This is a genomic window from Shewanella sp. S1-58-MNA-CIBAN-0166 (assembly GCF_040310085.1).
Taxonomy (GTDB): domain Bacteria; phylum Pseudomonadota; class Gammaproteobacteria; order Enterobacterales; family Shewanellaceae; genus Shewanella.
The window spans coordinates 1-115,343 of record NZ_JBEOPN010000008.1 but is presented as its reverse complement, the minus strand read 5'-3'; the positions used below and the strand labels follow the sequence as shown (position 1 = coordinate 115,343).

Sequence of the window (115,343 nt, the reverse complement as noted above, 5' to 3'; positions counted from 1 at the left end):
CCATACTAAACCCGTTAGCATAAGTCTATGACATTATTACGGTTTAGCTTTTTAGATGTCGAAATGTTCATCGAGCCAAATGAGGGCGTCACTACAGTGAGTCAACAACGCAACATTCAGCTTGGGTTTACCTTGGTTGAGTTAGTTACCACCATGATTGTGATTGCTATTATTGCCGTCGCGGTGTTGCCGCGTTTGATGTCTGATTCATCTTTTAGTGCCTACAGTTTACGCAGTGAATTTATCAGTGAGTTACGCCAGGTCCAACTTAAAGCCATTCAAAATACCGATCAGTGTTATCAAATTGATGTGACATCAAGCGGTTATACGTTACGCCATTTTAGCGGAAGAGCCGCTAGCTTATGTACAAACCAAGTACGTATAGAGCAACAACAAACCTTCAGCGGCAATGCTCATGTCGCCTTAACCAGTAATGCTAGCCAAGTGTTTTCGATTACCTTCGACAGCTTAGGTCGCATGTTATCTCCGGTTTGTTCTGGCCATTGCTTTAATGTGGTGGCAGATGAAACCTTAGCCATTGCGGTAGAGTCAGAGGGGTATATTTATGCTCCGTAACATTCAATTTCATCGTTTATCACAATCTACTCGTGGTTTTACTTTAATCGAACTTGTTATTGGCATGATGGTGATCGGCATTGCGATAGTGATGCTCACCAGTATGCTTTTTCCCCAGGCGGATAGAGCAGCATCAACATTACAAAGAGTGCGTTCGGCAGAATTAGCTCATTCGGTAATGAATGAAATTTGGGGTAAGCGATATGATCAAAATACTAATCCCAATGGCGGAGTACCAGCGTGTAATGCACCGACTGGTGAAGTTTGTTCTTATACTTTATCAGCCGATGGTACTCCATTTCTGGGGCCTGACGGTGAAAGCCGAGACACGTTCAACGACGTTGATGATTATAATGGTTTGGATGAAGACGATAACATGCTCGACTCAAGCCAAACTTATGTCCAAGCCTATCCTCGCTATCAGTTGCACGTCACTGTGGCATATCTCGACTCAGCAACGAAAGCGCAAAAATTAATTACAGTAGCGGTGACAACGCCTGCCAATGAAGTGATCACTTACCAAGCGGTAAGGAGTAACTACTAATGCCTTTACGACGAGGATTGAAAGCTGCAGGCTTTACCTTAATTGAAATGGTGACGGTCATTTTAATCTTAGGGATTATTATTGTTGGGATTAGTAGTTTTGTGATTTTTGGTACTCGTATTTTTGTTGAATCAAGTGCGGTAGATCAAGTGCTCAGTCAAAGCCGTTTTGGTATCGAGCGGATGACCCGAGATATTCGCCGTGCAGTGCCCAATAGTATGCGGGTACTTACCGCAACCGATGGCAGTTATCAGTGTTTGGAGTTACTGCCTATTAGCTCCAGCACATCGTATCTTGAAGCACCGTTTGTGCCTCAAATTGCGCAAAATACCATAACCGCGATTAAAAGTATTCGTCCCATTAATGCTGCTCAGTCAGTGTTAATTTATCCTTTAACCAATAGCGAAATTTATAATCCTCAAGCGACTACCGCCAAACGATTTATTGTGCAGAGTGTGGCTGAAATAAGCGATCAACTCACCATTACATTAACTCAAAGTGTGCGTTTTACTGAGGCCTCACCGTTAAAACGCTTGTTTGTTGCCGATAGCCCATTAAGCTACTGTTTTGTTAATACAGCTAGCAATGTTGATCTGCGCCTGTACCAAAACTATGGTTATAAGGTCAATCAGCCTGCACCAGCTGCAATGGGCAATGGCGTATTGATGGCACAAAATATCACTAATACCTTAGCGGTTAATCCCGCGGTGATCTTGACTCCATCGACACTGGTGACTAATGCTATAGTGCATTTGCAGCCACTATTTAGCGTCAATGGTGAAACATTTCAATATCAACATCAAGTACAGGTGATGAATGTTCCCTAAGCTGAAATTAACCCAACATTCTCAACAAGGTAGCGCACTAATTATTGGTGTATTTGTGCTAACGGTGATGTTTTTACTTGCCGCGAGTTTAATTCGTATTGTCGGTGATGCAGATGAATCTGTAAATATGGAAGTGTGGGGCACTCGAGCTTTATTTAGCGCTAATAGTGGCGCCGATGCAGCGCTGGCTGAGTTATTTCCGGTTGGTGGCACTGTGGCAACTTGTACTAGTGTTAGCTCTACATGGACACCGCCAAATAACGCCGTTGGATTCCATAATTGTAGTGTCACCATTAGTTGTAATACCGCTAGCGTTGGCAGTGTTGTTCAATATCGAATTAATAGTTTAGCGGTATGCGAAACAGCTAACTGTGTAGGAAACTCAAACAGTTCAACATGTTTGCGAGTCAGTCGCCAAGTGGAGGTAGAAGCCCGTGCGCAATAATCTTGGTTTTATTTTATTGGCTTGTTGGCTGTTATTACCTTGGCAGGTTTTTGCAGCGCCACAATGCGACAGCATATTTACCGACCCCGCTTCAGGTAACCATTCTCCTTTTGGGTTAGTGTTACCGTCAGGTATTTTAGCCTCTCCATTATCAGATTTAAACTGCAGCTCAACGACCTGTGACAGAGATGGTGGTAATCAATTCCTGCCTGGAGACTATGATTACGATAATGGTAACTTTGGCAATAAAGCAGTTATTTCAACCACGGGCACCACAGCGCGTTTATATTTTAATAACTTAAATTTGAACAACGCCAATATCAATTTAGACGAGGCCCCAGAAAACCTGATTATTTATGTGGCAGGTTCGTTAAGCATTTCTGGCAACACTAATATTAATGCAATCGTGTATGTGGCGGGTTCTGTTTCTATGTCGGGCAATAGTAGCATTTCTGGCGCACTTGGGGCTGGTGGCGCCTTGACTCTTTCTGGTAACAGTAGCGTTGATTTTAAACCCATTAGTAATACAAATTTTAATGGTATGTGCGATATGACTGCTGCGACATTTCATATCCAATATGGTAAATCTACTGTGTCTGGTAACGACTCAACATATGTAAAATTTGACGCGGCATTTCCCGCCGACGTCATCCCCTTAATTTTTTTAATGCCAACCACCGAAGAAAGTGACAGTGATGGCCCGGCATCGGTATTTATTGATAGTGTTTCTGAGCAAGGTTTTACTTGGTCACAACAAGAACCTGAATCACCCGATAACCCTTATGTGAAATCGACTGAAATGCCTGAAGTGCATTGGATAGCGGTAACAGCTGGTGCCTATGATTTACCTAACAATACAAAGTTAATCGCAGGTTCAGTTGACTACGATAAGGCTTTAATTGGTTCGAACTCCCCTTATACGTCAGTTACTTTACCCCTAGACAACAAAGTTGTATTAAACCAAATTCAAACTCAAAATAATAATTGTTGGTTTACTAGCACATCAACATCCAGCGGTTCAGAGCTACAACTCGCGTTAGATACCTCTGAGGTTTATAGCAGTGGGCAATGCCAACCTGGTAATTTGAACAACAATCCAATACAAAATGAAACCATTGGCTATTTAGTATTGGAATCAGGCAACGGCACTATGACCTTAAATGGTGTCGACACTAATTATCACTTTGGTCAAGCACAAACGTTTACTGATAGTGGTACTAAAGATGTAAGTGAGCAATGTCGTTATACCACGCCTTTAATTGGTTTTAAGGGAGCCCCTATATTAGTCGCGGGTAAAAATAGCCGTTTAGGTGGCGATGGCGGCTGGCTTCGACGTTGTCAGTTGACTAACGATAAAGTGAGTATGGTTGTTGATGAAGATACTTTTAGCGATAGCGACCGCAAACATCGTTGGGAGCATTACAGTTTTGTGGCTTTTGAGAAAAAAGTAGACACCTTAATTTGTTTTCGTGACGAATTTACGCGTTCTGATATTGGTGATGATTGGGCGCTCAAGGTCTTAGGTTCTTCATTGCCGCCTACAATAGTGGAAGGGCGTCTGCGTTTTACCTCTGCTAGCGGTAATCAAGCGACATCCAGTACTTATCAGCGATTATTCCCTGCTGCGAATAATTTAGTTGAGCTGGAGTTTGATTATTATGCTTGGTCGGACAAAAGTGGGACGGGTGCTGATGGCATTGCCGTTATTTTGTCTGATGCAAGCATTACCCCTCAACCTGGCAGCTTTGGTGGTGCTTTGGGATATGCCCAGCGTAATAATGGCACTCCAGGTTTTGCTGGTGGTTGGTTGGGTATAGCATTGGATGAATACGGTAACTTTTCTAGCCCCAACGAAGGTAAAAATGGCGGTCCCGGGTTTAGGCGGCAAGCCGTGGCAATTCGTGGTTCTGCAGCAACAAGTTATCGGTATTTAATCGGTACTAGTGCTGATATTAGTCCTAAAATTGACGTTCGAAGTACATCCAGTGCTCAGCCTAATCATAAATATAAAATCATTATTGACTCAAGAGTGTCGGGGAAGGCCATGGTGTCAGTGCTGCGAGATACCACGAATAATGGCATCACGGATAATTACGAAACGTTAATAGCTCCTTTTGATGCATTAAGTTTCTCAGGGCAAGCTCCTGTCCCTAAAGATTTTTACCTATCAATTACAGGATCCACGGGTGGTTCCAATAATAATCATGAGATGGATAACTTTAAGGTTTGTGCCCTTAAATCCAATCCGGTCGGTCAACAAATTCATCATTTTGAGTTTGACTATACGAGCTCGCCATTTACCTGTAAGGCCGAAACTATGACGGTCAGAGCCTGTAAAAATGCGGTATGTAATTTATTTACTGAGCCTGTAGAGGCTAATCTATCGCTTGCTCCTAATTCAAATGGCGCTTGGTATGTTGACGGTAATAAAACCAATGTAGTGAAATTTGAAAATGGCAGTACAACGGTCGCTTTACGCAACAATGTGACTACGCCAACCACTATTGGGGTGACATCTTCCGTTCCTTTAACCATAGCAGGCAGTAATACCCTGTGCCGCAGTGGTTCGGGCGAGTTAAATACAGCAAGCTGTACTTTAAGTTTTGCAAGCAGCGGGTTTATTTTTGCTGTGCCGGATAAGTTGGCTAATAAACCAACCGAGAAAATTACTATTAGTGCAGTGAAAACCTCAGATATCACTCAACAGTGTGTACCTCTGTTTTCTAAAATGACTAAAAATGTCGACTTTTGGAGCTCTTATATCACCCCAAATACACCAATTAATGGCCAGTCATCGACTGTAAATAATACCGTGGTAGGTAAACAGAGTAGCACTGCAACTACGCTTGCGTTGGCATTCGATGCAGAAGGAAAAGCAGATATTATTGTTAACTATCCAGATGCCGGAAAAATACAGTTAGATGCAAAGTATACTGGCACAGGCGATGAGCAGGGGTTGATCATGTTAGGTTCAGATCAGTTTGTTAGTTTCCCTGTGGGCTTATGCGTTATGCCTGAAGATAATAATGCTAAGTGCTCTGCAGGAGATAGTAGCTGTAATCGATACAAAAAAGCCGGCGAGTCATTTAACGTAGTTATTCAAGGTAAAGCCTGGGAGTCTGACGTTGATATTGATTACTGCGATAACATCAATACGCCAAATTATGCCCATAACGAGGTAACATTAGGCCATCAATTAGTTGCCCCATCTGGCGGCGTACTAGGAGAGGTGGGAGCAGAAAAATATAATCATGTCGCCCAAACCACTAATAGTAATACCGTATCTCAGTCGGTAACCGAAGTGGGCGTCTTTAGCTTTACCGCTAATCCACCGAGTAGCTATTTAGGGTCGAGTTTTTATGACATTCCATTAGCCGCATCTCCTAATATAGGTCGTTTTATACCAGACCGATTTTTAGTCAGCAGTTCAAGTGTATTGCCATCTTGCGGTAGCTTTACCTACATGGATCAACCGTTTGGTTTGACATTAACATTAAGTGCCTTGAATACCGGTACTTACGTAACCCAAAATTATCAAGGAGCCTTTGCTAAAGGTAGTGCAAACCTTGTGGGTGAAAACATCAATAATGGTGTAGATTTGAGTGGTAGATTAAGTGCTTTACCAATAAATGCTGGTTCTTGGGCTTTAGGTGAAGCAAACGTCGGATTATCTTATCAAGCAAATTTTCGTCGTACCGTGGCACCGGCTGTGGATGGACCATTTAGTCAGTTAGCTCTTGGCGTACAAGCATTTGATAATGATGGAGCTGTGTCGTTTATTGCCTCACCTGATATGCGTGCAGACAGCAGTGCTATTTGCGCTGACAGTAACACCTGCAATGCGAAACAATTGTCGACTCAAGATTTTCGTCATGGCAGAGTGGTGATGGATAATACCTATGGCCCTGAAAATGAAATTTTACGCATGCCAACGTATGCTCAATATTGGAATGGTAGCGGCTGGATAACTAACGTCAATGATAGCTGTACTCGAGTAGTCGATCTACTTGATGGTAGCGAAATATACGACCCATTATTAACCTCTGGTGAAACCGTTACCCGTAGTGATGGCAACAGTGCCGTGAACGTTACGATGAACAATGGCCAACTCCCCTTATTATGGCAAAACACGGGTTCTGTCGCATATCGAGGTCAAGTGACCGCACCGTTACAAGTCGAGGATTGGCTTAAGTGGTATTGGAATTGGGACCAAGTAAGTCCGACTCAGCTCTATGAGCCAAGAGCAAGTGCGTACTTTGGTCGCTACCGAGGCCATGATAAGATCATTTATTGGCGTGAGGTTAGTCAATGATCCGAATAAAAAAGCATCTCTTTTACGCTTTTTAGGATTAAATTTGACCGATTAGCATTTTTTTAGATACTTTTACAAAAAAAAACGTCAGATTAGCAATTGTTAACCTGTTCGGTCTTGTAGAATGGGGGTGTCATTGATAAAGTTAGCTGATTTTTCTTCTTCTGATTTCACAGAATACAGGCCTGATACATGTTCAAAAAGCTGCGCGGCATTTTTTCTAACGACCTATCCATCGATTTAGGTACGGCAAATACTCTTATTTATGTTCGCGATGAAGGCATCGTGTTGAACGAACCCTCAGTGGTTGCCATTCGCGGCGAACGCAATAGCAATGGACCAAAGTCAGTTGCTGCAGTCGGTAGAGAGGCAAAACAAATGCTAGGCAGAACGCCTGGTAATATTCAAGCTATTCGTCCAATGAAAGACGGCGTAATTGCCGATTTTTATGTTACCGAAAAAATGCTTCAGCACTTTATCAAACAAGTGCACAACAACAGTTTCTTCCGTCCTAGTCCTCGCGTACTCGTGTGTGTTCCGGTAGGCGCGACTCAAGTTGAACGCCGTGCTATTCGCGAATCAGCGATGGGCGCTGGTGCTCGTGAAGTTTATCTAATCGAAGAGCCAATGGCTGCTGCGATTGGTGCGGGTTTACCAGTATCTGAAGCGACCGGTTCTATGGTTGTCGATATTGGTGGTGGTACGACCGAAGTGGCGATTATTTCATTGAATGGCGTGGTGTATTCTTCATCAGTGCGTATCGGTGGAGATAAGTTTGACGATGCCATTATCAATTATGTTCGCCGTAACTACGGTAGTTTAATTGGTGAAGCAACAGCTGAGCGTATTAAACATACTATTGGTACCGCATACCCTGGTGACGAAGTACTTGAAATTGAAGTGCGCGGTCGTAACCTTGCTGAAGGTGTACCAAGAAGTTTCACCTTAAACAGCAATGAAATCTTAGAAGCATTACAAGAGCCATTATCTGGCATTGTGAGCGCGGTAATGGTTGCCCTTGAGCAATCACCACCGGAGCTAGCGTCAGATATTTCTGAGCGCGGCATGGTATTAACTGGCGGTGGTGCATTACTTCGTGACCTAGACCGTTTATTAATGCAAGAAACCGGTATTCCAGTTATGGTCGCAGACGATCCACTGACCTGTGTTGCTCGTGGTGGTGGTAAAGCTCTTGAAATGATTGATATGCACGGTGGTGATTTGTTCTCTGAAGAGAACTAATTATCAACTGCTGAGCGGCTTTGTTAATGGCATTTTATGGGTTAACAAAGTTGCGAACAATTTATGAAACCAATTTTCGTTCGTGGCGTCTCGAGTCAATTTAGATTGACACTGGCAATTATTTTGTCGGTGGCATTACTTATGACCAATAATCGCCTTGATCCAATACGCCAATCTTTATCCTCAGTATTAAGTCCTCTACAGTATTTAGCCAATGTACCAGGGGTGATGCTCGACTGGTCAGCCGAGGCTTTTGCCACCCGCAATATGCTTGAACTGCAAAACAAAGAACTGTTACGCCAACAACTGGTTATGTCAGAACGTTTACAACGTTTTGAGCATGTTCGCCAAGAAAATGAGCGTTTACGTGCATTACTCGGTTCGCCTGTGCACATGGATTCTCGTAAAATGGTGGCTGAAGTGATGGAAGTTGCCAGTGACCCATTTCGTCAATTTGTGGTATTAAATCATGGTTCACAAACCGGCATTTATGTTGGTCAACCTGTGGTTGACGCCCAGGGCGTTGTGGGACAGGTGGTGGAGGTTAGTGAGTTTACCAGTCGAGTATTGATGGTGTCAGATACCACTCATGGTATTCCGGTACGTGTTACCCGTAACGATGTGCGGGCCATTGCGAATGGCATGGGTGATATTGATCAAATTGAACTACGTCATGTGGCGAAAAGCACTGACATTATAGTGGGTGATTTATTAGTCACTTCAGGGCTGGGTAATCGTTTTCCTGAAGGGTATCCTGTCGCGCGCGTTATTAGCGTGTCGCGTGATGATGGCCAGAGTTATGCCGTAATTTATGCTCAGCCTTTGGCAGCGCTAGATCGTATTCGATACGTGTTACTGATTTGGCCTGATGAAACCAAACCGTTTACGCTGCCTAATGACGTACAAGAGTTAATAAAAGAAGCGGCAGATAAAGCCGCTGCCACTGCAAATTCTTCAGCGCCCCAACCTCAACCCGTAGAAACAACCACTACACCAGTAACAAGCGAGGTAAACCAATGAGCGCACATATTGCAAATGGTCGCTTAGTGGTATGGCTGACCTTATTCATCGGGATGATGTTTCAGATTATGCCGTTGCCAAAAATGGTAGAAGCCTGGCGACCGGATTGGCTATTGATGGTGATGATGTATTGGGCCATGGCGCTACCGCATCGTTACAGTATTCTCACTGCGTGGTTGTTAGGGGTGATGCTTGATGTGTTGTTGGGCGCTCATCTAGGGATCCGTTCATTAGCATTATCATTAGTGATTTATATTGTGGTGTTGTTGTGCCAACAGTTACGTAACTATCCTCGCTGGCAACAGTCGTTACTAGTTGCTTGTTTTATTTGTATTTATCATGCAGTGATATTTTGGGTGCAGTTTGTTGTTGTAGGCGCAGCCCCATTTAATGTGGACATGTTTTTACCCGCTATTTCGAGTTTATTTATTTGGTGGTGGGTGTTTTGGGTGTTACGCAATATGCGCCGCCATTATAAAGTACGTTAATCCTTACGCACTAAAGTGAGTATGATTTTAATGTACACTAATTAGGGTAAATAACCGATGGCATGGGTACTGGCTTCAACATCACCAAGAAGAAAAGAATTATTGGCGCAAGCGGGATTTAGTCATCTCGATTTTTCGTTTCAGCTTGTCGCACCCAACATTGATGAAACACCTTTGTTGACTGAAACGGCAGAGCAATATGTCTGTCGTCTCGCACTTGAAAAAGCCCAAGCGGGTCTAGCGCTTAGCGGTCATGTGGTTAAGCCTCAAGTTCTGGGTTCAGATACGATAGTGGTGTTAAATGGCCTGATATTAGGTAAACCAACAGATTTAAATGATGCCAAACGTATGCTGGCATTATTATCCGGTCAAACTCACGAAGTGATGACCGCGGTAGCGTTAACAGACGGTGAACACACCTTTAACCGACTATGCCGTACCCAAGTGAGTTTTTGTGAATTGTCTGCAGCAGACATAGATGCTTATGTTGCCTCAGGTGAACCGATGGACAAAGCCGGTGCTTACGGTATACAAGCTCTGGGTGGTTGTTTTGTTAAATCGATTACTGGCAGTTACTCTGCAGTGGTTGGTTTGCCGTTAGTCGAAACACGTGAATTATTAGCCTGCATGATGCAGCAAACTTAACCTTTGCTTTAATCGGTCATCTACGGTGGTACAACTGCTGTCAATATTACGATTGGAGCATGACCCGAATACTGGTGGCTTATGAACATAAAAGCACAACGTAAAAAAGGCACAGAATTACTTATCAATGTCACGCCAACAGAAGCGCGTGTTGCATTAGTCGAGCATGGTGTTTTACAAGAGGTGCATATTGAACGTCGCATGAAGCGAGGTTTGGTCGGCAATATTTACAAAGGTAAAATCAGCCGTGTCCTCCCAGGTATGCAAGCCGCGTTTGTTGATATTGGCTTAGATAAAGCTGCTTTCTTACATGCCTCAGATATTGTTCCTCATACCGAATGTGTTGCCGATGTCGAAAAAGGCAACTTTGTGGTGCGTGATATTGCTGAGCTCGTGCGTCAAGGGCAAGACATTATGGTGCAAGTGGTCAAAGACCCACTCGGTACCAAAGGCGCCCGCCTTACGACTGACATTACCTTACCCTCACGTTATTTAGTCTTTATGCCTGGTTCTAGTCATGTTGGCGTATCGCAACGTATTGAGCTTGAAGACGAACGTCAACGCCTTAAAAATATTACTCTTCCTTATGTTGATGATGACGGCGGCTTTATTATTCGTACCGCGGCTGAAAATGTGGGTGAAGATGAACTTGCTCAAGATGCGGCCTTTTTACGCCGGGTGTGGGCTAAAGTCAGCGAGCGTCGTAAGCGTAAAGGCGTCACCTTACTGTATCAAGACTTAGCCTTACCAGTGCGGATCATTCGTGATTTTGTCGGAACCGAACTTGACCATATTCAAGTCGATTCGCGTCGAACTTATGCAGAGCTGCAACAGTTTGTGCAAGAGTTTATGCCTGAAATTGCGGATAAAATTGAACATTATGCCGGCCCCGCACCTATCTTTGAATTGTATGATGTTGAAAACGAAGTTCAACGGGCTTTGGGCCGTAAAGTTGAGCTTAAGTCTGGTGGTTATTTAATTATTGACCAAACTGAAGCCATGACTACCGTCGACATCAATACCGGCGCATTTGTTGGCCATCGCAACTTAGAAGAAACCATTTTCAATACTAATCTTGAAGCCACTCAAGCAATTGCAAGGCAACTACGGTTACGCAATTTGGGTGGGATTATCATTATCGACTTTATCGATATGCTAAGTAAGGAACACCAAGCGCGGGTGCTAGAAAGCTTAAATGCAGCATTGGCGTTAGATCGCGTTAAAACCAGTGTCAGTGGTTTTTCGGGCTTAGGTTTAGTGGAAATGACCCGTAAACGTACTCGCGAAAGTTTAGAGCATGTGGTGTGTGGTGAATGCCCTTCCTGTAAAGGCACCGGCACCATGAAAACGATTGAAACCGTGTCTTATGAAATTTTTCGAGAGATTATCCGTTTAGACCGAGCATACAAAGCCGATGAGTTTTTACTGTATTGCTCGCCGGCGGTGTATATGAGCTTTAGTGGTGATGAATCGCATTTGCTGGCAGAATTAGAAGTCTACATTGGTAAGCGTATTCGTTTGCAAAATGAACCGTTATACATTCAAAGTAAATATGATGTGGTGATGATGTAGTGTCGACAACTCAGGCAGTAACTATCAACAGATTATGTTGGCAAATTTTGGCTATCGCGCTGGTGCTTTTTGCACTGGTTGTGAGCCTTATTCGTGGTTTATTGCCCCATATTCCTGAAGTACGTACTGAGTTAATCCATTATCTTGAAAGTGAATACCAATTGCATGTGCAGATGGATAAACTGAGTGCAGAATGGCAAGCTTTTGGGCCAGCACTTACCGTTAATAATTTAGTCTTACCGCCACAAGATAACTTACCGATTACCGTTATCAGCGAAAATGTGCATATCAAACTCGATTTTTGGCAATCGCTTTTCACCTTGAGCCCACAGATTGAAACGGTAGTATTTGATGGCGTTAAAGTGGCGTTAAATCTTGATGAGTTAGCGGCTAGTGATGACCAGGCTACAGTGGGCGATAAAGCTAATCTTGATTGGTTATATGGTCTGTTACTAGAACAGCTGGGACATTTTTCAATTACCGACGCGTCTTTACAACTGGTGAGTAAACAACATGCTTATCAGCCGATTTTTATCGATAATCTGCTATGGCAAAACACGGCTAATCGTCACCAAGCGCAAGGTATTATCCACGTCGATCAGCTTAAGTCGGAGCAAGAGCAATTAACATTACGCATTGACCTTACAGGGGATGGTTATCAACCCGATACTGTAGCAGGCCAGCTTTATGTTACCGCAGACTCATTAGACCTAGGTGAATGGGCGTCAAGGCAGCATACCGCTCAAACAAACACTGATAATATTGAATTTCAAGGCGTGATAAACCTCGATGCGTGGATGACATTTGCTCATCGTCAAATTCGTGATGGCATATTGGTTTTTAAACCCAGCTGGTTACAATGGCACGATGCAGACACCCAGCAAAAATTTGCAATTAACTCAGGTTCATTGCTATGGACTCTACAACCCGATGGTTGGAAAATAGACAGCCACGATTTAGATTTATCGACCAATGATCAAACTTGGCCATCATTGACATTGGCAATTGGCACTCGCGAGGGTGACTTTTTTGGTTACGCTAACCAGATTATTCCAGCGAACTTAACCCCAATGTTGCCGCTAGTGCCCGATTTGGGTAAGCAGCAAGTGAATATTTGGCAACAACTCAACCCTCAAGGGCTAATTGGGCCGATTAGGCTGTATAAACCGGACGACAAACCCTTTATCGCCAAGGTCGAGTTACAGCAATTACAGTGGCAACCTTATCTGTCAGTGCCTGGTATTAGCCCTATTGATGCTCAATTAACCTGGGCCAATAATCAACTCGAGTTTGCCTTGCCAGAGCAGGAGTATACGCTCGATTTTAGCGGTGATTTTGGTCAACCAATTGTGCTGCGCGGCAGCCCAATTATGGGGCGTTATAATGTCGAACAACAACGCTTAACAGTACCTAATATTGAATTTATTAATGATGATATTGCCCTGCAAGCAGGTTTGAATCTTGAGTTTTCCCAGCAGACACATATGGGTTTAGCTGCTCATGTCACTATTAATGATGTCTCTCATCTTGGGCGGTATTTTCCATTAATGGCGATGAGCCCCAATTTAATCAACTACCTAAATGACGGTTTAGTGGCTGGGAATATAAACGATGCACAAGTCGTTTGGCATGGTGCATTAGGCGATTATCCTTATCAAGATAGCAGTGGAGTATTTCAAGCTGGCTTTACCCTTGATAGCGGCATCTTTAAATTCCAACCAAATTGGCCTGCCGTTAGCTCGCTCACGCTTTCCGCATTATTTGAAAATGACATGATGGATTTGCATATTGATCAGGGCAAACTCGATAACGTGGTGGTGGACGGTGCGCGAGTTTCTATTCCACATCTTAGTAAAGAATCTTTATTAAGAGTAGAAGCAGATATCACCACCGATGCACAAGCCGCCACCAAAGTGATTAATGCCTCTTCATTGCGGGGTTCTGTTGGGGCAACGTTAGATGTGGTGCAAATTCAGCGAAATATTAATACCACATTAGATCTTTCCATTCCCTTATATAAAGGGGGTGAGCAATTGATTAAAGGCCAAGTCACACTTGATAATAACCCAGTGTTTATTAACTCGCCTGGTTTAGATTTACAGGCTGTGTCAGGGCAAGTGAGCTTTGTAAATCAATTGATTGAAGGTAAGAATATTAAGGCCAGATTATTTCAACAGCCGTTAACGTTTAGCGTAAAGACCGGTAAACACAACAGCAATTTAGCATTGAATGTCGATATGCGTGGCAAATGGGATCTTGATGCTCTGCCTGCCAGTTTACATAACCCAATGACGGAAACGTACCATGGGCAGCTAGACTGGAACGGCGGGCTAACCATGATTTTTGACCCCAGTGGTTACAGCTTACAAGTCTCTGCTAATTCCGATCTTATCGGTACGTCATTGGATTTACCGATGCCTTATCAAAAATCTGCAGACGAGCCCAGAAAGCTAAGTGCGGATCTTATTGGCGATAACAAACAATCATCATTGAGCATTAAACTGGGCAATGATCTGGAGTTTTGGGGTGGATTTAATGCTGATAGTGGCAGTCAGCTTGCCTATTATGATGTCATGATTGGTCGCCACTTTAGACTAGGTGATAACTTAAATAAGCAACAAGGACATCTACATTTAGACTTGCCAAAAGTCGACTTAGCGCAGTGGCTCCCGCTCATCAATCGCTTTAGTGCCACCGCAGAACCTGAAGTGATCACCTCATCGGTACGCGACCGTATCTTAACGGCTGCAGAGCTACCTGGCGCTACAGCACAACATAATGCCACCTCTTCGATTGAAGCTACAGCCCCCGCATTCCCTAAATTAGTCGGTATTCATGCCAACATCGCTCAATTAAATGTATTGGGGCAATCATTTGATAAATTGCATTTTGATGCTCAACCCACTGAACATGTGTGGCGAGTTGACGCTGATTCGCAGCAGTTTGAGGGACGTATCGATTTTTATCCTAACTGGCGCGATCAAGGCATCAAAGTGGTCGCGAAAAAGCTGCATTTATTCCCGGTAGTGAGTGGCCCTGAAACCGTTGAGTTAGCGCCAACGTCGATGCTAGAGAATCTGCCCACTTTAGCTGTAGATGTTGATGACTTTAGCGTTAATGATTTATCACTAGGTCACTTAGTGCTGCAAGGCTTACCACATAAACAAGGCTACCAATTTCAAACTGTTTCCATCACAAAACCGACGGTAGCATTACAGGCCAACGGTTTATGGTCTGTTGAAAATGGTATCGATAAAACCCTGTTTGAGGTTAATTTACAGGCTGACAAGTTTGATGACTTATCGACGATGTTAAAAATAAACCCGGGATTGCAAGATGCACCACTGGACCTATCTGGTCAGTTATCTTGGCAAGGCGCACCTTATCACTTCGCCCTCGACACCTTAAATGGCCAACTTAAGTTTGATTTGGGCAAAGGTCATTTATCGGAAATTAGTGATAAAGGCGCCCGAGTGTTTTCGTTATTTAGTTTAGATTCGTTGTTGCGCAAATTATCGTTAGATTTTTCGGACGTGTTTGGCGAAGGTTTATATTTCAATACATTTAACGGTAACTTGACGATTGATAATGGAGTGGTTAAAACCACTGATTCTGAAATGGATGCTATTGCTGGTAATATGCGAGTAAGAGGCTACACCGACTTAACCACCCAAAGCTTAAATTATGACATTCGTTTTGTGCCGCAACTTGCGTCAAGTGTGCCAACCGTGGTGTTATTGAGTACGAGTGCATGGACCCTCGGTTTAGGCGCGTTTGCCCTAACGAAAGTGTTAGAACCGGTTATTGAAGTTATCTCTGAAATTCGTTTCCGAGTCACCGGTACCATGGACAACCCGCAGCTAGAAGAGCTTGAGCGTAAGAGTAAAGAAATCGAAATACCTAAAGCAATTTTACCGCAAGCGGACGAGACCAGTGTAGAGACGACTATTGGAACTAAAGCCAAAGCTAACTTAGATACTACAGCTAACGTAGAAACTAAAGCTAACATAGACAGTAAAGCAGAAAATAACGTTGAGGCAGATGTTCAGCGTGGCGATAACGCTCGTGAAGCGGAAGATAAATCGCTACCAAGAAGTTCGCCATCCACGCAACTTATGCCTGGTATCGATAGTTTATCTGATGTAAATCAACCGTCAGCGACTGACACTGAAGTTGATCGAATGCGCAAAACTTTAGCCGAGCCAGCAACTAATGTCGTTATGCTACCAGGAGTGAGAAATGCAAATCAGCTTATTACAATGTCAAAGCAGTCGCGATGTCAAAGCCAATCTCGCGTTTGTCGACTCGCAGCTTAAAGACTTACCCCGCGAGGCCGATGAAGCGCAATTAGTGGTGTTGCCCGAGTGTTGTTTATTGTTTGGTGGCCATGAAAGCCAGCAACTTGAACATGCTGGCAACGAGCATCAAAGTGAGCTTAAAGATGCATTAGCTGCAATGGCAAAACAATACCAAGTGTATTTTATTGCCGGCACCATTCCCATGCGTGCTGATGATGGTAGAGTCTTTAGCCGCTGTTATTTTTTTGATGATCATGGCGTCACCCTAGGTCATTACGATAAACTGCATTTATTCGATGTTGAGGTGGCAGATGGCACCAAGACTTATCGTGAAAGTGATACCTTTCATCCCGGTGATAGCATTTGTGTTATAGACACCCCTTTTGGCAAAGTCGGCTTAGCCGTTTGTTACGATATCCGTTTTGGCGATATGTTTCGAGCGTTGCGTTTAGCGGGAGCAGACTATATTGCGTTACCTTCTGCTTTTACCAAAGTCACTGGTGAAGCGCATTGGCAGGTGTTATTACAAGCCCGAGCCATTGAAACTCAATGTTATTTGTTGGGGGCGGGCCAATGGGGACAACATAACCAGGGCAGTCGAGAAACATGGGGTCACAGTATGATCGTCGACCCATGGGGCCGAGTGATTGCAGAGCAAGCCACTGAATGCGGCTGGGTACAAGCTAAAGTCGATTTAACGGAACTACGGCGTATTCGTCAACAAATGCCAGTGATAGGCCATAATCGATTTATAGAACCGCAGTTGAAATAACACTGGTTTAAATAACACTGGTTTAAATAATACTGGCTTAAATAATACTGGTTGAAATAACACTGAACGAGCCTGACAGAAACCAAATTCGCAGTACGCGTTACCAATTAAAAAAGAGAGTTTTAATGCCATTTTTAACCCAAGTAGAGCAGAGTTTATTGCAAGATGGATTAACCTTAGATGGACTGCAAGGTTACTTAAATACCATTCATCAACACAATATCGATTTTTCAGACCTGTATTTCCAAGCTTGTCGTCATGAGTCTTGGGTATTAGAAGATGGCATTGTAAAAGAAGGCAGCTTTCACATTGAACGTGGAGTAGGTGTGCGCGCTATTACCGGCGAAAAAACCGGTTTTGCTTATGCTGACGAAATCACCCCAGCAGCTTTAGATGCAGCAGCAAAAGCTGCTCGCGGAATTGCCAGTGCTGGTGAGCAACATAAAGTACAAGCTTTTAAGCGCCAAACAGCCCATAAATTGTATGACAGTGCTGACCCAATAGCGGCTATGGACGAAGTGAAGAAAATCGATTTATTAAAGCAAGCCGATGCTTATATTCGTAGCCTCGACAGCCGTATTATTCAAGTCGTCGTAAGTTTATCGGGCGTACATGAAGAAATATTGATAGCCGCCAGTGACGGCACATTAGCAGCAGATATTCGTCCATTAGTGCGCTTTAACTGTAGTGTTATCTTAGAAGACAAAGGTAAGCGCGAACGTGGCAGTGCTGGTGGCGGTGGTCGTCACGATTACAGCGCCTTTTTAGCCACCGATGAAGCTGGCTTACCACAGAGTTTTGAGTTTGCCCGCGAAGCGGTACGCCAAGCTCAAGTTAATGTACACGCTATTGATGCACCTGCCGGTGAAATGACCGTGGTGTTAGGTAATGGTTGGCCTGGTGTTTTATTGCATGAGGCAGTTGGCCATGGCTTAGAAGGCGACTTTAACCGTAAAGGCAGCAGTGCATTTAGCGGTAAAATGGGCCAGCAGGTGGCGTCTACCTTAGTGACCATCGTGGATGACGGCACCTTAGAAAATCGTCGCGGGTCATTGAGCATCGATGATGAAGGCGTGCCAAGCCAAAAAACCACCTTAATTGAGAACGGTATTTTAAAAGGTTACATGCAAGACAAGTTAAATGCCCGCTTAATGGGGCAAGAGCCTACAGGTAACGGTCGCCGTGAATCTTATGCGCATTTACCTATGCCGCGCATGACCAATACCTATATGAATGCAGGTGAGTCAAATCCAGCCGACATTATTAAGTCGGTTAAAAAAGGCATTTACGCGCCTAACTTTGGTGGCGGACAGGTCGACATTACTTCAGGTAAGTTTGTGTTCTCGGCTTCTGAAGCCTATTTGATTGAAGACGGTGAAGTGACTCAGGCGATTAAAGGCGCGACCTTAATTGGTAATGGCCCTGAAGCTATGGGACTCATTTCAATGGTAGGTAATGACTTAGCCTTAGATAAAGGTGTTGGCGTGTGCGGTAAAGACGGACAAAGCGTGCCCGTTGGTGTGGGTCAGCCTACTCTAAAAATTGATCGCCTAACGGTTGGTGGTACCGCTTAACACTAACTTTTACTGTGTTGGTCACTCACTGAGTGTTTATGCTCAGTGAGTTATGGTGATCTACACTGTGATCACTATCTTATGTGAGTGAATATGCACGTTATGATCTAGTGGCTGTGATAATAACGGAATTACGTTATAATTCATCAAGGAATTAGAGTATTAACTCTAGAGGTGTTTATGGTTGCACAACGTCATATCAGTACATATTGTCGCAGACGAGTGAACTTTACTCTGTGTTTCAGTGTTTTATTTGTCCATCTTAGTGTTTTTGCTGAACCCGTTACCTTTAGTCATGCTTGGCAGCAATTGGCGCAAGTGAGTGATCAGCTTCAAGCTAAAGCTCAGCTAGTCAACCGCGCCAAAGCGGAAGAGGATGCTGGTGATGCGTTAAATTACCCATCGCTTAATATTGCTGGCAGCTATACTCGCCTCGAAAAACCTATCGAACTTGATTTACGTGACTTAAATCCATTAGCGACTCTCGACACAAGTACATTACCAGCAGCTCTTAGTAGTGCATTAGCTGAAATCCCAGGCTCTCTCTTTGTCACTCCTTTTACCGAACAAGATGTGTTTCGTGCCAGTTTACAAGCCATGTGGCCCATTTATACCGGTGGTAAAATTACTGCAGCCCAAGGAATACATGCTGCCCAAGTTTCAGAGAGAGAACAAGAGTTTGCCCTAGCTCAGCGTGAGTTATTTCTTCAGTTAGTTGATCGCTACTACGCAGTATCGGTGACAAAAACCTTAGTAGATACCCAAAAGCAGCTGGTGGACTCGTTGACTTTGCATGTGAGTCATGCCCAAAAATTAGAACAACAAGGCCAAATAGCCAAAGTTGAACGCTTAAATGCCCAGGTCGCATTAGAAAATGCCAAAGTCAACTGGGGCAAAACCAAGCGTCAATACGAAATGACCGAAATTGCGCTAGCGAGAATGTTACATATACCGTCGGTCGATCCTATTTCGGCACTGTTTTTACTCGAACAACAACCTTCATTGCCCCGCCTTAGCCAGCTGACATTAACTCAGCATCCGGCGTTAAAACTACTCGAAGCTAAAGAAGCTCAAGCTAATGGTTTAGTCGACTTAGAAAAGGGCAGTTACTACCCCACTGTGTATTTATACGGCAACTACACCTTGTATGAAGATGACAGCTTATTTTCTCAAGTAGAGCCGGACTGGATGGTGGGTGTTGGTATGAGCATACCGCTTATTAGCCGTGATGGTCGCAGTGGAAAAGTGCTCGCGGCGAAAAGTGCTTTACTGCAAGCGCGTTACACCAAAGCACAAACCAAACAAGATTTAAGTTTGTTGATTGATCAGAGTTATCGGCAAATGCTGCAAGCTAAAGAAGAAGCGGATGCGCTGGATGTGTCATTAGCATTGGCGACCGAGAATTTACGATTGCGAGAGTTGTCCTTTAACCAAGGCTTATCCACTTCAATTGACCGAATTGATGCCGAGTTGAGCTTAACTGCAGTGAAAACTCAGCAATTAGGTGCAAAATATCGTTATATGCAAGCCTATGCCAAAGTGATGGCCATTAGTGGTCAAGTAGATGAATTTATTAACCGAACTCAACTTCAAGGGGCTGCTTATGCGGGCTAACAAGATTATTGCAGTGGTCGCATTCGTGCTAGTTATATTATTGTTAGGGTACGGTGTAATGCTAGCTTTTACGCCTCAACCGACAGTGTTGCAAGGGCAAATAGAAGCTCGCGAATATAATATCTCGTCTAAAGTTCCTGGCCGAGTTGAGCAAGTTTTGGTTCGCAAAGGCGACCAAGTCAATGTGAATGATATTTTGTTTGCCATCAGCAGCCCAGAATTAGATGCTAAGTTACTGCAGGCTCAAGGCGGCCTTGAAGCGGCAACGGCTATGCAGCAACAAGCTAAAAATGGCGCAAGGCAGCAACAAGTTACCGCAGCTAAAGAACAGTGGTTAAAAGCCAAGGCTGCAACCGAACTTAGCCTAAAAACTTACCAACGAATTGAAAACTTATTTGATGAAGGTGTTGTCGCACGGCAAAAGCGCGATGAAGCTTATACCCAATGGCAAGCGGCTAAATATACCGAGCAAGCAGCTTACGCTATGTATCAAATGGCAAATGAAGGCGCGCGGGTTGAAACTAAAGCCGCAGCCGCAGGAAAAACTCGTATGGCAGAAGGTGCGGTTAACGAGGTCAATGCCATTTTAGCCGACAGCCAAATGCGCTCACCTAAAAAAGCGGAGGTGAGTGAAGTATTATTACAAGCAGGTGAGCTTGCGCCGAGTGGTTTTCCGGTGGTAAGCATTATTGATATGAGTGATGCGTGGGCCGTATTACAAGTTCGAGAAGATTTGTTGAAGCTATTTAAACAAGATCAAACCGTCATGTTAGATATTCCAGCACTACAGCAGCAAGTTGAATTTACCGTTTCGCACGTTAGTGTTATGGGTAATTTTGCCACTTGGCGCTCGACAGAGAGCGGCCATGACTTTGATATGCGTACCTTTGAAGTTGAACTGACACCTAAGCAAAAGATTGTCGATTTACGAGTTGGTATGTCGGTATTGTTTCGTGCCGACAAGCTTGCCGAACATTAATAAGGCTTGCTGATGAGGCATTTATTCAGGCGAGAATGTAAAGCGTTGTGGAATTCACCATGGCAACTTGCCTTGGTGAGCTATATTCCGCTAATTAGCGTGATCGCACTTTGGTGGTTATTTAGTGCGGGGTTGCCAAGGCAGCTCCCTGTTGCCGTGGTTGACTTAGATAACAGCCAAATTAGCCGCATGCTAACAAGGCAATTATCGGCCAATGCCGTAATTGCACCACGTTCATTTGCCAATGAAGCTGCGGCGATTGAAGCTATGCGTCAAGCGCAAGTATACGGGCTAGTTATTTTACCTTACCAGCTCAGAAAAGATTTGCTCACATCAAAACAACCCACTATTGATATTCGCTATAACAGCCAATTTTTGTTAGTAGGTAAGTTATTATCCAGCCAGTTACAACTCAGCTTTGCAGAGGGGTTAACGCAAATTGGCAAGGAGAGCCTATTACTTAAAGGCGCAAATAAAGCCACCGTTGATGTGAGCTTAACGCCTATTAGTAACCAAACGACGGCGTTATTTAACCGAAATAATAACTATGTTGGTTTTTTAGTCCCGCCTATATTGATTGCATTATGGCAATTACTGTCGATGTTGGTATTTGTTAATAGTGTTAATGCGGAGCTTATTCCTCAAGGTGAACGCTATTATTTAGCCCGAAACATTTGGCCAAAAGTGTGGGTTAAAGTGTTATTTTATAGTCCGATCATGCTCGTTCATAGTGGCTTTATTTTAGTGTGGTTATACCACTATTTAGCTTTGCCCGTGTCGGGTTCGCTATGGTTATTGCTATTGGCACAGGCATTCATGCTCATGGCATTGTGGTTGTTAGTGTTGGTTATTTTTATGATTATGCGTGACAGTGCTCGCACGGTCAGTTTCTGTACCGCATTATTTGCTCCAGCATTTGCGTTTATGGGAATAACCTTTCCCGTAAACGATATGCCCTTATTGGCTAAATGGTGGCGGTTGGTGATGCCATCGAGTCACTATATAGACTCTCATATCAGCGTCGTCAGTTATGGTGTTGGCTTGCCGCAAGTATTGACTCAAATCAGTTCTTATTGGGGCTTTTTACTGTTATTGCCTTTGCTTTATGTGCTGGGCCGCCACGCGCAGAAAATACCGCCACAGGGTCATGTTAGTCACCCGGTTACTCTGGAGGTCAACCGATGAACTTCTGGCAATTAATCGTAGCAGAATGCAAAGCTATATTGGCTGACAAAGCGATTGTGATGACGCTATTTGGTGGAGTGTTATTTTACTCGGTTCTGTATCCGTTACCGTATTTGAATCAGGTGCCGACAGAGCAAAAGGTCGTGGTGGTAGATCACGATAATTCGTCACTCAGTAGGTTGGTGACTCGCCACGCAGATGCCAGTGCTAAGATAAAAATACTCGCTAAGGTAAGCAGTATTGAGCAAGCACAAATGTGGATCGATCAAGGTAAAGCTCACGGCTTACTGGTTATTCCGGCTAACTTTAGACGCGATTTGTTGTTAGGCAAGGGTGCAACATTAAGTTACGGCGGCGATGCGAGTTACTTTCTGATTTATTCAGCCGTAGTAGAAGGCTTAGTGTCAGCCGGTATAGATGCCAGTAAACAAGTGCAGTTAATTGGTTTATTGGCTCGGGGCCAAAACCCCCAACTTGCCCAGCAAGCTGTTAATTCTATTAATATTAATTCAGTTCCAGCGTTTAACCCCAGTTTAGGTTACACACCGTATGTGGTGCCGGGATTATTTTTATTAATTCTGCATCAAACCTTATTAATTGGCACCGGTATTTTGGGCGCAGGCCAATGGCGCAAACCCGGTTATTGGCAGCAAGTACGTCCAGTAACCTTGGTGCTTGCACGGTTAAGTGTGTTTATGATGATTTACGCGCTATTTAGTAGTTTCTATTTAGGTTTTTGTTTTTATTGGTACAAAGTAAGCGTGGTGGCTACGGTGATTGAAGTTGGGCTATTTATGTTGCCCTTTCTATTAGCCACGGGATCGTTAGGTATTTATCTTAGCAGTTTATTTAATCGTCGAGAATTACCTACCCAATTGTATTTACTGGTGTCGATGCCGATTTTATTTGTGTCAGGGTTTGTGTGGCCGATTGCATTAATTCCAGAACCATTGGTATTAGCATCTCAAGTTATTCCAGCTGTTCCAGCGATTATGGGGATGCTCGAGTTAAATCAATTAGGAGCTGGTTGGTCGGCGGTAATGCCTAAATGGTTACAATTGTGGGGCTTGTTTGCAGTATTCGTCACGATGGCCATAGTCGCCATTGGGCGGAAACAGAAAAATGTTGATGTTGCATCATAAATCACCCATAGAAGTTAGCCAGGTTCTATCATATCGAAATAAGGTTATAGCTAGGTTTGTCACTGAGTAAAAAAAATAGACAGTTATCTTCTCGATAGACCTGTCTATTTCATTTGTTTTATGGGGTTTATTGTTGACTGATAAAGGGCAACCGTGACGGTTTCTTGGTCAGAGTCCAATTACATCATTCCGTTTTGGGCATTGTTTAAAGCTGCCTCTAAACGTTTAACGTTATGTTGGTATATCTCGCTGTGATCGACTTTTGCAGCATATTTAAAATCAGCTAATGCGCCTAAATTGTCATTATTCAGTAATTTCATTACACCACGATTATTATAGGCATAAGCCCGAACCGTCATTGATGGAATCGCCACTTGGGTACGAGCACTTTTCACGGCTGCACTACAGGCTTTTTGGGCTTTTTCCATATCAGCTAATTGCACATATCCAGCGCATAAGTTCACGTTGCGAGAATAGTCATCCACGGCGAACTTACTTGCAGACAAAGTAGCGGTTAAGCCTGCTTCAACATCACCAGACTGCAATGCGTTAACACCAGGCACATCTTCCACTAATACCATTTTGTAGGCATTACTTTTGATCTGTTGACCTTGCTCATCAGCCATTACGCTTGTCGATGCTGTCAGTACTAATGTGGCACAAATTAGGCCATTAACGATGCTCTTTTTCATGATGTAGCTCCTTTAAACGTTTGTGTAGCGCCGCGCTACAGGTGAACTTTAGTCAAAACGACTAGCGTCGACAAACGATAAAAAACGCATTAATGGGTTAAAAAAATTCACTTATGGGGAGGTGTGATAGTTTTGTTTAATTAATGGCCGCGGCAATTAACGTCGATGTGTTTCATGACATGGTCATCCAACGATTTTCTTTAACCTCCACAATTTTCATTGAACCTGAAACCTTAACGACTTACACATTCTTTTATAAACAGTCTTCAACGGTATCAAGGGATTTAATACTGATAGTGTGTAAGCCATATTGATATGATTCAAAGTCTATTTATACTGTCTGCGTCTGCACTGCTTAAGATTTTTAATGTCTTTACATCAATAAGATAGGGCATGTAGGATTATAATTGATACTTAATTAAAGACGGCCAGAAACTATTGGCAATGATCACTGATTTTTAGCCCAAAATGTGGCTGATAATGCTAATAGTATATTTAGGATTAATGATTATGTTTATTGAAGCCTCTAAATTTTCTTTTGTGAAAGAGCTTGAAGCTAATTGGGAAATAATTCGAGATGAATTTCTTGCACTACCAAATGACTCGTTTGACCCATGGGTTCAACAACAAATGCATGGTCAAGGCTGGAGTGTCTTCGGCTTGTATGCGCTTGGGAATCGTGTTGAAGGTGCATGCGTTAAATGCCCTCAAACAGCGAAACTCGTTGAAAACATCGGCGGCATTTCTCTCGCTGGTTTTTCGCTACTAGCCCCCCATACGCATATAACACCACATGTCGGTTGGGCCAATAATGTATATCGTTTACATCTTGGATTAGTGGTGCCACCTGACTGCAGGCTTCGTGTTGCCAGCGAAACCCGTTATTGGGAAGAAGGTAAATGTTTAATATTTGATGATACTGCTGAACATGAAGCTTGGAATGATTCTGCTCAATATCGTGCCACATTAATGTTGGATTTTCTTCGGTCGGATATTTATTCCTTCACAGAAGATATGGTGCCAGACGACGTTCGGCAATACGCTGAACAGCTATTGAAACGATAATAAACAGTGTAATAAAGTCATTATCACTCTAATTATTAATGACTTTCATCATGGAAACTTTTGAGGATCCAATCGATCAGTAATTGCACTTCTGGTCGCTGTTGTTCATTGGTGTGGCGGATGAGGTAATAGCGATCATGGCTATAAAGTGGATGAGGAAACAATGGTAGAAGGGTGCCATTATCGAACCATGCTTGGCTGATGGGTAATGGGATCAGTGCAATACCTAATCCTTGTTCTGCAGCGCGGGCGACACTGAACATACTGTCTAGTTGAATTATCTGCTTAGGCTGAAATGCATCAAAGCCAACATTTTCGGCCCATTGATGCCAAGCGTAAGGTCGAGCTTTATGCAATATTAATGGCACCTTAGTTAATGCTTTAAAACCTTGTGAAGACAATTCAGTATGCAGTTGTGCATTACACGCAGGGATATAAGTGATTGGAAATAAATCATACACATCGGCATTCGTTTGTTGTTTACCAGAGAGCATAATGGATACATCAGTGTGCTTAATTGTATCGCTGCGCGACTTAATGGTTTCGAGCTTAAGATTGATGGTGGGATATTTAGATGACCAACCAATGAGTTTAGGCATAAACAGTTCACTGGCAAAGAATTCTGGCATTGAAATACTGACTTCGAGCATTCTGTCTGACTGGTTAAATTCACTGACTGTGTTGACTAATTGCTGCATGACCGGCTCGATGGCCTGGTAAAAGCGTGCGCCCACTTCGGTCAATGTCACCGCGCGGGTTTGACGAATAAACAAGCTCTGGTTTAGAGATTCTTCTAACTGTTTAATCTGATGACTTACCGCCGAAGGGGTTAGATACAGTCTTTTAGCGGTTTCTTTAAAACTTAAGCATTCAGCAGCGACGCAAAAACAACGTAGGCCGCGCATGGAGGTGTGTAAAGGGATCATTCAATTCTCAACAAGGACAGTTTATCAACTCACTTCCCCTTGATGATAATCAATTATGATGACATCTGTAATGCATGCGGGTCGACTACTGAGTAATAGTTTAGTGAGACTAGGGGCTATTCTTGAAGAGAAAGCAAGGATTAGACCAGTAGTTAAAATCTAATTTAAACATAGTGTTAACTAATTTTATAAAAATTGATTGAGTTGCTCTGGTGCTGAATAAACCTTGTTCGCACCAATTTGGTGCTAACTGATGTTACGTTATCTCAACTGAGATAACTAAATGGATTAATAGATAGGTAGGTAAGCAGGGCTAGCGCTTAATTAATATGTCTAATTAGAAGTACAGTGTTTCTTGCTTGGTGCCATCGATAAAAATGTCGCATTTATCTGCAGTGCTCGATTTTGCTGATTGAACAATGCTAGCAACAATACCAAAGCTTCCACCTTGATCTCCGAGTACCGAACCAAAGTAACAATCACCTTTAAATTTCATATCTTTAAAGTTTGCATTAAGATTTTGGGTAGGCGTCATTGGCGGGAATCGACCCTGCATGATCGGGTCACCATTAGCGGTCAATAGCAGTTTATTATTTGCTTTATCATACGATCCGCCAAGCACGAAGGTTTGGTCATTGACGACAACCGTTTTGTTTTGAGCCACGATTGGTGGTTTAGCGGCACAAGCGGTGAGTAGTACACCTGCAGTTATAGTAAGAAGTAGAGAAATTTTGCGCATTATTATTCCTTAGTATGCGTCGAGAGTCGTAAATCGGTCCCTCGTAATAGTAAACTAGCCCTGTTTACAGATGCTATTGATGGTATCGAAACGCATAATGTTGAGCACTATTTAAGGCGTGAACATAACGTCAGCTAGCAAAAATAGTTTTTATTTCAACAATATATCAATTAAATACCGTATTGCACGTCTTATTGTATCAACATATTTGTGAATGCCAAGTATAAAAAAGCCTGCTGAAGTAGCAGGCTTGAAGGATCGATAAATATTATAGGAGTGAGAATATTGAGCTTATGGCAAGGTCACATCAAATATCAATTCAGTTACCACACCTTTAGGCGTAGTTGTTGTCAGTGTGACTTGGCTTGTGCCTGGTGTACCATTATTTTTCAAGGTAAATGAGGTTGATGTTCCTCCTGCTGAACTCTTGTTAGGTACGGTATAGCCAGAGAACTGCAATTCACCTTCGGTGCTAGTAACGGTTAAGGTTGTACCAGAAGGTAATATTTGATTGGCGCTATCAGTGATTACCACATCAAACTTTGCCGTTTCATCTAGTGCAATAGGTTGAACATCAGTGTCGTAATCATTAATCAAGCTGCCATCTTGGCTAACGACAAAATTAGCTTCAGAGCCTGACATTGTTAATACTAATGCTTTACGGATATAAGTACTCATAGCCGTGCTATTACATAATGCACCTTGGCATTGTGGGCCGTTAAATTGACCGTCAGCTAATTGGTATGTGTTGCTCGCTTGAATATTAAAGTACGGTTCAGCTGAATCATGGGTGCGAGATTCATTGTCATCTCTAAAGGCGTCTGGCAAGTCAACAAAACCACCGCCATGGTAAGTTTCTACATCCATGCCATTGCCACTGCATGCTACTGACGTTGTGCCGCTTAAGCAGCCGTTAACCACGCCACCATCAGCATCGTCAAATACATTGTTGCCATTGGTATCGAAGAAGGTTTCGTGTCCTAGCGCATAAGCCATAATCGTTACACGATGGTCACTTACCCGTGGTGATGCCGATGTCCAAATGACGGAACATTTTCCGTTTTCCATGGAACACGATGGTTCAATTTGACCACCTTCAGCGGTAAAGTTGATGGTAGTGTCGTCTGGTGCAGGGTTTGCAAAACTGTCAGAGGCATAAGCTGTAATGGTAACTTGTTCGCCGTTGAAGTCGCCCGCTTCAGGGTTGCCATTTGATCTTGAAATACTAAAACCAAGCTGTTGTGGCAAGCCGGTATTGACGGTCAGCTGTTCTGATTGGCTGGTAATGGTTTGGTTAGTGTCGGCGTCTGTGGTTGATGCCACCACTCTTACAGGGGTTGGAATGGTGCCAGCTTGCACTCGCACACTGACTAATCCCTGGGAATTGGTAATACTGCTGTCCATCACTTCACCATTAGCAAATCGCAGACCGCCAACACTGGTGTCTAAGCTGAAATTAACCGTTTGTTGTGCTGCCGGCTGGCCATTAGCACTGGTAACTAAAAAGGTCACTAACGATGATTCTGTTGAACCGGTGCCGCCTGAACCTTTGATACGGATTTGGCTTGGGTCAGCTGACACAAAGCTCACATTAGATAATGTTTGACGGGCTAAGGTAAAAGGCAAACTTGCATTTAAACTAGCGCCATTAACCGTTGCTGTCGCGATGATGATGTCATTACGTTCGCTGTTGCCACTGCAGCTGACATCTGAAAAGGTTGAGCTGGCAGAACCTGATAAGCTAGTAACAGGTGAATTAAGTGTGGCGTTGTCATTGGTAGAACAGTCAGAACTAAAGCTGATGCTGGTTGGGCTTTGTAAGCGTGTAAATGTGCCATCGGTGTTTTCGGTAACTAACGTAGCGCTAATCCCAAAGGTGCCACCGGCACTAATGCTATAACTACCATCAGTTGTTGCGACTAGCGTTGTCGCTAATTCACTTTCAACAAACTCACCATTAGCATTATACGAGCCCATCTTAACATTACCATTCGTGGCAATATCGTCAGACGCTAACACTTCAAAAGCACTGCTGCTGGTGAGAGTGCTACCTTGATACTCTGTGGTGACGGTTAACAGGCTCGCACCTAACTCTGCCTCGGACGGCGTGTAGTTTAGCGTAGCAATACCTGAGGATTTTGTCAGTGCAGTTGCTGGCGCTAACGTAGCGCTACCGGCATTGAATGTCACAATTTGGTTAGCAATAGCTTGATTATTACTGTCAGTAAGCAAGGCATTGAGCTGAACTGTTTTATCAATATTAAAGCGGGTAATAGGGCCGGTAGCATCACTTATCGAAGCGGTTAATTTAATCGCTTCGACAGGGATACTGGTGTCATATTCTTTAAATTGATAATTGCGAGTCGCACTAACAGCATCTGCATCACTTGGAGAGTAAGTTGCGCTAAGCGTGCCAGCGTCGGTACTACTTGATGTGACCAGAGTTGTCGCAAGACCAGAAGATAAGGTTAACACCGTGGTAGGTGATATTGTTGTATTGGTGGTGCTAAAAGTAATGAGCGCTCCACTAACGTTAGTACTACCAATTTTGAGATGTGCAATGGCACAAAAGCTACCATCAAGATCAAAAATCAGTGAGTCCGTATTCGCATCACATTGGCCATTGACGACATTTTGATAGCTGACGGTAATACTATAATTACCACTCAGTGTGTCAGTATCGGTGCCGTCCGCGGCACCGTTACAACCGGTAAATAACAGCACTGAAGTTAATAATAACAATAGTGTGCGAGTCATCATTTTTAGCCGCATTAGCAACATCCTTATTCTATTAAACAGACTATTTTTGAGATGGACCCTAGTCTTTTATTTCAGATCTTAAATACTTATATAGCTCTTTAGACGATTTTGATTCTGGGTTTTTAGCCAGTTCTTTATTCGCTTGGCGGATCAGTTGACGCATTTTTTGACGATCAAGTTGTGGGTGTAAATCCAGTAATACTTGGACTTCATCGTCGCCATTCGCTAATAAACGTTCACGCATTTTTTCAAAAATCTGTATTTGAGCGGCTTCATTATTGTTTTTGTTCAACACTTTATCCAGTGCTGCTTCAATAGGTTCATGCTCAAAGCCACGCATTAATTTACCAATGTATTGTAAATGGCGGCGATAGGCTTCAGTTTTTTGTTTAATCAGTTTTGTTTTTAGAATCGCATCATATAGAAATTCATCTAAACCCATTTTGTCTAATTGAGTTTTGCTCAGGGCCACTAAACGCATGCCAAGTGCTTGAGCATCCTCACTTTCTTTTTTAACGCCTGTTCTGCTGACATAGTTGTCATCATTATCATAGGGCTGCTGAAATAGCTCAGAATCGCCAACAATTTTCATAGTCATAAACCTCAAGTCAATATGCATTAATGATAGCATTTATTTGGCCTAGAATATGCAGAATTTATTGATGATCAACTGCGATATAAATGCGCGGTTATCAATCGCCAATTGAATTTGATATGCTAGCGTCAATTAGACTAATCAAAGAGTAAATTTGTGGCTTCTCATCCTTCTTCAGCGCCTAGCGCAACTGAACCAACACCTAGAATTGATTCTGAATTATCGGCGTTAAAAGACGCGGTATCTGTCGCATTAGAATATGCGAAAGAGTTAGGCACTTCGGCCGCTGAAGTGGCTATCAGCAAGCAGCAAGGTTTGTCGGTTTCAACCCGTGAAAAAGAAGTTGAAACCGTTGAGTTTAATAAAGACGGTGCGTTGGGCATTACCATTTACCGTGATGGTCGCAAAGGCAGTTCATCGACCTCAGACTTAAGTCCTGAAGCAATTCGCCAAGCGGTAAAAGCGGCCGATGGCATTGCAAAATATACCTCAGAAGATCCTTTTAGTGGCTTGGCTGATCCCGCTTTGATGGCGCAAGATATTCGCGATTTGGAGTTATATCATCCACAAGATATCGATGCTGAAGAGCTCGCACAGTTGGCCATTCGCGCAGAAGAAGCCAGTTTATCGGTTGATAGCCGTATCCGTAACTCAGACGGCGCGAGTGCCAATGCGCATACTGCGGCTAGGGTTTATGGTAACAGCCATGGGTTTCTTAACGGCTATTGCAGCTCTCGCTACAGTTTAAGTTGTGTTGTAATAGGCCAAGAGTCTGATGGCAATATGCAGCGCGACTACGACTATACGGTTGCCCGTAAATATCATGATTTACTGTCACCTGAAGCGGTTGGTTTGCAAGCGGCAAACAAAACCTTAAGCCGTTTGGATGCCCGTAAAATAGCCACGGCGAAAATGCCAGTGTTATTTGCTCCTGAACTTGCCACAGGCTTAATGGGACATTTAATTGGCGCGATTAGTGGCAGTAGTATTTACCGTAAGTCGAGCTTCTTAATGGAAGCTCTGAATACTCAAATATTCCCAGACTGGTTTAGTATTGAAGAACAACCGCATTTAATTGGCGCACTGGCCAGTGCTAACTACGACAGTGAAGGCGTGGCAACCCAAGACCGTCGTATTATTGATCGTGGCCAACTAGAAACTTACTTATTAACCAGTTATTCGGCGCGTAAATTATCGATGACCAATACAGGCCATGCTGGTGGTATTTATAACTGGACCCTAAGCCATTCAAATCAAACCTTTGATGACTTGGTTAAAACCATGAATACCGGCTTAATTGTTACGGAAGTGATGGGCCAAGGCGTTAATGGCGTTACTGGTGATTATTCACGTGGCGCGGCAGGTTTTTATGTTGAAAATGGCGAAGTGTTGTATCCAGTAGAAGAAATTACTATCGCGGGTAATTTAAAAGACATGTTTATGGGAATACAAGGCGTAGGTAAAGATCGCGATTTACGTTCATCAATCCGCACCGGCGGTATTTTACTGAGCGAGATGAAAATCGCGGGTAATTAACACCTTTTGCTGAAAAATGCATTTATGGTTTAAATGCAAAAAGAATTAAAGCCTCTTATCTAATTGATTAAGAGGCTTTTTTTTAACTTTAACTTGGCTCTTTACGCTTTATATCTTTACTTTACCTTTCTTGACAGTCGTTTACAGGCAAGGGTTGTCATAACTCTTGCAAATGTAACTAGATGGTTAATGGAGTAAATATGTTTAACAAAAAAATAAGTCGATTGATGATGGTGTCTGCAATGGGAGCCTTGTTACTAGGGTGTGGCTCAGACAGTGAAGAAAGCAGTGATGATGTCGCTTATGTGCAGTTTTATAATGCATCACCTAATAGCACATCGACTTCGTTAGTACTGGATGACTATTCATATACGGCGGTTGATTTTGCTGATGCAATGCCGCGCTATGCTTATAGTGCAGGGAGCACAGAACTGGAAATTTATGGTCAAGACGAAGATAGTGAAACGGTAACCGTTTACAGCGACACCGTTGATTTAGCGAGCGACTCGAACCATTTGTTTGTACTTTATGGTGATTATCACGATCCAGAACTATTGGATATTAACTATTCACGCGATGAAATGGACGAGTTAAATGCCGACGATGATAATGACTACAGCAAAATGGAAGTGCTAGTGGCTAACGTAGCGACTGATGAAGGTACTTTTGATACCTATATTTCACTTGATACCCAAACCATTGACCAAGCGGTGATGCTGGGTAATGTGCCGTATAGCAGTTACACCAGCGAACAGATATTCGATACTGATGATTATATTGTCTATCTGACCGAAACCGGCACTAAAAATGTGCTCTACACCACAGGTAGCATGAGTTTAACCTCCGAAACCGCCTATAAACTAATTATTCGTAACAGTTTTGGTGCAGGTGATATTAACGTCACTATCGACAGCATTGACTCAACTACAACGCCAGTCACTTACGCCGCGTTAGAGGCAACTGCCGATTACCGGGTGTTTAATGGTTTAGAAACGCAAAGCATTGATGTTGATATTGCCAGTAAGCAAGAAACACAATACTTGTATGGTATTTCACCCTTCACAGTAACGGATTACCAATCAACATCGTTTAATGATTATGGTATCACCACTAAAGATGCGACCAGTAAAGCCAAGTTGTTCGATAACTTGTTGGTAACGTTTAACCAAGATGAAGTGAAGTCTTTACTGATTTATCAGCAAGAAGACAGTTCTGTTAAAGGTATGGTGATCGAGCAAGACTTACGACCTCGAGCTTTTGAATATAAAGTCGATGTGGTGAATTTAGCTTACGATTATGATGACTTAACCGTGTATTTTGTCCGCGCTTCAGAAACCATTGAAACCGCCGAATATACCTTAACGGATTTAGATTTTGTCGAAAAACTCAGCCTGACATTGCCTGAAGATGATTATGAAATTAACATTGTTTACGAAGCCGATAATGGCACGCAAACCTTAGTTTATCAGTCTGATTCAATCAGCTTTGATGGCGACAGTAATTATACTTTTGTGCTGACTCCAGACAGTACAAGCGCTTTAGGTCATAGACTTACGTCATTACAGTAATATTAAGTTGAATTAATCGTGAGTTAAGCCACTGCTTATTAAACATAAAAAAGCCGATATCATCGATATCGGCTTTTCATTTAGCGCTTATATTCAAATAAACATACAAACTAATAAGTTATAATCTGAGCTGAGATTAATTAGTACGGTATCGACTAAGAATTTTACCCAAATCAGCTGATGCTTTTGCTAGATCTTTAACACCACTTGAAGACTGTTGCGATAAGCCTCTAATAATATTTGATTTCTGTCTTATGTCCGTCAGCTCTTTTGCAATGTCATTGGCCACTGCACTTTGTTCTTCTGACGATGTAGAAATTTGGAAACTCATGTCCATAATTGAATTCGCAGATTCAGAAATGGCATTAATATCGGTTCCAATATTAGTAATTAGATCGCTACTGGTTTGTGCTTGCTTGACAGTATCTTGAGTAATGCTGTCAATATTGAGCGTTTCACTTTGCAGTAATTCAATCATTTTATGAATTTCAACCGTCGCAGCCTGTGTACGACCCGCAAGGGTTCTTACTTCGTCGGCAACCACCGCAAAACCACGGCCCATTTCACCTGCACGTGCCGCTTCAATTGCTGCGTTTAATGCCAGTAAGTTGGTTTGATCTGAAATAGCATTAATGGTGGTGATCACTTCATTAATATTGGTCGCATTAATTTTTAGGGTATTGACCGAGTTTGATGTTTGTTCAATGTAGGTCGATAACTGCTTAATTTCATTAATCGCACGCTTGGCTCGGTCATAACTCTGACGCGTATACTCTGAATCTTGTTCAACACGTTGAGTTGAATTTCGAGCGATATTAGAGACTTCAGCAGCTGATGCCGTCATTTCTTCCATCGCTGTAGCAACCGAGTCAAGTGAAGCATATTGTAAATCAATTTGTTCAGCGCTTTGTACTGCTTCATTGGCGAATGAGCTCGAGGTTGTTTGCAATGTATCGGCACTTTTCTTAACTGCGACAACGAGATCGGTTAATGTGTCCATGGCTTTATCAAGTGCGCAACCAATGGTGCCAAATTCATCACGACCAGGATGGAAGCCTAAACGAGAGGTTAAATCACCTTTAGCAATTTTTTCCGTGGTATCCCATAACACCCAAAGTGCACCGCCAAGGAACGTGGCCGTCCAATAAATCACTACTACAAAAGGCAATACCCATAAAAATGACATTAACAGTGATATCAAAGCAGCTTGTTTTGCGCTGGCTTCTTGTCCAGAAACAGATTCGCTCAGGGTATAATATTGGCCATCTAATGCATAAACGGCAGTAATAGTATCTCGTTGGCGTGAACTTGTTTGTGAACGTCCTGAGACTTGTAAACCTAATGTTGAAGCTTGTTCTAGTTGGCTCGTGGCATCAAGTGCTTGAACCATAGCTGCTGTTTTTTGCTCTAAAACCAGTAATGATTGCTGTTCTATATTTTCAATTTTATTAACGTAACTACTAATCGATACACTAGATAAAATAATCAGGAACAGTCCGAAAATAGCCCAGAACTTATCGTTAATGGACATTTTGATGAAAAGTTTATCGATATTTCTGAAATCAACTTGTTTCATGGTTTGAGCACCTAAACCGGTAAAGATAATAAATTCAAATACTAGATGAGCTTTTAGTATATTGATACTAAATAGTCAGCTTAATAATATTTTGTTGTGACCAACATGACATCGAGTCATGATCAATATCGACAATAACTCACATACCTTAAGTGATTTATTGGTTTTTATTCATGGTGTATTCAACATACCACGAGTGTTGGTGGTCAATGTTAGCGTAATAATCGGGTAAAAACCTTACATTTTCAAGATGATTTCATGACATGAATTAAAATATCAAACAGTATGTTGTCATTTTTTTATTTTTTTGAACAATAAGTGTTACAAAATCTATATTTTTTAACAACCACCCCGTCAATGCTTGTTTTTGCGCTAAATGTTGTTTTAGTTGAGGTATTTTTGATTTTATTTATCATCGTTTTCTAATTAAAACAAAATTACTTGATAATCAATCAGATAGTAAATTTTTTTACCCCATTAATGTGATCAATGTTCTTTTTTCTGTAAACAAACTTTGGGACAATCGCCCCGCATATTACAAAAAAATAGCATTTATATCACAAAATATGGGGTTAAAAAATGAAAGGACTGACTAAACTAACGGCGGTTTCACTCGCAGTAGCCGCTGCAATGCCGATAATGGCAAATGCAGAGGTGTTAATTAGTGAATACGTTGAAGGTAGTTCAAACAACAAAGCGATTGAACTGTATAACAACAGTGACGTTGCAATTGATTTAACAGGCTACAAATTAGTACGTTACAAAGACGGTGACTCTGCAGCGCTTGATATGGTGGAATTAACTGACACTATTGCCGCTAAAAGTGTCAAAGTCATTTTGCATTCAAGTGCAGCGATTACCTTGCCAGCCTCAACCGACTCGATGACCGGTAACTTATACTTTAATGGTGGCGATGCTGTCGGCTTATTAAAAGACGGTGTGTTGGTTGATGTTGTTGGTGACATTCCAACACCAGCAGGTTGGGGGTTTGACACCACATTCCAGCGTAAATTAGACGCCTTAACTGCCAGCACTACTTATGATGCTAGCCAATGGGTCACATTAGATAAAGACACCTTTAGTGGTTTAGGCTCGCTTGATACCGCAGTAACACCAGAGCCAACAGTATTTACCTGTAATGGGGCCACACTGACCAACATTTATGATGTGCAAGGTGCAGGTGACTCTAGTCCATTAATTGCCGATGGTAGTTATGAATCGGCTAATGAAGTGACCATAAAAGGGATTGTTACTTCTAGAAGCGACAGTTTATACAAAGGCTTCTTTATTCAAGACATGCAAGGTGACAACTCACCTTATACTTCAGACGGCATTTTCGTCTACTTGAACGAAGCTGCACCAGACACTATTCAGCCAGGCACTGAAGTGTGTGTGCAAGGTAAGGTAAACGAGTATTACGGCTCGACTCAGATTAACCTTAAGGACGATCAAAAAATTGAAGTTGGCGCATTAGGTGAAGTGCCTCTAGCCAGTGCATTTTATGTTGCCGATGGCGAAACCCTAACGCAAGCATTAGAGCGTGTTGAAGGCATGAAAGTAGTATTAGATGCGGGTAGTGAGATGAAAATCACCCGTACCTTTAGCTACGATTATGACGGACGTCGTAACAATATGGTGTTGTCACATAAAGCGCCATTAATGAAACCAACTCAAATATTTGAGCCAAACTCAGCAGATTCTATTGCACTGGCTAAAGCTAACGCAGTAAACCAGTTATTTGTTGAATCTGATTTCAAAGCGAAAGATGGTGAAGTACCTTATTTCCCAGAGTTTAACGCAGAAACGGGTTACATTCGTGTGGGCGATCAATTGACTAACCTTGAAGGTGTGATTGGTTATAGCTACAACGCATTCCGTATTTTACCGACCAACATGATTACTGCTGGCGATTTTATCCGTGTAAACGATCGTACCGATGCGCCTACAGTGGCAGATATGGGCGACATTCGCGTAGCGAGCTTTAACGTGTTGAACTTCTTTAATGACGTTGTTGGCGGTGATACTAATCCATCAAACAGCAATCGTGGTGCATTAATCGAAGAAGAAATGGTGTTGCAGCGTACTAAAATAGTGAATGCGCTTGTCGCCATGAATGCTGATGTTGTTGGCTTAATGGAAATCGCTAACAATGGCTTTGGCGAGTTAAGTGCCATTCAAAACCTTGTAGATGCATTGAACGCAGAATTAACTGATGATCAAGCGTATCGCTTTGTTGAAATTGAAGATGCTGATAAGTATGAAGACAAATTCATCGGCAGTGATGCGATTACAGTTGGCATGTTATATCGCCCAGCCCGTATTACATTAGACGGCGCGGCAAAAGTGATTGCGACGCCAGAACAACATGCTGCAGAAGGTGCGCAAACCCGTGAGAAAGATGGCGTTGTTGAGCAAAGCCCGAGTTATGAAAAGTTCCAACGTCATAGCTTAGTGCAAACCTTTAGCATTAACGATGAAAAGTTAACTGTTGTGGTTAACCACTTAAAATCGAAAGGTTCAGGCTGTATTGAAGACTGGGCTGAATTTAACGAAAACGCTGAGCCAGCAGACTTGCAAGGAAAGTGTAATGCATTCCGTGTATCAGCAGCCAAAGTACTCGGTGAGTCACTAAAAGATGTTGCTGGTGATGTACTGGTTATTGGTGATTTAAATGCCTACGGCAAAGAAGATCCGGTAGCAGTATTAACTGATTACGATGCCTCAACTACAGATCATGTTATCCGCACTGCATCGTGGACTACCTTAAACGGTAAAGTGTACGAGCGTGAAGGCAGTGTGATAGATAAAGGTTATGGTTTAATTAACTTAAACACTCAAGCACATGGCGCAGCCACTTATTCATATAGTTACAGTGGTGAATTAGGTAATTTAGACCATGCTTTAGCCAATGAGAGTTTAGCGGCTAAGTTAGTCGGTATTGACGACTGGCACATTAACTCAGTTGAATCTAACCTGTTTGAATATGGTAGCAAGTACACCGGAGATCTGGTTAAAACTGAAAGTCCATTCTCAGCTTCAGACCATGATCCAGTGATTATTGCATTAAGCTATCCTGCGCCAGTAACGCCAACTCCTACGCCAACACCAGAGCCTGTTCAAGATAGTGATGGTGGTAGTTTAGGTTACTTTGCATTGATGTTATTAGGTGCTCTAGGCTTACGCCGTCGCAGTTAATTATTGCATTAATAATGATACATATAAAAAAGGCGCCCTAGGCGTAATGCCGTTCACTTAAGGTGAGCGGCATTTTTATTTTTGCTACAGGATACTGTTTTTAATGACTTTTTAAGTGCCGTGGATAACGCCTTTCTCGCTTGCCTTTGGTAAGGCCTAGGAATACTAGACACTTTGTAACGTTCTAAAATGATGATTTTCATATTCAGCGGGTGAAACCCTGCCATTAGCAACACAGTATCAAGCTTATTAATCAATTGACGGACGTATTCTGAGCGGAATAGAGACATGCCTATAACAACCCAAACTATCGCGTCCATGGGCAATTTACATCGCCTTAACGTCGCTACGCCATTTGAATTAAGGCAGGATTGAATAATCCCGGGTTCTAGTACATCAGCGAGAGATAAAAAACTCAGTTAGATGATTAATTGAAGTGTGAGCAAGGGGTGGTGAAAGTTCCATAAAAAAATCCGACAATAAAGATTATCGGATTTTCGCAGGCTAGAAAGATCGGTCAACCGATCAGTTAAATTTTGTCGTTTTACCGCTTAACTGATTCGGTATACGCCCTAGGCGCGTTTTAAAAGTGGTATATTTTTCGTTAAATTTCCATTATTCCGTCCATTTCTACCAATGATCCCTTTGGTAACTCTTTGACGCCAATAGCGGCACGAGCTGGATAAGGTTGTTGGAAGTAACGACTCATAATTTCGTTTACAGTGGCAAAATGAGATAAATCGGTTAAGAAGATATTGAGCTTAACGATGTCACTCATTCTTCCACCTGCTGCTTCACATACAGCGGTCAAATTTTCGAACACTTGTACGACTTGTTCTGCAAAATCATCGCTTACCATGGTCATGGTTTTTGGATCTAACGGAATTTGACCTGAAAGATAAACGGTACTGCCGACTTTAACTGCTTGTGAGTAAGTGCCAATAGCTTGTGGAGCTTTGTCGGTTGCGATGATAATTTTTTCGGCCATAGTGTGCGTGCTCTCTTTAATAGTTATCAGTGACTAGCGGTTACGCGAGGTGCGTAATACTTCAGGTAAAACACGTATTCTGCGCATAACGTTTGCAAGGTGAACACGATCTTTAACTGAAATACGTAAATTAATCAAATACACTCGGCCATCACGTTCTTCGGTACTGAGATTGTGAATATTAGATCCAGCAGATGCGATGATAGAAGTAATTTTTGCTAATGCACCTTGATGGTTAACAATTTCAACGCGTAGATTTGCTTGGTATTCTGCGCCTTCTACGTTATCCCAATGCACTGAAATATACTTATCAGGTTCGCCTTGATAGCCGCGAATATTGGCACAACTTTCCATGTGCACTACCAGACCTTTGCCTGGGCTTACATGGGCGATGACGGCATCACCAGGGATTGGGCGACAACAATTGGCGTAAGTGACCAACATACCTTCAGCACCGCGAATTGGCATTTGTGGTTTTTCTTTATTGCTATCTTGCGAATCAAACTGCTCACCAACCAAGCGCTGGGCAATCACAATGCTCATGGCATTGCCTAAGCCAATATCTGCTAGCAGCGAGTCTAAAGATGTGTGTTTGGTTTCTTTGATCACTTTCTCAAGTAATTCAGCCGGAATGGTCTCAAGCTTAGTATCACCTAAGGCATGGTTTAGTAAACGCTTACCTAATGCGATAGCGTTATCGCCTTTAAGACTCTTTAATACTTGACGAATTTTACCACGAGCTTTACCCGTTACGACAAAGTTTAACCATGCAGCATTAGGGCGAGCACCTTTTGCGGTAATAATTTCGACTGTTTGCCCTGAAATTAATGGTTGGCTCAACGGATATGCTTGACGATTAACGCGTGCGCCAACACAGGTATTGCCCACATCAGTATGCACTTCGTAGGCAAAATCGACAGCAGTGGCATTGACCGGCAATTCTAATATACGACCTTCAGGGGTAAAAACGTAGATTTCTTCAGGGAATAATTCAGTTTTAACGTTTTCAACAAATTCAAATGAGCTGCTTGCACTTTGCTGTAACTCAAGCAAACTTTGCATCCATTTATGAGCACGAACTTGAGAAGTGCTTTGTTGAGTCGTATCGGTATTGTTTTTATACATCCAATGCGCAGCAACACCTTTGTCGGCCATTTGATCCATTTCTTCAGTGCGAATTTGCACTTCAACAGGAACCGCATGAGGGCCAAATAATGATGTGTGTAATGATTGATAACCGTTGGCTTTGGGAATAGCGATATAATCTTTAAAACGTCCTGGTCGCGGCTTGTATAATCCGTGCATAGCGCCGAGCACGCGATAGCAGGTATCAATAGAGTCAACGATAACTCGGAACGCATAGATATCCATGACCTCTTGAAATTGCAGTTCTTTACTGCGCATTTTTCGATAAATCGAATAGAGGTTTTTTTCACGACCTTTGACTTTAGTGGGGATTCCAGCTTCTTCAAGGCGTGTTTCAATGGCGACTTCAATACTGTTAATTAATTCTTTACGATTCCCACGAGCGGCTTTGACAACATCACGTATCACTCTATGTCGCATAGGGTAATAGGCTTGAAAACCTAAGTCTTCAAGTTCGATTTTGATATTGTGAATACCTAATCGGTTAGCTATTGGGGCGTAGATTTCTAGGGTTTCGCGAGCAATACGACGACGTTTATCAGGGCGAAGTGAGCCCAGTGTGCGCATGTTGTGAGTTCGGTCAGCCAACTTGATGAGGATAACTCGAATATCTTGAGTCATTGCCATCATCATTTTACGGAAATTTTCCGCTTGGGCTTCTTTTCTATCACGAAACTTGATTTTATCAAGTTTTGAAACACCTTCCACCAGTTCTGCAACCGCCACACCAAATAACTCTGTGAGTTCTTCTTTGGTGACAGGAGTATCTTCGATGGTGTCATGAAGCAAGGCAGCCATAAGCGACTCGTGATCGAGACGCATGTCTGCCAAGATGCGGCTAACCGCAACAGGATGGGTAATGTAAGGCTCGCCACTTGTGCGCATTTGCCCTTCGTGGGCATCACGCGCAACCAAATAGGCCTGCTTGAGTAATTCTACTTGATCCGGCTCTAAATAGCTGGATGCTGACTCTTTTAGACCTTCAAACAGATACAAGTGGCGCTACTCCTTATAAAACGCGGCCTTCTGCAATGGCTGCGACAGCGGCAATTTCAGCTGCTTCACGTTCACGAACAGTTTGGCGCTCATCAGCATCTAAAGTGTTTGAGGTGACTAAACCTAATTCGATTTCACGTAAAGCGACAACCGTTGGTTTATCATTCATCTCATCAACCATAGGTTCTTTACCTTGGACGGCGATTTGGCGTGCACGACGCGCTGCAACCAGGATCATATCAAAACGGTTGCCGATTTTATTTACGGCGTCTTCTACAGTTACGCGAGCCATGTGTTGAAACTCCAGTGTTATCTATGGGAAAAAATGACGCAAAATTGTACACTATGACAATTAATCTGCCAAGAGATCAACAATCATATCATTTTGCGCATGCTGCTGACTAGCACAGGTTAGCCTTTGACTGCGAATAATGGCGCTTAAATCGGCTAGCGCGTTATCAAAATCGTCATTTACAATTATAAATTCGTATTGCGCATAATGTGACATTTCCGAAACGGCTTGTGCCATGCGCGAATCAATCACTTGCTGACTATCCTGACCTCGTCCAGTTAAACGACGTTCAAGCTCAGCTTTAGACGGCGGTAAAATAAACACTCCAATCGCCGTTTCCATTAATTTTTTTACTTGTTCTGCGCCCTGCCAATCAATATCAAGAAATACATCGATGCCTTTATCTAAGGTTTGTTCGATGACGAGCTTGGAAGTGCCATAAAAATTGCCAAAAACTTCGGCCCATTCAATAAAGGCATTTTGGGCAATTAGTGCTTTAAATTGTTCCACAGTAATAAAATGATAATGTTGGCCATCGACTTCGCCTGGACGAGGTTTGCGGGTCGTATGTGACACTGAAACCTGTTTATCGCTGGGTTTATCTTTTAATAGTGCTGATATAAGTGATGATTTACCTGCGCCACTAGGGGCTGACACAATAAAAAGATTTCCACGAGTGCTCATAAAAAGGGTTTCTCATCCGATTATTCATTAAGAAAGCTTAATATTATACTCGTTAACTGTAGGGTTATGCTAGCGCAATGATAGATATTGGTATTGTGTCTAAAATGCTCAAATAGCTATTAGATTAATGAAATCAACTCTTGGATTGCTTAAAAGTGACTTACGCGATAGTGAATAAAAAAGTAACGCAAAATCTAGGTTGGGTATGGCTTTATAAGATAAATTCTGTAGGCTTTGCGCTATTAATAGCGGGTGTCGATTTTGATGATGAGAACAATCCATTTGTGTTGTAATAACGCACGATAATCACCGACTCATTCTGTTATGTAGCTAGCTGTTTTTTGATTTTTTTGTAAATGAATAGGAATGATTGATGTCTGTAAAAACCCTACTGTGCCGAGATGGTCGTGACACAGGCTTAAGGTTAATGGGAGTTATTTTAGCTGCATTTTTGTTGCTAATAATCTCTGCTGTTGTATTTCCGGCAAGTGTAATTAATTGGATTGTGACGCTAGCAGTAATGCCTGTTGTTGGTTTATCGGCTGTTCGTCGCTTAAATGATGCCAATAAGTCGATTAAATTGGCAATGGTATGTGTTGTTCCGGTATTGGTTTTTGGCATATTAACCTACTTAATGGCGCCTTTAGGCACACTAGCAGGAGTGTTTTTGTTTGGCCTGGCTTGTGGTGGCTACTTAGCATTCTTACCGGCTAAAAATTCAATTAACTATGTGCAAGGATATTATGGACCAAGCATGGTATCAGTATCCATTTCGGGCTCGGTTTTTCATCGACAAGAACCGGTAATGAAAGGGCAGGTTATGCCTGTTCATGAGCAGCCTGATAACACTTTTTCATCAAGAGAGCCAGCTGATGAAGTAGCGTTTACGGGGGTAACTCATCCAGATTCTGCCGATAGAGACAAACATCCATTTAATGATGATGCTGTGCCGCAAACAAGTTTCGAGCAAGCTGGCACACACATGGATCAACATTTCGATACAGCAACAGAAGATGATCCGGTCAATTCGTTTTCGACGTCGCAAGAACGTAGTCATCAGCCGCTTTATGTTGATCAAGATGCGTTGCAGTCAGGGTCGATTACTGAACTTGCAAAATCTTGGCTGAATGTGGCTAAGTTACACCAGACAAATTTGATTTTAATCGGTAAAATTGCTGCGGCTATTATTGCTGTTAGTGTGGTTGTGTATTTGGTTTTCACTTTAATCAGTGTATTTTCTGGCGACGGCACAGAGCAAACTGAGCATGTTGATGATATGAGTAATCAACAACAAGCAAGCATTCGACAAATGATCAAACTGCCTGATGGGTTTTGGCTCGCTTTAGAGGGCGAAATCCTTATCGTACGTTGGTTAGGTGAAAGTGGTGATAAACAAAATTTATGGCGTTTAGCGACTGCAATAGGTGATAAAACCTGTACCAACCTTGAATTTAATGACGGTAGCCGTTACCGACCAATAACGGTTGATCTACTAGATGATGGTGCCAGTGAAGCTCGATTTACGCCACTGGATAAAGATGCCATTGTTAATCATGTTGCGCTTAGAGGTAGCTTTAAGTTGTGTGGTTATGAATTTAGTTTAAAGGGCAGCCAAGCAACATTAATGCAAAACCCTCAATTTGAAATGATACTAAGCCAGTAACCATTATTAAGGTAACCAAACAGAAGAAATGTGTTGGTTATCTTTGGCTTTGATGAACATGATTTGGAGTTTTTGATTGGTCAATTTTATCCGTAAAAATGTATTGCCTCAGTTTGGTTTTAGTCGTGAGCATAGTACGCTTTATCCATTGGGTAATGGCCATATTAATCAAACCTTCTTGGTGAGTGATAAATCAAAATCGTTGGTGTTGCAGCGCATTAATACCCAAGTATTTATTGAACCTAAGGTGGTCATTCAAAATGCTGCCAATATCAGCCAGCACTTACTGATTAAACGCCAACAGCAGCATTATCCATTACAAGTGGTTAGTCCAATAGCCACTATAGCAGGTGCACTATATTTGGATTTAGGCGAACAAGGTTTTTGGCGAGCAATAGATTACTTACCTCATAGCAACACGATTGAAGTGGTTGATACACCAGCTCAAGCTAAGTTGGCAGCTGAGGCTTTTGGTCATTTTGCCGCAGCATTAAGTGATTTGAACCCTAGTTACATTGTCGATGTTATCCCTGATTTTTTGAATTTACCTCAACGTATCGCTCAATTGCGTGATGCAAAGGCAGCTGACACTCACAATCGATTAAGTCATTGTAAAGATTGGGTCAATTTGTGTTTGTCACAGACAGATTTACTGGCAGCATTGGTACAATACGAAGCCGAATTACCGGTTCGAATATGTCATAATGATACTAAAATCAATAATATGCTGTTTGATGGGCGAGATATGTCCAGCATGGCCATTATTGATTTAGATACCTGCATGAAAGGATATTTGATGTATGACTTTGGTGATATGGTGCGCGCTTTTTGCTCTCCAGAGCCAGAAGACTCAACTAATTTAACCAATGTATATGCCCGACCTGAGATTATTATTGCCGCAGCAAAATCGTACATGGAATCTCTAGCTGACATTATTACTCCGCTCGAAAAACGTAGTTTATGGCTCGGCACTAAAGTGATGCCATTAATGCTTGGGGTACGGTTTTTAACGGATTATTTAAATGGCGATACTTATTTTGGGATCAAATATCAAACTCACAATCTTGATCGCGCTATAAATCAGTTAACTATTTATCAAAGTCTACTGCAGCAAGAAGCGCAGTTAATGTCATTATTTAACTCGTAGTCACCATCGTTAACTCACTTCAGCTTGAGATCATACCTATTACCATAAGTAGCAGCACAAAAAGTTTTATAATAATGGGCATTATTTTGATCTGAGGTTAGTTATTCATTTAAACAAAAGAAGGACTTTGTAGATGTCGAATTTGCTCAATAAATATAAATGGATTTTATTTGATGCCGATGAAACGCTATTTCATTTCGATGCTTTTGCTGGATTGAAATTAATGTTTTCGCGCTTTGAAGTTGATTTTAATATTGATGACTTTGCTGTTTATCAGCAAGTAAATAAACCATTGTGGGTCGAGTATCAAAACGGTTTAATTAGTGCTACGCATTTACAACATACCCGATTCCATCACTGGGCGAACAAACTATCTGTTACTCCACAGCATCTAAACAGTCAGTTTCTTGCGGCTATGGCCGATATTTGTCAGCCATTGCCTGGTGCCCGGGAACTGATTGATTCTCTAAGCGGTAAAGTTAACCTTGGTATAATTACTAATGGTTTTACCGAGCTACAAAATATCCGCTTGAGCCGTACTGGTTTTGAAGATGCTTTTAATCCGGTGGTTATTTCTGAACAACTAGGTATAGCAAAGCCAGATGTTGCTATTTTTCATCATGCTTTTAGCTTAATGGGAAAGCCGGAGAAGCATCAAGTACTTATGGTTGGCGATAACTTACATTCTGACATCTTAGGCGGTATCAATGCTGGTATCGACACTTGTTGGTTAAATCATCATGACGAACCTATAAGTGATGATATCTCTCCAAGTTATCAGGTTCGTAATTTAACTGAACTGCATCAATTACTGATACCCAACACCATTGTCTAAGATTAAATACGCTATAAAATCAGTAATAAAAAAGCCATTCGACTGAATGGCTTTTTTAATCAATTTATTTTAAACCCTATTATTGAAATAAATCTTCAGCAACATTGTCGATAAAAATATCGCCACTTTGCTGTGTTTCAGTAACATATTCTTTGGGTTCTGTACCTTCAACAAAATACTCAAACTCGGTAGTGTGGTCTGTCTTGCGAGTCAATTTGCCAGTCGCTAAATCAATACGTGCAGATACAATTCCTTTTGGCGGGATAACAGAAGGTTCAGGCGTACCAGACAGGGCCTTATTCATATAGTCATTCCAACCAGGACCAGCGGTTTTAGCACCCGCTTCCGCACCTGATATCTGATCTGGTTCGCCGGTAGCCATCCAGCTTGAGCGCCCTAGCTGACGTCCATGGTCATCAAAACCAACCCAGAATGTTGCTGTAAGTGTAGGGTTAAAACCACTGAACCAAGTGTCTCGAGATTCGTTAGTTGTACCTGTTTTACCCGCAATGTCATGACGCTTAATTAATTTAGATGCACGCCAAGCTGTACCATTCCAACCAGTACCTTTGCTCCAATCGCCGCCGCCCCAAATTACGCTCTTTAGCGCTTCAGTGATCAAAAATGCAGTTTGTTCTGAAACGACTCGCTTAGCAAAGCGAGCTTGTGGATTACTGCAAATGTTTTGTTCAGCGGTAATGGACGTTGCTTCAACTTCTCCATCTAATGTATCTACTGATGCTTCTGGAGTTTGCTGAGAGAATTCTTCAGCCATCGCAGCAAATGGATCTTCAATAACCACATCATCTTCAACAGAGGGGACTGGTTTGCTACATGCAATAGCGGGAATGGTTTGTTCAATCGTGTTGTCGTATGAGTCGGTCACGCGATCGATAAAGTAAGGTTCAACTAAATAACCACCATTTGCAAAGCTATTAAATGCAGTGGCGACCTGTAACGGTGTCACTGAAGGTGAACCCAATGCTAACGATTCATTTCGGGGTAAATCACTCGGATCAAAACCAAACTGTACTAGTTTTTTGATAGTGTCATCTAAGCCTGTGTGGCGCATTGCTCTGACTGACATAACGTTAATAGACTGAGCTAAACCGACACGTAAACGTGTTGGACCACCGTAAATGTCTGGTGAGTTTTTAGGACGCCACGCAGTGCCCTGACGGGTATCTGGTTTGTTAATCGGAGCGTTATTGATGAGCGTAGCCAGTGTGTAACCTTTTTCTAACGCAGCAGCATAAATAAAAGGTTTAATATTGGAACCTAATTGGCGTTTAGCTTGAGTCACTCGGTTGAATTGACTTTGACTAAAGCTAAATCCACCGACGAGGGTTTTAATCGCACCGTCATGAGGTTCAAGTGACACTGTCGCACTAGAGACTTGCGGTATTTGAGATAATTGCCAATACTTACCATTATGACGGATCCACACTTGTTGACCAGCGGTCAAAATATCACTGGCTTGTTTTGGTGGTAAGCTTTGGCGTTTATCGCTTATAAACTTACGCGCCCATTTTAGGCCTTTCCATTCAAGTGTAATCAGTTCGCCCTTGTCATCCATTACCTGTGCTTGCTGATCTTGAACGCTTATAACTGCAGCGGGCATAATGCCCTGCATTGAGTCGGTGCGTTTTAACGTAGCGACAATCTCATCATGGTCGAGCGGAGTATCAGTCCATAATTCAGTCACAGGACCACGGAATCCATGGCGTTGATCATAAGCAAAAACGTTATCTCTTAATGATTCCTGCGCCATCAATTGGAGTTCGGATGATATCGTGGTGTAGACATTGTAGCCGTTAGTATAGGCTGCTTCTTCACCGTATTTCTGGATCATGTAATCACGCGCCATTTCTGAAACATACGGAGCGTATAAATCAATTTCAGCACCATGGTATTTCGCGGTCGACGGGCTACTGATAGCCTCTTGATATTCTGCTTGAGTAATATTGCGTTTCTCCAGCATACGACTCAATACCCAATTACGACGAGATATCGCACGTGATTGGTTTCTAATTGGATTAGCTGCAGATGGAGCTTGTGGTAGGCCTGCTATCATTGCCATTTCTGGTAGTGTCAATTGGCTCAGTTCTTTACCATAATAGACTTGAGCAGCAGCACCAACACCATAAGCGCGGTTACCTAGGAATGAACGATTTAAATAAAGAGCTAAAATTTCTTTTTTCGATAACGCCTTTTCAATTTTCAATGCAAGGAAGATTTCTTTTACTTTACGAATGTATGTTTTTTCGTTAGATAAGAAAAATCCTCGGGCAACCTGTTGTGTAATCGTACTTGCACCTTGGCTTTTCTTACCTGTTGTTATTAATATGATTGCCGCGCGGATAATACCAATCGGATCAATACCATTATGTTCAAAAAAGCGCGCATCTTCAGTGTCGAGTACGGCATTAATTAACTGAAAGGGCACTTCTTCATACTCGACAGGTATGCGACGTTTCTCACCAAATTGAGAAATCAGTTTGCCATCGCGGCTGTAAATACGCAGCGGAGTTTGTAATTGGACCGTCTTTAGCGAATTAACATCGGGTAAGTCAGGTAGCACATAAAAGTAAGCGGCAGCTATAGCAGCAATGCCAAGTAGTGATAGGCTAAAAAATGCAATTAATAAACGTTTAAACCACTTCACTCAATAATTCCAGATAAATCAAAAATAGTAGCGGTAGTATATAAGCGGGAGAGTTTTTGGTGAAGTAAAACATGAAATAACTAAATATAATTTGTAAAATGCTGAAACATTTTATACAAATACTTATAACGAGTTGATTATGTGCTAATCTCTTAGAAAATAATAATAGAATTGTGATGACGGACTATGCTTTCTAAATTGTGGAAGCGTCAAGCACCTCAGATGGTTGGGATTGATATTGGGTCCCATGAAATAAAAGCCATTTTGTTGAGCAAGACTGCGGATGGATATAAAATTCAAAATCATGCGTCAGTTCCTGTTAGAAAGGGAGCTGTGGTCGATCATGATATTCGTGATACTGAAGCGGTAATTGAGTCGCTAAGACAGATTCGACGGGGTTTACCTAAATCCCTAAAGTTTGCAGCTGTCGCGGTTTCTGGCTCTGCCGTTATGACTAAAGTCATTTATATGGATGCAGCGTTAAATGAAGAGGAGATGGAAGCTCAAATTGAAATTGAAGCTGATAATCTTATTCCATATTCACTTGATGAAGTCAGCATCGACTTTGAAAGGCTTAACCCGAATATTACCGACCCAACCAAAGTTAACGTATTACTGAGCGCATGCCGCACAGAAAATATTGATTCACGTGTAGACTCTTTGGATGCCATTGAACTAGACGTTAAAGTTGTTGATGTGGAAGCTTATGCACTTGGACGCTCTGCAGAATTAATTTATGGTCAGTTACCTGATGGCGCTAAAGATAAATCAATCGCCATGGTTGATATCGGCGCCAATATGACCACATTCTCTGTGGTTGAAAATGGTGACACGACGTTTATACGTGAGCAAGCTTTTGGCGGTGAGTTATTCACTCAGTCAATTGTGTCATTTTATGGGATGCCCCATGATGAGGCTGAACGCGCTAAGATTACTGGACAATTACCGCGTAATTATATGTTCGAAGTTTTATCTCCGTTTCAAATGCAATTGTTACAACAAATTAAACGAACTTTACAAATATATTGTACTGCCAGTGGACGTGAAAAAGTTGACTATATCGTTTTGTGTGGTGGTACAGCTAAGCTAGAAGGAATGGTTGAATTACTAACTAACGAGTTAGGCACTCATACCATAGTTGCAGATCCTTTTCAGGGGTGTTTGCATGCAGATGATGTTATGAAAAGTCAACTTCAACCTAATATGAGTAAATATATGGTGGCATGTGGTCTTGCGCTAAGGAGTTATGCTCAATGGCGAACATAAACTTATTACCTTGGCGTGAAGAAGCTAGAGAGAAGCAAAAACGCGATTTTATCGGTATTTTAGCGTTAGTTTTTTTAGTGACATCACTTGTAGTATATTTATTTTTGGGTTTTCTAGAGGTTGTCACTGAAGATCAGCGTCAGCGTAATGCATATTTAGTATCAGAAATTACCTTACTTGATACCCAAATAGCAGAAATTAGAAAAATTACCGAACGTAAAAAAGATATTGAACGTCGAACTGAAATTATTCTCAACTTACAGCAGTCGCGTAATTTACCTACTCATGTTTTAGATGAATTAGTCCGAATAGTGCCACCGGGTATTTATCTTTCAAGTATAGAGAAAAAAGGTAGCGTGTTATTAATCGAAGGACGAAGCGAATCAAATAATAACGTCGCGAATATGATGAGAAAAGTTAAAACATCTTCTTATCTTAACGATCCGAGTATGCAATCGATTGTGACGCAAAATGAAGAATTAAGACAGTTACAGCGGTTTAAATTACGTGTCACTATCCGTGATGATTCACAAGTCACTAATGTTGATCCGAACCAAGGAGCGAGAAAATGAATCTCGACCTAGATCAATTTAACGATATCGATTTTGAAAATATTGGTGGTTGGCCCAAGCTGGTAAAAATTGTCTTTGCTGCATTTTTATCTGTGTGTGTTATCGGTGCTAGTTATTATTTGTTTATTTCAGATTCGATCGATCAAATGGAAGCTGAACAGCAAAAAGAAATTCAACTTCGTGAAGATTTTGAAACTAAATATCGTTTAGCAGCTAATCTTAAGCTATACCGTGAACAATTAGACGTGATGGAGGTGCAGTTTGCCGAATTGCTTAAAATGCTACCATCCGAAAATGAAATGCCAGGTTTATTAGATGATTTAACATTTGTTGCAACTGATGCTGGCCTCAGAATTAATAGCCTAGATTGGGATGATGAAATTGAACGTGATTTCTATATTGAATTTCCGATAAAGATGTCAGTAGTAGGTGATTATCATCAAATGGGTAATATGGTCAGTGGTGTTGCCAAATTACCTCGAATTGTCAGTTTGCATGATTTTACTATCAAGCAGAACGATGCCGGTGGATTATCAATGGATATTCTCGCCAAAACGTATCGTTTTAAAGAAGGGGCTGAATTAACGAAACAGGCCGATAAGGGGCAGAAATAATGAAATTTTTGCCTTTATTGTTATCAATGGTGTTTTTATTGAGTGGTTGTATTGGCGAACGCAGCGATTTAGAGCTATTTGTTACTACTACAAAGGCGCAACACGTTGCCCGTATACCACCATTAAAGCAAACACCGAAGTTTGAACATTTTGCTTATCAAGCTGAATTAATGCGCAGTCCTTTTGTTCCACCATCAAGGGAATTGACAGAAGAGGTGATTGATACATCTAGAGATTGTTTACAACCAGACTTGAAACGTCGCAAAGGTCGCTTAGAAACTTATGCATTAGACAATTTAAGAATGCGCGGAACATTGAGTGAAGAGAGTACTATTTGGGCTTTAGTCGAATCTAGTGATGCCAATGTTTATCGCATGGGTGTAGGTGAGTATTTAGGGCTTTATCATGGCCGAATTGCTAAAGTAACGCCGCAATTTATCGAAATTATAGAATTAATCCCTGATGGTTCAGGTTGTTGGGCAGAAAGATCCAGCAATTTAGAATTATCAGGAAAATAACGTGCGAAGGATGAGAGAATAATGGAATCTTCTGCCGCGATAAAAAAAGCAATAACAAAGTTATTATTTTTTAGAGCGTTTTTAGGCGCAGTATTATTAATGGGTTTAATACCTAGTGCGATAGCTGCTAATCGTCTTATGGACGTCAAATATCATTCAATGGTTGATCACCAATTAGAATTAGAGTTAATTTTTGAATCATCAATAGTGTCACCGTCTGTGGATTTATCTGCAGACCCAGCAGAAATTATGTTGAATTTCTCAGACACTATTTCTAATTTAAATAAAAGTAAAATTCCGATAAACGCTGTTGGTGTAATAGAGTTAACTACACAACAACAAGGTGGCGATTTACAAATCATTGTTGCAATGTCTAACGTAAAACCATATCAAGGTAAAATTGTTGGTAATAGTTATAGATTAACTATTAATGATGATGTGTCTGGTCCGGTAGAAGCAAACAATCCATTTGTTAATGGTATTAGTAGTATTGATTTTCGCCGCAATAAAACCGGCGGTGGAGAAATATTATTCAATCTTAGCAATCGTTCTGTAGCGGCGAATGTAGAACAAGTTGGTTCAAAGCTTGAAATAAAACTTTATAACACCGATATTGGCAATGACTTACTTTACGTTATGGATGTACAAGACTTTGCTACACCGGTAAATAGTTTTGAAACATTTAAAGATGATTTAACTGCCCGTATTTTGGTGGATGTTGATGGCAACTATGATTATAACTACCGCCAAGATGGCAATGTGTTTAAAGTTAGCGTCGATAAAGTTGAGCGTGTCTCTGTCGCTAAAGAGGCAAAGAAATATAATGGTCGTTCATTATCACTAAACTTCCAAAATATTTCAGTGCGTACTGTGTTGCAAATTATTGCTGATTATAACAACTTTAACCTAGTGACCAGCGATACCGTTGAAGGTGAGATTACCTTACGTTTAGATGATGTGCCTTGGGATCAAGCTTTAGATCTTATATTGCAAACTAAAGGTCTCGACAAGCGTATTGAAGGCAATATTTTAATGGTGGCACCGAGTGAAGAGCTTGCCATTCGCGAAAGTAACGATCTGAAGAATCGCCAAGAAGTAAAAGAGTTAGCACCACTATATTCTGAATACTTACAAATAAACTATGCTAAAGCGATCGATATTGCCGAGTTACTTAAAACTACGGATTCAACGTTATTATCATCTCGTGGTAGTGTTGCTGTTGATGAACGTACAAATACGTTACTGGTAAAAGATACGGCTGAGATTTTAGAAAACGTACACCGCTTAATAGAAGTATTAGACATTCCTATTAAACAAGTGCTAATCGAAGCGCGTATGGTGACAGTGAAAGACGACGTATCTGAAGATCTCGGGATTCGCTGGGGCATAACCGATCAACAAGGTTCTAAGGGCACATCTGGCACCATTGGAGGAGCAACGAGTATTGCTAACGGTACTATTCCAAGCATTGACGATCGCCTCAATGTTAATTTACCGGCAGCAGCAAGCTCGGCGACCAGTATCGCTTTCCATGTGGCTAAATTGGCAGACGGTACAGTACTCGATTTAGAATTAAGTGCATTAGAGCAAGAAAACAAAGGTGAGATCATTGCCAGCCCACGTATTACCACATCTAACCAGAAGTCGGCATACATTGAGCAAGGTGTTGAAATCCCATACGTTGAGTCAGCATCAAGCGGCGCAACAACAGTGACCTTTAAGAAGGCGGTGTTATCGCTACGTGTGACTCCACAAATAACTCCAGATGACCGGGTTATCCTAGATCTTGAAATTACCCAAGATTCTCAAGGAAAAACGGTTGCTACAGCAACGGGTGAAGCGGTTGCGATTGATACTCAGCGTATTGGTACTCAGGTACTCGTAGATAATGGCGAAACGATTGTGTTAGGTGGTATTTACCAGCAAAACCTCATTAGCCGAGTAAGCAAAGTTCCGGTTCTGGGTGATATTCCGTTAGTTGGCTTCTTATTTAGAAATTCAACCGACACAAATGAGCGCCAAGAGCTATTAATTTTTGTAACCCCTAAGATTGTTGCTGACAAACGTTAATTTTTTTACACGCTATAGCAATAATAAAAAGCCAGCTACTTAATTGCTGGCTTTTTTATGACAGTGATTTATGGGGGAGTAATGGCTAAATGCGTTAAATAGCGCATCACTAAACGTTACTCCAATCGAAAAAATTATCGTTTTAGTGGTAATCATGGCAACTTCCTTAAAGTTTTAAGGTATTAACTTTAATTAGATAGTGCAGTGCTAATCGGCCTATAGTCTTTGTATTAACAAAGACTTAATCGAAAACATTACCTTTTATTTGAGGTTTTAAACATCAGTGACATAATAAAATCATGATAAATAGCTGTGATGACTTGCAAGCGGTAGCCCTTAACTGAGATAATCCTCCGTCAAGTCTCATTAGAGCAAGGTTAAATTATAGGTCGGCTTGAGTTTAAGTCGATAAGGCATTCTTTCATATAAGATTCAGACGTATACGAAATGGCTGAAAAACGCAATATTTTTCTGGTAGGCCCTATGGGCGCAGGTAAAAGCACAATTGGTCGCCATCTGGCGCAAATGCTGCATTTAGATTTCCACGATTCAGATCATGAGATTGAACAACGTACCGGTGCAGATATTGCCTGGGTGTTTGACGTCGAAGGTGAGGAAGGCTTCCGTAGACGTGAAGCTCAAGTCATCGGTGATCTTTCAGAAAGGCAAGGTATCGTTCTCGCGACAGGTGGTGGTTCTGTTCAGAGTAAAGATATCCGCAACTATCTTTCTGCTCGAGGTATAGTGGTTTACTTAGAAACAACTATCGACAAACAAGTCGCGCGCACGCAGCGTGATAAGCGTCGCCCGTTGTTACAAGTAGATGATCCACGTGAAGTGCTTGAAAGCTTAGCGGAAATTCGCAACCCTCTATATGAGGAAATTGCGGATGTTATCGTTAAGACTGATGAGCAAAGCGCGAAAATCGTCGCAAACCAAATTATCGAGCAACTTGGCTTTTAGGTAACAACATGCAACAGATTCAGGTTCAATTAGGTGATAGAAGTTACCCCATTTATATTGGCCAGGATTTGATGAATGATAGCGGGCTATTTGCTCGCTACCTAACAAACAAAAAAGCCTTAATTGTTTCAAATGACACCATTGCTCCGTTGTATCTTCAACAGATACAACAAGCGATGAGCGCTTGCGCGCGCATTGAAACGGTTATTTTGCCGGATGGCGAAAAATTTAAAGATTTACAACATCTAGATTATATTTTTACCGAATTACTTGAGCATAACTTTGCCCGAGACTCGGTATTAGTCGCACTAGGTGGTGGTGTTGTTGGTGATATGACTGGTTTCGCGGCTGCGTGTTATCAGCGTGGAATTGAGTTTATTCAAGTGCCAACTACATTACTGTCCCAAGTTGATTCTTCAGTTGGTGGTAAAACGGCTGTTAATCATCCTCTTGGGAAAAATATGATTGGTGCATTTTATCAGCCTAAATCAGTGATTATCGATACGCTTTGCTTACAGACATTACCCGCAAATGAGTTTGCTGCAGGTATGGCTGAAGTGATTAAGTACGGTATTATTTGGGATGCTGACTTTTTCCAGTGGCTTGAAGCAAATGTAGATGCGTTAAAATCGCTTCAAACTGACGCGTTAAATTATGCCATTGCTAAATGTTGTCAGATTAAAGCAGATGTTGTCGCACAAGATGAAACTGAACAAGGTGTAAGAGCGTTATTAAACCTTGGGCATACCTTCGGGCACGCTATCGAAGCTGAAATGGGCTACGGTGTTTGGTTACATGGCGAAGCTGTCTCTGCTGGTACCGTTTTAGCGGCTCAAACAGCATGTAAGCTCAATCTATTAGATGAGCAAAGTGTCGAGCGTATTTGCCGATTGATGCAAGCGTTTGATTTACCTATAACGGCTCCAGAGTCGATGGGTTTTGAACAGTTTATCAAGCATATGCGTCGAGATAAAAAAGTGTTAGGTGGTAAAATCCGCTTAGTATTACCTACAGAAATAGGCAAAGCTGATGTCTTTAGTGATGTGAGTGAAGACTTATTGAAACAGGTTATTAGCTGCGTATAAATTATTCCGCATATAACTATGCTAGCTATAAATTATAGTGTGGTGAATCATTGACGACTCCAGGACTATTGCTACTCCCTACCCAAGAAGCGCTCATTCAGCGTTTACAGCATATTGCTAGTTATAGCGAACAGTTGTTGGTTATTTGTGGTGATAACGGTTCAGGTAAGTCGACACTGACGGCTGCATTAGCCAGTGAGCTAGATGACTACAATTCAGCATTGATCATTTGTCCTCAACACGCTGATAGCGCTGAAATTCGTCGAAAAATTCTGGTTCAATTAATCTCCGCGCCAATTTTTGATGATGAACGTCCTTTGATGGACACCGTACTGAGAATCCAATCTAGTTTAAAAAAACCATTACATATCATCATCGATGATGCCGATTTATTGCCTAAAGATATTTGGGCTGAGTGTATTCTGCTGAGCCAAATTCATTGTGCAGGTAAACCTGTTGCAGTTACAGTGACCGTTACCCCCAGTTTTTGGCATACCTTAGTAGCTGAATTAACTGATGATATTCGTGCTAGATTACTGCCTGTGACTATTGAACCTTTATCGGTACCCGAGCGCGATGGCCTCTATCAAAGTTTATTATTGCGGAGTCGGCAAACACCGTTTATTCCACGTGAAATTATCCATAAGCAATTAGAGAAGCAGCAGGGGACGCCAGCTGAAGTGGTTCAATTATTAGCGTTAGCATTAGAAGAGCCACAAACAGAGCAATCATCTTGGTCTCTGTCAGTTAAAATGATGATAGCTTTTATCACAATATTGGCTGGTGTGTCGCTTTGGTGGGGCATAAGTACACAATTACCTCCTCCGATTTCGGCATCATTGTCGCCAGTATTAACAGCAGAACAATCCGCTGCGCGTGTAAAAGCAGCTCAATATGTCATTGGTTATGCCGACAGTTCATTAAGCGCTTATTTTGCCCATAGGCAATTGGCCTTAACTAAGTCGAGTGCCAATGAACAAGCGCACTTAATCATAGAGCAGCAAATCATTGCTGACAGTTCGCTAGTAGAGCAAGGTGAGACTAACCTCATAGAAAATATTCCTGCAGATAATCATACTGACATAGTGGTTAATTCATCATTAAAAGGCTTATCTTTCCAAGGTAAGTTACCCAAAGCGCAAGTTAATACGGTAAGTAAGCCGAATGATATTGTTGAGCGAGATAATACCCCGAATTTAAAAGTGAAAGGTTTTACGCTGCAACTTGCCAGTGTGAATGACAAAGATTCACTTACACCGATTTTAGTTAAACTGGCAAAAGAGCCGCAAGTTTACATAATGAGTTACAAACAACGCCACGTTATATTGCTGGGTGATTTTGAAACCGCATCGGCAGCCTCCGCAAAAGCTAAAAGCCTTCAGAAACAATATGGATTAGCGGCTCCCTGGGTAAGAAAGTGGGCTGACTTAAGTGATTATAAGCGACAAGATTAACAATCTTCATATTCTGCAGCATCCAAGTCAATAGGATGAAAAATCAACGAATAAATCTGCTTTATCCGATGATAATTGTCGTTAAACAGAGTACAATCATCAGCTTTAATTTTGCTGGCATAATTCCTATTCATGATAAAAAAGCATAGAGCCTTTCTAAAGTGGGCAGGCGGTAAATATAAGCTCGTTGATGAGCTAGCAAAACACCTTCCAGCTGGAAATAGACTGATTGAGCCTTTCGTTGGGGCAGGTTCGGTATTCCTCAATACACAGTTTGATGATTATTTATTGTGTGACATCAACCAAGACCTAATCAATTTATACCAAATTGTTCAGCAACAGCCAGATAAATATATTCAAGCGGCAAAGGCCATGTTTGTCGATCATATGAATGACAAAGATGCTTATTACCGTATTCGTGCTGAATTTAATCTCTGTAGCGATCCTTTCATTCGTTCGGTATATTTTCTGTACATGAATCGCCATGGTTTTAATGGCTTATGTCGATATAATCGCAAAGGTGGTTTTAACGTGCCGTTTGGTTCGTACAAAAAGCCTTATTTTCCAGAAACTGAAATTCGTTATTTTTCATTAAAAGCGCAAAAAGCGACCTTTAAATGTATCAGTTACGAACAAGCCTTTGATATGGCGAACAGCGGTGACGTTATTTATTGTGATCCGCCTTATGCGCCGTTATCAACTACAGCCAGTTTCACCACTTATGCAGGTCCGGGTTTTAGCTTAGATGATCAAGCATTACTTGCTCGTCATTCACGGCTTATTGCCCATGAGAGAAATATTCCGGTATTGATCAGTAATCATGATATTCCGTTAACGCGAGAATTATATCGTGGTGCATCTTGTTCAACGATTTCGGTACAGCGTAATATTAGCCCTAAAGGCGGTTCACGCAATAAAGTGGATGAAATTATGGCGCTATATGATCATCATTATCGTGAAGAAGAGTAATGCTGCAAAGAGCGGATAACGAAAGCTATCCGTTAACTTAATACTTGGTTTACGATGAGTATTAAGGAAATGACTAAGGCAATGGCTAAGATAATGCCCATAATGATAAACGGTAATGGGGATTGATTTTGAAAATCTTTTTGGCGATTTTTTTCTGTCTGCACGCCAAAAAAGGCCGCTACAGTGCTGCTAAATACCCGCCAAATAGACATTAACGCGATATCTGAGTTGGGTTGCCTGAGGTTGGCATGTCATTCAAAGGTTTGTCTTTGTGACCGTGGATTAACTCAAGTAAATCAATAAAGTGAAACTGGCTTGAACGGCTATTACCCGTAATCCAATTACCCCAACTGACATCATTCGACTGCTCTGCACAACGATTTGTAGGGTGACTACTGGGTAAACTGGCATTGTAGTTGGTGGTGCTGTTGCAGACGCAGGCCTTACTATTGGCCGAATTACTTTCGTTGGCCATCAATACTTGGCTTAACAATAACGCCAATGCAGACGTAGCAAATACAGCAAAAACCGGTGCTGACAATAATTTGCCATCACGACCAGAAAACTTGCGTAATAATTGCTTTACCATAAAGGGTGCCCTATCCATGGTGTAAACTCGATTGATGCTACAACAGGTATTAAATATTCAGTTGGACCACTATAAGATAACAACTTTTTACATTATAGCAAAATAGCTTAGTTATTGAACACTGGTTTCTGTATAAAAGATAGCAAATCCGACTTATGGTCTAGTTTTTAACTAAATTCTATTGAGGATAGTGGTTATTTCCCTTGTTAGACTAGAGGCTTGCGGCTGCAAAGGGTAAAATGTCGTCACTTTGATCTGCCAATAGAGAAGATTATGCGCCCATTTTTAATTGCACCATCGATTTTGTCTGCTGATTTCGCCCGTTTAGGTGACGATGTTAAAGCCGTATTAGATGCGGGTTCAGATGTTGTTCATTTCGACGTTATGGACAATCACTATGTACCAAATTTAACAATAGGCCCTATGGTATGCACCGCGTTGCGCAATTATGGGATCACCGCTGATATTGATGTACATTTAATGGTTAAACCCGTTGATCGCATTATTCCTGATTTTGCCAAAGCCGGTGCTTCAATTATCACTTTTCATCCAGAAGCTTCAGAACATGTTGATCGCACACTGCAGTTGATTAAAGAAGCTGGCTGTAAGGCTGGATTAGTCTTTAATCCTGGCACACCACTGCATTATTTAGATCATGTAATGGACAAGCTCGATGTTATTTTATTGATGTCAGTTAATCCTGGTTTTGGTGGTCAGTCATTTATTCCACATACGCTAGAAAAGCTTCGCCAAGTTCGCGCGCTTATTGATGCCAGTGGTTTTGATATTCGCTTGCAAGTGGATGGTGGCGTTAAGGTCGATAATATTGCTGAAATAGCGGCCGCGGGTGCAGATATGTTTGTAGCTGGTTCGGCAATTTTCAATCAACCCGATTATAAAGTGGTGATTGATCAAATGCGTGCCGAACTCGCTTCGATATCATAATTTCTTTATCCATATCCAGTGGGACTTTACATGATGCAATGGTCAAATATTCGCGCAATCGCTTTTGATTTAGATGGTACGTTAATCGACAGTGTGCCTGATTTGGCAGCGGCCACAAACGCCACATTAGCACAGAACCAATACCAACCAGTGACTGAAGCATTGGTTCGTAGCTGGGTAGGTAATGGTGCTCAAGTATTAATGCAACGTGCGTTAAGTTATGTGTCTGCTATGCCAGAAGATGCTCCTGATCTGCAGGTAATGCTTGAGCCAATTATGCCGCAATTTATGCATCATTATGGTGAACACTTACAAAAACATAGCCGTTTGTATCCGGGAGTTGTCGACACGTTACAGCAGTTAAAACAAGCAGGTTTTAAACTGGCTATCGTTACCAATAAACCATATCGTTTTACAGTGCCGTTACTAACAGCTTTTGGTCTTGATGAGCTATTTTCTGAAGTTCTCGGTGGTGATTCATTGGCCAAAATGAAGCCAGACCCAATGCCATTACAACATTTGCTTAAACAATGGCAGTTGGATGAATCGCAATTACTGATGATAGGTGATTCAAAGAATGATATTTTAGCGGCTAAAGCTGCGAATGTTATGTCTATTGGCTTGACCTACGGATACAACTACGGCGAAGATATCGGTCTTAGCAGCCCGCATGCAATATGCGAAAACTTTGCTGATATAGAGCAATACTTACTTTCATAATAATTTGAATTTTATATAGATAATCTGGAGCAATAAACACATGACCAAACCCATAGTTCTTAGCGGTGCGCAGCCATCAGGCGAATTAACCATAGGTAATTATATGGGCGCACTTCGTCAATGGGTTGCCATGCAAGATAGCCATGATTGCCTATATTGTGTTGTTGATTTACATGCGATTACCGTGCGCCAAGATCCTAAAGCACTGCGTGAAGCGTGTTTAGATACGCTAGCGTTATACCTTGCTTGCGGTGTTGATCCTAAAAAAAGCACCGTGTTTATTCAATCGCAAGTACCGCAGCACACCCAACTTGGATGGGTATTAAACTGTTACACCCAAATGGGGGAGTTAAACCGCATGACCCAGTTTAAAGATAAATCGTTAAAGCATGCCAATAACATTAACGTTGGCTTATACGGTTATCCTGTTCTAATGGCTGCAGATATTTTGCTTTATCAAGCCAATGAGATCCCTGTTGGGCAAGACCAAAAGCAACATTTAGAACTCACCCGCGATATCGCAACCCGTTTTAACAATGCTTACGGCGACACGTTTACTATCCCAGAACCGTTTATTCCTGAACACGGCGCTAAGGTCATGTCATTGCAGGACCCGCTTAAGAAAATGTCTAAGTCTGACGATAATCGTAATAACGTGATTGGTTTACTTGAAGATCCTAAAGCGATTTTAAAGAAAGTGAAAAAAGCCATGACCGACAGCGAAGAGCCACCAGTAGTGCGTTTTGATATGGAACAAAAGCCTGGTGTGTCGAATTTACTTAGCTTAATGTCAGGTTGTACTGGTCAGTCGATTGCGTCTTTAGAAGCAGAGTTTGAAGGCAAAATGTACGGTCATTTAAAAGTGGCTACTGGTGAAGCTGTCGTAGGAATGCTTGAGCCATTACAAGCTCGCTTTAAAGAGTACCGCGCCGATAATGCATATCTAAGCCAAGTCATGGCGGAAGGTGCTGAAAAAGCTCAAGCTCGTGCAGAAGTCACCATTAAAAAAGTGTACGAAAAAATTGGTCTTATTGTGTAAGTATTATTTCAGCTAATGTTACCTATAAGCCAGCAATTTGCTGGCTTATTTTTTGGTTAACCATTGCACGAATGCAGCGATAGCGGGCTCCTTTAAACGTCGCTGTTTACAACTAAAATTGAATTCAAATCCAGTCAACATAGCGGGTAAGTCAAGTGCGACTAATGCTCCCTTACTAATATCTCGTTCTACCATAAAATCTGACGCTAGCGCGATCCCCTGACCAGCAATTGCCGCTTCAATAGCTAACAACACATGGCTGAATACATGCTGTTGTTGCGTAGCCTCTATGCTGATGCTGTTAACCTTTAACCAGCGCTCCCAATCAAAGCCTATTGGCCCTTCATCTACAGTGAGTAATGCATGTTGCAGTAATACACTCAGCGCCGAGTGGTCGGTATTTAATAGCCCCGGGCAGATCACTGGGATCAGTCTCTCTTGGTGTAACATGCGATGCACATAACCCGGTTGTCCACTTTGACCAGTAATAAACATATCAGCAACACTATCACTCATCAGTGGGTCGTCGGTGATCATATCTAGGCGAATTTTAATCTGTGGATGTAAGCGATGGAAATCGCTTAAGCGAGGAATCAGCCACTTAATGGCAAATGAACTGTATACCGCTAAGCGGAGCTGATCATTACAATCGCCAGTGATTTGCATGCTTAAATCATTCAACTCATTAAATATTCGCTCCAGTTCATGGTAAAGCACATTGCCTTTACTGGTTAAACAGAGCTGCCTACCTTCGCGGATAAATAATCGTTCGCCAAAATGCGCTTCAAGCAGTCTTACTTGGTGCGATACCGCACTTTGAGTAATGCACAGTTCAGTTGCCGCCCGAGAAAAGTGAGCATGCCTTGCGGCCGCTTCAAAAATTTGTAGTGCCCGCAGTGGCGGCAGTTTGCGCATATACACCTCAAATATGAATTTATTTTATTAAAATTTATGAAGTATGAATTTAACTCATGCATAGATTAAAAACATCATTATTCGATATTAATTGATAACTATATGATGCAGCCAATTATTGGTTCTAAGGTTGTAAGTGTAATGAAATCCACAATAGCGATTGGCATGATGTTATTAGTTGTCGGTAACCTTTTTAGTGCTATGTATGATGTGTCTATAAAATGGCTTCCAGAGGGCAGTAGCGCTGCAACATTTCTGTTAATCAGACAGTTAACATCAGTATTAATGTTACTGCCATTGTGGTTTGTAGCTAAAAAACCAATCAGTCGCCATATAAAGGTGCACTTAGTGCGAGCTAATACTGGCGCTATTGGAGCTGTATGCTTAATTATGGGGTTAATTGCGCTACCTATCGCCACTGTAAGCTCGTTGTTTTATTCGGCGCCATTAATGATTGTATTAATGGGATTTCTATTTTTAAAAGAGAGCGTCACCGCTGCACATTGGCTGGCAGCTATTTTAGGATTTCTGGGCATCATTATTTTGCTACGACCAAGTGAAATTAATTGGTTTGGAATTGCAGTACTCATCTCTGCATTTATGTTTGCGATAAACCAGTTGGCATTGCGCAAACTCCCCAGCACCGAAAGCCCTGTTGTAACGTTAATGCTATATAACTTACTCAGTATTCCTTTGGTGTTGGTCATGGCATTGGTGCAAGGCATAGAGGCAATCAGTGGGTCTTTAGTGGCTATTGCGGTGTCGAGTAATGTGTTTTTATTGGCGTATCAGTGGTTTTGCGCGTTGGCTTATCGCCAAGCACAAGCCAGTCAAATTGTGGTGGCTGAATACACAGGACTATTATTTTGTGTCTTTTTTGGTTGGTTGTTTTTTGATGAATGGCTTGATGGTTTAAGTTGGGTTGGGGCTGGGTTTATTGTGTTGCCGTCGCTGATTATCCCGTGGATACAAGCCAAAAGATCCCAAAAAAATTCATCGAGCAAAATGCAGGATGAATTTCTAAATCGCGATAATAAAAATGTACTGCAGGATTAAGATTCAGTGTATTCAAAAACCTTAATCACTTTGCGAACGCCTGCAGTATTTCGCGCGATATCAACCGCCAAATCAGCTTGCTTGCGGTCAATTAACCCAAGTAAGAAGACTTCGCCGTTTTCGGTAATCACTTTCACTCGAGTAATATCGAGCGATTTTTCATTTAACATGCGGCCTTTGACTTTGGTTGTTACCCAGGTGTCGTTGCTGCGAGTGGTAAATGACGTTGGCGTGCCAATACGAATTTGGTTATGTATTTTGCCGCCAATTTGTAAATCTTGCACCACTTTAATCGCTTTATCACGCAGCATTGAGTTAGGTGCTTGACCTATCATCAATACATTGTTGTTCATCACAACCGCGGCGATATTGGTTTGATTATTAAGGTCATCATGTTTTGATAGCGCGCTAGCAATAACAAAGTCTGCATTAGTATCGCTGATTTGAGTGCCCATGCTGCGCTCATCATTAACCATCTTGGCACCGCTAACGGCACCAACCATGACTGCACCAGCACACCCCTGCAGCATCGCCAGGACTGAGATGATGAGTAACCTTTTTATCATGCTTGTTCATCCTGTGGGAACAAGGTGCGGTCGATGTTATCGCATAAACAGTGAATAACCAGTAAGTGAACTTCTTGAATACGTGCAGTAACATTTGACGGTACGCGGATTTCGACATCTCCTGCGCTCATCAAGCCCGCCATTGCGCCGCCATCTTTACCGGTTAGTGCAACAATAGTCATGTCGCGGCTTAACGCTGCTTCCATGGCTTTAATAATGTTGCCAGAGTTACCACTGGTTGAAATAGCCAATAAAATGTCGCCTGGTTGACCCAGTGCAAAAATCTGCTTCGAGAAGATTTCATCGTAGCTATAATCGTTGGCGATAGCAGTAATCGTTGAAGTGTCACAGCTTAATGCAATAGCAGGCAGCGGTGGACGTTCAATTTCATAACGGTTTAATAATTCAGCAGAGAAATGTTGAGCATCGCCAGCACTGCCGCCATTACCACATGACAGAATTTTATTACCGCCAAGTAGACATTGCACCATCATCTCTGCAGCTTTTTCAATAGACTCAGGTAATGCTTCAGCAGCATCAATTTTAGTCTGAATCGATTCGGTGAAACTATCTCTAATACGTTCTAACATGCAACAATCCTTACGCTAAATTATGTCTACGTATGTCTCTGATCAGCTTTTTTATCGTCGCTCATCAGTTAGACTCGGTAATTTGACTATATGATGCCATAAATCAAGGTTATGGTAATCAATTGCCGCTTAAAAACAGCCTTGTAGCCAGTTTATTTCATCAATATTCATCGCAATGACATCAAAGCGACAAGGTGGATTTAATTTTTGTCGTTGTAAATAATGCTCAGCGGCTAATCTTATCCGGGTGATTTGCTTACTTGTTAACGCATTTAAGGCGCCACCAAACTGATTTGACGACCTAAATTTTACTTCAACAAACACCCAGACATCTAGCTGGCGCATAATTAAATCTATTTCACCAAATGGGTATCGAACATTAGCATCTACAAACGTTAGACCTTGTTGTTCAAGGTAAGTTCGCGCACGTTGCTCAGCTAATTGTCCACTGTTCATAGTGGTGTTAATTGTCCTTGGCTATATTTTCCCCAAGAAAGTTGACGATCTATCACTCCATTAGGTTTCACTGATAATGCACCACTGCGGCCAATAAATTGGTATCCCGGGAAAGCGCGCATTTGCGCTAAACGATTAACCAATTCAAGGGCATCAAAACCCATTGCATATAGGCGTTTTTGGCTGTTATTCCAACCACTCCAAAGCTCAGAAACCAGCTGTGTTTCGCTGCTAGGTTGCATTAGCCAAGGTACATCGCTAATGATCAAGTTATTTAACTCTTGTGCCGACTGCGCTGACTCGCTTTCAAGACGGCTACGGCTAGTGGTATATAAGGTTACGGGTTCAGAGAACACACTAAAGTTAACGTCTAAAAAGGGTTTTAGCAGGGCTAAATCTTGTGAACCCGAAATCATGTAAATCGCATCAATATCTTGGCGAGAACGAAAATCTGATTCTAAGCGGCTACCCAATAAATCACGCATTCTGCTAATACGCGCTTGGCTATCTTTCACACCTAATGCTTCTTGAACTGTTACCTTCATTTGGTCGCCAGCATCATAGAAATACACTTCGGCATCATTGCTGGTTAAGGTTTGCCAAGTTTGCTTAAAGCTGTCTGCCATACGTTTGCCAATCGGATCGTTACTGGCCAATAATAGTGGCAACTTTACCCCATCGCTATACAGCTTATGTGCAGCGTCACTGGCTTCTTGTGCTGGAGACAACGAAAAGTAAAACAGGTTTGGTTGTGGCGTAAACGTATCTGTTTGGTTCAAATACAGCTGTGGCACTGTGGTCTTTTGTTTATCGTTAATTTTCTGTAGTTCTTCAACTTCATTGGGTAACAATGGCCCAATGACAAATTCTGCGCCTTTGGCTACAGCTTGTTGATAAGCGGCCGCAACCCCTTGCTGAGTATCATAAAAGTTAAGTGAGACATTGCTATCAAAATCAGATAAATAGCTCGATAAAAGACCTTGACGAATAGGTTCAGCAACCACAGCGCGTGGGCCACTTAACGGTAATAATACCGCTATATTTTGCGGTCTAAACGGTTTGGCATTAAGCGCTTTTTCTAAATCAGCAGGTAACTTAACCGCGCCTGGATGATACGGATTATTACGCTGCCACTCACCTAAATAACGCACCAATTGCGTCGGCTCAACCGCGTAATGTTTAGCGATAAAGGTTAATTGTAACCAACCAGCAAAAATCGGATTCGATTGATCGCGCATAAACGACTGCACAGTTTCTTCGGATAAAGGTTGTAGTAACTTCCAAATAACATTATTGATCGCTGTGGTTTCAGATTTTGGTAAGTAGTTGCTTAATAGACTTAACTGCTTAACCTGATCAATTGGCTGTTGAGTATTTTTGTACAGCTTGGCTTTAAATTGGTGATAACTTGCCATTTGCCAGCGTGGTAGTTGCCAATGTGGTGGATACTGTAAAATATCTAATGCGGCTTGGCTGCTATTGGTTTTTTCGACAATGCGAGCGCGCAAGTAAATATGCTCCGCTTGAAGCGAGGGAACGTTCACCATCGACTTCTGCATTGACGTTAATACATTAGCGGCAGAATTAAAGTTACCATCATTGATATAAGCATGAGCGGCGAGTAATAAATAACGATCACGCTTTTCTGGTAAACTGCTATTCGTTGCCTCAGCCAAATAAATTTTAGCTGGATGTTCAGCGGCAACGAGCGATGCGCTAGCGTCAACATTATCCTGCTGTTTTTTGGTGGCACAACCGACCACCAATACAGAGAAAATCAACGCGCACACGAATTTTGTAGTATTCAGTCTTATTAACACTTGGCTTCACTCTGGTAAGATGCTGTCACTAGTTTAACCTGCTCTTACGCTTGGCGAAAGTATCAGGTAGATTCATTATCGAGGTAATTATGGACCAAATGGTCGCGCTGTATATTGTTCCCACCCCAATTGGTAATTTTGGCGACATCAGCGCTCGGGCAATAGAGGTGCTGCAACAGGTTGATTTAATCGCCTGTGAAGACACTCGCCACAGCGGAAGGCTGCTAAGTCACTTTGGTATTGAAACCCGTAAAACGGCATTACATGATCACAATGAACGTGACCGAGCACAATGGATAGTTGAACAATTAAATGAAGGCAAATCAATCGCGCTCATTTCTGACGCTGGGACGCCGTTAATTTCTGACCCCGGCTACCATTTAGTTAACCATGTTCGTCAAGCTGGCCATCGAGTCGTACCTTTGCCTGGGGCATGTGCAGCGATAACGGCATTAAGTGCATCAGGCTTACCGTCTGATCGCTTTAGTTTTGAAGGTTTTTTACCGTCAAAAGAAAAAGCCCGTATCGATAAACTTGAATTTCTTAAAGAAGATCCTCGTACTTTGATATTTTACGAATCTCCTCACCGTATTCTTTATAGCCTCGCCGCTATTGTTGACGTTTTAGGCGCCGATAGGCAAGTGGTAATGGCACGAGAAGTCACTAAAACCTTTGAAACCTTCTTATCTGGCACCGCTGCAGAGGTATTAGCGCTGGTTGAAGCTGATGATAATCAGCAAAAAGGCGAAATGGTCATTATGTGCCATGGCTTTACATTATCTGATGAAGAAGGTATTCCAGCGGTTGCCGTTGCTACCCTAAAGTTACTTTGTGAAGAGTTGCCGCTTAAAAAAGCCGCCGCTATAGCAGGGCAAATTCATGGTTTAAAGAAAAATGCCCTATATAAATACGGTTTAGAACTGGATTTATAAAAAGCCGCTCGCTTTGGCATTGGTTTGTTGCGCTGCTTAGGCTATAATCCGCGCCGAGTTGGCCAGACAGTTGCCGCGTACGCAAGTACGGGGAGGAAAGTCCGGGCTTCAAAGAGCGGGGTACCAGGTAACGCCTGGGCGGTGTGAACCGACGACAAGTGCAACAGAGAGGAAACCGCCATTTTGGCTTAGGCTAAAGATGGTAAGGGTGAAAGGGTGCGGTAAGAGCGCACCGTGCGGCTAGCAATAGTCCGTAGCAAGGTAAACTCTACCCGAAGCAAGACCAAATAGGGTTCCGCATGGCGCTGCTCGCGTTGGAACCGGGTAGGTTGCTTGAGCCTGTGAGCGATTGCAGGCCTAGATGAATAACTGTCCACGACAGGACCCGGCTTATCGGCCAACTCACCTCTTTATAAAAAAGGCCTCGCAGCAATGCGAGGCCTTTTTTTATCGTTAGTGCGAAAATATTGGTGTCGCAACCTTATAATAGTCAACCCGAGTTGATGTTGGTTATTGTTTCTCTATGTTTTAGCTTCATTACTATCCAATACTTGCGACAGACGATCTCCTGTTGGAGTTGACTACATCCGTTCAGTAAACGTCGTCGGAACGCTAAGTATTTACAAATGGATGATTTATTAACACGAGTGTTCTACTTTATTGTTAGCTATGCACCTCGCTCTTCCTGATCTAGTCGATAATAAATACTCATTCAACAACAAAACCTTTAAACATAAACTGACTTTATCGTTAACAAACAAGCACAAATGTAAATTATCAGGTGAGAATGGTTTTCATTAGCGTTTAGTGCTATATTGCGGCCAAATTTTACTGTTGCCGATGAGTAAGCTGTTATGCATTTGAACGTCATTAATATTGGGATGTTAAGTCTACTGCTACCTGTACTGAGTGTCAGTGCGAACGAGAACACGACCGACCTAGACTCGACAGAGTCGATTGAGAAAATTACCGTAATGGGCCGGGCACAAACCTTTTATCGTGAATCTTCTACGTCTGTGGGTGCCAAAGTTGAAACCGATATTATGGATTTACCGCAATCGGTGCAGGTGTTGAATGAACAGTTAATAGTTGACCAAGCAGCACGCGAAATCACCGATTTATACCGCTCTATTGCGGGTGTGAGCACTTATAGTTATTCAGGGGTGACCTTTCGTGGCTTTCGTGATGACAGCAATGTGTTTTATGACGGTGTAAGAGGCGACCCTTTTTCTGGTTTCGGTGTACCACAGTTATTTAATATTGAACGAGTTGAAGTGTTAAAAGGTCCAGCAGCTGCGTTATACGGTGGTGGTGAGCCTGGCGGCATGATTAATTATGTCAGCAAAAAGCCGAGTTTTGTCCAAGATACTGAAGTGACATTAACCACAGGCGATAACGACCGTATGGGCGGGTCAATTGATTCTAAAGGTGGTTTAACGGATTCAATTGCTTATCGTTTAGGCGGTTTTTATGAGCAAAAAGACAGTTTTCGAAATAATGCCGACTCTGAAAATACCGAGTTAACAGGTGGATTATTATTTCAACTTGACGATGACACTACACTCACAACAACGATTGATTATATCAAACAAGACTTAGGTGGTAATCGTTTGCGTGGCGTTCCCGTTGACGATGATGGTAACTTTTTGGTTGATCCAAGCTATAACGCTAATGAAAAATCCGACTATCAAAACCTTGAAGCAACAATATTACAAGCTGACTTACAGCATCATTTTAGCGATGAGTTAAGTGTTAATACCACAGTGCGTTACCTTGATAACGAGCGTGTTCAGGGATATCACGAATCACAAAGTTGGGTTGACGTTAATGGTGATGGCGAAGCCAATATTGATGATAAAACCATTAAACGTGAATATCGTAAACAGTATCGCGCTAACCAAGAAGTCAGTGTGACTTCAGATTTTGTATATCGATTAGATACTGGTATTGAGCAAACCTTATTATTTGGAGCAGATTACCATCATGTAAACAGCGATTATGATTATTGGCGTGCCCGTTATGAGGCTGATGGTGTCGCTAATCTAAACATTTTTGATCTTAATTACGGTGAAACTGATCCTTCGACTTATAACTTACAAGATCAAGATCGTGATGGCACTAAAACCGAACGCGCGGGTTTATATGTTCAAGATCAAATCAGTTTAAGCGAGAAATGGTTGTTATTGGTGGGGCTACGTTACGATCACTTTAATGATTTTGATAAAGAAACTGAATTTGAATTTAGTGATAATCATGTATCACCGCGTGGTGGTATTGTTTATAAATACTCCACCGATACATCGTTTTATGTTAATTATGCAGAAAGTTTTAATCCGACCTCGCTTGGCGATCAAGAAACGGCGAGTGAAGACAGTAGCTTAGAACCTGAAATGGGTGAACAAGTTGAACTAGGGATAAAAAATCAGTGGTTTAATGGCAGCATGATGACCACGTTAGCTGTGTATCAAATTAATAAAAAAGATGTCGCCATGAATAATCCTGCTGACACGGGCAATGATGACGGAATCCCTGCGTTAGTAAGCTTAGGTGAAGTTGAAAGTAAAGGACTTGAGTTTACGTTGGTGGGAGATATAACACCTAATTGGACTGTTATGGCTAATTACGCCTATAACGATACTCGTGTTACTCAAGGCGATATTGGCGATACCTATGCCGATGGCAGCAAGTTTGTTAATGCGCCGCGTCATCAAGCGGGTTTGTGGACGCGTTATGACATTGACAGTTTGAATTCTGCTATTGCACTGGGTGCAGATTATGTCAGTGAGCAAATGAGTGCTGATGCGCAGCGTGTTAAACCCTATACCGTGTTTGATATGAGCTGGACAACTACGTGGCAAGATACCCAGTTTCAGCTAAATGTGAAAAACCTGTTTGATAAAGAATATGCCGTGAGCGGTTTCTCTGAACGTAATGGCCATTTCCCGGGTGCACCACGAGAAGTGGTGTTGCAGGTATCGCATCACTTTTAATGTCGAATTATTAGTGGGGTTGTATTAACGTCTTGCTGAATTAAAAAAAGGGCGTAAACAATTTATTGTTTACGCCCTTTTTTGCTATCTGGCCGAGGGTTAAAAGCTGGCTTTGTGGCCATCAGTTGAGACTATTATCGGTCACCAAGTTAGATAGAATGAATGCCAATATTGTCAATTCCGCTAATGCTAAAATCACTAACAACTTCAATCAGTAAAGATGTTACCAAGTCTACATGGCAAAACCTCAAGCATTTAGTGCTGACGGCCTTGCGAATGTATATCGTAACCAAACAGTCTGCCTAATTAAAAATGGTCTTTCACTTGAAATCTAAACTCCCAAGCGTTGATGTCGTTGCCCGTAGTGATCGGGACGGCAATATCAACATGGGCTACGTTACCGTAACTGGATTTAGAAGAGTAAATCCGTGCGCCAATACCAATACTACCAATAGGGCCATCAACTTCGTTTTGCTCGTCTGGACCACCGCTTGCTTGACCTATATCGGCAAATACAGCCCAACCTAACTCGGCCAATTGATATAAATTGATGTTTGGATAGTATCGGATTTCACTCGTGAGCAACCATTGATTGTCACCATGCTGGTAGTCGTTGGGATATCCCCGTACACCTGTTTCGTCGCCAAGGGCAAACGTTTGATCAAGATAGTTATTGTGTGAGGTTGCGATACGCGCCTTGGAGTAGGCCGTCCACTTAGGGCTGATTTGGTGAAAGAATTCAGCGGCTAAACCGACATTATAAAAGTCTTGTTGGCCAGTTTGAATATCTGTTCGAGCATTAACGGTCATTAGCAATAATTGATTGTCTTCCTGCCAACCGCGACTGCTTGAAGCCGTTACGTGATAACCCACAGCAGCATTGTCGGCAACGTCATTGGTTTCCAATCCTAAACTTACAGTGTGGTGCCAACCTAAGTTAAAGTCTTCGTTATTATTAATCAGGTGGATATTGTTCAGCACTGTGTATTGGTCTTGCAGGTATTCGTAGCTGATCCAAGGGTATACAAACTCACGATCAAAAGGTAACGGTGAAATGGGGTATTCGTCGATGTTATTGAATTGATGTTGGTCTTGGGTTATCCCTAGGCTAATACGGTGCAATTGATCTGGCGTTTTATCGACTAACCAACCAAATCCGACGTTAGCATAATCGATAACATGTTCAAATTCGTTAATGTCTTGGCCATTTTGTCTTATGGTGTCGATGCGGGTATCCGTTAACCATGACAGGGCGTACATGTTCTGAGTATCAAGAGTATAAAAGGGCTTATTAAAGGCGATAGCAGACGCTTGGCCGTCACTGTTGTCGTAAAAATCGACCGACACATTACCGTGTTTAATCCATCTTACTGGAGCATCAAAGGCAAACTTATACCCGGTGCGGTCGGCACTTGACTGGTATTTTATTTTAGTTTTAACCCCTAATCCCAGTAAGTTATCTTCCTTCATGCCAAACGAGTATTTAGTGTCGCCGCCATTTTTACTCAAACTGACCGTTGGCAGTAATGACCAGTTATCCCACGTTTCGACTAATACCACGTCTTCAACGTTGTCGTCGGCGAGTGGATCTTTTCTGGCAATGTTGATATCAGCATCACGAATGTAAGGTTCGTAGCGCAATAATCGCTGCGCTTCTTCAAGATCTTTCTGAGTGATTTTTTCACCTTTTTCAAAGCTTAAGCTATTGAGGATAGTCGACTCTTTGGTATTGATATGCAGATAGTTTGCCCAACGATGAAGGAAAATAGCATCCGGAGCTGACTCATCAAAAATAGGATGACTAACGACTACAATGTTCGCGACTTTTTCGACATCATGTTTATTCGTTGTCGACGGACTAGAGGGCGTGGTGACAGAGTCATCGTTGGCTTTTAACTGTGCTTCACTGTCAGCAATAGTTGCTTGAACAGCAGACGAAGAAAGCAGGATGACGAAAAAAAATACTGCCATAAATATGATTGGCATAGCTTCGTCCTTATTTTTATTGTTATGTTTTTGAGAGGCCTGTAAGAATAGAACTATTGTTTTCAATATGAACTTTTTATGTTGCCTCTTTGTTTCATATCATACCTGAATAACATAATAGTCAAGCATTTAGCTTGAATAAATATTTCATTAATCCATTTAAATTATGTGGGTATTTGAGTTGTTAAAAAATAAGGGCAGCATTTATAGCTGCCCTTTAATACCGATAGGAAGGTAATGTTAACTTGTAAGATTTATAACGAACGGCGAGGGGGCACGATAACGTTAGCAAAAATAAGCCCAGCGATTAAGGACATAAAAATTAAGAATATTTGTGAGCCTAAATGGGCTTGATTGAGCATGGTTTCGCCCGAAATTAATGCATTGAGACCAATATAGGTTTTGCTACCAGGGACCAGAATAACGATGCCTTGCAGTAACGCAATCGACACTGGCGCCTTCATCCAACGCGCATACAGATTTGAATAGATGCCCACGGCTAGTGCACCGACAAAAATACCAATAGATTCACCTAAATAAATCCCGCCTAACATGGCAGAGAAAAATGCCACAATGCCGGCAAATATGCCCCAAGGGGAATCTTTTAAGCGTGCTTTAAAGATAATAACCAACGACATCGACAATAACGGCACCGCAGACCAAATCGCCCAACGAGGCAACGGTATAGGTTCGACATAGATAGTTTCACCAAAGATGGCTTTACCAATGGTCATGCCAAGCACAGCACCAAAATACAGTTTAAATAACTGCATCACAGCATCCATGATACGTGCCGTACCGGAGATTAAATCGCGGGCGGCAAGTTCCGCTAAGCCGAGAGTGAGTGCAAGACCGGGAACAAAAATAATAATCCCCGATAAAATGGTTACGGGTAAATTGATACTCGGGTCCAATTGCGCAATCCCTGACGCTAAGATAGCGCAAACTACCGCCGCCATGGGTTCGAGCATCTCTGCGATACGTTTTGAGCGTTCAGCCCAAAAAACTAAGCTGTATACCAGTAAACCAAAAATAGCTGACCAAAAAACGTCATGCCAACCGGTACCCATTAACATGGCGAAAGCACCCGCACTGGATCCAAAAGCTAACAGCGTCAGTTTATGGCCATAAGGATTGGGTTTATTGGCGATTTCTTCTAAGCGTTCTAATGCTTCTTGCAAGGTTCGCTGCCCAGAACTGAGCTCTTCAACCAATTCAAAGGTACGTGCTAACGAGCCTAAATCTAAGTCGCCAGGTTTAACGCGTGCAACGTGATTGTATTCTTGCTCAGTGTCATGTTGGAGTACAAATGTCATCGATGTGGGCGATATTAAAAAATATCCTTCAATACCAAGGGTATTACATACCGTTTGCAAGTGGGATTCTAAGCGATACGCAGGAGTACCAAATTTATGCAGGTACTTACCTAGTTTAATGATAAATCTACGTTTTTCTAAAAAATCCTGATTATCCACTGGGCAGTAGTCACTCTTGTTAAGGTATTGAGCTTATTTTGGCGCGAATATTAACCGATTAAGGCGTGTGTTTACAGCCAAACTGATTCAAAATGTAGTGATAACATCAACAAATCAAAGATTAGTATAATAACAATAATATAGACGACTTAAGGAATAACACATGACATTGATGATATCGGGTTTATATGCGGGCCTAACAGCGTTGTTGGTTTTAGCATTATCTTACAAAGTGGTTAAATTTCGTCGAGTGAATAAAATAGGTATCGGTGATGGTGGCCATCAAGGATTATCCATTGCGATCAGAGCTCATGGCAATTTAATTGAAAATGCACCCATAGTACTCATTTTGTTAGCACTGGCTGAATTGAATGGCATGCCGGTTTACTTGATACACTGTTTGGGTACAGCTTGGATTGTGGCGCGTTTATTACATGCTATTGGATTAAACCAAGGTCAAGGCGGCCATCACTTCGGCCGTTTTTGGGGTGTATTAACGACTTGGATAGTACTATTAATCTTAGCGGTTGCTAATATTGGCTTCTTTATTGGGTTATAACATTGAAAGCATAAGGGAATAGCAATATTCCCACGTGTTTTACAAGGTTATAAAAGGATAAAAATATTTCACTTTTGGTGTTTTTTTAGTCACACTTAGTGTCGCTCTACTGCTATACTCCGCGTCCGTTAAATTCAGCCGTAGGCTGATGTTGTCATCGGATCAGCTAGGCTGGTTTTCCCCATTTATGTAGGTCATATACATGCAAGTTGAGTCAACGTTATTTAATTATCCAAAGTTTTGGGCTGAATGCTACGGAACAGCACCTTTTTTACCCATGTCTCGTAAAGAAATGGATATTTTAGGTTGGGATAGTTGCGATATTATTGTCGTGACTGGCGACGCGTATGTTGATCACCCAAGTTTTGGTATGGCGGTGATTGGGCGAATGTTAGAAGCCCAAGGTTACCGTGTGGGTATTATTTCGCAGCCTGATTGGTCAAACAAAGAAGACTTTATGCAGCTAGGTCGCCCAAATCTATTTTTTGGGGTAACCGCTGGCAACATGGATTCGATGATTAACCGTTACACCGCTGACCGTAAGTTACGTCATGATGATGCTTACACTGCTGGTGATATTGGCGGCAAACGCCCCGATCGTGCCGTGACCGTGTATACCCAGCGTTGTAAAGAAGCCTTTAAAGACGTACCCGTTGTTATCGGTGGCATTGAAGCCAGCCTACGCCGTATTGCTCATTATGATTATTGGTCAGATAAAGTCCGTCGCAGTGTGATTTTTGACGCCAAAGCCGATATTTTAATTTACGGCAATGCTGAACGACCATTAATGGAAGTTGCACGCCGTATTGCTGCGGGTGAGGCCATTGGCGATATCGACGATGTTCGTGGTACCGCAACAATGCGTAAAGAACCTATGCCCGGTTGGCGTGGCATGGATTCACGCAAAATTGACCAATTACATAAAATTGAGCCATTACCTAGCCCATATGGTGCAGATGATGTTGGTTGCAGTAATTTGTCAGGTCCAACAGACGAAAAGATTTTTGATAACGAGGCACCTAAAGCCATTAGCGTTCAACCGCCTCGTCCAAAGCCATGGGAAAAAACCTATGTACTGCTTCCTGCCTATAACAAGGTCAGCGAAGACAAGTATTTGTATGCCCATGCCTCGCGTATTTTGCACCAAGAGCAAAACCCTGGCTGTGCTCGTGCGCTGTTTCAGCCACATGATGCCAACCGTGGTGTATGGGTAAATCCACCTGCGTGGCCATTAAACACCGACGAAATGGATGCAGTATTCGATTTACCTTATCAACGCATCCCGCACCCTGTGTACGGCAAAGAAAAAATTCCTGCCTACGACATGATTAAGACGTCAATCAATATCATGCGTGGTTGTTTTGGTGGTTGTTCATTCTGTTCGATTACCGAGCATGAAGGACGCATTATTCAAAGTCGCTCGAAAGAGTCGATCATCAAAGAAATTAAAGATATTCAAGAAAAAGTGCCAGGCTTTACCGGCGTTATTTCTGACTTGGGTGGCCCAACGGCGAACATGTACCGTTTAGGTTGTACCAGTGAGAAAGCGGAGAAAACCTGTCGACGTTTATCATGTGTGTTCCCGTCTATTTGCGGCCATTTAGGCACCGACCATAAACACACCATCGACTTATACAAAGCGGCACGTGAAGTACCTGGTATTAAAAAGGTGTTAATTGCTTCGGGTGTTCGTTACGATTTGGCGATCGAAAACCCTGAATATATTAGAGAGTTAGCTAAACATCATGTGGGTGGTTATTTAAAAATTGCTCCTGAACATACCGAAGAAGGCCCGCTCAGTAAAATGATGAAGCCAGGTATGGGAACCTATGACAAGTTTAAAGAACTGTTTGATAAGTTTTCTAAAGAAGCGGGTAAAGAACAGTTTTTAATTCCGTACTTTATTTCGGCGCATCCTGGTACTACCGATGAAGACATGGTTAATTTGGCATTATGGTTAAAAGGGCAGAAATTTAAGCTCGACCAGGTGCAAAACTTTTATCCATCTCCGATGGCAAATGCGACCACGATTTATCATACCGAACTTAACTCACTGAAAAACATTAAGCATGATAGTGAACAAGTGACAGTGCCTAAAAAAGGTCGTCAGCGTAAATTGCATAAATTCTTATTGCGTTACCACGACCCAATGGGCTGGCCGATGATCCGTGAAGCCTTAGTTGCTATGGGTAAAGAGTCGTTAATTGGTAATGGTCCAAATCATTTGGTACCACCCGAAACGCGTAACGAGCAAACTAAAGTGAAGTGGGGCCAAAAGCCATCGGCTAAAGCGAAAGAACAAAGCGGCCAAAAAGCCATGACCCGTTTTTCTGCCGATCAGTTTGAAGGCCGTAAAGGTAACACTAAAGCGGATAAAGGCAGTGCTAAGCCAGTAGGGCAGAAACCAAAGTCTCCAGCTAAGGCTTCGGGCCAAGCGGCAAAAGGGCAAGCGCCCACGAGCCAAGGCGCTAAGCGTCCAGCTAAAGCGTCCAGCTAAAGCGACCACTTGGGCGACGAAGTCTAAATACGCTAAGTAAGCTAACACGTTAACTTATTGTCATAAAAACCCGCATTAACGTTTGCGGGTTTTGTTTTTCTAGCAGCAATAGATTCAATAACAAGGTAATCTTGTTCGGTACTTTCGTCTTTTAATTTAGTCTGCTCAGTAGCCGTTGTGTTACACGACTGCACTTTATTGATTAAATTACTCAATGGTTTGATAAACAAGGAATGATCATTATGCCAACGTTAATTAGGCTTAGCGCATATCTCAGTGGTGCATTACTGTGTGGTAGCGCTATGTTGGTTAATCCTGCTTATGCCGCAAACTCGGTACAGCAAAAGCAATTTTTTGAAGCGATTAGCGCTCTTTGTGGCAAAGCTTTTGCCGGTAAAATCACTGCTGGTGGCAGTGAAGGGGATGGCTTTAGTGGTAAAAAATTAATTATGCATGTAAGAGATTGCACCGATCATCAGTTACGTATTCCATTTCATGTTGGCGATGATCACTCTCGCACTTGGGTGATAACTCAAACTGATACCGGATTGCGCTTAAAGCATGATCATCGCCATAAAGATGGCACCGATGACAAAGTGACTATGTATGGTGGAGAGACCCGCGATACTGGCACTGCCAACTTGCAAACGTTTCCTGTGGACGATGAGTCTATTGCCAACTTCAAGCAACATGGCTTAACTCAGTCGGTCACTAATGAGTGGCAGATGATGATTGAAGCGCATACTTTTACTTATCGTTTAAGTCGTGAGGATCGAGATTTTAAAGTCGAGTTTGACCTCTCTAAGCCTGTAGCATTACCGCCAGCACCTTGGGGATATAAATAGGTTGTCTACTTACGCAGGCTAATTTAATCGTCATCCCGGCAATGCTCGTGAGCCGGGATCCAGGTTTATTTTTTGTGTTTTATGCTTAGTACTTATGTACTTATGGCCTGCGGCCACTAACGTCGTGGCGCTTCACCCACACCAGACCAAGAGGAAACCAACGGCTGTTCCCTCTTGGAACTCCCAGCCGCCCCGCAACATTTTCAAACAGCGAAAAGGTCGCCATGGGGATTGATCCAGCTTTTAACTTTATTGGGTAACTGCCTCAGCCTTATTCGAAAATGCTAACGCTTCCGATAGGCCATCCCTGGCCAACGAAAGCTAGCCTGACGTCCTGTCAGGCTCACGCTATTTTCTTCAACGTCCTCAAGTTCAGAGTTGAATCGGTCCATTTCCAAGTAAAGAAAACTAACTCGTTTTTGCCCCAAAACCATTTATAATTGAAGTGCCTCGACAAAATTTCATATCTAATATTGACCAACTTTATCTAATGAATAATTATGTGTAAGGAAGGTATACCCGAGGATAAAATAGAATGACACGTGCACGTTCTGAACGACATATATTTTCCTTTGAGGGTGGTGATAAACTCACCACTATCGGTGCCACTTTCTTCGTTTCGTATCTTTACCATCGACATGTTGATTCAACTCACAGGAACTGGGCTTCGATAAAAACCCAGCAATCACGCATTAGCACTATTAACAAATCAGAAAAATATCATCGTGTTTGGTTAACGCATATCGATAGCATGAGCGAAACAAATTTGAATAGAAACACTCTTAGTTTGAATGGTGCAACTATCAAAAAAATGGCATTTGCATTACAACAGTTGCTATGAAATCCCACACCGTCAGTGTTCTTTCCTAGCCCGTTTTACATTAGCTATCTGTGTAAGTTTCGTATCGGCTGACACGAATCTGTCCATAAATGAGTCAGAAGTTATGATTGAAAATGGATAAATTTACCTCTGAACTTGAGGCCGTTGAAGAAAATAGCGTGAAGCTCACATGGATGTGAGCTTAGCTTTCGCGGTACAGGATGTACCATCGGAAGCGTTAGCATTTTTGAATAAGGCCGAGGTAGGATTCAAATGAGGTTTCAAGCTGGATAAATTTCCGTGGCAATTTTTTCGCTGCTGTTGTTTGGTTAAATAGCGAAAATGTTGCCGGAACGGCAGGGGTGATCCAAGAGGGGATTGCTGTTGATCCCCTTTTGGCCCGTGCAGGGTGGAACCTTGCGATGTTAGTCTGGTGTGGGCGAAGCGCCACGACGTTAGTGGCTGCAGGCCATAAGTACAACGTATAAAAAAGCTGGATTCCGGCTCAAAAACATTACCGGAATGACAAAGTATTTGGCCCGTGCAGGGTGGAACCTTGCGATGTTAGTCTGGTGTGGGCGAAGCGCCACGACGTTAGTGGCCGCAGGCCATCAATACCAAACATAAAAGAATAAACCTGGATCCCGGCTCAAAAGCATTACCGGGATGACGAGAAGGTTGTCCACAAATGTATCAGCAAGGTTAATTTGACCACTGTGTATATGCTAATGCCATTGTTTGGACTCTGCGATAATAAACCACTTATTCCAAATAATTCAGGCTGCCAATGGCAGCCTGAATGTTATGTACTTAACGAGTGTTAAGACTCGCAGTGGTTACTTACCATCAAAGGTAAATGACTGACCAGCGAGAGCGGCTTCAAACATTAATCCACCTTTAGCGGCGGTAAATATCGCCATACCATTTATATAGGCTGCGGCTGCGGCATGATTACTGCCTGCTTGTCCTGCACCTGCTGAATTACCTGTAGTACCAACTTGCGCATTGGCACCAACGTTAATGGCCACTGCTGACGCTTGCGCGCTAAATTCAAAGCTACCGCTGGTGAACTCATTATAAGCTTTGGCATCTTTAAAGAAGATAATTTCACTATAGGCTTGTCCGCCTAACTGAAAGCCAATAGATAGTTGGGTTAATGTGGAATCCCCCATATAAGCATCGCTTTGGTATACACGACCATTTCCATATGCGGCACCAATTCCGATACCGCCTTTGGCTACGGTTGGGAAGACTGCATAACCATAAGCCGTATTAAATAAATGTCGGCTTTCATTGGCCTTTTTAAAATTAGTGATGGCATCGTTATAAGCATCTTCGTTTGCAAAACTAGGAGCTGAAAACGCGAAGCTTAATAACACGAGTAAACTGGAAAAAACTAAGCTAATAGAACGTTTCATAAATAACCTCAGTGACTAAATTGTCATGGTAAAACTCGCCATAGAGTAGCATAACCCCTAATGGGTGCGAGTTAATAAACATTTATACTCGGCGAGCATCGGTAAACGGTTGAACATTTTTTTTTGGGTGATGTGTACGGGGAAATCAGTCTGTTTTCTGTCTTACTCATCCTTTTTTTTATCCCTTTCTACAGCTGAATTATCGTTTGGGTCGCGCCCATCCTCATCGACCATTAAATGATGTAAGTAAGTTATTTCTTCCTCGTCCAGCAGTGGATCAGTGTGCGGCTCTTTGCTTGATGGCGTAGCTTGGTTGGAGGCATTGAGCGACCCGCGCAAATAGGCCGATCGGGTGACTTGTTGGATGCCATATAACGCCAACACATATACGGTTAATAATAGGCTTAAACGTGTTACCGCTTGGGTTAATAATAAAACGGAGTCGCCTAAGTAAAACGGTAAATAAACCAACACGATACGCAGTATCCAATTAATGAGAATGCCGATGGTTAATACACTTAGCCAGCGAAATCGTATTACTTGTAAGTTAGGTTGCCTATTGGCCAAATATTGTGGGCGATAGTGGGATAATAAACGATAAATAGCCCCAAAATAGCCAAAGGTTTGTAGCATTAATAGGATGGGTAAAACCACGGCTAATAGATTAATACTGTTTATTTCACCCAGAGTTCCAATGGTGTTATTGGAATTTTTTGGATCGATACCAATATGAAATAATATGGTTGAACTGGTCACTAAGGCGATGATAATGGCAAAGCCAAAATGTTTGATTAACAGTGGTTGGTAATCTTGTGCTGTTAGGCTGCTTTTACAATATAAATACAGCATTGGCATTAGTAAAAAATAGATAGGGATAAACAGTGTAAGGGTTAAATGTATCGGGATAGGGGTGGTTTCTGGGGTAAGTAAACCGGTTAAAAAATAACAGCCGATAAGTAAAAAGATCCCAGCCAACAGGCTATGGCTGCGGGTGGCACTTTGGTAAATATAATGAACATACAAGCCTACTCCAAGGCAATGAATGCCTCCTAGCAAGGAGAGCCACCAGTATGTTTGAATGAATAAATCGTTAAATTGGTTCATTTTCACTCTCTTTGACGATAGTGAATACTAACCTACTTTGTGTAAACCGAGTAGTTCTCGGTTATTAACTTTGCTTTACTTTACGTAAATGTCTGTTTGAAACTCTTTCTGGCGGCAGGCCTGGTGCCGGTTTGCGTTCTGCCAATAAATGCTTAATGGCAAAAATTGGATGAGGCAACAGCATTCTTGGCCCTGCATACATCATGATTTCACGTGCTCTTTGTTTCATATGAGGTTTGTAACAATGCACCGGGCATTTATTACAAGTGGGTTTGTCTTGGCCGTAGGGGCACCGATCGAGTCGAGTATTGGCATAGCTTAAAAACTCACTACATTGCAGGCATACACCCTGGGAGGGTTTAAGAGGATGGTGCGCTTTACAGTAGATTTCGACCATAGCTTGCATGGTTCGAAATTCGTAGAGTAATTTACCGCTTAATAGTTCTGTATCATCCATAGTGTTATCTCTTATTAAATACCTTAGTAAAACAGTCGGATATTAGTAGTGTAAACTTGGCAATAGTAGCTGACAAACTCCGCTTATTTAACTTTGATCTTTGGCTCAAAATGTCCTTTTTTTGAGGTTGAGATCGCAAAAATGATTAAAACTGATGCGAAATGGCGAGTGGTCTACGACTTGTTACAGATTAAAATAGATAAATACTTGATTTTATAGTGTACATTGAAATAATAATGGCTAGTGCTTAAAAAAACAGCGCAGTATCATTAAACCATTACATTGCCTCACAATGAATGCTGTTGTGAGTGAGTTAAAACAATGTGCTCTGGCACATAATCAGCAAGGTGGAAGCCTAATGAAGGTAATTTTAACTGTCATATTGATTGCAATTGCTCTGTATTTGTACAGACGTACTCAAGCGGTGGCAAAACAAGAACGTGATAAAACCGATCGTAATGCCACATCGCATTCATCCAGTGAGGTTGCTCAACCTTTAACGGCAGCAGACGATACGACTATGGCAGAGTCTGAGCATGTCGTTATGGATAAGTCGGCAGCAGATGAGGTATTAACTGAGGTTACAGTGAAGACCGATGAACTTATTTCAGTTGATGTTGATCCTGTTGACGAGTTCAGCGAAAAGCCAACAGCGCCAGTGGAGCTGCTTAATGAGCCAGTTGATGCTGTCGAAATTGCTCCGGAACAGACTAAGCCCAAAACTCCTAAATCCGAAAGTATAGTCACTGAGGTGGTTTCTGCGCCTGAAGTTGCCCCTAAGGATGTTGCTACGGCAAACGAGAACAAAGCTAGCGAGAACAAAGCTAACGTGAGCAATGCAGATGCCGAGCCTAAAGTATCTGCTACTGCAGAGGTTGATGCGCCAAGTGATCAAGGCTTGTCCTTGAGTCTAAACCGTGTTGAAGGCGATTGGGCCAGCGAAAGTTTTCTGCAACAGGTTGATGCTGCCAATAACGCTAACGATCTTCAAAGCCAGCATAATGGCTTAGCCAGTGTGATTAATCATTGCTATAAAATGCGTAAACAGAGCGATTATTGTCAATATGGTGCGGCGTTACAATTAACCTATGTAGGGTTATATCGCTCATTACATCAACAATATGTCTCTCAAAAAAGCACTGATGAAATCAAATCGCCAGCGTTTATGCAGTTATCGACATTGTTAAATGATGTTGGTCAGTTTGATGAGGCGATTAAGGTGTGCGAGCAAGCGCTTGAATACCAGCTAACCGACGGCACTGTCACTGGCTTTGAAGGACGCATAAAGCGGATAGAAAAGGCCAAAACCAAAGCGAGCTAATAGGCTAATCAATACTGTTGGATGAATATCAGGTATGATATTCAAAAGGAAAGCGGACCTTGGTTCGCTTTTTTGTTGCTTCAAATCCAATGCTTTCAAGGTTTAAAATGACATTAATGACTCGTACATTAACAAAAACATTGCTGTTTACTGCCACAGTAGTTTTACTTGCCGGTTGTATTCGTACACCTGAATGGACCTTATTTTATGTTGCAGATCGAACACCTATACCGACCCAAATAGTACTGCAAGACCACATTGCCGGTTTTTACGATTCATTGGAGCAATGCCAAGCTAAAGGTGCTGGAATGTTACGCTTGCAAGCCTCGTCAGTGCCTGCAGAGCAAGCGTTTGCATGTGGCGAGTTGTGTCAGATAGATGAAAAGCAACAATTGCAGTGTGAGAATCAGGTCGTGGGTACAAAGCATAATGCAGTTTAAGCAAGATTTTTTTGAGCAACTAGAAGGCTTTTATTCGCAAGTTTATCCTTTACCCATCAGTAATCCTCATTGGCTGGGTTGGAGTGATGACGCGGCTCAATTAATTGGTTTAGCAAAACCCAATACTGAACTGTTGATGCAATTATCGGCCAACTATGCCGCTCCTGGTGCCAGTTATTACGCTCAAGTTTATAGTGGCCATCAATTTGGTGGCTATACACCAAGATTGGGCGATGGTCGTTCAATTATATTAGGTGAAGCTATTGGTCCAAATGGGGCTTGGGATGTCGCGTTAAAAGGCGGCGGTCCAACACCGTATTCTCGCCAAGGTGATGGTCGGGCGGTAATGCGCTCAGCAGTTCGAGAGTTTTTAGTATCCGAAGCGCTTGCTGCGCTAAATGTACCTACCAGCCGTGCGTTAGCCGTTATTGGTTCCGATTTACCCGTATGGCGCGAAAGCCAAGAAACGGCCGCAATAACGGTACGTTTGGCAAAAAGTCACATTCGGTTCGGCCATTTTGAATATTTCTTTCATAGCGAGCAAGGCGATGCAGCCAAACTGACTCAATTAGTTAATTTTACCATTCAACAGCATTTTCCACATTTATCAACCGATGCAGCAGGTTACAAAAAATGGTTTTATGAGGTGGTGCAGTCTACCGCTAAAATGATTGCTCATTGGCAGTCTGTTGGTTTTGCTCACGGGGTGATGAATACCGACAATATGTCGATACTTGGTGATACCTTCGATTTTGGCCCATTTGCTTTCTTAGACACCTTTAAAGAAGACTTTATCTGTAATCACTCCGATCACGAAGGTCGTTATGCCTTTGGCCAGCAACCAGGAATTGGATTATGGAACCTCAAGCGTTTGGCGCAAACATTAACGCCTATTATCGAGTCGGATGATTTAATCGCAGCGCTAAATACGTATCAATTTGAATTAATTCAGCAGTATTTATTACTCATGCGCGCTAAGTTAGGCCTTTCTCAATCCAATATTAACCCAAATGTTGTTAATGCAGAGGAACAGGCCGAATTCGATAACAAAGATTTGCAGCTTGTGGGGCAATTAACCGGATTACTCGAAACTAACCAACTTGACTATACCAATAGTTTACGCCGTTTTGGCCAACTAGACCCGAGTAGTGTGCATTCTAGTTTACGAGACGATATGGCCGACCTTGCTGGTTTTGATACTTGGCATCAAGCTTATCAAAACCGAGTAGGTGAAGTGGCGGATGTGAATGCATGGCAATGTGAGCGTAATAGTGCCAACCCTAAATATATTTTGCGCAATTACCTTGCCCAGGAAGCTATTATCGAGATTGAAGAAAATGGCGACAACAGCAAGTTATTGCAACTTCAACAACTTTTACAACGTCCTTTTGACGAACAACCTGAGATGGAAGATTTTGCCAAACGCCCACCTAAATGGGGACAAGGCTTAATAATGTCTTGTAGCAGTTAATTGATGTATTTTATCTGAGTCGATTATGAAATTATTATCAGCCAAATTAGATCCCGCAGCATTGAGTATTGTTATTCAAGCTGAAGTGGATTTTGAGCAATTTGAACGATTTGCAGAACCGCTAGCGGCTGCACTTGATTGTGATATTCGAGAGCGCCAATGGGGCGCAGATCGTCATCAATGGTTACTGAACTTTGAAGGCAGCCCTTTATGGTTACATTATGAGTTTTATGGTGATATTTGTTGGATTTCCACCGATAGCGCAAATGAGTTAGACGTATTAGCATTTTTATTAACGCTACTTGCCCCACATATTCAAACTGCTTAAGAAGGTATACATGGACAACGATACAGGCGCAGAGTTTCATTTTCAGGCATTGAGACCCGATCTCATTTTAGATGCCATCGAAAGCATCGGCGTCTTCCCTGAGACGGGGCTATTAGCATTAAACAGTTACGAAAATAGGGTGTACCAATTCCGCTGCGATCAAGGCATTCGTTATGTGGTGAAGTTTTATCGGCCGCATCGTTGGAGCAATGAACAAATTCAAGAAGAGCACGATTATGCCTTGGCATTGGCGGCAGAAGATATTCCTATTGCCGTTCCTGTCGTTATTGAAGGTAAAACCTTATTTGAGTATCAAGGTTATCGTTTTGGTCTTTTTCCGTCTATTGGCGGGCGGGCATTTGAAGTAGACAATCTTGAACAACTTGAATCGGTTGGCCGCTTTATTGGCCGAATTCATCAATATGGCGCAATGCAGCCTTTTAAATACCGTGAATCGCTGACCCCTGCCATTTTGGGCGATGAGTCTTATCGCTATTTACGCGAAAGTGGTATTGTTGCCAGTTCAATGCAGACAGCTTTTTTCACCGTAGTAGAGCAAGTTTTAGAGAAAGCCAAGCAGATATGGCAGCAGCACAATTTTACCTCTATACGCTTGCACGGAGATTTACACCCTAGTAATATTTTATGGACACCAGATGGACCTGGATTTGTTGATTTAGACGATGCCAGGCAAGGGCCAGCAGTACAAGATTTATGGATGATGTTGACCGGAGATCGTCAGCAGCAATTATTACAAATTGATATTTTATTAGAGGGATATCAAGAGTTTTGTGATTTTGATGCGAGACAGTTGGCACTCATTGAGCCGTTAAGGGCTTTCCGGATGGTGCATTATAATGCGTGGTTAGCCAAGCGTTGGGATGACCCTGCATTCCCGATGAATTTTCCATGGTTTGGCGATATTAAGTATTGGGAACAACAAACTCTGGCGTTTAAGGAGCAGTTATCTGCGCTTAATGAGCCACCATTGAGTTTACCTAGTTTTAATTAACAATATTTCATAATCACTACCTAATAGTATTTAGTTACAAATACAATTGACTAGCGATTGAGTTACAGGCTAACGCTAGACTATGATAGAGCCAGCGTATTTATATTTTTGCCTATTTAGAAGGAAGTAAAATGAAAAAAGCATTACTGATGGCTGCTGCACTCCTGCTAGCGCCTATGGCTGCGATGGCTGCCGATTATAAAGAAGGTGTACATTACACGGTTATTAATGATGGCCCTGAAACTGCCAAGCCAGAAATTACTGAGTTTTTCTCATTCTATTGTCCACATTGTTTTAATTTTTCTAAAACAGTAGTGCCTAAAATTGAAGCGAACTTACCTGAAGGTGTCACATTTAATCAGTCCCACGTTGAGTTTATCGGTCGTGAAATGGGCGTAGAAATGTCACGTGCTTTTGCGGTTGCTCAGCAGTTAAATGTCGAGAAAAAAATGGACGCAGCTTTATTTAGCGCTATCCACGACAAGCGTCAGCAATTTACTCGCGCAGACGATATCAAAGCAGTATTTATCGCTAATGGCGTAGATGGTAAAGCTTACGATGCAGCGGCAAGTTCATTTATGGTTAACGCACAGATGTCGAAAATGAAGCGTGATACTGAAAATGCTAAAATTTCCGGTGTACCAACATTAGTAGTTAACGGCAAATATCGCGTCGAAACCAGCTCGATTAAATCTTATGATGAATTAATTGATATCGCATTTTACTTAACATCAATGAACAAAAAGTAATCTACACAACTTATGTTTGTTAAATAAGGAGCTTCGGCTCCTTTTTTGTTGTCTAAATTTCAGCAAAGGTTATCAAACAATACTCATATTTTTAAACAAGAGGCTGATGCTGTGATTTAGGCGGGATGTTGATTGCGTGGAGTGGAAGTTTATCGCAGGCAAAAAAAAACCGTATGTCTATAAAAGACGATACGGAGATGAGTCAAATGACTCTTTTTTACCCTGAGTAACATCAAAGATCTTAACATAGCGTCAAAATATTGGCAAGCGGCATTAAAGTGTCACTTGAGATTTATGGGATTTATCAGAACAATAAAAAATAGCATGTTAATGAAACTCTTTCGGCATCATGTGGTCAAACTTGATGACATTGAAGTTGTGCTTAACAAGAAAGTGAATAGTGGTTTATATCTGCTTTGAACATTTACATTTCCGACTTATACATGGCTTATCGTCGTTATTTCATTGCACCTTGTGCATGTATTTTCTTGGAGGAAGTCGTATGAGAATGTTCCCTGTTTATGCACCTAAATTGATAGTTAAGCATGCTAGGATCTTTTTGAGTGGCGTGATTTGGGTAAAAGACTTAGGGTTACTCGAGTTTGATAAAGGGCGCTTTTTACAGACGAAAAAAAGCCTGCCGAAAGTTAAGCAGGCTATCAGTGAATTAAATGCCTTGATTGAAATACAATCAAAGCAGTATCAATCCATTTAGATTTCGTTATTCAATAAACCAACAAGGCCGTTGACCTTATCACTCCAAGAGTTTAGGTCTTGCTGCAATTGTTGGTTTTTTTGTGTCAATTCTTGTTGCTGTGAAAGCAACGCTTCGTTCTTTTGCTTCTCTTCATCAAGCTCCATTTTTAGTAGCTCAATATTTTCGAGAGTTGCCTGGATTTTGGTTTCCAGTTGGGACAATAATTCAAGGCTCATGGGGAGTCCTATACGTTTCTGGATGGAAACCCGATTCTAGCAGTGACAAGGCCTATAGGAATAGCCTTTAAAACTAAGTGGCTAAAATATATTCAATAAATCGTACTATATTGTGCTTTATCTCAGATCGCGCTATTTTCATCTGCTAACCAAGACAGTAAAAGACCTTTTTATGACAATTACCCGACTCGATGTTAACACTCGCATGAGCAGTATTGTGATCCACAACAATACCGTTTATCTGTGTGGCCAGGTGGCTAAAGATAAGTTCACCGATATTAATACCCAAACCATTACCATGCTTGAAGAGGTCGAAAGCTTGCTCGTACAATCGGGTAGTCGACGCGATCATATTTTATCAGCCACTATTTACCTTAAAGATATGGCTGATTACGATGCAATGAATCAAGTGTGGGACAACTGGTTACCCAAAGGGCATGCCCCAGCAAGAGCTTGTGTACAAGCAGCGATTGCCGAACCTGAATACTTGGTTGAAATTTCGGTGATTGCAGCAGTGGCAAGTTAGCCATAAATGGATAATCATTCTTGGTGGCATAACTTTGATTAATCTTGATTGATGCGTTGTGATTAGGCTAGTGACAGAATGAGATATGCACTGACAGTTTGTCTGTTGCAGTATGAATAAATATATTGATGCTTGTTACGTTCAATTGACGTATTTTGATTTAGGATCTAGGGCTGCGACTTGACATTATTCTCTAGCCTCCATAGTCTGCAAGCTCAGTTTTTAAGGTGGTATGCAATGGACATAAAATATAATTTAAAATCAGCGTCAGAGCGCCGCACAGAGCCATTTAAGCCTGAAGGCGATGTGGGTTTCGGTAAGCTTCGTACTGATCACATGTTTTTGATGGATTATCGTGATGGTCAATGGTGCGATCCGCGCATAGTTCCTTACGGCCCGTTTGAAATGGCACCCGGTGCAATGTCATTGCATTATGGCCAATCAATTTTTGAAGGCGCTAAAGCCTTTATGCACGAAGATGGCGAGATTTACACCTTCCGCTTAAATAAAAACGCTGAGCGCATGAACCGTTCTGCCGATATCGTGTGTATTCCGAATATCGATGAAAGTATGCAAGTAAAGGCAATTAATGCCCTTATTGATGTTGACCGTTTGTGGTTCCCACAGCAACAAGGTGCGTGTTTATACATTCGACCTTTTATTTTTGCAACAGAAGATCGTTTGTCTGTTAGCCCTAGTCAGCAATATACATTCTGCGTAATGCTAAGCCCATCTGGAGCGTATTATGCCTCTGGGGTTAATAATGGTATTCGTTTGTTAATCAGTACTAAGTACCACCGTGCAGTATCTGGTGGTACTGGTGCTTCAAAAGCTGCTGGTAACTATGCTGCTTCACTGCGTGCAGGTAAAGCGGCTGTAGAATATGGCGCATCGCAGGTATTGTATTTAGATTCAACCAATACTCAAATTGAAGAAGCTGGCGCGATGAATCACTTTCACATTTTAAAAGATGGCACTGTGATTATTCCGACATTCACAGACACCATTTTAAAATCCATTACCTCTCAGTCCATTATGGAACTTGGGGATATGCTGGGTTGTGAAGTGAGACAAGAAACGGTGATGTTAGATAAATTCATTGCTGATATTGAAGCGGGTGAAATTATTGAAGCGGGTGGATTTGGTACTGCTGCGGTGGTATCGCCTGTCAGTTCATATATCTTCGAAGATGGTCGGGTTTTGACCGTTGGCGACGGTAAGGTAGGTCCTAATATTCAGCGTATTTATAAGCTGTTTACTGAGCTACAAAAAGGCAACGTTACTGCACCGCAAGGCTGGGTAAAACGCGTTGAACGTGTTGCACCGTAGTTTATAGCTTATAGCTTATAGTTTATAGCTTATAGCTTATAGTTTATAGTTTATTCAATCAGTAAAATACACATAAAAGCTCCTAAATGGAGCTTTTATTTTGCCTTATGAATGACTAATCTTAACTTTGTCTTGCGTTAATAATGCAAGGCAATTAACCGCACTCAGTGGCTTACTGAGCAAGAAGCCCTGTACTTGATCACAACCCCCCTCACGTAAGAAATTCAATTGCGCTTGGGTTTCAACACCTTCAGCAACAACGTTAAGCTCTAAACTGTGGGCCAAGGTTATAATGGCGCTAGTGATGGCAGCATCGTCAGGATCTTCAGTTATATCACGCACAAATTCACGATCAATCTTCAAGGTATCAATTGGGAAGCGTTTCAAATAGCTTAAGCTTGAGTATCCGGTACCAAAGTCATCAATCGCAATGGTTAAGCCTAATGCTTTGAGTTGCGATAGCACGGCAACGGAATCCTGTGGGTTACCCATAATCATCGATTCGGTTAATTCGAGTTCTAAGGCGCTTGCCGGTAATCCAGATACCGCTAATGCGACTTCTATGGTCGAAATGATATCGGCTTTCAATTGTCTGGCTGAAAGGTTAACGGCGACAGATATATGCTCAAACCCTTGTTGATGCCATTGCGCCAGTTGGTTACAGGCTTGTTGAATAGCCCAATGACCAATCTGATTGATGATGCCTGTTTCTTCCGCCAGCGGAATAAACTCAACCGGTGAAATAAAGCCAAGTTCTGGGCTTTCCCAGCGCATTAACGCTTCCAGTCCGATAATTTTTTCAGTTTTTACATCGTATTTAGGTTGATAAACCAAATATAGCTCATTGTCTTGAATCGCTTTTTTAAGTCCGGCCTCTAACTGAACATGACGTGTAGCATATTGGTTTAATTGCTCGGTATAGAATTGGAAGTTATTGCGCCCCAGTGATTTTGCGTGATACATGGCGGTATCAGCATACTTAATCAATGAGGTGGTATCATCTGCATCTTCTGGGTACAAACTGATACCAATCGACGGTGATATAGTCAGTATTTTATCGTCAAGTAAAAAAGGTGTTTGAAAAGCGTGTAACACTTTTTCGGCAATAATGGTGGCGGCTTTCGTTTTGGCAACACCTTCTAAAATAATGGTAAATTCATCTCCGCCTAAGCGTGCAACGGTATCGCCATCTCGTACAGCATTTTGCAGGCGATGCGCGACGGCTTTAAGCAGTAAATCACCGATGTGGTGGCCCATTGAGTCATTGATATGTTTAAATCGGTCAAGATCTAAAAATAACAATGCTACGATGCTATTGGCACGGTGTGCTTTCGTCACGGCTTGGTTGAGCCTGTCCTGGAATAAAGTGCGGTTAGGCAGTCCGGTCAGTGGATCAAAGTTAGCCAATACTCGTAAATCTTCTTCGGCTTTTTTACGGGCAGTAATATCGGTGAACACCGCCACAAAGTGACTCGTTTCACCTTTATTATCGATAACTTGGTTAATTTCTAGCCATGCAAGAATGCCGCGACGGTTGCGGGTTCTAATGTGAATTTCACCGGCCCAATGTTTGTGCCTTAATAGCTGGGTTTCAACTGAGTTATAAAACTCGCGCGACTGCTTTCCCATGGTTAAAAACAAGAAATGCTTACCGACAACATCACGATGTTTAAAGCCAGTAATGCGACTAAAAGCTGGATTGATTGAGCGTATTTGATAGTCTAGTTCACCAACGACAACGGCTTCGTTCATACTAAACAAGACTTGCGATGATAGCTTGAGTTCGTTTTCTGTGATTTTTCGGCTAGTAATGTCTTTATGAGTTCCAGCCATTCGCACTGGAATATTATTGCCATCACGTTCAACAATTTGACCACGATCTAACACCCAAGCCCATTCTCCAGGTTTAGTTTCAACGCGATACTCTGCTTCAAAGAACTCACTTTCACCGTTAAGGTGATCGTTAAGCAGTTTTTGCACTCGTGGTCGGTCTTCTGGATCAATATTTTTATTCAATAACTGATCTTTTAACGAAAAACTCATCGGCTCGATCATGTTAGTTCGATAGACTTTATCGTCTTTAATATTCCAATCCCACATACCATCGCCAGAAGCCCAAAGTGCCAGTTTTAGACGCTCTTCAGAGGCGCGAATACTGTTGTCAAATTCACGTTGCTTGGCCTGTTTTTTCTTTCGGGCATAAAAAAACCAAACAATAATTAATAATCCGACCGTAATATACAGAATATAAGCTGTGTTGCTCATATACATTGGTGGCACTACTGACACGTTCACATTAAGTGTGTATTGGCTGTATCTATTCGTCCCTAGCGCATGACGAACCACTAACTTGTATTCAGCAGGTGGTAAGTTGGTATAGGTGATTTCGTTGCCATGGGATAATTCGCGCCAATCGTTGTCATAACCGTCTAAAAAGTAGCTAAAACGGCTTAATCCAGGGTAACTGAAATTGAGTGAGCCGACTTCAAAGCTGATGAGTTGTTGTTCATAAGGCATGATAATGCGCGGAGCATGGCTTAAGTCGCGAATAGGGTGTTGGGTTTCACCAATCGTGTATTTTGTCAGCGCCAGTTTGTTCTCAGACCTTTGGCTTGGAATAGTGCTTGGGTTAAATTGGTTAAGGCCTCGAATACCACCAAACCATAAGGTACCGTTAAGCTCTTTAAACTTAGCTGAACCATTAAATTCATTGGCTTGCAAACCTTCGAATTTATTATAAGAAATAAAGCTTTTATTACTCGGGGTAAAACGTGAAATACCCGAGTTAGTACTCAGCCATAAATCGTGTTTTTCGTCTTCTAAAATCGCATAAACTGTATTACTGCTTTTGTCTGCGTTGACGTCCATTCTTTCAAATTTAAACGTGCCGTATTCTATTGTTAGCTTGTCTATACCACCATGAGTCGCCACCCAAAAGTCGCCATTTTCTGCTAACAAAAAGTCTCTGACACGATTGTCACTCAGACTGTAAGGGTTTTCTGAATCATGGCTCAAAAAGTCTAGTTTTTGTGCTTCAGCTGAAAGCCTTACCACTCCGCCCATAGTGCCTAGCCATAAATAACCTTGGCTGAAATAAAGTTTAATAATTTGGTATTTGAATGGCGAAAAATCAGCTTGAAAGCCGAAGTTATAAGCCATCATGCGATTTGTATACTCAGAGATAAAATACAAACCTTGTGAGCTGGCTATCCATAAACGGTCTTTGTCATCAAAGGCTAAACTGCGGATTTGGGTATCGGCATAAAATTGTGCGTTTGCCGGTTTAATTTGCTGCAGGGTATTGCTCTTATCTAAGGTAAACAGCCCTACGTTGGTGGCAAACCATAGTAAACCTTGTTTATCTTGTTTAATGTCATGCACTATCAAGGATAACTGTTCTGTAGGTATCGCTAATGTTTTTGCAAATAAATCATTGATGTAATGATATTGGTTATCATCGGGGGTCAAATACTTAAGTCCAGCACCATCGGTGCCTATCCACAGGCGTTGCTGTGTGTCCCTGAAAATGACGCGGATCATGTTTGCCATGCCCGGAGCATTGGTTTGGTAGTCGTAAAAGTGGCTAAAATATTGATGGCTGAGATTTAGTTTATCGATGCCCGAATAACCTGTACCAATCCATAGGGTGCCGTTTTGATCTAGCATTAGGTTTTGTAGTGTATTAGCACTGATGGAATTGAGTTTTTGCGGATCATGTTTATAAAGCGTGCTGTGCCACTTGCCACCCATAAAATCGAGTTTGAATAAACCGGTATTGTTGCCGATAGCAAAAATTTGATTGGCATTAACCACGATAAAATCAATTATCTTACGGTTATCGCCAAAACTATCATCATGCGACCATATCAGTTCTTTTTTATGGGTATCGAGATTGTAGCGCCAAATTTGGTTGTCGATGGCCAGCCAGACGGAATAAACAGAGCTGGATTTGATTTGGTTTACCGTCATATTGAGCGGGATATCAAGCCGAATAATAGTATTACTATCAATGGCAAATGTGCCATGTGATTGAGTGCCAACGACAATGTATTTATCGTCAATATTGGCAATGCTGGTAATATTGGGCGTGATATTATTGCCTAAACTGACGAGAATAATTTTTTCGGTTTTTAAGGATAGTATGTACAGACCCGAACGAGTACCTACCCACAAGGTATCGCCAATCACGGCAAGATGGGTTACCTGAAGCTCAGTTAAGCCTTGGGGTTGTTTAAACGCAGTAAACTCCCCCGTAGTGAGGTTGAATCGATTGAGTCCATTGTTGAAGGTGCCTATCCATAAATCGCCGTCAGGTGACTGCAAAATATCAGTAATTAAATTGCCTGAGATAGAGTTGGTATTTTTTGGCTGTTTTAAGTATAAATCAAACTCAACACCATTATAGCTGTGTAGACCGTCTTGAGTCCCTATCCAAAGCATTCCTGAGCTGTCCATAAACAGACGAGTAATCGAGTTTTGATTAAGGTCCCCTTCGGTACTGAAATGGTCAAATTTTACTTCGGTTAAGCTGTCATAAGGATCATTTTTTTGCGCTGAAACAGAGACTGAAAAACTCAATGTTATGACTAAAATTAGCCAGTGTGTTAAAAGCGTGAATGCACGAAAATTCAAATTTCACCTATAAAAAATTTATTGGAAAGGCTGTGACAACTTTCAATTATATTAACAATAAAACCCGACATTAAGTCTTACACATTCAATTGTTAATTAATTTTATCAATTGAGTTATCGATAAACTCTTTTTCCTTATAAAACTGACAGTTTTACACCTTTAACGCAACAGAAAATCGTCATTTGTCGGTTTTATGACAGTTTAGCCTCTTCAATGCAGTTACTGCTGTTGGTAAGCTTTTATTATGTCATCTATTTGCTGATCTTTTTCAAGCCAAAGCTGATTTAACCACCGCTGAAATTCGACACGAGTTTCTGGGCTTGAAAAGTAGACCTCTGAGTCCACTTTGGGTACGGGCAGAGTGTCAATACGGATCACCACTTTTTTAGTGCGTCCGTGCATCACATTCGCCAATACTTTTTCCGAGGTTTCAGGATAAACCAAGGTGATATTTAGCAGGCCGGTAAACTGTTCGCCCATTGCTGAGAGTGTAAAAGCTATCCCACTGGCTTTAGGACGTAATAAATGGCGATAAGGTGAATTCTGACGTAGTCGTTTTTCTTCGGTAAACCGACTGCCTTCAACATAATTAATAATCGATGTAGGCATGTCCTTAAAACGCTCGCAAGCTTTGCGGGTTGTTTGCAGATCTTTGCCTTTCAATTTAGGATTTTTTTTCAGTTTTGCTGCACTCGTACGATCCATAAACGGCATGTCGAGCGCCCAGCAACCTAAGCCCATTATTGGTACATATAATAGTTCTTTTTTTAAAAAGAACTTCAACATTGGAATATGGTTACGCAATAAATACGTTTGGGCTGCAATATCAAAGCCACTGACATGGTTACTGATCAGTAAATACCAACCGTTTGGGTCGAGTTTATCTAACCCTTTTACATCCCATTCAATGTTGGATATCAAATATAAAATACCGCCATTGCATGTGGCCCATGACCACATAAAACGGTTCATTATTCGCGTTAATAATCGGCGAGCAGGCAAGAACGGCAGTAATAATTTAGCCACACCGCCAATGGTTAATAATGAGCTCCATACAATGGTATTGATGATCAATAGCGTCAGACTGATAATAAACAGTATTGGACCAGGTAAAAAAGCCAGCATATTGTGTTAACCCTCTTGTTTTGCTTGTGACGCAAAATTTTGTAACTGCAGGTCTTTATCTAGCCAAAGTTGATTGAGCTGCTCTTGAAATTCAATTTTAAATTCGCGATCTTTTAGGTAGTCACCACGCATACGCTGAGGAATATCAGTGATTTTAATGTCCACTCTTACCTCTGATAATCCACCACAAATATAGTGCCAATAAGTCGGTACGGTATCTGGATAATATATGGTGACATTAACCAGTTTATTAATGTGCTCTCCCATAGCGGATAATGCGAATGCCATTCCTCCAGCCTTAGGTTTTAGAAGGTGCTGAAAAGGTGAGCCTTGTTTATCATGTTTAGCTGTCGTAAAACGAGTACCTTCAACAAAGTTCATAATACTCACAGGTTTCGTTTTAAATTTCTCACAGGCTTTACGAGTAATCTCGATATCTTTACCTTTCAATTTAGGATTTTTTCGCAACTGTGAGGTGCTGTAACGGCGCATAAATGGAAAGTCTAATGCCCACCAAGCGAGGCCAAGTACTGGGACAAAAATCAGTTCTTGTTTGAGGAAAAACTTTAAAAAGGGAATTTTGCGGTTAAATACTCGCTGTAAAATGAGGATATCGACCCACGATTGATGGTTAGCAATAACCATGTACCATTCTTGTTCAGAAAAAGATTGGTCGCCAGTGACATTGATACGCATTGGATGAAAAATTGATTCTACTATCGTATTGACACCGATCCATGCAGTAGCGCAATTGTCGAGAATATAACTACAGATTTTTTGACAAATGCCAATCGGGATCAATTTTACAATACTGAACGCCAAGATAGGGATGGTCCAAAAAATGGTATTAAATAAATAGCATAAGAATGCAATTGAACCTTTGATTTTCGAAAGCAGCGACATTTTTCTCTCCTATTAAACGGAGGGCTATGTTACTCGTAGTCGCAGTTTTGCTCAATCTATACGATAGGTTAAATTACGTTTATTGCTGATTCAATTTTGCCAGTAATCGATCCATGGCCCTATAACCAAGGGCTTGAGCTATGTGACTGCGCTCAGTTGTAGGGGATTGCTGTAAGTCGGCAATGGTACGAGATACCCGTTGAATTCGATGAAAACTACGTACAGACAATCCTAAGCTCACGACACTTTGTTCTAAAAAAGCGAGATCTGGTTGAGTTATAGCGCCATCTTGTTTGAGTTGTTTTGGGGTTAATTCACTGTTTAATACCCCAGCGCGGCTGAGCTGTAGATCGCGTGCTTGTTTGACCCGTTTAGCTATTTCAACGCTGGACTCACTGGGTTGGTGTTGTTGGGTTAACGTGCCAGCAGGAAGTTTAGGAACATCTACGGTTAAATCGAAGCGGTCTAAAAACGGCCCAGATAAACGTGATAAGTAACGCTGAATTTGATCCGGGGTCGAACGTGCGCGCTCCGTATCACCACAAGGGCTTGGGTTCATTGCGGCAATGAGTTGAAATCGACTTAAGAAGGTCAATTTTGCTGCCGCACGTGAAATCTCAACTTGACCCGTTTCCAAAGGTTCTCGAAGACAATCTAGTACCTTTCGAGGAAACTCTGCTATTTCATCAAGAAATAATATTCCACGGTGCGCCAATGATATCTCACCTGGTTTGGGATGGCTGCCGCCGCCAATAAGTGCAATAGATGATGATGTATGATGCGGCGAGCGAAAAGGGCGGTTAAGGAAGTTTTGCGGTTGTACATGTAATCCGGCGACAGAATGAATCGCTGCTACTTCAATGGCTTCATCGTAAGTGAGTTTTGGCAATAACGGAATAATACGATTGGCTAACATACTTTTCCCCGTCCCTGGGGGGCCAATAAACAACATGTTATGTCCTCCGGCTGCGGCGATTTCAAGCCCGTGTTTTGCCTGATATTGGCCAATGACATCGCTCATACATAGCGATGATTGCATCAGAGGTTCTTCTTCAATCCACTCGGGTAAGGTATCGAGTAACGGCAATTGTGCTTGGCCATGTAGGAATGCCGCCAAGTTTTGCAAGTGAGCGACAAAATAACTGTGCTTATAGCCAACCAGCTCTGCTTCATGTCTATTTTCGATGGGCATAAAAAAATGGTGCTGATCATTACGTGCCGCAATAATGGCTGGCAATAATCCACTGCAAGGTCTAATTTGCCCAGAAAGAGCCAGCTCACCAACAAACTCGCATTGGTGTAACGCTTTAGCTGGAACTTGATTTGATGCGGCGAGAATACCGACTGCAATAGGCAAATCATAGCGGCCACCTTGTTTTGGTAAATCTGCTGGGGCTAGGTTGACGGTAATTCTTTTTTGAGGGAATTCAAATCCCGCATTAATCAACGCACTTCTGACACGCTCTTTGGCTTCTTTGACAGAAGTTTCTGGCAGTCCGACTAGATTAAATGCGGGTAAACCGTTGCTTAAATGAACTTCAACAGTGACTCTTGGCGCTTCTACACCACAACTTGCTCGAGTAAATACACAGGCTATCGCCATCAACAATTCCTTTTGTTTGAATAATATACAAATGAAGAGGTGGTTACAGTTTAGCAGTGATGTTTTTTTTTGCGTGATAAAGGCTAAATAAGTGAGATAAAGTTGTGCTTGTAAGCTAGTTTAAATGACTGATGTTGAGTAGAATACCGTCGCTTTATCGTTCACAAGGACCGATTATAAATAGGTCTGTTGTCGTGAAACACTATAATGATATTCCATCACTCGTTATTTCTATCTGTATTGAATCATTAGCCTTATTAATTTGAATGTTAATAAATGGCTGAGGTCTTGCATTTGCCCATTTTGCAACAAAGATATGTACATACATTCCTGATATTTTGGCTAGTATTCAGGTAAAGGTAAACTATGAGCCTCTCTGATAATTTATTGATCATCTTGTGCCTGATCGGCATTAGTTGTTTTTTTTCTATGTCTGAAATTGCCCTCGCGGCATCACGAAAAATGCGTTTGCAATTAATGGCTGATGAGGGCGATTTGCGTGCCGCAAAAGTGCTTAAACTTCAGGCGCATCCAGGCAGTTTTTTTACCGTGGTACAAATCGGACTCAATGCGGTCGCGATTATGGGCGGTATTGTGGGTGAATCAGCCTTTAGACCTCATTTTGAACAATTACTGTTGCCTTTATTGGGCAATGAGTGGGGTTTACAGCTGAGTTTTGTTTGTTCATTTGTGACGGTCACTTCATTGTTTATTTTATTTGCTGATTTGATGCCTAAACGAATTGCTATGGTGATCCCAGAGCAAGTTGCGGTCACTTTTGTAATGCCAATTATTTTGTGCATTAAAGTATTAAAGCCGTTTGTGTGGATTTTTAATGGTTTGGCCAATGCAATTTTTAAATTGTTGCAAGTGCCTACAGCACGTAACGACCAAGTCACCCATGATGATATTTACGCCATGATGACAGCCGGTACTGAAGCTGGGGTGATGGATAAAGGCGAACAACAAATGATGGAAAACGTGTTTGAAATGCAGTCGGTGTCGGTGACCTCTGCAATGACAGCACGTGAAAGTTTAGTGTATTTTTTACTGCAAGACAGCGAAGAAGACATCAAACAGAAAATTGCTAAAAACCCGCATAACAAATTTTTAGTTTGTGATGGTCAACTGGATATGATCAAAGGTTTTGTTGATGCAAAAGAGTTACTGATTAGGGTAATTAACGGCGAGAACATCACCTTAAAAGGCAGTACGTTAGTGCATAACTGCCTCATCATTCCAGATACGTTAACCTTGTCTGAGTCGATGGAATATTTTAAGAATAATCGTTCCGACTTTGCGGTGGTGATGAACGAATATGCTTTGGTTGTTGGCATAGTTACCACCAATGATTTACAAAGTGCCGTTATGGGCGCGTGGTCATTACATGAAAGTGAAGAACAAATTGTTGCCCGTGATGGTAACTCTTGGTTAGTCGATGGGGTTACACCGATTACTGATGTCATGCGAGCATTTAATATTGAAGTGTTTCCGCATAATCAAAATTACGAAACCATTGCTGGTTTTATGATGTATATGTTGCGCAAAATCCCCAAACGTACTGACTTTGTCAATTATGCAGGTTACAAATTTGAGGTAGTCGATATTGACTCATACAAAGTCGACCAACTACTGGTTACTCGGTTAGATATTGAGATGCCGCCACTGCCTTAAGTCAATTAGCTTAAACAATCTACACGGCACCATTAAATGATGTCTAAGAACGCACTAATGATTGGATCATTGGTGCGTTTTTCTTTGCAGCAACAGCCTAATTCAAATGGCGGGATCGGGATTGGCGAAGCTAAGATTTGGATGCGATCGCGTACCGGACTATTGTGGATCACCGCTTCTGGACTAATACCAACACCACAGCCGAGCGCGACCATAGAGACAATCGCCTCCTGACCAGAGACTTGGGCATAAATATTGGGTTTTATGCCCATTTGCTTAAACCATAAATCAATCCTTTTTCTGCCGGGACCATGGTCCGGTACGATATAGGGCAGTTTAGCCCAGTCAATTTTTGGCTGGTTTACCCATTGCTGAACTTGGCATTGTATTGTGGGCGCAATGACGGAAATCGGTACTTTATCAATCGGAGTAAAATGCAAGCTACTTGGAAACGCCTCCGGTAATGCAATAATCGCGATATCGGCGCGATTTTTTTGAATTTGGTTGACCGCATTGGCTGGATCTCCCGTGTTGAGATTGATATCGACATGGGGATGCTCACGTCTAAACCGATCTAACAGTGCCGGTAAATGGCTATAAGCTGCGGTAACTGAACAGTACAAATTAAGATTGCCATGTAAAAACTGTTGGCTTGGGTCAATTCGACTGCGCAGCTGGGTCCATTCCGATAATGTTTGCTCTGCAAAACGTTTAAATTCAACGCCTGCGTGAGTAATGGTGACGCTTCGATTGTCTCGGTCAAATAATTTACTGCCCAGTTCCTCTTCTAACCGCTGCAACGCACGGCTTAAGGTTGACGGACTAACATGCGATTGCTCAGCCGTTTTGGCAAAATGCAGGCTATCGCATAAGTGTAAATACATTTTAAGTGAACGGATATCCATCACAGCACCTTCAAGCACGTATTAAGTTGAGAGTTAAGTTAAATATTAGGTTAAGCATTCCATGTTGCAGTAATTGCAACGTCATGTCCCGAATATATCATTTTAAGCAATCATATGCATGCGCTATAGTGACTTCAATCACAACGCTTAGGGTCGCTGACTTATAAGATGTTGAGTCCCAAATTACTAAATTTTATAGGTGGTATCAGATGGCTAACTATTTTAACTCTCTGAATTTACGTCAACAATTAGCTCAATTAGCACAATGCCGCTTTATGGACCGTACTGAATTCAGTGACGGTTGCCAATATATTAAAGATTGGAATATCGTGATTTTAGGTTGTGGCGCCCAAGGCCTTAACCAAGGTTTAAACATGCGTGACTCAGGCCTAAACATTTCTTTTGCCTTACGTCCACAAGCTATTGCAGAAAAGCGTGCATCGTGGCAAAAAGCCACCGATAACGGCTTTAAAGTCGGCACCTTTGAAGAGCTTATTCCTGCGGCTGATTTAGTGTTAAACCTTACACCAGACAAGCAACACACTAATGTTGTAAACGCGGTTATGCCATTAATGAAGCAAGGTGCTACGTTATCTTATTCACATGGTTTCAATATCGTTGAAGAAGGCATGCAAGTTCGTCCAGACATTACTGTGGTTATGGTTGCGCCAAAATGCCCTGCTACAGAAGTCCGTGAAGAATACAAGCGTGGATTTGGTGTGCCAACATTGATTGCAGTGCATCCAGAAAATGATCCAAATGGTGATGGCTTAGCGATTGCTAAAGCTTATGCCAGTGCTACCGGTGGCGACCGCGCCGGTGTATTAATGTCATCGTTTGTGGCTGAAGTTAAGTCAGATTTGATGGGCGAGCAGACCATTTTATGTGGCATGTTACAAACGGGTGCCATTTTAGGTTACGAGAAAATGGTCGCTGATGGTGTTGAGCCTGGTTATGCCGGCAAGTTAATTCAACAAGGTTGGGAAACCGTTACCGAAGCGCTTAAGCACGGCGGCATTACCAACATGATGGACCGCTTATCAAACCCAGCTAAAATCAAAGCATTTGATATGGCTGAAGAGTTGAAAGTTATCCTTAAGCCATTATTTGAAAAGCACATGGACGATATTATCAGCGGTGAGTTCTCTCGCACTATGATGGAAGATTGGGCTAATGATGACACTAACTTGTTGCGTTGGAGAGCTGAAACCAACGAAACCGCATTTGAAAATGCGCCTGTGTCATCTGAACATATCGATGAACAAACCTATTTCGACAAAGGTATTTTCTTAGTGGCAATGATCAAAGCGGGTGTTGAACTTGCATTTGATACCATGGTTGCAGCAGGCATTGTTGAAGAGTCGGCTTATTATGAATCGCTACATGAAACACCGTTGATTGCCAATACAATTGCACGTAAGCGTTTATATGAAATGAATGTGGTTATTTCGGATACGGCTGAATACGGTTGTTACTTATTCAACCATGCAGCGGTACCTATGTTACGTGATTATGTTAACGCTATGCCATCTGAGTATTTAGGTGCTGGACTTAAAGATCAAGCAACAGGTGTTGATAACCTTCGCTTAATCGACGTCAATGAACAAATTCGTAATACAGAGGTTGAGTATATCGGCGCTGAGTTACGTGGTTACATGACCGATATGAAAAGTATTGTTGAAGCGAGCTAACGTATAAGGTCACTGGTGAAGTACCTGTTCAGTGTTTTTTGCAACATGTTTATGTTGTCGTTGTCGGACAGGCATCAATCGAAACGTCCTAATGTTATTGATTAGGACGCTGAAAAAACAAATTGTTAGATTGAGTTCTAATTATTTATTCGTTGAACTCATGCGTTAAGTTTTTGTTGTTGTTTGCATTGTCTCGGCAGGGAAGCTGAATTTTTTTTATAATGGCAATTTTTTAGTTGTGCTGGATAAATCTTTTATGGTACTTGTTAGTTATACCGTAATGTTATTTGAACATAACCAAACGAATTAATACTAGAAACTTAGGATACAGTCTAAAACATGTTAAACCACACAGCCATTCTCATTCTCGACATTATTACCGTAGTGATTATTAAGTCACAGCGGGGGTGGCGTTTTGGCAACTAGACTGACCTAAGAGTCAAACAGATTGCAAAAACCCCCGCTCCGAAAGGACCGGGGGTTTTTTAGTTTTAGGCTTAAGTAAAACCAAAGACCCAATATTACACAGTAGAGCAGCAGAACCATTGACGAAGTAGAGAGCAACATATGGAAGCAGGACAGAAAATGCGCGGCGCGGATGCAGTAATCAAAGTGCTAGCAGCACATGGTGTGACAACCGTATTTGGTTATCCTGGTGGGGCGATTATGCCAATCTATGATGCCCTTTATGGTGGTCCTGTAGAGCACTTGCTTAGCCGTCATGAACAAGGTGCCGCGTTTGCTGCCGTGGGATATGCCCGTGCTAGTGGTAAAACCGGGGTGTGCTTTGCAACATCAGGCCCAGGGGCCACTAACCTAATCACCTCACTTGCCGACGCTTTACTTGACTCGGTTCCACTAGTTGCCATAACGGGCCAAGTGTCTACTAGTGTTATCGGTACCGATGCATTCCAAGAGATAGATGTATTAGGTATGTCGTTGTCATGCACCAAACACAGTTTTATGGTCACCGACATCAATGAGCTTATTCCCACCTTATATCGCGCTTTTGAAATTGCAGCAGAAGGACGTCCTGGTCCGGTTTTAGTTGATATTCCCAAAGACATTCAACTTGCAGCATTAGAATACAAAACCCCCCTTCAAAGTGTTAATGATGAATTACAGCCTCTGGTGACTGACTTAGATGCGGCAGCGGAATTAATTAAGCACGCTAAGAAGCCTATGTTGTATGTTGGTGGTGGTGTGGGTATGGCTGGCGCAGTTGCGCAGTTGCGTCAGTTTATCGACACCACAGGCATTCCATCAGTGGCAACGTTAAAGGGTTTGGGCAGTATTGCACATGGCACTAAAGGTTATTTAGGTATGTTGGGTATGCATGGTGGCAAAGGGGCAAACCTTGCTGTGCAAGAATGTGATTTATTGATGGTAGTAGGCGCGCGTTTTGATGACCGCGTTACCGGTCGGCTTGCGAGTTTTGCCAGTAATGCCAAAGTATTGCATTTAGACATCGATGCCGCCGAAATCGGTAAGTTACGTCAAGCTGACGTGGCGATAGCTGCTGAACTTAGCATAGTGTTACCTGCATTAACGGCCGCCGTTACTGGCAAACTGGATATTGCTCAATGGCAAGCCGATGTTGAGGAGTTATCCCGTAAGCACCAATGGAATTACCAACATCCAGGTGATTTAATTTATGCGCCAGCGATGTTACGCCGTTTAGCCAATAAACTACCAGAAGACAGTGTTGTTGCTTGTGATGTAGGCCAGCATCAAATGTGGGTTGCACAGCACATGTGGTTCCGCCGTCCTGAGGATCATTTATCCAGCGCTGGCTTAGGCACTATGGGCTTTGGCTTACCTGCTGCGATTGGCGCCCAAGTTGCCCGACCTGATGCGACAGTGGTCACGGTCTCTGGTGATGGTTCGTTTATGATGAATGTTCAAGAATTGACCACCATTAAGCGTCGTAAATTGCCGGTAAAAATCTTACTGATTGATAATCAAAAACTGGGTATGGTTAAGCAATGGCAACAGTTATTTTTTGAAGAGCGTTACAGTGAAACAGATTTATCTGACAATCCTAACTTTGTCCTGATGGCATCGGCGTTTGATATTCCAGGTCGAACGATAACGCGAGCGGATCAAGTCGAACAAGGGTTAGATGATATGTTGAATAGTAGCGGTCCTTTTATGTTACATGTGTCGATTGATGATGCTTTTAATGTATGGCCTCTAGTGCCACCGGGTGCGAGTAATAGTGAAATGATGGATCAAATGGAGAAGCAAACATGATGCATGCATTAGAAATAACCGTTCAACAACGTCCCGAAGTACTGGAACGCGTGCTACGTGTTACTCGCCATCGTGGTTTTAAAGTCACCCAAATGCAGGTTCGCATTAATGAAGACGCCAGTATGGCGGTCGATTTATGGGTTGAGGCCGAACGTGCCATTGAATTGCTCAGCAACCAGTTAGATAAATTAATCGATGTCACGCACTGTAAAGTGCTATCGGCGGCACCATTAAACCAAGTCGCCAACGGCTAGAGTTTACGATTAAATCCAGCACGATTTAGTTAGAGATTATTTAGTTAGAGACTATTTAGTTAGAGATTATGTAGTTAGAGATTATTTTAGTCGTTATAAGGTGAATAAACCGATAACGCGATCCACATTAAACAAGGATATTAGCAATGCCAAAATTACGTTCAGCAACCAGCACCGAAGGCCGCAACATGGCAGGCGCCCGCGCACTATGGCGTGCCACTGGCGTGAAAGAAAATGATTTTGGTAAACCTATCATCGCGATAGCCAATTCGTTCACTCAGTTTGTCCCTGGGCATGTGCATTTAAAGAATATGGGATCATTGGTTGCAGGTGCCATTGAAGAAGCAGGCGGCATTGCCAAAGAATTTAATACCATTGCCGTAGATGACGGTATTGCTATGGGCCATGGCGGCATGCTGTATAGCTTACCGTCGCGCGAGTTAATTGCAGACAGTGTTGAATACATGGTGAATGCGCATTGTGCAGATGCATTAGTGTGTATTTCTAACTGCGACAAAATTACTCCTGGCATGTTAATGGCGGCGTTACGGTTAAATATTCCGGTGGTATTTGTATCCGGTGGACCAATGGAAGCGGGTAAAACCAAGCTATCTGATCAAATTATTAAGCTTGATTTAGTTGATGCCATGATCGCCGGTGCAGACTCTAATGTCAGTGACGAAGACAGTAAGCAAATCGAACGCAGTGCTTGCCCTACTTGTGGCTCATGCTCGGGCATGTTTACTGCTAATTCGATGAACTGTTTAACCGAAGCCTTAGGCTTATCGTTACCGGGTAACGGTTCCATGCTCGCAACTCATGAAGACCGTCGTGAATTATTTTTAGAAGCGGGTCGTCGCGTGATGATGTTGGCTGAACGTTATTACAAGCATGACGATGAAACGGCATTGCCACGTAATATTGCGTCATTTAAATCATTTGAAAATGCCATGGTACTTGATGTTGCCATGGGCGGTTCATCTAATACAGTGTTGCATTTAGTGGCTGCCGCGCAAGAGGCGGAAATTGACTTTACTATGGCCGATATTGATCGCATATCGCGCTTAGTGCCTCATCTATGTAAAGTTGCACCATCAACGCCTAAATATCATATGGAAGATGTTCACCGTGCTGGTGGGGTGATGGGTATTTTAGGCGAGTTAGATAGAGCAGGTTTAATCCATAACGATGTACCGCATGTGGCCGCAGACAATGGCGGCGATTTAAAATCAGTTTTAGCTAAATACGACATTAAACAAACTAACGACCCAGCTGTGATCCGCTTTTTTAGTGCCGGCCCTGCTGGTATTCCAACGACTAAAGCATTTAGCCAAAATTGCCGTTGGGACAGTGTTGATGACGACCGTGAAAATGGTTGTATTCGCTCGCGTGAGTTTGCCTTTAGTCAAGAAGGTGGCTTAGCGGTATTGTCAGGTAATGTGGCCGTTGATGGCTGTATTGTCAAAACGGCAGGGGTTGATGAGTCTAATTTAACTTTTGTTGGTAGTGCTCGCGTGTACGAAAGCCAAGATGATGCGGTAGCCGGTATTTTAGGCGGCGAAGTGGTTGAAGGTGATGTGGTTGTTATTCGCTACGAAGGCCCAAAAGGTGGCCCTGGTATGCAAGAAATGCTGTATCCAACAACCTATTTGAAATCGCGTGGGTTAGGCGCTAAATGTGCGTTAATTACCGATGGTCGTTTTTCGGGTGGTACTTCTGGTTTGTCTATTGGCCATGTGTCACCAGAAGCAGCATCAGGTGGCACTATTGCACTGATCGAAAACGGCGATCAAATTGCGATCGATATTCCCAAGCGCAGCATTCAATTAAATGTTAGTGAAGCAGAGCTGACTCAGCGTCGCACAGCCATGGATGCTAAAGGCCCGTTAGGTTGGAAGCCGGTGTCTCGTGAGCGTTATGTGTCATTAGCCCTTAAAGCTTATGCATTATTGGCAACCAGTGCTGATAAAGGTGCTGTACGCGATCGCACTAAGCTGGAGGGGTAATATGTTGGCTTTGGCGTCTCAAACTCAATTAGATTTAGCGCATTATTATTTACAGAAAATTTTGCTATCGTCTGTTTATGATGTGGCTAAAGTGACGCCATTGTCGAGCATGAATAAATTGTCTGCTCGCTTTGGTTGTCAGGTGTATCTAAAGCGTGAAGATATGCAACCTGTGCATTCATTTAAAATACGTGGTGCCTACAACCGTATAGCAGCGTTAACTCAAGATGAGTGTGATAGAGGTGTGGTGTGTGCATCGGCGGGCAATCACGCTCAAGGGGTAGCGATGTCTGCTGCCAGTCGCGGTATTGATGCCGTAATTGTAATGCCTAGTACCACGCCAGATATTAAGATTGATGCTGTGAAACGCTTAGGTGGCAATGTGGTGCTTCATGGGCAGGCGTTTGATCAAGCCAATGACTATGCAAAGAATCTGTCGGTAACAGAAGGGCGTGTTTATATCGCTCCTTTTGATGATGAAGCGGTTATTGCGGGGCAAGGCACTATTGCGCAAGAAATGGTCCAGCAGCAACGCGATATCGAAATCGTGTTTGTGCCCGTTGGCGGTGGTGGCTTAATTGCCGGTATTGCGGCTTATTATAAAGCGGTAATGCCACAAGTGAGGATCATTGGAGTCGAACCCGAAGATGCAGCTTGTTTAAAGGCGGCATTAGAAGCCGATGAACCAGTGACACTGGCTCAAGTCGGTTTGTTTGCTGACGGCGTAGCGGTTAAACGCATTGGTACTGAGCCATTTCGCTTAGCGCGTGAATACGTTGATGAAGTGGTTACTGTTACTTCTGATGAAATTTGTGCGGCAGTAAAAGATATTTTTGAAGATACCCGCGCGATAGCTGAACCTGCAGGGGCCTTGTCGATTGCTGGGCTTAAAAAATACATGGCCCAACAAGGTGACTCCATTAATGCACCGAAAAAAGTCGCGGCAATATTGAGTGGCGCCAATGTGAATTTTCATAGTTTACGTTATGTGTCTGAACGCTGTGAATTAGCTGAGCAAAAAGAAGCGGTACTAGCGGTAAAAATCCCTGAAAAGCCTGGCAGCTTTTTACGTTTTTGCGAGTTACTCGATAAACGGGTGATGACCGAATTTAACTATCGCTTTAGTAGCCGTGACATTGCGGTGGTGTTTGCCGGCATTCGTCTTACCGGTGGCCAAGCAGAGCTAAGCGAAATTATCGCTAAACTTGAGTCTGAAGGCTTTGAAGTTCAAGATTTATCCCAAGATGAAACCGCTAAATTACATGTGCGTTATATGGTCGGTGGTCACCCACTTGAGCCACTAGAAGAGCGCTTGTTTAGCTTTGAGTTCCCGGAACATCCCGGGGCGTTGTTGAAGTTTTTAACCACCTTACAGAGCAAGTGGAATATCAGTTTATTTCATTATCGTAACCATGGCGCAGCCTTTGGCCGAGTGTTAGCCGGCTTTGAAGTACCGGCGAAAGACGATGTGGCGTTTGCCCAGTTTTTAACAGACTTAGGTTTCGTTTATCAAGAAGAAACCCACAGTCCGGCATATCAGTTATTTTTGAATAGCGCTAAGCGAAGCGGTAATTGATGTTAAAATACCCTCCAGAGGTGATTTAGTGCCTCAATGTGGTATTGTCAGTGCGCCTAAAACGAAAAAATATTCGTGGCTGTGTTCCAAATCGCCAATATACGATGCCGTCGCGGCATCATGTCATTGGGGTTGCTTTATATGTAGGGTAAATTTTTCCATATGCTAGTAATACTAATCGTATTAATGTAATTAGTATTTAGCGTATTCGACCTCATTTTAAGGAGACATTGATGTTACCCGTGCCAACAATTCCAGCTTTTATGCCACCGCGCCGAATCTTAATGGGTCCAGGCCCATCTGATGTGTATCCTGAAGTGCTTGCGGCACAATCAAGGCCGACTATTGGCCACCTTGACCCATTATTTGTTGGCATGATGGATGAGCTAAAAAGCTTAATTCAATATGCTTTTCAAACTAAAAACGAAATGACCTTAGCGGTATCGGCGCCAGGCAGTGCTGGTATGGAAACCTGTTTTGTCAATTTAGTTGAACCAGGTGAAAAGGTAATCGTGTGTCGTAATGGGGTGTTTGGTGAGCGCATGCGCCAAAACGTTGAGCGTGTTGGCGGTGTTGCAGTAGTCGTCGACAATGAATGGGGCGAACCCGTATGCCCAGATAAAGTTGAAGCTGCACTTGTCGCGCATCCTGATGCCAAATTTTTAGCCTTTGTACATGCAGAAACCTCAACGGGTGCACTGTCGGATGCCAAAACATTGTGCACCTTGGCGCAATTACATGACTGTATCAGTATTGTTGATGCGGTGACCTCATTGGGTGGCGTTGAACTGCTGGTGGATGAGTGGGGCATTGATGCCATTTATTCAGGCAGCCAAAAGTGCTTATCTTGTGTGCCTGGTTTATCTCCGGTGTCATTTTCTCCTAAAGCCGTTGCTAAACTAAAAGCTCGTACCACCCAGGTGCAGAGTTGGTTTTTAGATCAAACCTTAGTGATGGGTTATTGGGGCAACAGCGCTGGTGCTAAGCGCAGCTATCATCATACTGCACCCGTTAATGCATTATATTCCCTCCATGAGTCTTTACGTTTGTTAGCCAATGAAGGGCTCGAAAATGCCTGGGCAAGACACCGTAAAATGCATCAATTATTACGCGATGGATTAACCAAGCTTGGATTGAAATTTGTGGTTGAAGAAGCGTCTCGTTTACCGCAACTTAATACCGTTTATATTCCAGATGGTGTTGATGATGCTGCAGTGCGTAAGCATTTATTGGAAGAATATAATTTAGAAATTGGTGCAGGCTTAGGTGCTTTAGCGGGTAAAGCATGGCGCATCGGCTTAATGGGCTATGGTGCCCGTCGTGAAAACGTCGCCCTTTGCTTATATGCATTAGCAGAGTCTCTTAACCAGAACTGAGGTTAACTAGCTTAGTGGGTGTAAAAAAATGACGCTAAATAGCGTCATTTTTTATGTCTGTAAATGAGTTAAAACGATTACAGAGTCCGTAATATCAATCGTTATTCCGAATTTAGGTTAGTTACTCGGCAAACTTTTTTTCTAACTCATTCACTTGCGCTTGTAATGCTTCAAGCTTCTCGCGGGTTTTAAGCAACACATGTTGCTGAACCTCAAACTCTTCGCGCGATACCACGTCCAGTTTCATCAATTGGTTTTGTAATATCTGCTTGCTGCGTTCTTCAAACTCACCGGCAAATTGCTTAACACCGCTGGGTAAGTTATCGCTAAGTTGTTTCGCGAGCTCTTCTATTTTCTTTGGATTAATCATGATGATTCCCTACTGAGACATTGATTTAATTGTAACCGAGGTAAGCGCTTTTCCAAACACTAAGTGTGATTTTTCGTTAACCGTCATCAGTTGATTCTGCTATGATCCGCCTTCGTTTAAGGCTAAGCAAGGTGTAATGATTAATGAAACTCAATCCAGGGCAAAATGAAGCCGTACATTATGTATCGGGTCCATGCTTAGTGCTCGCTGGCGCGGGGAGTGGTAAAACACGTGTAATCATTAATAAAATTGCTTACTTAGTTGAAAAGTGTGGCTATAAAGCTCGCAATATTGCCGCAGTAACCTTTACCAACAAAGCCGCCCGTGAAATGAAAGAACGTGTTGCTCAGTCTATGGGGCGCAAAGAAGCGCGCGGATTATGGATTTCTACTTTTCACACCTTAGGGCTCGAAATCATTAAGCGCGAGCATAAAGTGCTTGGGCTTAAAGCGGGTTTTTCATTGTTTGATGACCAAGACACTTTCGCGTTATTAAAAGAACTGACCGAAGATGAGTTAGATGATGATAAAGACCTGATCAAATCTTTGGCATCAGCGATATCGAATTGGAAAGGGGGATTAGTGATCCCTCAGCAAGCAAAAAGTATGGCAAAAGACGAGCAAAGCCAATTATTTGCCATGTTATATGCCAGGTATGCTCAGCATATGAAATCTTATAATGCGCTCGATTTTGATGACCTAATCTTAATTCCAACCTTATTATTGCGGATGAATGAAGAAGTCCGCACCCGTTGGCAGACTAAAATTCAATATTTGCTGGTGGATGAGTATCAAGATACCAATACCAGCCAATATGAGTTAGTTAAATTACTGGTTGGCGAGCGAGCACGTTTTACGGTAGTAGGTGATGATGATCAATCTATTTATTCTTGGCGTGGTGCAAAGCCACAGAACCTGGTGTTATTAGGGACTGACTTCCCAAGACTTAAACTCATAAAGTTAGAGCAAAACTATCGTTCAAGCCAACGTATTCTTCGGGCAGCCAATATTTTGATTGCTAACAACCCTCATGTGTACGACAAAGCGTTATTCAGTGAGTTAGCTTATGGTGAGCCCTTAAGAGTATTAATTGCCGCTAACGAAGAGCAGGAAGCTGAACGAGTGGTTGCCGAGATCATTCGGCATAAGTTTGTTGGGCGGACTAAGTTCGGTGATTACGCCATTTTATACCGAGGTAATCATCAGTCTCGTTTACTCGAACGATCGCTTATGACCAACCGTATTCCTTATAAGCTTAGTGGCGGTACTTCATTTTTTTCTCGTGCAGAAATTAAAGATATCATGGGATATTTACGTTTAGTGGTGAACCCTGACGATGACAATGCTTTTTTACGGGTGGTTAACTTACCTAAGCGTGGTATCGGCCCTGCATCGCTGGAGCGTTTAGGTAATTTTGCCAATCAAAAGCATATATCATTATTTGAAGCTATTTTTGATGTTGAACTCAACCATCACTTAGCACCAGCTGCGGTTAACTCCTTGTATCAATTTGGTAAATTTATTGTTGATACTGGTGAAGTTGCCTCGCGGGGTGAGCCTGTTGAAGCGATTAAACAGCTTATACGTAAAATAAATTACGAAGATTACTTATACGAAACGAGTACCAGCGCTAAAGCGGCTGAAATGAGGATGAAGAATATTTCGGAATTATACCGCTGGGTTACCGAAATGCTCGAAGGTGATGAGTTAGATGAACCGATGACGCTACCAGAAGTGGTTACTCGATTAACCCTGCGCGACATGATGGAACGCAACAGCGAGGATGAAGGTGGCGATCAAGTTCAGTTAATGACGTTACATGCCTCTAAAGGACTGGAATATCCTTTTGTATTTATGGTGGGCGTTGAAGAGCGCATTTTGCCGCATCAGTCGAGTATTGACGAAGACAATGTCGATGAAGAACGACGTCTGGCGTATGTGGGTATTACCCGTGCACAACGTGAATTGTGGTTTGTAATATGCCGTGAACGTCGCCAATTTGGTGAAACAATGCGATGTGAACCGAGCCGTTTTTTACTTGAGTTACCGCAAGATGACTTAATTTGGGAAAACCGTAAGCCTGTTCAAACAGAAGAGCAGCGTGTCGAAACCAGCAAAAGTCACATCGCCAACATACGCGATATGTTTAAAAAATAGTGCTAATTGGGTTGGACTTATTGATTAGGCACAGGCCTTATGTGGCTTTTTTTTTTCGTTAAAAAGTTTACTGATCGCTCGTCCTTGACCACGCACATAACCCAGTTCTAAAAACTGCCTTACTTGTTGTTGTGTGTCTACTGTAGTGGCGTAAATATCGAAATTAAGTGTTTGTGCCGTCAGTTGGTAAGCTTTGACTAATTGTAACTGTTTGTCATTGAGTAAATGCTTACTGATGTCATCATCTAACTTTAATGCCTTAATCGGTAAAAAGCTCAGGCAACTAAGTGAACTGTAACCTGTGCCATAGCCATCAATCCCGATTTGCACGCCTAGTTGCGAGATGAGCTCGAAACCATTGATGTGGTTTTCGGTGTCTTGCACTAGTGCTTTTTCGTTAAAGAATAATATTAATTTCTCAAGATTGATGTTGCTACTTTTAATCGTTTGCTTGAGATTGCGTAATACGAATTTATTTTTGATGTGCTGGCTGCTAATGGATAGATGTAAGTATACTGACGGTCCATATTTTTGTTTAAGAAATTGATACTGTTCACTTAAGTGAGAAAAAATATAACCGTCGATATTAAGTGTGAGCTGGTATTGTGCGGCAAGACTTTTCATTTTGCCATGTTCAATTATGCCTTGTTTGGGATGGTGCCACTCAACGTGAGGTTCAATGGCAATGATTTCACCATTAGTAAAATCGACCACTTCAACGTAGTTAATTTCAAATTCTTGTTGGTCTAGGGCGTTTTTAAAATCAATTTCCAATTCATGTTGTAGCTTAGATTGTGCGCTGAGCTTGTCGTCAAAAATAACATAACAACCCTTACCATTAGCTTTAGCCTGATACATAGCAGCGTCAGCATCACGAAGTAGTGACTCGCTGGTGACTAATTTATTACGTCCACTAAATGCAATTCCGATACTGGCACCTGAGATGAACTCTTGTTTGGCTAGCTGATAGGGCATCGACAACGCTTGTAAAATACGATCACTGACCTCGATAGCATCTTCCGTGGCATTAATAGAATCCAGCAAAATAACAAATTCATCACCGCCCATTCTTGCTAGAGTGTCATTTTCACGTACACATGACTTGATACGTTGTGCGGTTTCAATTAAAAAGCGATCGCCTTCGAGATGACCAAAAGAATCATTGATCACTTTAAAGCGGTCGAGATCGATAAATAATAATGCAAACTGATCTAATCCATGCCGGCGCAAGTGTTTTAATGCTTGTGATAATCGTTCCATTAAATAGCTGCGATTGGGTAACCCTGTCAGTCCATCATGCTGAGCATCGTGTAAGAGTTGATCTTCAATCTTTCGGCGCTGATTAATTTCTTGTTGAAGATTGCTGTTCAGTTCAGCGAGTGCTCGAGTGCGTTTAACGACTTTATCTTCTAACTGCTCATGGCTATTTTTCAGTGACTCAGCCGCCAATTTACGTTCAATAGCATTGGCCATATGCTGAGATACAAACGTCAGCAACTCTAAATCTTTCAATTGATAAATATGAGCGTCACCCAAGCTATAAATCGTTAATGCGCCAGCGACATCGCCATTAATGATCAGCGGAATGCCTATCCATTGATGCATTCTATCGGTTTTGTTTAATTCTGGTGATTTTGCGTAAATCTCACCATTAGCAACCATGTCAGCGATATCTTTAGATGATAATAACCGCGGTAATTTATGTTCTAGGATGTATTCTGTTAGCCCATCCTGCATAGGACGAGAGGCTGGATATTCGGTTGTCATTTGCGAAACATAGAAAGGAAACGACAACATATTGTTATCGTTTATCAATGAGATAAAACAGTTATCAGCCGGTATTAATTGACTCATAATAGTGTGAAGTCGTAAATAAAAGTCTTGTTGGAGTACATTTGATGCAGATAAATCGGCAATTTCGAATAAGGCTTTTTGCAATTTTTCGGCTTTAACTCGTTCCGTTATCTCTTTTTTGACTTTTTCATAAGCTTGGCTGAGTTCTTTAGTGCGTTCAACAATGGCTTGTTCTAGTTGTTCATGATGCTCAAGCCGTTCCATTACCCCAGAAATATGATGGCAAATGAAACCCATTAATTCTAATTCAAGTTCACCGTAGGTATTGGCTTCGTTATAGCTTTGTACAACAAGTACACCACTGACTACATCTTGGTTCTTGATGGGTACGCCAAGCCATTGGTGACTTGGAGAGCCAAGACTTTTAATATCGCCACTGGCGATCAATTCATTAAACTTATTATCGTCGCATAACAAAGGTGTGCCATTACGGAGCACATAACCTGTTAAACCACTATTAAGTAATGCTGATATTTCCTGGTCTGGGTAGAGTTCCGTTGGGTGAGAATCTTGTTGGTCGGCAAAAAAAGGTAAACTTGTCAGTCCGGTTTTTTGGTCTTGAGATGCAATAAAAAAGTTTTCTGCAGGGATAAGTTGCTGCAGATGTAAGTGTACTCGTTGATAAAAATCATCAAGTGAAGTGACCTGGGTCGCAATATTAGAAATACCCAGTAAAGCGTTCTGAATAGTCTCAGAACGTTTATATTTTTTAGCCAAACGCTTTAAGCGAGCGATCCTTTTTTGCAGATGCTCGACTCGTGGAGAGGCTATTGAGTGACTTATTGCAGTATCCATACCCTTGTTGACCGTTATCCTATTAATTATGTGAACAAATTATTGTTGAACAATCATTATAATTACCATAAATACAAATGTGATCCAAGCTAAATTAATGTCAGTATAAAGTTAATAACTCTCGTAAATGAGTGCGAATAAGTAAGAAGTGAGCAAATAGTTAGCGTAAATGAGTCAAAAGTTAATCAGTCAGTTAAAAAAAGCAAATCAGGGCTAGACGTGACGGTGTTTTATCCCTAATATATGCGTCGCTAACCAAGGCGAGCGCCCATAGCTCAGCTGGATAGAGCGTACCCCTCCGGAGGGTAAGGCCGAAGGTTCGAATCCTTCTGGGCGCACCATTCGGCATGTACTGTTTCTGTCGTATTGGTTAGTAGAATTGAAAGTCAGTGGTGATTGTAGCTCAGTTGGTAGAGTCCCGGATTGTGATTCCGGTTGTCGTGGGTTCGAGCCCCATCAGTCACCCC

The 115,343-nt window shown here is 42.1% G+C and carries 91 protein-coding genes, 2 tRNA genes, 1 other RNA gene and 2 pseudogenes; 63 read left to right on the top strand and 33 right to left on the bottom strand.

Annotated features, from left to right (window positions below; translation table 11 throughout):
- The first annotated feature begins 63 nt into the window (after positions 1-63).
- From AAEY99_RS07230 to AAEY99_RS07150, 17 genes are all read left to right on the top strand, one after another.
- Complete coding sequence (locus AAEY99_RS07230) at positions 64-576, top strand: prepilin-type N-terminal cleavage/methylation domain-containing protein (RefSeq protein WP_351009845.1); 513 nt, start codon at positions 64-66, stop codon at positions 574-576.
- The gene (locus AAEY99_RS07225) at positions 566-1,120 is read left to right on the top strand and encodes a prepilin-type N-terminal cleavage/methylation domain-containing protein (protein WP_351009820.1); all 555 of its coding nucleotides are present in this window, start codon (positions 566-568) and stop codon (positions 1,118-1,120) included. Before AAEY99_RS07230 ends, AAEY99_RS07225 begins: the two co-directional genes overlap by 11 nt.
- Complete coding sequence (locus tag AAEY99_RS07220) at positions 1,120-1,947, top strand: prepilin-type N-terminal cleavage/methylation domain-containing protein (RefSeq protein WP_351009817.1); 828 nt, start codon at positions 1,120-1,122, stop codon at positions 1,945-1,947. Before AAEY99_RS07225 ends, AAEY99_RS07220 begins: the two co-directional genes overlap by 1 nt.
- On the top strand, positions 1,937-2,392 hold the full coding sequence (locus AAEY99_RS07215) for an MSHA biogenesis protein MshP (RefSeq protein WP_101087685.1): 456 nt from the start codon (positions 1,937-1,939) through the stop codon (positions 2,390-2,392). Before AAEY99_RS07220 ends, AAEY99_RS07215 begins: the two co-directional genes overlap by 11 nt.
- Positions 2,382-6,704 carry a DUF6701 domain-containing protein gene (locus tag AAEY99_RS07210; RefSeq protein WP_351009814.1) on the top strand — a complete coding sequence of 1,441 codons (4,323 nt, stop codon included), beginning with the start codon at positions 2,382-2,384 and terminating at the stop codon, positions 6,702-6,704. Before AAEY99_RS07215 ends, AAEY99_RS07210 begins: the two co-directional genes overlap by 11 nt.
- A 192-nt stretch (positions 6,705-6,896) precedes the next feature.
- Entirely contained in the window at positions 6,897-7,946 is a 1,050-nt protein-coding gene (locus AAEY99_RS07205) for a rod shape-determining protein (RefSeq protein WP_011639153.1), read from the top strand.
- Between the two features lie 63 nt (positions 7,947-8,009).
- Positions 8,010-8,966 carry a rod shape-determining protein MreC gene (mreC, locus tag AAEY99_RS07200; RefSeq protein ID WP_101087684.1) on the top strand — a complete coding sequence of 319 codons (957 nt, stop codon included), beginning with the start codon at positions 8,010-8,012 and terminating at the stop codon, positions 8,964-8,966.
- The gene (gene mreD, locus AAEY99_RS07195) at positions 8,963-9,454 is read left to right on the top strand and encodes a rod shape-determining protein MreD (RefSeq protein ID WP_011639151.1); all 492 of its coding nucleotides are present in this window, start codon (positions 8,963-8,965) and stop codon (positions 9,452-9,454) included. The genes mreC and mreD overlap by 4 nt, the downstream gene beginning before the upstream one ends.
- Positions 9,455-9,511: 57 nt before the next feature.
- Entirely contained in the window at positions 9,512-10,099 is a 588-nt protein-coding gene (locus AAEY99_RS07190; protein WP_350998590.1) for a Maf family protein, read from the top strand.
- 81 nt (positions 10,100-10,180) lie between these two features.
- Positions 10,181-11,671: a ribonuclease G gene (rng, locus tag AAEY99_RS07185; RefSeq protein WP_059747760.1), complete on the top strand. Its 1,491-nt coding sequence runs from the start codon at positions 10,181-10,183 to the stop codon at positions 11,669-11,671.
- A complete protein-coding gene (locus AAEY99_RS07180) occupies positions 11,671-15,987 on the top strand; it encodes a YhdP family protein (protein ID WP_351009812.1) in 4,317 nt (1,438 codons plus the stop codon). The genes rng and AAEY99_RS07180 overlap by 1 nt, the downstream gene beginning before the upstream one ends.
- Positions 15,911-16,741, top strand: coding sequence for a carbon-nitrogen hydrolase family protein (locus tag AAEY99_RS07175; protein ID WP_101087681.1), 831 nt, complete (start codon positions 15,911-15,913; stop codon positions 16,739-16,741). Before AAEY99_RS07180 ends, AAEY99_RS07175 begins: the two co-directional genes overlap by 77 nt.
- A gap of 125 nt (positions 16,742-16,866) precedes the next feature.
- Complete coding sequence (tldD, locus tag AAEY99_RS07170) at positions 16,867-18,315, top strand: metalloprotease TldD (protein WP_101087680.1); 1,449 nt, start codon at positions 16,867-16,869, stop codon at positions 18,313-18,315.
- A 180-nt stretch (positions 18,316-18,495) separates the two neighbouring features.
- Complete coding sequence (locus AAEY99_RS07165) at positions 18,496-19,929, top strand: TolC family protein (protein WP_101087679.1); 1,434 nt, start codon at positions 18,496-18,498, stop codon at positions 19,927-19,929.
- Positions 19,919-20,908, top strand: a complete 990-nt coding sequence (locus AAEY99_RS07160) for an HlyD family secretion protein (RefSeq protein ID WP_101087678.1) — start codon at positions 19,919-19,921, stop codon at positions 20,906-20,908. Before AAEY99_RS07165 ends, AAEY99_RS07160 begins: the two co-directional genes overlap by 11 nt.
- 12 nt (positions 20,909-20,920) lie before the next feature.
- Positions 20,921-22,093: an ABC transporter permease gene (locus AAEY99_RS07155; protein WP_162024052.1), complete on the top strand. Its 1,173-nt coding sequence runs from the start codon at positions 20,921-20,923 to the stop codon at positions 22,091-22,093.
- Complete coding sequence (locus tag AAEY99_RS07150) at positions 22,090-23,235, top strand: ABC transporter permease (protein WP_182744114.1); 1,146 nt, start codon at positions 22,090-22,092, stop codon at positions 23,233-23,235. Before AAEY99_RS07155 ends, AAEY99_RS07150 begins: the two co-directional genes overlap by 4 nt.
- Before the next feature lie 179 nt (positions 23,236-23,414).
- Here the strand turns inward: AAEY99_RS07150 and AAEY99_RS07145 are convergent, their stop codons facing one another.
- Positions 23,415-23,927 carry a tetratricopeptide repeat protein gene (locus AAEY99_RS07145; protein WP_101087675.1) on the bottom strand — a complete coding sequence of 171 codons (513 nt, stop codon included), beginning with the start codon at positions 23,925-23,927 and terminating at the stop codon, positions 23,415-23,417.
- 480 nt (positions 23,928-24,407) lie between these two features.
- On the opposite strand from AAEY99_RS07145, the gene AAEY99_RS07140 reads away from it, so the two are divergent.
- The gene (locus tag AAEY99_RS07140) at positions 24,408-24,992 is read left to right on the top strand and encodes an aspartyl/asparaginyl beta-hydroxylase domain-containing protein (RefSeq protein ID WP_351009808.1); all 585 of its coding nucleotides are present in this window, start codon (positions 24,408-24,410) and stop codon (positions 24,990-24,992) included.
- A gap of 35 nt (positions 24,993-25,027) precedes the next feature.
- On the opposite strand, the gene AAEY99_RS07135 is transcribed toward AAEY99_RS07140, so the two are convergent.
- The 4 genes from AAEY99_RS07135 to yjgA form a co-directional block, all read right to left on the bottom strand.
- A complete protein-coding gene (locus tag AAEY99_RS07135) occupies positions 25,028-25,918 on the bottom strand; it encodes a LysR substrate-binding domain-containing protein (RefSeq protein ID WP_351009806.1) in 891 nt (296 codons plus the stop codon).
- A gap of 337 nt (positions 25,919-26,255) precedes the next feature.
- The gene (locus AAEY99_RS07130) at positions 26,256-26,657 is read right to left on the bottom strand and encodes a YajG family lipoprotein (protein WP_101087673.1); all 402 of its coding nucleotides are present in this window, start codon (positions 26,655-26,657) and stop codon (positions 26,256-26,258) included.
- Positions 26,658-26,948: 291 nt separating this feature from the next.
- Positions 26,949-29,429: an Ig-like domain-containing protein gene (locus tag AAEY99_RS07125; protein ID WP_351009804.1), complete on the bottom strand. Its 2,481-nt coding sequence runs from the start codon at positions 29,427-29,429 to the stop codon at positions 26,949-26,951.
- A 46-nt stretch (positions 29,430-29,475) separates the two neighbouring features.
- Positions 29,476-30,009 carry a ribosome biogenesis factor YjgA gene (gene yjgA, locus AAEY99_RS07120; RefSeq protein WP_101087732.1) on the bottom strand — a complete coding sequence of 178 codons (534 nt, stop codon included), beginning with the start codon at positions 30,007-30,009 and terminating at the stop codon, positions 29,476-29,478.
- 159 nt (positions 30,010-30,168) lie between these two features.
- Here yjgA and pmbA point away from each other — a divergent pair, with 159 nt between their 5' ends.
- Together pmbA and AAEY99_RS07110 are read left to right on the top strand one after the other, a co-directional pair.
- A complete protein-coding gene (gene pmbA / locus AAEY99_RS07115) occupies positions 30,169-31,548 on the top strand; it encodes a metalloprotease PmbA (RefSeq protein WP_351009801.1) in 1,380 nt (459 codons plus the stop codon).
- A 200-nt stretch (positions 31,549-31,748) separates the two neighbouring features.
- Positions 31,749-33,116 (top strand): hypothetical protein, encoded by a 1,368-nt coding sequence (locus tag AAEY99_RS07110; RefSeq protein WP_192116381.1) that lies wholly within the window; start codon positions 31,749-31,751, stop codon positions 33,114-33,116.
- A 136-nt stretch (positions 33,117-33,252) separates the two neighbouring features.
- On the opposite strand, the gene AAEY99_RS07105 is transcribed toward AAEY99_RS07110, so the two are convergent.
- Positions 33,253-34,692 carry a methyl-accepting chemotaxis protein gene (locus AAEY99_RS07105; RefSeq protein ID WP_101087669.1) on the bottom strand — a complete coding sequence of 480 codons (1,440 nt, stop codon included), beginning with the start codon at positions 34,690-34,692 and terminating at the stop codon, positions 33,253-33,255.
- 579 nt (positions 34,693-35,271) lie between these two features.
- Here AAEY99_RS07105 and exeM point away from each other — a divergent pair.
- The gene (exeM, locus tag AAEY99_RS07100; RefSeq protein WP_351009798.1) at positions 35,272-37,887 is read left to right on the top strand and encodes an extracellular exonuclease ExeM; all 2,616 of its coding nucleotides are present in this window, start codon (positions 35,272-35,274) and stop codon (positions 37,885-37,887) included.
- Positions 37,888-38,117: 230 nt separating this feature from the next.
- On the opposite strand, the pseudogene AAEY99_RS07095 reads toward exeM, so the two are convergent.
- The 5 genes and pseudogenes from AAEY99_RS07095 to gmk form a co-directional block, all read right to left on the bottom strand.
- Positions 38,118-38,352, bottom strand: a pseudogene (locus tag AAEY99_RS07095) (transposase domain-containing protein); the annotation flags it as partial.
- A 139-nt stretch (positions 38,353-38,491) separates the two neighbouring features.
- Entirely contained in the window at positions 38,492-38,875 is a 384-nt protein-coding gene (gene ridA / locus AAEY99_RS07090; protein ID WP_011635852.1) for a deaminase RidA, read from the bottom strand.
- Between the two features lie 33 nt (positions 38,876-38,908).
- Complete coding sequence (gene spoT, locus AAEY99_RS07085; RefSeq protein ID WP_192116378.1) at positions 38,909-41,017, bottom strand: bifunctional GTP diphosphokinase/guanosine-3',5'-bis pyrophosphate 3'-pyrophosphohydrolase; 2,109 nt, start codon at positions 41,015-41,017, stop codon at positions 38,909-38,911.
- 13 nt (positions 41,018-41,030) lie between these two features.
- A complete protein-coding gene (gene rpoZ, locus AAEY99_RS07080; RefSeq protein ID WP_011635854.1) occupies positions 41,031-41,309 on the bottom strand; it encodes a DNA-directed RNA polymerase subunit omega in 279 nt (92 codons plus the stop codon).
- A gap of 60 nt (positions 41,310-41,369) precedes the next feature.
- Positions 41,370-41,993, bottom strand: coding sequence for a guanylate kinase (gene gmk / locus AAEY99_RS07075; RefSeq protein ID WP_102036136.1), 624 nt, complete (start codon positions 41,991-41,993; stop codon positions 41,370-41,372).
- 373 nt (positions 41,994-42,366) lie between these two features.
- On the opposite strand from gmk, the gene AAEY99_RS07070 reads away from it, so the two are divergent.
- The 3 genes from AAEY99_RS07070 (at position 42,367) to yjjG (ending at position 45,638) form a co-directional block, all read left to right on the top strand.
- On the top strand, positions 42,367-43,656 hold the full coding sequence (locus AAEY99_RS07070; RefSeq protein WP_351009797.1) for a DUF805 domain-containing protein: 1,290 nt from the start codon (positions 42,367-42,369) through the stop codon (positions 43,654-43,656).
- A 76-nt stretch (positions 43,657-43,732) separates the two neighbouring features.
- Positions 43,733-44,803 carry a phosphotransferase enzyme family protein gene (locus AAEY99_RS07065; RefSeq protein WP_162022137.1) on the top strand — a complete coding sequence of 357 codons (1,071 nt, stop codon included), beginning with the start codon at positions 43,733-43,735 and terminating at the stop codon, positions 44,801-44,803.
- 133 nt (positions 44,804-44,936) lie between these two features.
- Positions 44,937-45,638: a pyrimidine 5'-nucleotidase gene (yjjG, locus tag AAEY99_RS07060; protein ID WP_162022138.1), complete on the top strand. Its 702-nt coding sequence runs from the start codon at positions 44,937-44,939 to the stop codon at positions 45,636-45,638.
- A 79-nt stretch (positions 45,639-45,717) separates the two neighbouring features.
- Here yjjG and AAEY99_RS07055 read toward each other — a convergent pair whose 3' ends face one another.
- Positions 45,718-48,303 (bottom strand): penicillin-binding protein 1A, encoded by a 2,586-nt coding sequence (locus AAEY99_RS07055; RefSeq protein ID WP_101087313.1) that lies wholly within the window; start codon positions 48,301-48,303, stop codon positions 45,718-45,720.
- Between the two features lie 186 nt (positions 48,304-48,489).
- Here AAEY99_RS07055 and AAEY99_RS07050 point away from each other — a divergent pair, with 186 nt between their 5' ends.
- The 9 genes from AAEY99_RS07050 to AAEY99_RS07010 all read left to right on the top strand — a co-directional run bounded on the left by AAEY99_RS07050 (position 48,490) and on the right by AAEY99_RS07010 (position 57,814).
- Complete coding sequence (locus tag AAEY99_RS07050; protein WP_101087312.1) at positions 48,490-49,569, top strand: pilus assembly protein PilM; 1,080 nt, start codon at positions 48,490-48,492, stop codon at positions 49,567-49,569.
- Positions 49,557-50,141, top strand: coding sequence for a PilN domain-containing protein (locus tag AAEY99_RS07045; protein ID WP_101087311.1), 585 nt, complete (start codon positions 49,557-49,559; stop codon positions 50,139-50,141). The genes AAEY99_RS07050 and AAEY99_RS07045 overlap by 13 nt, the downstream gene beginning before the upstream one ends.
- On the top strand, positions 50,138-50,755 hold the full coding sequence (locus tag AAEY99_RS07040; RefSeq protein WP_101087310.1) for a type IV pilus inner membrane component PilO: 618 nt from the start codon (positions 50,138-50,140) through the stop codon (positions 50,753-50,755). The genes AAEY99_RS07045 and AAEY99_RS07040 overlap by 4 nt, the downstream gene beginning before the upstream one ends.
- Positions 50,755-51,273 carry a pilus assembly protein PilP gene (locus AAEY99_RS07035; protein ID WP_101087309.1) on the top strand — a complete coding sequence of 173 codons (519 nt, stop codon included), beginning with the start codon at positions 50,755-50,757 and terminating at the stop codon, positions 51,271-51,273. The genes AAEY99_RS07040 and AAEY99_RS07035 overlap by 1 nt, the downstream gene beginning before the upstream one ends.
- Before the next feature lie 21 nt (positions 51,274-51,294).
- The gene (locus AAEY99_RS07030; RefSeq protein WP_350979000.1) at positions 51,295-53,343 is read left to right on the top strand and encodes a type IV pilus secretin PilQ; all 2,049 of its coding nucleotides are present in this window, start codon (positions 51,295-51,297) and stop codon (positions 53,341-53,343) included.
- Positions 53,344-53,790: 447 nt separating this feature from the next.
- Complete coding sequence (gene aroK, locus AAEY99_RS07025) at positions 53,791-54,306, top strand: shikimate kinase AroK (protein ID WP_011635865.1); 516 nt, start codon at positions 53,791-53,793, stop codon at positions 54,304-54,306.
- An 8-nt stretch (positions 54,307-54,314) separates the two neighbouring features.
- Entirely contained in the window at positions 54,315-55,391 is a 1,077-nt protein-coding gene (aroB, locus tag AAEY99_RS07020) for a 3-dehydroquinate synthase (protein WP_101087307.1), read from the top strand.
- A gap of 50 nt (positions 55,392-55,441) precedes the next feature.
- The gene (locus tag AAEY99_RS07015; protein WP_182743260.1) at positions 55,442-56,845 is read left to right on the top strand and encodes an ATP-binding protein; all 1,404 of its coding nucleotides are present in this window, start codon (positions 55,442-55,444) and stop codon (positions 56,843-56,845) included.
- A gap of 132 nt (positions 56,846-56,977) precedes the next feature.
- A complete protein-coding gene (locus tag AAEY99_RS07010; protein WP_101087305.1) occupies positions 56,978-57,814 on the top strand; it encodes a Dam family site-specific DNA-(adenine-N6)-methyltransferase in 837 nt (278 codons plus the stop codon).
- A 32-nt stretch (positions 57,815-57,846) separates the two neighbouring features.
- On the opposite strand, the gene AAEY99_RS07005 is transcribed toward AAEY99_RS07010, so the two are convergent.
- The gene (locus tag AAEY99_RS07005; protein WP_101087304.1) at positions 57,847-58,026 is read right to left on the bottom strand and encodes a DUF2970 domain-containing protein; all 180 of its coding nucleotides are present in this window, start codon (positions 58,024-58,026) and stop codon (positions 57,847-57,849) included.
- Complete coding sequence (locus AAEY99_RS07000; RefSeq protein ID WP_242445156.1) at positions 58,026-58,403, bottom strand: hypothetical protein; 378 nt, start codon at positions 58,401-58,403, stop codon at positions 58,026-58,028. The genes AAEY99_RS07005 and AAEY99_RS07000 overlap by 1 nt, the downstream gene beginning before the upstream one ends.
- 273 nt (positions 58,404-58,676) lie before the next feature.
- On the opposite strand from AAEY99_RS07000, the gene rpe reads away from it, so the two are divergent.
- Genes rpe through trpS form a run of 3 tightly spaced genes read left to right on the top strand, consistent with a single transcriptional unit; the run spans position 58,677 to position 61,107 of the window.
- Entirely contained in the window at positions 58,677-59,348 is a 672-nt protein-coding gene (gene rpe, locus AAEY99_RS06995) for a ribulose-phosphate 3-epimerase (RefSeq protein WP_351009793.1), read from the top strand.
- Positions 59,349-59,378: 30 nt separating this feature from the next.
- Positions 59,379-60,068 (top strand): phosphoglycolate phosphatase, encoded by a 690-nt coding sequence (locus AAEY99_RS06990; protein WP_351009791.1) that lies wholly within the window; start codon positions 59,379-59,381, stop codon positions 60,066-60,068.
- Positions 60,069-60,108: 40 nt separating this feature from the next.
- Positions 60,109-61,107 (top strand): tryptophan--tRNA ligase, encoded by a 999-nt coding sequence (trpS, locus tag AAEY99_RS06985; RefSeq protein ID WP_101087300.1) that lies wholly within the window; start codon positions 60,109-60,111, stop codon positions 61,105-61,107.
- 45 nt (positions 61,108-61,152) lie between these two features.
- Here the strand turns inward: trpS and AAEY99_RS06980 are convergent, their stop codons facing one another.
- Positions 61,153-62,022, bottom strand: a complete 870-nt coding sequence (locus tag AAEY99_RS06980; RefSeq protein ID WP_351009789.1) for a LysR substrate-binding domain-containing protein — start codon at positions 62,020-62,022, stop codon at positions 61,153-61,155.
- A 141-nt stretch (positions 62,023-62,163) separates the two neighbouring features.
- Between AAEY99_RS06980 and AAEY99_RS06975 the strand changes: the two genes are divergently transcribed.
- Positions 62,164-63,078, top strand: a complete 915-nt coding sequence (locus tag AAEY99_RS06975; protein ID WP_351009786.1) for a DMT family transporter — start codon at positions 62,164-62,166, stop codon at positions 63,076-63,078.
- On the opposite strand, the gene AAEY99_RS06970 is transcribed toward AAEY99_RS06975, so the two are convergent.
- From AAEY99_RS06970 to AAEY99_RS06955, 4 genes are all read right to left on the bottom strand, one after another.
- Positions 63,075-63,644 carry a BON domain-containing protein gene (locus tag AAEY99_RS06970; protein ID WP_101087298.1) on the bottom strand — a complete coding sequence of 190 codons (570 nt, stop codon included), beginning with the start codon at positions 63,642-63,644 and terminating at the stop codon, positions 63,075-63,077. The two genes, AAEY99_RS06975 and AAEY99_RS06970, sit on opposite strands and share 4 nt — an antisense overlap.
- Positions 63,641-64,234, bottom strand: coding sequence for a phosphoheptose isomerase (locus tag AAEY99_RS06965; protein WP_011635877.1), 594 nt, complete (start codon positions 64,232-64,234; stop codon positions 63,641-63,643). The genes AAEY99_RS06970 and AAEY99_RS06965 overlap by 4 nt, the downstream gene beginning before the upstream one ends.
- Positions 64,235-64,363: 129 nt before the next feature.
- Positions 64,364-64,690: a YraN family protein gene (locus AAEY99_RS06960; RefSeq protein WP_101087297.1), complete on the bottom strand. Its 327-nt coding sequence runs from the start codon at positions 64,688-64,690 to the stop codon at positions 64,364-64,366.
- On the bottom strand, positions 64,687-66,510 hold the full coding sequence (locus AAEY99_RS06955; protein WP_101087296.1) for a penicillin-binding protein activator: 1,824 nt from the start codon (positions 66,508-66,510) through the stop codon (positions 64,687-64,689). The genes AAEY99_RS06960 and AAEY99_RS06955 overlap by 4 nt, the downstream gene beginning before the upstream one ends.
- A gap of 89 nt (positions 66,511-66,599) precedes the next feature.
- Between AAEY99_RS06955 and rsmI the strand changes: the two genes are divergently transcribed.
- The 3 genes from rsmI to AAEY99_RS06940 all read left to right on the top strand — a co-directional run bounded on the left by rsmI (position 66,600) and on the right by AAEY99_RS06940 (position 70,432).
- Positions 66,600-67,442, top strand: coding sequence for a 16S rRNA (cytidine(1402)-2'-O)-methyltransferase (gene rsmI / locus AAEY99_RS06950; RefSeq protein WP_011635880.1), 843 nt, complete (start codon positions 66,600-66,602; stop codon positions 67,440-67,442).
- Positions 67,443-67,496: 54 nt separating this feature from the next.
- Positions 67,497-67,851, top strand: an RNA gene (gene rnpB, locus AAEY99_RS06945) — RNase P RNA component class A.
- 445 nt (positions 67,852-68,296) lie between these two features.
- Entirely contained in the window at positions 68,297-70,432 is a 2,136-nt protein-coding gene (locus AAEY99_RS06940) for a TonB-dependent siderophore receptor (protein ID WP_351009784.1), read from the top strand.
- Between the two features lie 306 nt (positions 70,433-70,738).
- On the opposite strand, the gene AAEY99_RS06935 is transcribed toward AAEY99_RS06940, so the two are convergent.
- Positions 70,739-72,418 (bottom strand): ShlB/FhaC/HecB family hemolysin secretion/activation protein, encoded by a 1,680-nt coding sequence (locus AAEY99_RS06935; protein ID WP_351009781.1) that lies wholly within the window; start codon positions 72,416-72,418, stop codon positions 70,739-70,741.
- Between the two features lie 254 nt (positions 72,419-72,672).
- Entirely contained in the window at positions 72,673-73,893 is a 1,221-nt protein-coding gene (locus AAEY99_RS06930; protein WP_011635884.1) for a threonine/serine exporter family protein, read from the bottom strand.
- 163 nt (positions 73,894-74,056) lie between these two features.
- On the opposite strand from AAEY99_RS06930, the gene AAEY99_RS06925 reads away from it, so the two are divergent.
- Both AAEY99_RS06925 and AAEY99_RS06920 read left to right on the top strand, forming a co-directional pair.
- Entirely contained in the window at positions 74,057-74,452 is a 396-nt protein-coding gene (locus AAEY99_RS06925; RefSeq protein WP_101087288.1) for an MAPEG family protein, read from the top strand.
- Between the two features lie 202 nt (positions 74,453-74,654).
- Positions 74,655-76,931: pseudogene (locus AAEY99_RS06920) on the top strand (YgiQ family radical SAM protein); the annotation flags it as partial.
- Positions 76,932-76,990: 59 nt separating this feature from the next.
- On the opposite strand, the gene AAEY99_RS06915 reads toward AAEY99_RS06920, so the two are convergent.
- Complete coding sequence (locus tag AAEY99_RS06915) at positions 76,991-77,179, bottom strand: hypothetical protein (protein ID WP_192116362.1); 189 nt, start codon at positions 77,177-77,179, stop codon at positions 76,991-76,993.
- Positions 77,180-77,191: 12 nt separating this feature from the next.
- On the opposite strand from AAEY99_RS06915, the gene AAEY99_RS06910 reads away from it, so the two are divergent.
- Positions 77,192-77,794, top strand: a complete 603-nt coding sequence (locus AAEY99_RS06910; protein ID WP_502959496.1) for a hypothetical protein — start codon at positions 77,192-77,194, stop codon at positions 77,792-77,794.
- Between the two features lie 535 nt (positions 77,795-78,329).
- Positions 78,330-78,635: a hypothetical protein gene (locus AAEY99_RS06905; RefSeq protein ID WP_351009775.1), complete on the top strand. Its 306-nt coding sequence runs from the start codon at positions 78,330-78,332 to the stop codon at positions 78,633-78,635.
- A gap of 815 nt (positions 78,636-79,450) precedes the next feature.
- Here the strand turns inward: AAEY99_RS06905 and AAEY99_RS06900 are convergent.
- The 3 genes from AAEY99_RS06900 to AAEY99_RS06890 form a co-directional block, all read right to left on the bottom strand.
- A complete protein-coding gene (locus AAEY99_RS06900; RefSeq protein WP_101087284.1) occupies positions 79,451-80,032 on the bottom strand; it encodes a YSC84-related protein in 582 nt (193 codons plus the stop codon).
- A 162-nt stretch (positions 80,033-80,194) separates the two neighbouring features.
- Positions 80,195-81,136, bottom strand: a complete 942-nt coding sequence (locus AAEY99_RS06895) for a hypothetical protein (protein ID WP_162022158.1) — start codon at positions 81,134-81,136, stop codon at positions 80,195-80,197.
- A 64-nt stretch (positions 81,137-81,200) separates the two neighbouring features.
- A complete protein-coding gene (locus AAEY99_RS06890) occupies positions 81,201-81,593 on the bottom strand; it encodes a nitrous oxide-stimulated promoter family protein (protein WP_101087282.1) in 393 nt (130 codons plus the stop codon).
- A 358-nt stretch (positions 81,594-81,951) separates the two neighbouring features.
- Between AAEY99_RS06890 and AAEY99_RS06885 the strand changes: the two genes are divergently transcribed.
- From AAEY99_RS06885 to AAEY99_RS06855, 7 genes are all read left to right on the top strand, one after another.
- Positions 81,952-82,914 (top strand): hypothetical protein, encoded by a 963-nt coding sequence (locus tag AAEY99_RS06885; protein ID WP_351009772.1) that lies wholly within the window; start codon positions 81,952-81,954, stop codon positions 82,912-82,914.
- Positions 82,915-83,021: 107 nt separating this feature from the next.
- Positions 83,022-83,354 carry a hypothetical protein gene (locus AAEY99_RS06880; RefSeq protein ID WP_162022160.1) on the top strand — a complete coding sequence of 111 codons (333 nt, stop codon included), beginning with the start codon at positions 83,022-83,024 and terminating at the stop codon, positions 83,352-83,354.
- The gene (locus AAEY99_RS06875) at positions 83,344-84,825 is read left to right on the top strand and encodes a protein adenylyltransferase SelO (RefSeq protein ID WP_182744417.1); all 1,482 of its coding nucleotides are present in this window, start codon (positions 83,344-83,346) and stop codon (positions 84,823-84,825) included. The genes AAEY99_RS06880 and AAEY99_RS06875 overlap by 11 nt, the downstream gene beginning before the upstream one ends.
- A gap of 25 nt (positions 84,826-84,850) precedes the next feature.
- Positions 84,851-85,153, top strand: coding sequence for a DUF3630 family protein (locus AAEY99_RS06870; RefSeq protein WP_101087278.1), 303 nt, complete (start codon positions 84,851-84,853; stop codon positions 85,151-85,153).
- A gap of 10 nt (positions 85,154-85,163) precedes the next feature.
- Positions 85,164-86,165, top strand: coding sequence for a serine/threonine protein kinase (locus AAEY99_RS06865; protein WP_101087277.1), 1,002 nt, complete (start codon positions 85,164-85,166; stop codon positions 86,163-86,165).
- 131 nt (positions 86,166-86,296) lie between these two features.
- Positions 86,297-86,914, top strand: coding sequence for a thiol:disulfide interchange protein DsbA/DsbL (locus AAEY99_RS06860; RefSeq protein ID WP_351009768.1), 618 nt, complete (start codon positions 86,297-86,299; stop codon positions 86,912-86,914).
- A 502-nt stretch (positions 86,915-87,416) separates the two neighbouring features.
- Positions 87,417-87,629: a DUF1107 domain-containing protein gene (locus AAEY99_RS06855; RefSeq protein WP_101087275.1), complete on the top strand. Its 213-nt coding sequence runs from the start codon at positions 87,417-87,419 to the stop codon at positions 87,627-87,629.
- Here AAEY99_RS06855 and AAEY99_RS06850 read toward each other — a convergent pair.
- The gene (locus tag AAEY99_RS06850) at positions 87,626-87,847 is read right to left on the bottom strand and encodes a cell division protein ZapB (RefSeq protein WP_011635901.1); all 222 of its coding nucleotides are present in this window, start codon (positions 87,845-87,847) and stop codon (positions 87,626-87,628) included. The genes AAEY99_RS06855 and AAEY99_RS06850 overlap by 4 nt on opposite strands.
- Before the next feature lie 172 nt (positions 87,848-88,019).
- Between AAEY99_RS06850 and AAEY99_RS06845 the strand changes: the two genes are divergently transcribed.
- Together AAEY99_RS06845 and AAEY99_RS06840 are read left to right on the top strand one after the other, a co-directional pair.
- On the top strand, positions 88,020-88,373 hold the full coding sequence (locus tag AAEY99_RS06845) for a RidA family protein (protein ID WP_162022163.1): 354 nt from the start codon (positions 88,020-88,022) through the stop codon (positions 88,371-88,373).
- 237 nt (positions 88,374-88,610) lie between these two features.
- Positions 88,611-89,702, top strand: a complete 1,092-nt coding sequence (locus tag AAEY99_RS06840) for a branched-chain amino acid aminotransferase (RefSeq protein WP_101087273.1) — start codon at positions 88,611-88,613, stop codon at positions 89,700-89,702.
- A gap of 105 nt (positions 89,703-89,807) precedes the next feature.
- On the opposite strand, the gene AAEY99_RS06835 is transcribed toward AAEY99_RS06840, so the two are convergent.
- The 4 genes from AAEY99_RS06835 to AAEY99_RS06820 form a co-directional block, all read right to left on the bottom strand.
- Entirely contained in the window at positions 89,808-94,280 is a 4,473-nt protein-coding gene (locus AAEY99_RS06835; RefSeq protein ID WP_351009764.1) for an EAL domain-containing protein, read from the bottom strand.
- A 274-nt stretch (positions 94,281-94,554) separates the two neighbouring features.
- Complete coding sequence (gene yihG / locus AAEY99_RS06830) at positions 94,555-95,460, bottom strand: 1-acylglycerol-3-phosphate O-acyltransferase, YihG family (protein WP_351009761.1); 906 nt, start codon at positions 95,458-95,460, stop codon at positions 94,555-94,557.
- 6 nt (positions 95,461-95,466) lie between these two features.
- Positions 95,467-96,363: a 1-acylglycerol-3-phosphate O-acyltransferase, YihG family gene (gene yihG / locus AAEY99_RS06825; protein ID WP_351009758.1), complete on the bottom strand. Its 897-nt coding sequence runs from the start codon at positions 96,361-96,363 to the stop codon at positions 95,467-95,469.
- A gap of 79 nt (positions 96,364-96,442) precedes the next feature.
- Positions 96,443-97,966 (bottom strand): YifB family Mg chelatase-like AAA ATPase, encoded by a 1,524-nt coding sequence (locus AAEY99_RS06820; protein WP_351009757.1) that lies wholly within the window; start codon positions 97,964-97,966, stop codon positions 96,443-96,445.
- A gap of 366 nt (positions 97,967-98,332) precedes the next feature.
- On the opposite strand from AAEY99_RS06820, the gene paeA reads away from it, so the two are divergent.
- Positions 98,333-99,640 carry a polyamine export protein PaeA gene (gene paeA / locus AAEY99_RS06815; protein WP_101087269.1) on the top strand — a complete coding sequence of 436 codons (1,308 nt, stop codon included), beginning with the start codon at positions 98,333-98,335 and terminating at the stop codon, positions 99,638-99,640.
- Between the two features lie 32 nt (positions 99,641-99,672).
- On the opposite strand, the gene ilvY is transcribed toward paeA, so the two are convergent.
- Positions 99,673-100,545, bottom strand: a complete 873-nt coding sequence (gene ilvY, locus AAEY99_RS06810; RefSeq protein WP_351009756.1) for an HTH-type transcriptional activator IlvY — start codon at positions 100,543-100,545, stop codon at positions 99,673-99,675.
- Positions 100,546-100,754: 209 nt separating this feature from the next.
- On the opposite strand from ilvY, the gene ilvC reads away from it, so the two are divergent.
- From ilvC to AAEY99_RS06780, 6 genes are all read left to right on the top strand, one after another.
- Positions 100,755-102,236, top strand: a complete 1,482-nt coding sequence (gene ilvC / locus AAEY99_RS06805; RefSeq protein WP_192116352.1) for a ketol-acid reductoisomerase — start codon at positions 100,755-100,757, stop codon at positions 102,234-102,236.
- 567 nt (positions 102,237-102,803) lie between these two features.
- Entirely contained in the window at positions 102,804-104,489 is a 1,686-nt protein-coding gene (ilvG, locus tag AAEY99_RS06800; RefSeq protein ID WP_162022166.1) for an acetolactate synthase 2 catalytic subunit, read from the top strand.
- Entirely contained in the window at positions 104,486-104,743 is a 258-nt protein-coding gene (ilvM, locus tag AAEY99_RS06795; RefSeq protein ID WP_011635912.1) for an acetolactate synthase 2 small subunit, read from the top strand. The genes ilvG and ilvM overlap by 4 nt, the downstream gene beginning before the upstream one ends.
- Positions 104,744-104,889: 146 nt before the next feature.
- A complete protein-coding gene (gene ilvD, locus AAEY99_RS06790; RefSeq protein WP_162022167.1) occupies positions 104,890-106,749 on the top strand; it encodes a dihydroxy-acid dehydratase in 1,860 nt (619 codons plus the stop codon).
- A gap of 1 nt (position 106,750) precedes the next feature.
- Positions 106,751-108,325 (top strand): threonine ammonia-lyase, biosynthetic, encoded by a 1,575-nt coding sequence (ilvA, locus tag AAEY99_RS06785; protein ID WP_351009752.1) that lies wholly within the window; start codon positions 106,751-106,753, stop codon positions 108,323-108,325.
- Positions 108,326-108,558: 233 nt separating this feature from the next.
- Positions 108,559-109,701, top strand: coding sequence for a pyridoxal-phosphate-dependent aminotransferase family protein (locus tag AAEY99_RS06780; protein WP_351009750.1), 1,143 nt, complete (start codon positions 108,559-108,561; stop codon positions 109,699-109,701).
- A gap of 121 nt (positions 109,702-109,822) precedes the next feature.
- On the opposite strand, the gene ubiK is transcribed toward AAEY99_RS06780, so the two are convergent.
- On the bottom strand, positions 109,823-110,071 hold the full coding sequence (ubiK, locus tag AAEY99_RS06775; protein WP_059746313.1) for a ubiquinone biosynthesis accessory factor UbiK: 249 nt from the start codon (positions 110,069-110,071) through the stop codon (positions 109,823-109,825).
- 143 nt (positions 110,072-110,214) lie between these two features.
- Here ubiK and rep point away from each other — a divergent pair, with 143 nt between their 5' ends.
- Positions 110,215-112,227 (top strand): DNA helicase Rep, encoded by a 2,013-nt coding sequence (rep, locus tag AAEY99_RS06770; protein WP_011635917.1) that lies wholly within the window; start codon positions 110,215-110,217, stop codon positions 112,225-112,227.
- A gap of 24 nt (positions 112,228-112,251) precedes the next feature.
- Here rep and AAEY99_RS06765 read toward each other — a convergent pair whose 3' ends face one another.
- Positions 112,252-114,876, bottom strand: coding sequence for a sensor domain-containing phosphodiesterase (locus AAEY99_RS06765; protein ID WP_351009748.1), 2,625 nt, complete (start codon positions 114,874-114,876; stop codon positions 112,252-112,254).
- A gap of 264 nt (positions 114,877-115,140) precedes the next feature.
- Here AAEY99_RS06765 and AAEY99_RS06760 point away from each other — a divergent pair.
- Both AAEY99_RS06760 and AAEY99_RS06755 read left to right on the top strand, forming a co-directional pair.
- Positions 115,141-115,217, top strand: a tRNA-Arg gene (locus AAEY99_RS06760).
- 51 nt (positions 115,218-115,268) lie between these two features.
- Positions 115,269-115,341 (top strand) — tRNA-His (locus AAEY99_RS06755).
- Positions 115,342-115,343 lie beyond the last annotated feature (2 nt).

Excerpts from the sequence above, each read along its gene's own strand:
- AAEY99_RS06975 (WP_351009786.1), top strand. The coding sequence starts at position 62,164 with ATGAAATCCACAATAGCGATTGGCATGATGTTATTAGTTGTCGGTAAC.
- AAEY99_RS07190 (WP_350998590.1), top strand. The coding sequence starts at position 9,512 with ATGGCATGGGTACTGGCTTCAACATCACCAAGAAGAAAAGAATTATTG.
- AAEY99_RS06860 (WP_351009768.1), top strand. The coding sequence starts at position 86,297 with ATGAAAAAAGCATTACTGATGGCTGCTGCACTCCTGCTAGCGCCTATG.
- paeA (WP_101087269.1), top strand. The coding sequence starts at position 98,333 with ATGAGCCTCTCTGATAATTTATTGATCATCTTGTGCCTGATCGGCATT.
- AAEY99_RS06910 (WP_502959496.1), top strand. The coding sequence starts at position 77,192 with ATGCCAACGTTAATTAGGCTTAGCGCATATCTCAGTGGTGCATTACTG.
- AAEY99_RS06900 (WP_101087284.1), bottom strand. The coding sequence starts at position 80,032 with ATGAAACGTTCTATTAGCTTAGTTTTTTCCAGTTTACTCGTGTTATTA.
- yihG (WP_351009758.1), bottom strand. The coding sequence starts at position 96,363 with ATGTCGCTGCTTTCGAAAATCAAAGGTTCAATTGCATTCTTATGCTAT.
- exeM (WP_351009798.1), top strand. The coding sequence starts at position 35,272 with ATGAAAGGACTGACTAAACTAACGGCGGTTTCACTCGCAGTAGCCGCT.
- AAEY99_RS07035 (WP_101087309.1), top strand. The coding sequence starts at position 50,755 with ATGAAATTTTTGCCTTTATTGTTATCAATGGTGTTTTTATTGAGTGGT.
- AAEY99_RS06925 (WP_101087288.1), top strand. The coding sequence starts at position 74,057 with ATGACATTGATGATATCGGGTTTATATGCGGGCCTAACAGCGTTGTTG.
- yjjG (WP_162022138.1), top strand. The coding sequence starts at position 44,937 with ATGTCGAATTTGCTCAATAAATATAAATGGATTTTATTTGATGCCGAT.
- yihG (WP_351009761.1), bottom strand. The coding sequence starts at position 95,460 with ATGCTGGCTTTTTTACCTGGTCCAATACTGTTTATTATCAGTCTGACG.
- aroB (WP_101087307.1), top strand. The coding sequence starts at position 54,315 with ATGCAACAGATTCAGGTTCAATTAGGTGATAGAAGTTACCCCATTTAT.
- AAEY99_RS07050 (WP_101087312.1), top strand. The coding sequence starts at position 48,490 with ATGCTTTCTAAATTGTGGAAGCGTCAAGCACCTCAGATGGTTGGGATT.
- AAEY99_RS06845 (WP_162022163.1), top strand. The coding sequence starts at position 88,020 with ATGACAATTACCCGACTCGATGTTAACACTCGCATGAGCAGTATTGTG.
- AAEY99_RS06990 (WP_351009791.1), top strand. The coding sequence starts at position 59,379 with ATGATGCAATGGTCAAATATTCGCGCAATCGCTTTTGATTTAGATGGT.
- AAEY99_RS06960 (WP_101087297.1), bottom strand. The coding sequence starts at position 64,690 with ATGAACAGTGGACAATTAGCTGAGCAACGTGCGCGAACTTACCTTGAA.
- AAEY99_RS07040 (WP_101087310.1), top strand. The coding sequence starts at position 50,138 with ATGAATCTCGACCTAGATCAATTTAACGATATCGATTTTGAAAATATT.
- AAEY99_RS07000 (WP_242445156.1), bottom strand. The coding sequence starts at position 58,403 with ATGGTAAAGCAATTATTACGCAAGTTTTCTGGTCGTGATGGCAAATTA.
- mreC (WP_101087684.1), top strand. The coding sequence starts at position 8,010 with ATGAAACCAATTTTCGTTCGTGGCGTCTCGAGTCAATTTAGATTGACA.
- rpoZ (WP_011635854.1), bottom strand. The coding sequence starts at position 41,309 with ATGGCTCGCGTAACTGTAGAAGACGCCGTAAATAAAATCGGCAACCGT.
- aroK (WP_011635865.1), top strand. The coding sequence starts at position 53,791 with ATGGCTGAAAAACGCAATATTTTTCTGGTAGGCCCTATGGGCGCAGGT.
- ridA (WP_011635852.1), bottom strand. The coding sequence starts at position 38,875 with ATGGCCGAAAAAATTATCATCGCAACCGACAAAGCTCCACAAGCTATT.
- AAEY99_RS06765 (WP_351009748.1), bottom strand. The coding sequence starts at position 114,876 with ATGGATACTGCAATAAGTCACTCAATAGCCTCTCCACGAGTCGAGCAT.
- AAEY99_RS06820 (WP_351009757.1), bottom strand. The coding sequence starts at position 97,966 with ATGGCGATAGCCTGTGTATTTACTCGAGCAAGTTGTGGTGTAGAAGCG.
- AAEY99_RS07045 (WP_101087311.1), top strand. The coding sequence starts at position 49,557 with ATGGCGAACATAAACTTATTACCTTGGCGTGAAGAAGCTAGAGAGAAG.
- AAEY99_RS06965 (WP_011635877.1), bottom strand. The coding sequence starts at position 64,234 with ATGTTAGAACGTATTAGAGATAGTTTCACCGAATCGATTCAGACTAAA.
- AAEY99_RS07205 (WP_011639153.1), top strand. The coding sequence starts at position 6,897 with ATGTTCAAAAAGCTGCGCGGCATTTTTTCTAACGACCTATCCATCGAT.
- ilvD (WP_162022167.1), top strand. The coding sequence starts at position 104,890 with ATGCCAAAATTACGTTCAGCAACCAGCACCGAAGGCCGCAACATGGCA.
- AAEY99_RS07105 (WP_101087669.1), bottom strand. The coding sequence starts at position 34,692 with ATGAAACAAGTTGATTTCAGAAATATCGATAAACTTTTCATCAAAATG.
- AAEY99_RS07165 (WP_101087679.1), top strand. The coding sequence starts at position 18,496 with ATGGTTGCACAACGTCATATCAGTACATATTGTCGCAGACGAGTGAAC.
- AAEY99_RS06890 (WP_101087282.1), bottom strand. The coding sequence starts at position 81,593 with ATGGATGATACAGAACTATTAAGCGGTAAATTACTCTACGAATTTCGA.
- AAEY99_RS07010 (WP_101087305.1), top strand. The coding sequence starts at position 56,978 with ATGATAAAAAAGCATAGAGCCTTTCTAAAGTGGGCAGGCGGTAAATAT.
- AAEY99_RS06880 (WP_162022160.1), top strand. The coding sequence starts at position 83,022 with ATGACATTAATGACTCGTACATTAACAAAAACATTGCTGTTTACTGCC.
- AAEY99_RS07215 (WP_101087685.1), top strand. The coding sequence starts at position 1,937 with ATGTTCCCTAAGCTGAAATTAACCCAACATTCTCAACAAGGTAGCGCA.
- AAEY99_RS06780 (WP_351009750.1), top strand. The coding sequence starts at position 108,559 with ATGTTACCCGTGCCAACAATTCCAGCTTTTATGCCACCGCGCCGAATC.
- rsmI (WP_011635880.1), top strand. The coding sequence starts at position 66,600 with ATGGACCAAATGGTCGCGCTGTATATTGTTCCCACCCCAATTGGTAAT.
- AAEY99_RS06840 (WP_101087273.1), top strand. The coding sequence starts at position 88,611 with ATGGACATAAAATATAATTTAAAATCAGCGTCAGAGCGCCGCACAGAG.
- rng (WP_059747760.1), top strand. The coding sequence starts at position 10,181 with ATGAACATAAAAGCACAACGTAAAAAAGGCACAGAATTACTTATCAAT.
- AAEY99_RS06850 (WP_011635901.1), bottom strand. The coding sequence starts at position 87,847 with ATGAGCCTTGAATTATTGTCCCAACTGGAAACCAAAATCCAGGCAACT.
- AAEY99_RS06870 (WP_101087278.1), top strand. The coding sequence starts at position 84,851 with ATGAAATTATTATCAGCCAAATTAGATCCCGCAGCATTGAGTATTGTT.
- AAEY99_RS06940 (WP_351009784.1), top strand. The coding sequence starts at position 68,297 with ATGCATTTGAACGTCATTAATATTGGGATGTTAAGTCTACTGCTACCT.
- AAEY99_RS07110 (WP_192116381.1), top strand. The coding sequence starts at position 31,749 with ATGTTTAACAAAAAAATAAGTCGATTGATGATGGTGTCTGCAATGGGA.
- AAEY99_RS07175 (WP_101087681.1), top strand. The coding sequence starts at position 15,911 with ATGCAAATCAGCTTATTACAATGTCAAAGCAGTCGCGATGTCAAAGCC.
- AAEY99_RS06885 (WP_351009772.1), top strand. The coding sequence starts at position 81,952 with ATGAAGGTAATTTTAACTGTCATATTGATTGCAATTGCTCTGTATTTG.
- AAEY99_RS07070 (WP_351009797.1), top strand. The coding sequence starts at position 42,367 with ATGTCTGTAAAAACCCTACTGTGCCGAGATGGTCGTGACACAGGCTTA.
- AAEY99_RS07005 (WP_101087304.1), bottom strand. The coding sequence starts at position 58,026 with ATGTCTATTTGGCGGGTATTTAGCAGCACTGTAGCGGCCTTTTTTGGC.
- trpS (WP_101087300.1), top strand. The coding sequence starts at position 60,109 with ATGACCAAACCCATAGTTCTTAGCGGTGCGCAGCCATCAGGCGAATTA.
- ubiK (WP_059746313.1), bottom strand. The coding sequence starts at position 110,071 with ATGATTAATCCAAAGAAAATAGAAGAGCTCGCGAAACAACTTAGCGAT.
- ilvY (WP_351009756.1), bottom strand. The coding sequence starts at position 100,545 with ATGGATATCCGTTCACTTAAAATGTATTTACACTTATGCGATAGCCTG.
- AAEY99_RS07155 (WP_162024052.1), top strand. The coding sequence starts at position 20,921 with ATGAGGCATTTATTCAGGCGAGAATGTAAAGCGTTGTGGAATTCACCA.
- AAEY99_RS06865 (WP_101087277.1), top strand. The coding sequence starts at position 85,164 with ATGGACAACGATACAGGCGCAGAGTTTCATTTTCAGGCATTGAGACCC.
- AAEY99_RS07135 (WP_351009806.1), bottom strand. The coding sequence starts at position 25,918 with ATGATCCCTTTACACACCTCCATGCGCGGCCTACGTTGTTTTTGCGTC.
- gmk (WP_102036136.1), bottom strand. The coding sequence starts at position 41,993 with ATGAGCACTCGTGGAAATCTTTTTATTGTGTCAGCCCCTAGTGGCGCA.
- ilvG (WP_162022166.1), top strand. The coding sequence starts at position 102,804 with ATGGAAGCAGGACAGAAAATGCGCGGCGCGGATGCAGTAATCAAAGTG.
- ilvM (WP_011635912.1), top strand. The coding sequence starts at position 104,486 with ATGATGCATGCATTAGAAATAACCGTTCAACAACGTCCCGAAGTACTG.
- AAEY99_RS06895 (WP_162022158.1), bottom strand. The coding sequence starts at position 81,136 with ATGAACCAATTTAACGATTTATTCATTCAAACATACTGGTGGCTCTCC.
- AAEY99_RS07130 (WP_101087673.1), bottom strand. The coding sequence starts at position 26,657 with ATGCGCAAAATTTCTCTACTTCTTACTATAACTGCAGGTGTACTACTC.
- AAEY99_RS07225 (WP_351009820.1), top strand. The coding sequence starts at position 566 with ATGCTCCGTAACATTCAATTTCATCGTTTATCACAATCTACTCGTGGT.
- AAEY99_RS07150 (WP_182744114.1), top strand. The coding sequence starts at position 22,090 with ATGAACTTCTGGCAATTAATCGTAGCAGAATGCAAAGCTATATTGGCT.
- yjgA (WP_101087732.1), bottom strand. The coding sequence starts at position 30,009 with ATGAAAATTGTTGGCGATTCTGAGCTATTTCAGCAGCCCTATGATAAT.
- AAEY99_RS07220 (WP_351009817.1), top strand. The coding sequence starts at position 1,120 with ATGCCTTTACGACGAGGATTGAAAGCTGCAGGCTTTACCTTAATTGAA.
- AAEY99_RS06970 (WP_101087298.1), bottom strand. The coding sequence starts at position 63,644 with ATGATAAAAAGGTTACTCATCATCTCAGTCCTGGCGATGCTGCAGGGG.
- AAEY99_RS07145 (WP_101087675.1), bottom strand. The coding sequence starts at position 23,927 with ATGAAAAAGAGCATCGTTAATGGCCTAATTTGTGCCACATTAGTACTG.
- AAEY99_RS07030 (WP_350979000.1), top strand. The coding sequence starts at position 51,295 with ATGGAATCTTCTGCCGCGATAAAAAAAGCAATAACAAAGTTATTATTT.
- ilvA (WP_351009752.1), top strand. The coding sequence starts at position 106,751 with ATGTTGGCTTTGGCGTCTCAAACTCAATTAGATTTAGCGCATTATTAT.
- rep (WP_011635917.1), top strand. The coding sequence starts at position 110,215 with ATGAAACTCAATCCAGGGCAAAATGAAGCCGTACATTATGTATCGGGT.
- mreD (WP_011639151.1), top strand. The coding sequence starts at position 8,963 with ATGAGCGCACATATTGCAAATGGTCGCTTAGTGGTATGGCTGACCTTA.
- AAEY99_RS07140 (WP_351009808.1), top strand. The coding sequence starts at position 24,408 with ATGCTAATAGTATATTTAGGATTAATGATTATGTTTATTGAAGCCTCT.
- AAEY99_RS06935 (WP_351009781.1), bottom strand. The coding sequence starts at position 72,418 with ATGCCAATCATATTTATGGCAGTATTTTTTTTCGTCATCCTGCTTTCT.
- AAEY99_RS06855 (WP_101087275.1), top strand. The coding sequence starts at position 87,417 with ATGAGAATGTTCCCTGTTTATGCACCTAAATTGATAGTTAAGCATGCT.
- AAEY99_RS07230 (WP_351009845.1), top strand. The coding sequence starts at position 64 with ATGTTCATCGAGCCAAATGAGGGCGTCACTACAGTGAGTCAACAACGC.
- AAEY99_RS07160 (WP_101087678.1), top strand. The coding sequence starts at position 19,919 with ATGCGGGCTAACAAGATTATTGCAGTGGTCGCATTCGTGCTAGTTATA.
- ilvC (WP_192116352.1), top strand. The coding sequence starts at position 100,755 with ATGGCTAACTATTTTAACTCTCTGAATTTACGTCAACAATTAGCTCAA.
- AAEY99_RS06875 (WP_182744417.1), top strand. The coding sequence starts at position 83,344 with ATGCAGTTTAAGCAAGATTTTTTTGAGCAACTAGAAGGCTTTTATTCG.
- AAEY99_RS07125 (WP_351009804.1), bottom strand. The coding sequence starts at position 29,429 with ATGCGGCTAAAAATGATGACTCGCACACTATTGTTATTATTAACTTCA.
- tldD (WP_101087680.1), top strand. The coding sequence starts at position 16,867 with ATGCCATTTTTAACCCAAGTAGAGCAGAGTTTATTGCAAGATGGATTA.
- AAEY99_RS06905 (WP_351009775.1), top strand. The coding sequence starts at position 78,330 with ATGACACGTGCACGTTCTGAACGACATATATTTTCCTTTGAGGGTGGT.
- rpe (WP_351009793.1), top strand. The coding sequence starts at position 58,677 with ATGCGCCCATTTTTAATTGCACCATCGATTTTGTCTGCTGATTTCGCC.
- AAEY99_RS06980 (WP_351009789.1), bottom strand. The coding sequence starts at position 62,022 with ATGCGCAAACTGCCGCCACTGCGGGCACTACAAATTTTTGAAGCGGCC.